103 protein-coding genes and 1 riboswitch (2 of these 104 running past the window's edge) are annotated in these 115,343 nt (G+C 40.8%); of the genes, 72 read left to right on the forward strand and 31 right to left on the reverse strand.

Going from position 1 to position 115,343, the window contains the following annotated elements:
• The 4 genes in view from nrfD to nrfA are tightly spaced (at most 47 nt apart) and all read right to left on the reverse strand, a layout consistent with a single transcriptional unit that may run on beyond the window.
• Positions 1-360 carry the beginning of a cytochrome c nitrite reductase subunit NrfD gene (gene nrfD, locus P3L40_RS06785; RefSeq protein WP_181488282.1) on the reverse strand. 597 nt of this gene lie to the left of the window's left edge, so the window shows 360 of its 957 coding nt (coding positions 1-360); the start codon lies at positions 358-360; its stop codon lies off the left edge, out of view.
• On the reverse strand, positions 357-1,028 hold the full coding sequence (gene nrfC, locus P3L40_RS06790) for a cytochrome c nitrite reductase Fe-S protein (RefSeq protein WP_094961333.1): 672 nt from the start codon (positions 1,026-1,028) through the stop codon (positions 357-359). The genes nrfD and nrfC overlap by 4 nt, the downstream gene beginning before the upstream one ends.
• Positions 1,025-1,594, reverse strand: coding sequence for a cytochrome c nitrite reductase pentaheme subunit (gene nrfB, locus P3L40_RS06795; RefSeq protein WP_004262246.1), 570 nt, complete (start codon positions 1,592-1,594; stop codon positions 1,025-1,027). The genes nrfC and nrfB overlap by 4 nt, the downstream gene beginning before the upstream one ends.
• Before the next feature lie 47 nt (positions 1,595-1,641).
• The gene (gene nrfA / locus P3L40_RS06800; RefSeq protein ID WP_004262239.1) at positions 1,642-3,075 is read right to left on the reverse strand and encodes an ammonia-forming nitrite reductase cytochrome c552 subunit; all 1,434 of its coding nucleotides are present in this window, start codon (positions 3,073-3,075) and stop codon (positions 1,642-1,644) included.
• 806 nt (positions 3,076-3,881) lie between these two features.
• On the opposite strand from nrfA, the gene napF reads away from it, so the two are divergent.
• From napF to P3L40_RS06880, 16 genes are all read left to right on the forward strand, one after another.
• A complete protein-coding gene (gene napF / locus P3L40_RS06805; protein WP_004262238.1) occupies positions 3,882-4,373 on the forward strand; it encodes a ferredoxin-type protein NapF in 492 nt (163 codons plus the stop codon).
• Positions 4,363-4,641 (forward strand): chaperone NapD, encoded by a 279-nt coding sequence (napD, locus tag P3L40_RS06810; protein ID WP_036958482.1) that lies wholly within the window; start codon positions 4,363-4,365, stop codon positions 4,639-4,641. Before napF ends, napD begins: the two co-directional genes overlap by 11 nt.
• On the forward strand, positions 4,622-7,108 hold the full coding sequence (gene napA, locus P3L40_RS06815) for a nitrate reductase catalytic subunit NapA (protein WP_036958481.1): 2,487 nt from the start codon (positions 4,622-4,624) through the stop codon (positions 7,106-7,108). Before napD ends, napA begins: the two co-directional genes overlap by 20 nt.
• Before the next feature lie 6 nt (positions 7,109-7,114).
• Positions 7,115-7,825 carry a ferredoxin-type protein NapG gene (gene napG, locus P3L40_RS06820; protein ID WP_210852402.1) on the forward strand — a complete coding sequence of 237 codons (711 nt, stop codon included), beginning with the start codon at positions 7,115-7,117 and terminating at the stop codon, positions 7,823-7,825.
• The gene (gene napH, locus P3L40_RS06825) at positions 7,812-8,675 is read left to right on the forward strand and encodes a quinol dehydrogenase ferredoxin subunit NapH (RefSeq protein WP_004262229.1); all 864 of its coding nucleotides are present in this window, start codon (positions 7,812-7,814) and stop codon (positions 8,673-8,675) included. The genes napG and napH overlap by 14 nt, the downstream gene beginning before the upstream one ends.
• Complete coding sequence (gene napB / locus P3L40_RS06830; protein WP_004913351.1) at positions 8,672-9,121, forward strand: nitrate reductase cytochrome c-type subunit; 450 nt, start codon at positions 8,672-8,674, stop codon at positions 9,119-9,121. The genes napH and napB overlap by 4 nt, the downstream gene beginning before the upstream one ends.
• 9 nt (positions 9,122-9,130) lie before the next feature.
• Complete coding sequence (napC, locus tag P3L40_RS06835) at positions 9,131-9,769, forward strand: cytochrome c-type protein NapC (protein ID WP_004262224.1); 639 nt, start codon at positions 9,131-9,133, stop codon at positions 9,767-9,769.
• 197 nt (positions 9,770-9,966) lie between these two features.
• Positions 9,967-10,707, forward strand: coding sequence for a heme ABC transporter permease (locus P3L40_RS06840; RefSeq protein ID WP_004262222.1), 741 nt, complete (start codon positions 9,967-9,969; stop codon positions 10,705-10,707).
• Complete coding sequence (gene ccmD / locus P3L40_RS06845; RefSeq protein WP_196731642.1) at positions 10,704-10,916, forward strand: heme exporter protein CcmD; 213 nt, start codon at positions 10,704-10,706, stop codon at positions 10,914-10,916. Before P3L40_RS06840 ends, ccmD begins: the two co-directional genes overlap by 4 nt.
• Positions 10,913-11,404 (forward strand): cytochrome c maturation protein CcmE, encoded by a 492-nt coding sequence (ccmE, locus tag P3L40_RS06850; RefSeq protein ID WP_004913345.1) that lies wholly within the window; start codon positions 10,913-10,915, stop codon positions 11,402-11,404. Before ccmD ends, ccmE begins: the two co-directional genes overlap by 4 nt.
• Positions 11,401-13,332 (forward strand): heme lyase CcmF/NrfE family subunit, encoded by a 1,932-nt coding sequence (locus P3L40_RS06855; RefSeq protein WP_004262209.1) that lies wholly within the window; start codon positions 11,401-11,403, stop codon positions 13,330-13,332. The genes ccmE and P3L40_RS06855 overlap by 4 nt, the downstream gene beginning before the upstream one ends.
• Entirely contained in the window at positions 13,329-13,886 is a 558-nt protein-coding gene (dsbE, locus tag P3L40_RS06860; protein WP_004262204.1) for a thiol:disulfide interchange protein DsbE, read from the forward strand. Before P3L40_RS06855 ends, dsbE begins: the two co-directional genes overlap by 4 nt.
• Positions 13,883-14,953: a cytochrome c-type biogenesis protein CcmH gene (locus tag P3L40_RS06865; RefSeq protein WP_136134525.1), complete on the forward strand. Its 1,071-nt coding sequence runs from the start codon at positions 13,883-13,885 to the stop codon at positions 14,951-14,953. Before dsbE ends, P3L40_RS06865 begins: the two co-directional genes overlap by 4 nt.
• A gap of 155 nt (positions 14,954-15,108) precedes the next feature.
• A complete protein-coding gene (locus P3L40_RS06870; protein ID WP_136134526.1) occupies positions 15,109-15,852 on the forward strand; it encodes a hypothetical protein in 744 nt (247 codons plus the stop codon).
• A gap of 237 nt (positions 15,853-16,089) precedes the next feature.
• Positions 16,090-16,536, forward strand: a complete 447-nt coding sequence (locus P3L40_RS06875; RefSeq protein WP_036958478.1) for a DUF2946 domain-containing protein — start codon at positions 16,090-16,092, stop codon at positions 16,534-16,536.
• A 182-nt stretch (positions 16,537-16,718) separates the two neighbouring features.
• Positions 16,719-18,752: a TonB-dependent copper receptor gene (locus P3L40_RS06880; RefSeq protein WP_210852404.1), complete on the forward strand. Its 2,034-nt coding sequence runs from the start codon at positions 16,719-16,721 to the stop codon at positions 18,750-18,752.
• 49 nt (positions 18,753-18,801) lie between these two features.
• On the opposite strand, the gene P3L40_RS06885 is transcribed toward P3L40_RS06880, so the two are convergent.
• The gene (locus tag P3L40_RS06885) at positions 18,802-19,686 is read right to left on the reverse strand and encodes a helix-turn-helix domain-containing protein (protein ID WP_004262166.1); all 885 of its coding nucleotides are present in this window, start codon (positions 19,684-19,686) and stop codon (positions 18,802-18,804) included.
• Positions 19,687-20,583: 897 nt separating this feature from the next.
• Between P3L40_RS06885 and P3L40_RS06890 the strand changes: the two genes are divergently transcribed.
• Positions 20,584-20,838, forward strand: a complete 255-nt coding sequence (locus P3L40_RS06890) for a helix-turn-helix domain-containing protein (RefSeq protein ID WP_004262164.1) — start codon at positions 20,584-20,586, stop codon at positions 20,836-20,838.
• Positions 20,839-20,948: 110 nt separating this feature from the next.
• Here the strand turns inward: P3L40_RS06890 and P3L40_RS06895 are convergent, their stop codons facing one another.
• Both P3L40_RS06895 and P3L40_RS06900 read right to left on the reverse strand, forming a co-directional pair.
• Complete coding sequence (locus P3L40_RS06895; RefSeq protein ID WP_228676973.1) at positions 20,949-21,944, reverse strand: hypothetical protein; 996 nt, start codon at positions 21,942-21,944, stop codon at positions 20,949-20,951.
• Positions 21,945-22,177: 233 nt separating this feature from the next.
• On the reverse strand, positions 22,178-23,014 hold the full coding sequence (locus P3L40_RS06900) for a MurR/RpiR family transcriptional regulator (protein WP_036958475.1): 837 nt from the start codon (positions 23,012-23,014) through the stop codon (positions 22,178-22,180).
• A gap of 393 nt (positions 23,015-23,407) precedes the next feature.
• On the opposite strand from P3L40_RS06900, the gene P3L40_RS06905 reads away from it, so the two are divergent.
• The 9 genes from P3L40_RS06905 to iolB all read left to right on the forward strand — a co-directional run bounded on the left by P3L40_RS06905 (position 23,408) and on the right by iolB (position 35,995).
• Positions 23,408-24,919, forward strand: coding sequence for a CoA-acylating methylmalonate-semialdehyde dehydrogenase (locus P3L40_RS06905; protein ID WP_112307318.1), 1,512 nt, complete (start codon positions 23,408-23,410; stop codon positions 24,917-24,919).
• A 12-nt stretch (positions 24,920-24,931) separates the two neighbouring features.
• On the forward strand, positions 24,932-26,869 hold the full coding sequence (gene iolD, locus P3L40_RS06910; protein WP_196731645.1) for a 3D-(3,5/4)-trihydroxycyclohexane-1,2-dione acylhydrolase (decyclizing): 1,938 nt from the start codon (positions 24,932-24,934) through the stop codon (positions 26,867-26,869).
• Between the two features lie 580 nt (positions 26,870-27,449).
• The gene (gene iolG, locus P3L40_RS06915; protein ID WP_004262138.1) at positions 27,450-28,436 is read left to right on the forward strand and encodes an inositol 2-dehydrogenase; all 987 of its coding nucleotides are present in this window, start codon (positions 27,450-27,452) and stop codon (positions 28,434-28,436) included.
• A gap of 393 nt (positions 28,437-28,829) precedes the next feature.
• Positions 28,830-30,236: a sugar porter family MFS transporter gene (locus tag P3L40_RS06920; protein WP_004913304.1), complete on the forward strand. Its 1,407-nt coding sequence runs from the start codon at positions 28,830-28,832 to the stop codon at positions 30,234-30,236.
• 54 nt (positions 30,237-30,290) lie between these two features.
• Complete coding sequence (locus P3L40_RS06925; protein WP_004262128.1) at positions 30,291-30,719, forward strand: PTS sugar transporter subunit IIA; 429 nt, start codon at positions 30,291-30,293, stop codon at positions 30,717-30,719.
• Between the two features lie 314 nt (positions 30,720-31,033).
• On the forward strand, positions 31,034-32,167 hold the full coding sequence (locus P3L40_RS06930) for a Gfo/Idh/MocA family protein (RefSeq protein ID WP_196731646.1): 1,134 nt from the start codon (positions 31,034-31,036) through the stop codon (positions 32,165-32,167).
• 25 nt (positions 32,168-32,192) lie between these two features.
• Positions 32,193-34,097: a bifunctional 5-dehydro-2-deoxygluconokinase/5-dehydro-2-deoxyphosphogluconate aldolase gene (locus P3L40_RS06935; RefSeq protein WP_210852406.1), complete on the forward strand. Its 1,905-nt coding sequence runs from the start codon at positions 32,193-32,195 to the stop codon at positions 34,095-34,097.
• 30 nt (positions 34,098-34,127) lie between these two features.
• The gene (iolE, locus tag P3L40_RS06940) at positions 34,128-35,021 is read left to right on the forward strand and encodes a myo-inosose-2 dehydratase (protein WP_096863200.1); all 894 of its coding nucleotides are present in this window, start codon (positions 34,128-34,130) and stop codon (positions 35,019-35,021) included.
• A 143-nt stretch (positions 35,022-35,164) separates the two neighbouring features.
• Complete coding sequence (gene iolB / locus P3L40_RS06945) at positions 35,165-35,995, forward strand: 5-deoxy-glucuronate isomerase (protein WP_210852409.1); 831 nt, start codon at positions 35,165-35,167, stop codon at positions 35,993-35,995.
• Positions 35,996-36,075: 80 nt separating this feature from the next.
• Here the strand turns inward: iolB and P3L40_RS06950 are convergent, their stop codons facing one another.
• Entirely contained in the window at positions 36,076-36,717 is a 642-nt protein-coding gene (locus P3L40_RS06950) for an NAD(P)-dependent oxidoreductase (protein ID WP_210852411.1), read from the reverse strand.
• 139 nt (positions 36,718-36,856) lie between these two features.
• Entirely contained in the window at positions 36,857-37,825 is a 969-nt protein-coding gene (locus P3L40_RS06955; protein ID WP_004262118.1) for an FUSC family protein, read from the reverse strand.
• A gap of 210 nt (positions 37,826-38,035) precedes the next feature.
• On the opposite strand from P3L40_RS06955, the gene P3L40_RS06960 reads away from it, so the two are divergent.
• On the forward strand, positions 38,036-38,656 hold the full coding sequence (locus P3L40_RS06960) for a malonate decarboxylase holo-ACP synthase (RefSeq protein WP_136134531.1): 621 nt from the start codon (positions 38,036-38,038) through the stop codon (positions 38,654-38,656).
• Positions 38,657-38,799: 143 nt separating this feature from the next.
• On the opposite strand, the gene P3L40_RS06965 is transcribed toward P3L40_RS06960, so the two are convergent.
• Positions 38,800-39,429, reverse strand: coding sequence for a glutathione S-transferase family protein (locus tag P3L40_RS06965; RefSeq protein WP_004262116.1), 630 nt, complete (start codon positions 39,427-39,429; stop codon positions 38,800-38,802).
• 381 nt (positions 39,430-39,810) lie between these two features.
• Here P3L40_RS06965 and P3L40_RS06970 point away from each other — a divergent pair, with 381 nt between their 5' ends.
• From P3L40_RS06970 to tehB, 5 genes are all read left to right on the forward strand, one after another.
• A complete protein-coding gene (locus tag P3L40_RS06970) occupies positions 39,811-40,368 on the forward strand; it encodes a cytochrome b (RefSeq protein ID WP_094961347.1) in 558 nt (185 codons plus the stop codon).
• Between the two features lie 13 nt (positions 40,369-40,381).
• Positions 40,382-40,960 (forward strand): YceI family protein, encoded by a 579-nt coding sequence (locus tag P3L40_RS06975; protein WP_004262112.1) that lies wholly within the window; start codon positions 40,382-40,384, stop codon positions 40,958-40,960.
• A gap of 318 nt (positions 40,961-41,278) precedes the next feature.
• Positions 41,279-42,052, forward strand: a complete 774-nt coding sequence (locus tag P3L40_RS06980; protein ID WP_036958473.1) for a hypothetical protein — start codon at positions 41,279-41,281, stop codon at positions 42,050-42,052.
• Between the two features lie 174 nt (positions 42,053-42,226).
• Positions 42,227-43,306 carry a linear amide C-N hydrolase gene (locus P3L40_RS06985; protein WP_004262105.1) on the forward strand — a complete coding sequence of 360 codons (1,080 nt, stop codon included), beginning with the start codon at positions 42,227-42,229 and terminating at the stop codon, positions 43,304-43,306.
• A gap of 121 nt (positions 43,307-43,427) precedes the next feature.
• Complete coding sequence (tehB, locus tag P3L40_RS06990) at positions 43,428-44,315, forward strand: SAM-dependent methyltransferase TehB (RefSeq protein WP_136134532.1); 888 nt, start codon at positions 43,428-43,430, stop codon at positions 44,313-44,315.
• 231 nt (positions 44,316-44,546) lie between these two features.
• Here the strand turns inward: tehB and clcA are convergent, their stop codons facing one another.
• Entirely contained in the window at positions 44,547-45,944 is a 1,398-nt protein-coding gene (gene clcA / locus P3L40_RS06995) for a H(+)/Cl(-) exchange transporter ClcA (protein WP_094961349.1), read from the reverse strand.
• 303 nt (positions 45,945-46,247) lie between these two features.
• Here clcA and hcp point away from each other — a divergent pair, with 303 nt between their 5' ends.
• Together hcp and hcr are read left to right on the forward strand one after the other, a co-directional pair.
• On the forward strand, positions 46,248-47,900 hold the full coding sequence (hcp, locus tag P3L40_RS07000; RefSeq protein ID WP_094961350.1) for a hydroxylamine reductase: 1,653 nt from the start codon (positions 46,248-46,250) through the stop codon (positions 47,898-47,900).
• Positions 47,901-47,975: 75 nt separating this feature from the next.
• On the forward strand, positions 47,976-48,980 hold the full coding sequence (gene hcr / locus P3L40_RS07005) for an NADH oxidoreductase (RefSeq protein ID WP_036958472.1): 1,005 nt from the start codon (positions 47,976-47,978) through the stop codon (positions 48,978-48,980).
• 103 nt (positions 48,981-49,083) lie between these two features.
• Here the strand turns inward: hcr and P3L40_RS07010 are convergent, their stop codons facing one another.
• A complete protein-coding gene (locus P3L40_RS07010; RefSeq protein WP_004262089.1) occupies positions 49,084-49,320 on the reverse strand; it encodes a HEAT repeat domain-containing protein in 237 nt (78 codons plus the stop codon).
• Between the two features lie 586 nt (positions 49,321-49,906).
• A riboswitch (M-box (ykoK) riboswitch) is annotated at positions 49,907-50,078 on the forward strand.
• A 73-nt stretch (positions 50,079-50,151) separates the two neighbouring features.
• On the opposite strand from P3L40_RS07010, the gene P3L40_RS07015 reads away from it, so the two are divergent.
• Entirely contained in the window at positions 50,152-51,222 is a 1,071-nt protein-coding gene (locus P3L40_RS07015; RefSeq protein ID WP_004262087.1) for a magnesium transporter, read from the forward strand.
• 32 nt (positions 51,223-51,254) lie between these two features.
• On the opposite strand, the gene P3L40_RS07020 is transcribed toward P3L40_RS07015, so the two are convergent.
• Positions 51,255-51,788, reverse strand: a complete 534-nt coding sequence (locus tag P3L40_RS07020) for a SprT family zinc-dependent metalloprotease (RefSeq protein WP_196731650.1) — start codon at positions 51,786-51,788, stop codon at positions 51,255-51,257.
• Between the two features lie 106 nt (positions 51,789-51,894).
• Between P3L40_RS07020 and P3L40_RS07025 the strand changes: the two genes are divergently transcribed.
• From P3L40_RS07025 to P3L40_RS07035, 3 genes are read left to right on the forward strand one after another with little or no spacing between them, the layout of a single operon-like run.
• Positions 51,895-52,221, forward strand: a complete 327-nt coding sequence (locus P3L40_RS07025) for an ArsR/SmtB family transcription factor (protein ID WP_004262083.1) — start codon at positions 51,895-51,897, stop codon at positions 52,219-52,221.
• Between the two features lies 1 nt (position 52,222).
• Positions 52,223-52,660 carry a YeeE/YedE family protein gene (locus tag P3L40_RS07030; protein WP_144140750.1) on the forward strand — a complete coding sequence of 146 codons (438 nt, stop codon included), beginning with the start codon at positions 52,223-52,225 and terminating at the stop codon, positions 52,658-52,660.
• A 4-nt stretch (positions 52,661-52,664) separates the two neighbouring features.
• Positions 52,665-53,075, forward strand: coding sequence for a DUF6691 family protein (locus P3L40_RS07035; RefSeq protein WP_004262080.1), 411 nt, complete (start codon positions 52,665-52,667; stop codon positions 53,073-53,075).
• A 70-nt stretch (positions 53,076-53,145) separates the two neighbouring features.
• Here P3L40_RS07035 and metK read toward each other — a convergent pair whose 3' ends face one another.
• Complete coding sequence (gene metK / locus P3L40_RS07040) at positions 53,146-54,297, reverse strand: methionine adenosyltransferase (protein ID WP_004262078.1); 1,152 nt, start codon at positions 54,295-54,297, stop codon at positions 53,146-53,148.
• Between the two features lie 719 nt (positions 54,298-55,016).
• Here metK and speA point away from each other — a divergent pair.
• From speA to P3L40_RS07055, 3 genes are all read left to right on the forward strand, one after another.
• Positions 55,017-56,921, forward strand: a complete 1,905-nt coding sequence (speA, locus tag P3L40_RS07045) for a biosynthetic arginine decarboxylase (protein ID WP_112307307.1) — start codon at positions 55,017-55,019, stop codon at positions 56,919-56,921.
• Positions 56,922-57,197: 276 nt separating this feature from the next.
• Positions 57,198-58,118: an agmatinase gene (gene speB / locus P3L40_RS07050; RefSeq protein ID WP_094961355.1), complete on the forward strand. Its 921-nt coding sequence runs from the start codon at positions 57,198-57,200 to the stop codon at positions 58,116-58,118.
• Positions 58,119-58,454: 336 nt separating this feature from the next.
• Positions 58,455-59,234: an acetoin reductase gene (locus P3L40_RS07055; RefSeq protein ID WP_004262072.1), complete on the forward strand. Its 780-nt coding sequence runs from the start codon at positions 58,455-58,457 to the stop codon at positions 59,232-59,234.
• Positions 59,235-59,297: 63 nt separating this feature from the next.
• On the opposite strand, the gene P3L40_RS07060 is transcribed toward P3L40_RS07055, so the two are convergent.
• Positions 59,298-60,173 (reverse strand): alpha/beta fold hydrolase, encoded by an 876-nt coding sequence (locus P3L40_RS07060; RefSeq protein WP_094961356.1) that lies wholly within the window; start codon positions 60,171-60,173, stop codon positions 59,298-59,300.
• Between the two features lie 164 nt (positions 60,174-60,337).
• Between P3L40_RS07060 and P3L40_RS07065 the strand changes: the two genes are divergently transcribed.
• Positions 60,338-60,586 (forward strand): hypothetical protein, encoded by a 249-nt coding sequence (locus P3L40_RS07065; protein WP_004262067.1) that lies wholly within the window; start codon positions 60,338-60,340, stop codon positions 60,584-60,586.
• Here P3L40_RS07065 and P3L40_RS07070 read toward each other — a convergent pair.
• The 8 genes from P3L40_RS07070 to leuA form a co-directional block, all read right to left on the reverse strand.
• Complete coding sequence (locus tag P3L40_RS07070) at positions 60,583-61,314, reverse strand: TerC family protein (protein ID WP_004262066.1); 732 nt, start codon at positions 61,312-61,314, stop codon at positions 60,583-60,585. The genes P3L40_RS07065 and P3L40_RS07070 overlap by 4 nt on opposite strands.
• A gap of 76 nt (positions 61,315-61,390) precedes the next feature.
• Positions 61,391-62,074: a DNA mismatch repair endonuclease MutH gene (gene mutH, locus P3L40_RS07075; protein ID WP_036958529.1), complete on the reverse strand. Its 684-nt coding sequence runs from the start codon at positions 62,072-62,074 to the stop codon at positions 61,391-61,393.
• Between the two features lie 566 nt (positions 62,075-62,640).
• Positions 62,641-64,317, reverse strand: coding sequence for an HTH-type transcriptional regulator SgrR (gene sgrR, locus P3L40_RS07080; protein WP_136134536.1), 1,677 nt, complete (start codon positions 64,315-64,317; stop codon positions 62,641-62,643).
• A 33-nt stretch (positions 64,318-64,350) separates the two neighbouring features.
• Positions 64,351-64,536 carry a hypothetical protein gene (locus tag P3L40_RS07085; protein ID WP_196731653.1) on the reverse strand — a complete coding sequence of 62 codons (186 nt, stop codon included), beginning with the start codon at positions 64,534-64,536 and terminating at the stop codon, positions 64,351-64,353.
• Positions 64,537-64,796: 260 nt separating this feature from the next.
• The gene (gene leuD, locus P3L40_RS07090) at positions 64,797-65,402 is read right to left on the reverse strand and encodes a 3-isopropylmalate dehydratase small subunit (RefSeq protein ID WP_094961358.1); all 606 of its coding nucleotides are present in this window, start codon (positions 65,400-65,402) and stop codon (positions 64,797-64,799) included.
• A gap of 7 nt (positions 65,403-65,409) precedes the next feature.
• The gene (gene leuC / locus P3L40_RS07095; RefSeq protein WP_136134537.1) at positions 65,410-66,813 is read right to left on the reverse strand and encodes a 3-isopropylmalate dehydratase large subunit; all 1,404 of its coding nucleotides are present in this window, start codon (positions 66,811-66,813) and stop codon (positions 65,410-65,412) included.
• 1 nt (position 66,814) lies between these two features.
• Positions 66,815-67,903, reverse strand: coding sequence for a 3-isopropylmalate dehydrogenase (leuB, locus tag P3L40_RS07100; RefSeq protein ID WP_136134538.1), 1,089 nt, complete (start codon positions 67,901-67,903; stop codon positions 66,815-66,817).
• Between the two features lie 2 nt (positions 67,904-67,905).
• Positions 67,906-69,483 carry a 2-isopropylmalate synthase gene (leuA, locus tag P3L40_RS07105; RefSeq protein WP_004262054.1) on the reverse strand — a complete coding sequence of 526 codons (1,578 nt, stop codon included), beginning with the start codon at positions 69,481-69,483 and terminating at the stop codon, positions 67,906-67,908.
• A gap of 892 nt (positions 69,484-70,375) precedes the next feature.
• Between leuA and leuO the strand changes: the two genes are divergently transcribed.
• From leuO to lpxC, 21 genes are all read left to right on the forward strand, one after another.
• On the forward strand, positions 70,376-71,344 hold the full coding sequence (gene leuO, locus P3L40_RS07110) for a transcriptional regulator LeuO (protein WP_110592165.1): 969 nt from the start codon (positions 70,376-70,378) through the stop codon (positions 71,342-71,344).
• Between the two features lie 373 nt (positions 71,345-71,717).
• Positions 71,718-73,529: an AMP-dependent synthetase/ligase gene (locus tag P3L40_RS07115; protein WP_036958469.1), complete on the forward strand. Its 1,812-nt coding sequence runs from the start codon at positions 71,718-71,720 to the stop codon at positions 73,527-73,529.
• Positions 73,530-73,900: 371 nt separating this feature from the next.
• Complete coding sequence (gene ilvI, locus P3L40_RS07120; RefSeq protein ID WP_036958468.1) at positions 73,901-75,628, forward strand: acetolactate synthase 3 large subunit; 1,728 nt, start codon at positions 73,901-73,903, stop codon at positions 75,626-75,628.
• Positions 75,629-75,630: 2 nt separating this feature from the next.
• Entirely contained in the window at positions 75,631-76,122 is a 492-nt protein-coding gene (gene ilvN / locus P3L40_RS07125; protein WP_004262045.1) for an acetolactate synthase small subunit, read from the forward strand.
• Between the two features lie 84 nt (positions 76,123-76,206).
• Entirely contained in the window at positions 76,207-77,217 is a 1,011-nt protein-coding gene (gene cra / locus P3L40_RS07130) for a catabolite repressor/activator (RefSeq protein ID WP_094961381.1), read from the forward strand.
• 712 nt (positions 77,218-77,929) lie between these two features.
• Positions 77,930-78,388 carry a division/cell wall cluster transcriptional repressor MraZ gene (gene mraZ / locus P3L40_RS07135; protein WP_004262043.1) on the forward strand — a complete coding sequence of 153 codons (459 nt, stop codon included), beginning with the start codon at positions 77,930-77,932 and terminating at the stop codon, positions 78,386-78,388.
• A 2-nt stretch (positions 78,389-78,390) separates the two neighbouring features.
• Entirely contained in the window at positions 78,391-79,344 is a 954-nt protein-coding gene (gene rsmH / locus P3L40_RS07140) for a 16S rRNA (cytosine(1402)-N(4))-methyltransferase RsmH (RefSeq protein ID WP_136134540.1), read from the forward strand.
• Positions 79,344-79,664, forward strand: coding sequence for a cell division protein FtsL (ftsL, locus tag P3L40_RS07145; RefSeq protein ID WP_004262041.1), 321 nt, complete (start codon positions 79,344-79,346; stop codon positions 79,662-79,664). Before rsmH ends, ftsL begins: the two co-directional genes overlap by 1 nt.
• A gap of 11 nt (positions 79,665-79,675) precedes the next feature.
• On the forward strand, positions 79,676-81,442 hold the full coding sequence (gene ftsI, locus P3L40_RS07150; protein ID WP_004262040.1) for a peptidoglycan glycosyltransferase FtsI: 1,767 nt from the start codon (positions 79,676-79,678) through the stop codon (positions 81,440-81,442).
• The gene (gene murE, locus P3L40_RS07155) at positions 81,429-82,916 is read left to right on the forward strand and encodes a UDP-N-acetylmuramoyl-L-alanyl-D-glutamate--2,6-diaminopimelate ligase (protein ID WP_272693263.1); all 1,488 of its coding nucleotides are present in this window, start codon (positions 81,429-81,431) and stop codon (positions 82,914-82,916) included. Before ftsI ends, murE begins: the two co-directional genes overlap by 14 nt.
• Positions 82,913-84,277 (forward strand): UDP-N-acetylmuramoyl-tripeptide--D-alanyl-D-alanine ligase, encoded by a 1,365-nt coding sequence (murF, locus tag P3L40_RS07160; RefSeq protein WP_004262037.1) that lies wholly within the window; start codon positions 82,913-82,915, stop codon positions 84,275-84,277. Before murE ends, murF begins: the two co-directional genes overlap by 4 nt.
• The gene (gene mraY, locus P3L40_RS07165; RefSeq protein WP_004262035.1) at positions 84,271-85,353 is read left to right on the forward strand and encodes a phospho-N-acetylmuramoyl-pentapeptide-transferase; all 1,083 of its coding nucleotides are present in this window, start codon (positions 84,271-84,273) and stop codon (positions 85,351-85,353) included. Before murF ends, mraY begins: the two co-directional genes overlap by 7 nt.
• A 1-nt stretch (position 85,354) precedes the next feature.
• Positions 85,355-86,665 (forward strand): UDP-N-acetylmuramoyl-L-alanine--D-glutamate ligase, encoded by a 1,311-nt coding sequence (murD, locus tag P3L40_RS07170; RefSeq protein WP_136134544.1) that lies wholly within the window; start codon positions 85,355-85,357, stop codon positions 86,663-86,665.
• The gene (gene ftsW / locus P3L40_RS07175; protein ID WP_004262031.1) at positions 86,665-87,858 is read left to right on the forward strand and encodes a cell division protein FtsW; all 1,194 of its coding nucleotides are present in this window, start codon (positions 86,665-86,667) and stop codon (positions 87,856-87,858) included. Before murD ends, ftsW begins: the two co-directional genes overlap by 1 nt.
• A complete protein-coding gene (gene murG, locus P3L40_RS07180; protein ID WP_004262030.1) occupies positions 87,855-88,928 on the forward strand; it encodes an undecaprenyldiphospho-muramoylpentapeptide beta-N-acetylglucosaminyltransferase in 1,074 nt (357 codons plus the stop codon). Before ftsW ends, murG begins: the two co-directional genes overlap by 4 nt.
• A gap of 47 nt (positions 88,929-88,975) precedes the next feature.
• On the forward strand, positions 88,976-90,439 hold the full coding sequence (gene murC, locus P3L40_RS07185) for a UDP-N-acetylmuramate--L-alanine ligase (RefSeq protein ID WP_094961366.1): 1,464 nt from the start codon (positions 88,976-88,978) through the stop codon (positions 90,437-90,439).
• A 2-nt stretch (positions 90,440-90,441) separates the two neighbouring features.
• Positions 90,442-91,362 carry a D-alanine--D-alanine ligase gene (locus P3L40_RS07190; RefSeq protein ID WP_004262027.1) on the forward strand — a complete coding sequence of 307 codons (921 nt, stop codon included), beginning with the start codon at positions 90,442-90,444 and terminating at the stop codon, positions 91,360-91,362.
• A gap of 1 nt (position 91,363) precedes the next feature.
• A complete protein-coding gene (gene ftsQ, locus P3L40_RS07195) occupies positions 91,364-92,173 on the forward strand; it encodes a cell division protein FtsQ (protein WP_004262025.1) in 810 nt (269 codons plus the stop codon).
• A 35-nt stretch (positions 92,174-92,208) separates the two neighbouring features.
• The gene (gene ftsA / locus P3L40_RS07200) at positions 92,209-93,465 is read left to right on the forward strand and encodes a cell division protein FtsA (RefSeq protein ID WP_004262024.1); all 1,257 of its coding nucleotides are present in this window, start codon (positions 92,209-92,211) and stop codon (positions 93,463-93,465) included.
• 60 nt (positions 93,466-93,525) lie between these two features.
• Positions 93,526-94,683: a cell division protein FtsZ gene (gene ftsZ / locus P3L40_RS07205; RefSeq protein ID WP_004262022.1), complete on the forward strand. Its 1,158-nt coding sequence runs from the start codon at positions 93,526-93,528 to the stop codon at positions 94,681-94,683.
• Between the two features lie 99 nt (positions 94,684-94,782).
• Positions 94,783-95,700 (forward strand): UDP-3-O-acyl-N-acetylglucosamine deacetylase, encoded by a 918-nt coding sequence (gene lpxC, locus P3L40_RS07210; protein ID WP_004262020.1) that lies wholly within the window; start codon positions 94,783-94,785, stop codon positions 95,698-95,700.
• Between the two features lie 38 nt (positions 95,701-95,738).
• Here the strand turns inward: lpxC and P3L40_RS07215 are convergent, their stop codons facing one another.
• Positions 95,739-96,260 (reverse strand): DUF721 domain-containing protein, encoded by a 522-nt coding sequence (locus P3L40_RS07215; RefSeq protein ID WP_004262017.1) that lies wholly within the window; start codon positions 96,258-96,260, stop codon positions 95,739-95,741.
• A 75-nt stretch (positions 96,261-96,335) separates the two neighbouring features.
• On the opposite strand from P3L40_RS07215, the gene secM reads away from it, so the two are divergent.
• From secM to mutT, 3 genes are all read left to right on the forward strand, one after another.
• Positions 96,336-96,866 carry a secA translation cis-regulator SecM gene (secM, locus tag P3L40_RS07220; RefSeq protein ID WP_094961382.1) on the forward strand — a complete coding sequence of 177 codons (531 nt, stop codon included), beginning with the start codon at positions 96,336-96,338 and terminating at the stop codon, positions 96,864-96,866.
• A 96-nt stretch (positions 96,867-96,962) separates the two neighbouring features.
• Positions 96,963-99,674 carry a preprotein translocase subunit SecA gene (gene secA / locus P3L40_RS07225; RefSeq protein ID WP_004262013.1) on the forward strand — a complete coding sequence of 904 codons (2,712 nt, stop codon included), beginning with the start codon at positions 96,963-96,965 and terminating at the stop codon, positions 99,672-99,674.
• 61 nt (positions 99,675-99,735) lie between these two features.
• Positions 99,736-100,149 (forward strand): 8-oxo-dGTP diphosphatase MutT, encoded by a 414-nt coding sequence (gene mutT / locus P3L40_RS07230; protein WP_004262011.1) that lies wholly within the window; start codon positions 99,736-99,738, stop codon positions 100,147-100,149.
• A 69-nt stretch (positions 100,150-100,218) separates the two neighbouring features.
• Here the strand turns inward: mutT and yacG are convergent, their stop codons facing one another.
• From yacG to ampD, 7 genes are all read right to left on the reverse strand, one after another.
• Positions 100,219-100,416: a DNA gyrase inhibitor YacG gene (gene yacG, locus P3L40_RS07235; protein ID WP_004262008.1), complete on the reverse strand. Its 198-nt coding sequence runs from the start codon at positions 100,414-100,416 to the stop codon at positions 100,219-100,221.
• A gap of 16 nt (positions 100,417-100,432) precedes the next feature.
• Entirely contained in the window at positions 100,433-101,191 is a 759-nt protein-coding gene (gene zapD, locus P3L40_RS07240) for a cell division protein ZapD (RefSeq protein WP_004262007.1), read from the reverse strand.
• 8 nt (positions 101,192-101,199) lie between these two features.
• The gene (gene coaE / locus P3L40_RS07245) at positions 101,200-101,805 is read right to left on the reverse strand and encodes a dephospho-CoA kinase (protein ID WP_112307199.1); all 606 of its coding nucleotides are present in this window, start codon (positions 101,803-101,805) and stop codon (positions 101,200-101,202) included.
• 150 nt (positions 101,806-101,955) lie between these two features.
• Positions 101,956-103,143, reverse strand: a complete 1,188-nt coding sequence (locus P3L40_RS07250) for a type II secretion system F family protein (RefSeq protein WP_196731656.1) — start codon at positions 103,141-103,143, stop codon at positions 101,956-101,958.
• Between the two features lies 1 nt (position 103,144).
• A complete protein-coding gene (locus P3L40_RS07255; protein WP_004262001.1) occupies positions 103,145-104,545 on the reverse strand; it encodes an ATPase, T2SS/T4P/T4SS family in 1,401 nt (466 codons plus the stop codon).
• A 14-nt stretch (positions 104,546-104,559) separates the two neighbouring features.
• A complete protein-coding gene (ppdD, locus tag P3L40_RS07260) occupies positions 104,560-104,985 on the reverse strand; it encodes a prepilin peptidase-dependent pilin (RefSeq protein WP_112307201.1) in 426 nt (141 codons plus the stop codon).
• Positions 104,986-105,251: 266 nt separating this feature from the next.
• Positions 105,252-105,797 carry a 1,6-anhydro-N-acetylmuramyl-L-alanine amidase AmpD gene (gene ampD, locus P3L40_RS07265; protein ID WP_036958527.1) on the reverse strand — a complete coding sequence of 182 codons (546 nt, stop codon included), beginning with the start codon at positions 105,795-105,797 and terminating at the stop codon, positions 105,252-105,254.
• A 105-nt stretch (positions 105,798-105,902) separates the two neighbouring features.
• On the opposite strand from ampD, the gene nadC reads away from it, so the two are divergent.
• The 6 genes from nadC to P3L40_RS07295 all read left to right on the forward strand — a co-directional run.
• Positions 105,903-106,805 carry a carboxylating nicotinate-nucleotide diphosphorylase gene (gene nadC, locus P3L40_RS07270; protein WP_094961373.1) on the forward strand — a complete coding sequence of 301 codons (903 nt, stop codon included), beginning with the start codon at positions 105,903-105,905 and terminating at the stop codon, positions 106,803-106,805.
• Between the two features lie 739 nt (positions 106,806-107,544).
• Complete coding sequence (gene pdhR / locus P3L40_RS07275; protein WP_004261987.1) at positions 107,545-108,315, forward strand: pyruvate dehydrogenase complex transcriptional repressor PdhR; 771 nt, start codon at positions 107,545-107,547, stop codon at positions 108,313-108,315.
• Positions 108,316-108,486: 171 nt separating this feature from the next.
• Entirely contained in the window at positions 108,487-111,153 is a 2,667-nt protein-coding gene (gene aceE / locus P3L40_RS07280) for a pyruvate dehydrogenase (acetyl-transferring), homodimeric type (protein ID WP_004261984.1), read from the forward strand.
• 13 nt (positions 111,154-111,166) lie between these two features.
• The gene (aceF, locus tag P3L40_RS07285; RefSeq protein ID WP_004261981.1) at positions 111,167-113,026 is read left to right on the forward strand and encodes a pyruvate dehydrogenase complex dihydrolipoyllysine-residue acetyltransferase; all 1,860 of its coding nucleotides are present in this window, start codon (positions 111,167-111,169) and stop codon (positions 113,024-113,026) included.
• A gap of 204 nt (positions 113,027-113,230) precedes the next feature.
• Positions 113,231-114,658 (forward strand): dihydrolipoyl dehydrogenase, encoded by a 1,428-nt coding sequence (gene lpdA / locus P3L40_RS07290; RefSeq protein ID WP_094961375.1) that lies wholly within the window; start codon positions 113,231-113,233, stop codon positions 114,656-114,658.
• A 284-nt stretch (positions 114,659-114,942) separates the two neighbouring features.
• On the forward strand, positions 114,943-115,343 hold the 5' end (the start) of the coding sequence (locus P3L40_RS07295) for a hypothetical protein (protein WP_210852413.1). 934 nt of this gene lie beyond the right edge of the window; the window shows 401 of its 1,335 coding nt (coding positions 1-401); its start codon is at positions 114,943-114,945; its stop codon lies off the right edge, out of view.

Consider the following 115,343-nt stretch of genomic DNA (forward strand, 5'->3'; position numbering starts at 1 on the left):
GAGTTCTTTTTCATAGATTTTAGCTAGCCAAATAACAAGCACTGCCATATACACTTGGAATAACATCACACCCATCGACATAACTGAGGTCGGGCTGTAATGAAACATTAATTTCCAGAACGTCCATGGACGCGTCAAGTGGAGAATTAAGATCAATAACCCAAAGATGATCGTCGTCGGAGCTAAAATCAGTGTTGTGCGCATTAGAGTGCTATCACTGTCAGCCGAAGTGGGATAATACTGGCGCATAAGTACCGCAAGTACCACAAGCCCAGCCGAAATACCAATTAAGAATAAGTAAACCGCAATGGGCCAGTCCCACACTAAGGATTCAAAATGGAAAGCAGAAGCTGTTGTCATTGGCTAACCTCCCCATATTTGAACGGAACCCGATACATTTTGGGGTGAGTACCGAGTGCAATTTTGAATCGATAAGTCGGTTTTTCTTTTAGCATCAACGAAATATCGCTCTTAGGGTCATCTAAATTACCAAAGGTTAATGCTTTGGTTGGGCAAGATTCGACGCAAGCCGGCTGCTTGCCCTTTTTTAGATTCGTTTTACGGCAGAAATCACATTTATCCGCGGTTTTATTGATGGGGTGAATAAACCTGACGCGATAAGGGCAGGCAGCAATACAGTATTGGCAGCCGACACATAAGTCAGGGTTGACATCAACAATCCCTGTCGTTTTATCAATAAAAGAGGCACCAGTAGGGCAAACATCGACACAAGGTGCACTTTCACAATGTTGACAGGAGTGGCGAAAAAAACGGTATTTAACATCAGGAAACTGGCCAATAGGCTCACTACGGATGATAGTTAACCGCGAAACACCTTCTGGGACTTGGTTAACCTCTCGGCATGCATCCATACACGCCGTACAGCCGATGCACAGATTTTCATCGTGCACCATGCCGTAGCGAACGCCATCTATTTTCATGGTGTTAGCTAGCGTATGGCTAGCAACTCCTCCTACCGCCGCCAGTGCTCCTGAGTAGATAATGAATTGACGACGAGAACAACTCATGGCTGCTCCTTACGCAATTTCACCGCTGCTGGGTTGAAATCAGGGTTATTGCGTTGATCTGAGTGGCAGTCGACACATATTTTTACTTTGCCCTTATCAGTCAGCACCTTCATCGTATCTTGTTTCGGATGAAGGTCATGGCAACTCGCGCAGGCTACTTTGGTGACGTGAACATCATGAGGCCAGAACGCTTTTTGCAGCTGCTCCGGTAAGTGACATGATAGACAGACACTGTTTTGTTGCTCAACGGTATACATTGGGTTGTTAAAGCGCATGACATCTTTGACGCCTTCACGGTGATCAGGCCCAGGGTTACCGTGGCAGTTGGTACAAGTCACGGGTAAATTATTGTTAGGGTTAACCACTTCTGCGTGAGTGCCATGCATGCCTTCTTGGTCAGGTTTATGGCAGTCTAAGCAGGCTTTGTCAGCGCTGCGTTGCTGCGTGACAACCCAACGGCCTTCTGCATTTTCTTGGGCCATTTGTGGGGTTGCGGATGCGGCTGTTGCCCATAATAAGCCTGTTGCCAGCACCCCAGCAGTTAATAACGAACGTAGTACGCTCATATTCACTCCATTGGTTGTATTGCCCCATTATTTGGGGCAAATCATGGTTATTTGGCTAATAGGTCATTTTTACGAGCTTGGTCATCCCATTGCGGAACCACAGTTTTTAAGAACTCTTGTTTTTCCGCATTGATTTTTTGCATATCTAAACCAATGGCTTGTTGCGCTTTTTCCTTGGTTGAAATATCTGGAATGGCAATTTCATGGGTGATGCCTTTTGAGCCTAACAGGCGAGCGAGCTTGGTTCGTGCATCTGCCGCTTTATCCATCGAACCACCTAACATACGCAGGCCTTCATCCGGTGCGTGCATATGAATACCGTGGGAGGCGATAGCTAAATCCCAACGCCATTGTGCATGACGAATATCAGTCAAAATTGGCTTCATTTCATCTTCTGTTGCGCCTGCATCCCATGCAGCTTTTGCTTCAAAGTGAGCACGAACTAATTGATCTTCCGCTTTGATTTTCATCTCTTGGATAGCGACTTTACGTTCAGCAACCACATCTTGCAGTTGTTGTTTGCTTTGGGTATGGCAAGTGCTACAAGTTTGTTCGAAATTATCGAATGGATTACCAATTTTATGGCTGGTGTACAGTTCGCCTTTTTCGTTTTGCAGTTTTGGCATATGGCAGTCAATACAGGTCACGTTATTTTTGCCATGAATACCCGCACTCCAAGTTTCATATTCAGGGTGTTGGGCTTTTAGCATAGGCGCTTTCGACAATGAGTTGGTCCAGTCAGAGAAACCAATGTTGTCGTAGTAGACTTCCATATCTTCGACTTTGGTACCGTTATCCCATGGGAATTTCACTGATTTTTTATCGCCAGAGAAATAGTATTCCACGTGACATTGGCCACACACCATGGATTGCTGGTCGAACCGACTGGCTTTATCAAACGGTTTGCCAATCGCTTCCATTGCACGCTCTGCATAAGGGCGTGAAAGCGTTAGCTCTGGTTTACCTTTTGCAAAATCCGCAGAGTCTGTTTTATGACAATCCGCACAGCCTAAGACATTAACCACTTCGGGGCCACCTTTTGCCCACTTACCTTCGAAATAGCCGTCTTCGCCATGTTCTTGGATTAGCCTCGCCACATCGGGGCTTTTACAGCTCCAACATGCCATCGGAAGTGGACCATCTTGGGCGTCTTTAGGAGCACCGGTTCGTAAGGTTTCACGGACGTCGATGACCGCATAGGCGTGACCACGAGGTTTGTTGTAGTCGCGTGAGAATGGGTATCCAGCCCACAGTACGACTAAGCGAGGGTCTTCCGCTAATGCATCTTCACGGTTTGATTGCTCGGATGTTGCTCGCCAAGAGTGGTACTGGTCAGGGTGAGCGGCTTCGAAAGTTTCATTTCGAGCATTGATGGTAGATGTACTATCTTTAGTAGGAGTTTGAGCATGAACAGAGGTAAAGAGAAATATTCCTGCAACCAGACTCAATAAGCATAGTGCATTATTTCTTATGTTTGCCATAAAAAGGGCCTCGAGTAATTTTAGCCAGTCATCCCTTCATTTTTCGAGTTGTGTTTGTATTGTGACCTATGACTCGAACTATTTTGGGTATCTTTTTGTTATTTAGGTTTGATAGTAAGCGCACAGATACTACCAAGACATTGCCAATTTATATGTGTAACAAAAAACCACACTAAAAATATTGTTTTTGATCAAAAGTTAATTTGTAATAAGGAAATAGAATGTGAAAAAAATAATAAAAAATAGGTATTATTGAAATTGATATAGTTATTTTTCAATAGTTTTAAATTGTTAGTTTCAATAATTAACTAGTAATGATTCTTATTCTGATGCTTGGTGTTGTCTGATTGTATTTTATTGATTTTAAAATAATTTTTTTATGTTTAATATTTAATGGTTGTTTTTAAAATAAAGTTAGAAATGAAATTTGTTTAATATCAAAAAAAACACAAATATTTTTTTTCTAAATGACATTACACATACCACTTTGGTGGTAGTTTTTGGTTGGCGTTATAATTTAAAAAATTAAAACTTGAGTTTAAATTAATAATTCACATTAAAAAAATGTTAAAAAATAATTAAAAAGGCCTGTTTGTTTATCATTTTGATGCTATTTTTAGCTAATGGCGAGTAAATAACGTAAATGTTGTCATTTCTAGTCGTATACGGGGAATTACCTCTTTTACCTACTTGGTAGTATGTATTTTTATAACCTCTATCGTTAATATTTCTCATAAATACACATATAAAAAATGCGGTTTATCAATACGTTTTAGTTTTTTGTTGGCAATGTAAAGGAAAAAAACATGGTTGATCTCACCCGTCGGGGAGTATTAACTGGTGCGTGGCGTAGTGCGGCTCCAGTGGTTCGGCCGCCATGGAGTGGTAGTGAAACGCAATTTATTGAATTGTGTACCCGTTGTAATGCCTGCGTTGAGAGTTGCGAAACGGCAATTATCCAACCGGGAGCAGGGGGCTACCCTGTTGTTGATTTTAAGCGTGGTGAATGTACATTTTGCTATGCATGTGCAACAGCATGTCCAGAACCTATTTTCCTTCCAAAACATTCCCAACCTTGGGATATCTCAATTTCGATTGGCCAAAATTGTCTTGCTTATCTTTCGATTGAATGTCGACGTTGCCAAGACAGTTGTGAGCCTGAAGTCATCTCTTTTCGTCCGTCAATGGCCGGTATATACCAGCCAAAAGTAGAAACACCAGGTTGTACAGGCTGTGGTGCTTGTGTCGCAGGTTGCCCAGTTTCAGCCATTACCGTGGAGCATGAACATGCACAGTAACTATCAAGTGTGCAGTTTAATAGTACAAGTAAAAAGTGAACGACTGTCTACTGTGGCCGAAGAAATTAATCAACTTTCTAATTGTGAGGTGGCGTTAAGCGCCCCAGAAAACGGAAAACTGATTGTGGTTGTTGAAGGGCAAGGTAGTAGAACGTTGTTAGATACTATTGATTTAGTACGCGATATTGACGGCGTACTAGATGTTTCGCTGGTTTACCACCAGCAGGAAGAGCAAGGTGAGGAAGATTATGAAACTCAGTCGTCGTAGCTTTATGAAAGCCAATGCGATAGCGGCCGCTGCTGCGGCGGCAGGTATTGGCGCACCAAGCATTGCGAAAGCAGTGGTTGGCCAACAAGAAAGTATTAAATGGGACAAAGCCCCTTGCCGTTTTTGTGGTACAGGCTGTGGGGTATTGGTGGGAACTCAAAATGGTCGCATCGTGGCCAGCCAAGGTGACCCAGAAGCGCCTGTAAACCGTGGTCTAAACTGTATCAAAGGGTATTTCTTACCTAAAATCATGTACGGAAAAGACCGTTTAACGCAGCCAATGTTGCGTATGAAAGACGGTGAATATGACAAAAATGGGGAGTTCACACCGATCACGTGGGAACAAGCCTTTGATGTTATGGAAGAAAAAGTCAAAACCACATTAAAAGAAAAAGGCCCTGAAGGGATCGGTATGTTCGGTTCGGGTCAGTGGACAGTTTGGGAAGGCTATGCAGCATCAAAACTGTTCAAAGGTGGATTCCGTTCTAATAACTTAGACCCTAATGCACGCCACTGTATGGCTTCTGCGGTAGTGGGCTTCATGCGTACTTTCGGTATGGATGAGCCAATGGGTTGTTATGATGATATTGAGCATGCTGACGCGTTTGTCCTTTGGGGCTCAAACATGGCAGAAATGCACCCAATCTTGTGGTCTCGTATCACCAACCGCCGTCTGTCTAACCCTGACGTGCGTGTTGCCGTGTTATCGACTTTTAAACACCGTAGCTTTGAATTAGCGGATAACGGTATCGTTTTTACACCACAATCTGACTTAGTGATTCTGAACTATATTGCGAATTATATTATTCAAAATAATGCAGTTAATCAGGAATTCCTTGATAAACACGTGAATTTACGTCGTGGTGCAACAGATATCGGTTATGGATTACGCCCAACTCATCCACTCGAACAAAAAGCGAAAAATGCAGGTTCTGATGCATCTGAGCCAATGACGTGGGATGAATATAAAGCCTTTGTTGCGGAATATACTTTAGACAAAACTGTAGAAATGACAGGGGTTCCAAAAGATCAGTTAGAAGAACTCGCTAAACTTTACGCAGACCCTAAAACTAAAGTGGTTTCTTATTGGACCATGGGCTTTAACCAGCACACTCGCGGTGTTTGGGCAAATAACTTAGTGTATAACCTGCACTTACTGACAGGGAAAATTTCTCAACCTGGCTGTGGGCCGTTCTCATTAACCGGTCAGCCATCAGCGTGTGGTACCGCTCGTGAAGTTGGTACGTTCTCACACCGTTTACCAGCGGACATGGTGGTTACTAATGAAAAACACCGTGAGAAAGTGGAAGGTGTGTGGGGGCTGCCTGCTGGGACGATCCCTGAAAAAGTCGGTTTACACGCTGTTGCCCAAGACCGCGCTTTAAAAGACGGTAAATTGAATTTTTACTGGGTAATGTGTAACAACAATATGCAAGCGGGCCCGAATATCAACCAAGAGCGTATGCCAGGTTGGCGTGACCCTCGCAACTTTATTGTGGTTTCTGACCCCTATCCAACAGTAAGTGCGTTAGCTGCTGACTTGATTTTACCAACAGCAATGTGGGTAGAAAAAGAAGGCGCTTACGGTAATGCGGAACGTCGTACTCAGTTTTGGCGTCAGCAAGTTAAAGCACCAGGCGAAGCGAAATCTGACTTAATGCAGATGGTGTTGTTCTCTAAACGCTTTACAACGGATGAAGTGTGGCCTGAAGAGTTATTAGCGAAAAAGCCTGAATTACGTGGTAAAACGCTGTATGACGTGTTATTCGCTAACCAAGCTGTAACGAAGTTCCCTGTGAGTGAGTTAGCCGAAGACCAACTTAACGATGAATCACGTGAATTAGGCTTCTACTTACAAAAAGGGCTGTTCGAAGAATACGCTGGCTTTGGTCGCGGTCATGGCCATGACTTGGCTGATTTTGATGACTACCACAAAGCGCGCGGTATCCGTTGGCCAGTGGTTGATGGCAAAGAAACGCAGTGGCGTTATAGCGAAGGAAATGACCCTTACGTTAAGGCTGGCGCGGGTTATCAATTCTACGGTAAACCTGATGGTAAAGCGGTCATTTTTGCACTGCCATTTGAGCCTGCTGCTGAATCGCCAGATAAAGAATATGACTTATGGTTATCAACAGGCCGTGTATTAGAACATTGGCATACCGGTAGTATGACACGCCGTGTTCCTGAACTACACCGTGCTTTCCCTGAATCTCTTGTGTTTATACATCCAATCGATGCGAAAGAGAGAGGTTTACGCCGTGGTGATAAAGTCAAAGTAGTTTCACGCCGTGGTGATGTGACCACGATTGTTGAAACTCGTGGCCGTAATAGACCACCAAAAGGCTTAGTTTACATGGCGTTCTTCGATGCTGCGCAGCTAGTGAATAACTTAACACTGGATGCAACCGATCCGCTTTCAAAAGAAACGGATTACAAAAAATGTGCCGTTAAACTGGAAAAGGTGTAATTGCTCATGCCCCAGAAAGCTAAGTCTCAACAGGCTAAGTCCCAGAACAGTCGTCGTCGCTTTTTACGCGATGTCGCCCGCACTGCGGGTGGGTTGGCGGCTGTTGGTGTGGTGCTGGGGCTTCAGCAACAAACTTCCCGTGCGAGTGGAGTTAAGCTTCGCCCGCCGGGAGCTCTTGATGAAAAAGCATTTGCCAGTGCATGTGTCCGTTGTGGGCAATGCGTTCAAGCCTGTCCGTATGACATGTTGAAATTAGCGACATTGGCATCAGGCTTGGCTTCAGGAACGCCGTACTTCATCGCTCGAGAAAACCCGTGTGAAATGTGTGAGGACATTCCTTGCGCCAAAGTTTGCCCAAGTGGTGCATTGGATAAAGACATTGAGTCGATTAACGATGCACGCATGGGGTTAGCCGTTTTACTCGATCAGGAAAACTGCTTGAACTTTCAAGGGCTAAGGTGTGATGTATGTTACCGCGTATGTCCACTGATTGATGAAGCCATCACATTGGAACTTGAACAAAACCACCGAACAGGTAAGCACGCGCGCTTCTTACCCACAGTCAATAGCAATTACTGCACGGGATGCGGTAAATGTGAACAGGCTTGTGTATTGGAAGAGGCGGCTATCAAGGTATTACCAAGGTCGTTAGCAAAAGGTGAGTTAGGACACCATTACCGCTTTGGTTGGCAGGAGGGTAACAATGGCGAATCGTAAACGTGATGCCGGACGTGAAGCTCAGGCAAAAAAAGGTTGGTGGCAGAGCCACAAGTGGTTGGTATTTAGACGCATAAGCCAATTGCTGGTGTTAGCGATGTTCTTGAGTGGGCCATGGTTTGGGGTGTGGATTTTACATGGTAACTACAGCAGTAGCTTATTGTTAGATACCGTACCTTTGACTGACCCATTAATCACCTTAGAGAGCTTAGCAAGTGGTTACTTACCGGGGATCTCAGCATTAGTTGGGGCTGCTATCGTATTCGGGGTTTATGCACTGTTGGGTAAGCGTATTTTCTGCAGTTGGGTTTGTCCTGTAAACCCAGTGACGGATGCCGCGGCGTGGTTAAGACGTAAGTTTGATTTTAACCAGTCCGCAACGATACCACGCAATATTCGTTATGTATTGCTGGTGGTTATCCTGATCGGTTCTGCTATTACAGGAACCTTACTTTGGGAATGGCTTAATCCAGTTTCATTAATGGGGCGCAGTTTAATTTTTGGTTTTGGCAGCGGTGCATTGGTTTTAGTTGCACTGTTTTTATTCGATTTATTAGTTGTGGAACATGGTTGGTGCGGTCACCTTTGCCCATTAGGTGCGCTATATGGCGTGGCAGGGTGTAAGGGCGCACTAGTTGTTACAGCGGAAAATAAAGAAAACTGTAGCCGTTGTATGGACTGTTTCCACATTTGTCCGGAGCCGCAAGTTCTGCGTGCACCGGTCCTAGATAAACAAGCTCCAGCACAGATATCAGATAAAGATTGTATCACTTGCGGTCGCTGCATTGATGTTTGTTCTGAGGATGTTTTTAAAATAACACTAAGATGGAGTTCGGGAGCAAAATCATGAAAAATCCTGTCCTGAAAAAGACGATCAGCCGTTGGGTGGCTGGAATGGCCTTTGTTGTAAGCAGTCTTGTTTGGGCTGCTAATGGTGTAGACCTGACCCAATCACCAGAAGTATCCGGTACGTCAGAAGGAAGCATTCATATTCCGAAAGAGCAAGAAAGAATGGCATTAAACTATGTGAATCAACCGCCAATGATCCCACATAGTGTTGAAGGTTATCAAATTACCACTAATACTAATCGTTGTTTGCAATGCCATGGTGTGGAAAATTATCGCACCACAGGGGCACCAAGAGTTAGCCCAACGCACTTTATGGATGCAACAGGCAAAGTTCTTGGCGAAGTCGCACCAAACCGCTACTTCTGTCTACAGTGCCACGTGCCGCAATCAGACACGGCACCGATTGTTGATAACACATTTACCCCATCCAAAGGTTTTGGGAAATAAGGGGGAATTATGTCAAATAACAATGATAAGCAAATAAATGATGACAAGCCGAAGAAAAAGGGCTTGTTTGGATTAATCGGCCGAGTATGGCGGTGGTGGCGTAGGCCAAGCCGTTTAGCATTAGGAACCTTATTGCTGATTGGTTTTGTGAGTGGTGTTATTTTCTGGGGCGGCTTCAATACGGGTATGGAAATGGCCAATACGGAAGAGTTTTGTATTAGCTGCCATGAAATGCGTGAGAATGTCTATGAAGAATATATGGATACTATTCACTATACTAACCGTAGCGGTGTTCGCGCAACTTGCCCAGATTGTCACGTACCGCATGAGTTTGGCCCAAAAATGGTGCGTAAAATTCAAGCGAGTAAGGAGCTATACGGGAAAATTTTTGGCATCATCGACACACCTCAAAAATTTGAAGACCATCGGTTAGCGATGGCGCAAAGTGAGTGGCGACGGATGAAAAATAACGACTCACAAGAGTGTCGTAACTGCCACAATTTTGAGTATATGGATTTCACGGCACAAAAAGGGGTTGCAGCTAAAATGCATGACCAAGCCATCACTGATGGTAAAACTTGCATTGACTGTCACAAAGGAATTGCCCATAAGTTGCCGGACATGCGTGAAGTTGAACCTGGCTTTTAATTTAAGGTAATCATTTTATGATGAGTTACGCCGATGAATTATAAGTAATGATCAATAAATAGGCTGGTTATGCATTTGAGTATGATCAGCCTAAGTTATATTTGTGTTAAATCAATATATTTGCTTTTTTAATGTGTATTGTATGATTCTGTCACGCAGCATTTACTAACAATATAATAAATCAGGGTAATTAAACTATGTGGAAAAAGCTTCATCAACTTGCCATCCCAGTTAACCTTTACCGGTTATGTGGGCGTCTAATACCGTGGTTTATTATATTGAGTGTAATCTGTTTAGCGGTGGGATGGATTTGGGGATTTGGCTTTGCGCCAACCGATAAAGTCCAAAGCCAAAGTTATCGTATTATGTATATCCATGTTCCTGCCGCGATGTGGTCGATGGGCATTTATGCCACAATGGCAATTACTGCTTTTGTTGGTCTTGTCTGGCAAATGAAAGTCTCTGAATTGGCAATAGCGGCAATGGCACCGATAGGGGCGGTATTTACTTTTATTGCCTTGGTGACAGGTGCGACATGGGGTAAACCAATGTGGGGTGCATGGTGGGTATGGGATGCACGTTTAACCTCTGAACTAATTCTATTTTTTCTGTATGTGGGGATTATTGCTTTATGGCATGCTTTTGATGACCGCCGTACAGCAGGAAAGGCCGCTGCGATTTTAGTATTAATTGGTGTGATTAACTTACCTATCATTCATTATTCAGTTGAATGGTGGCAAACTTTGCATCAACCTTCGACGCGTATGCAAGAAAGTATCAACCCAGCTATGCGTACGCCACTACGTTTAGCTATCCTTGGTTACCTATTTCTCTTTATCTCATTAACGTTAATTCGTTTACGTAGTCAATTATTGTTATTAGAACGTAACCGTCCATGGGTATTAGATATTGTGAATAAAAAAGGACGTCAATCATGACTAGCGCATTTACATCTTGGAGTGAATTTTGGGCGATGGGCGGCTATGGTTTTTATGTATGGCTGGCGGTTGCACTGACATTAATACCTATTTTGTTACTCTGTTTGCATACATACATACAAAGAAAAATGATAATAAATGCAATTATTCAACAGCAAGCTCGTGAAGTAAGACAAAAAGCAGCAAGAACGCGTAGGGAGGGAGTGTGAATATTCGTCGTCGTAACCGACTTTGGTTGATCTGTTCCATATTAGTTGGGGTAGGGTTAACCCTCGCATTGATTCTCTACGCATTGCGCTCAAGTATTGACTTGTTTTATACCCCCGGTGAAATCATCTATGGTAAGCGAGAAACTCAGCAAATCCCTGAAGTTGGGCAACGCTTACGTGTCGGTGGCATGGTCATGCCAGGTAGTGTAGTACGTGATTCTGACCCAGTCTCTAATGCTGTCAATATCACTTTCACTGTTTATGATGCCGAAGGCGAAGTTAACGTAAGTTATCATGGAATTTTGCCTGACTTATTCAAAGAAGGGCAAGGTGTCGTTGTTCAAGGGGAGTTGCAGGAGAATAATCATATTTTAGCGAAAGAAGTGCTTGCTAAACATGATGAAAACTATACGCCACCAGAGGTTGAAAAGGCGATGCAAGAAAACCATCGCAGGCCAGCAGCTGCCTATAAGGATAATGCATCATGATCCCTGAAATTGGTAGCGTTTTACTGTGCTTGGCATTAGGTCTTGCCGTTTTGCTGTCTTTTTACCCGCTATGGGGGGTGGCACGCAATGATGCACGCTTGATGGCATCATCACGTCCATTAGCATGGTTACTTTTTCTCTGTGTAACAGGGGCATTCCTAGTATTAGTGAATGCCTTTGTTGTTAATGATTTCTCAGTCACGTATGTTGCCAATAACTCAAATACGCAATTACCTATTTGGTATCGTGTTGCGGCGACATGGGGAGCTCACGAAGGCTCATTATTACTTTGGGTATTATTAATGAGCGGCTGGACATTTGCGGTGGCAATTTGCAGTTACCGTATGCCTCTCGACATTGTTGCCCGTGTTTTAGCTGTTATGGGGATGGTTAGCGTTGGTTTTTTGCTGTTTATCATCTTTACTTCAAACCCATTTTCGCGCACGCTGCCTGCCTTTCCGATTGAAGGGCGTGACCTCAACCCATTACTACAAGACCCCGGGCTGATTTTCCACCCACCATTGTTATACATGGGCTATGTCGGCTTCTCTGTGGCATTTGCCTTTGCGATTGCGGCATTGTTAAGTGGCCGGTTAGACAGCTCTTTCACACGTTTTGCTCGCCCTTGGACGATGGCGGCATGGTTCTTTTTAACGTTAGGGATCATGTTAGGTTCTGCATGGGCTTATTATGAATTAGGCTGGGGCGGCTGGTGGTTCTGGGACCCGGTAGAGAATGCCTCCTTTATGCCATGGTTAGTGGGAACGGCATTGATCCACTCACTTTCCGTTACTGAACAGCGAGCCACGTTTAAAGCATGGTCACTATTATTGTCGATTTTTGCTTTCTCATTGTGTTTACTCGGGACTTTTTTAGTTCGCTCAGGGGTACTGGTTTCGGTACACGCCTTTGCCTCAGATCCATCTCGAGGGTTATTTATCTTAGCCTTCATGGTGATAGTGATTGGCGGCTCTTTACTGGTGTTTGCACTGCGTGGGCACAAGGTACGCTCAAGGGTTAACAATGCCTTATGGTCGCGTGAATCCATGTTATTGGGTAATAACGTTATCTTAACAGCAGCGATGCTAGTTGTGTTACTCGGTACATTGCTACCGTTAGTCCATAAACAAATTGGCCTGGGTACGATTTCCATTGGTGAACCGTTCTTTAATACCATGTTTATAGCATTGATGGTGCCATTTGCCTTGTTACTAGGAATTGGGCCACTTGTGCGTTGGGGACGTGACCGCCCTGCGGCTATCAAAAAGTTATTAATCATTGCAACGGTATTAACCGTTATTCTTTCTTTTGCCCTACCATTACTGATGGAAGATAGGGTAGAAGCGTTGACGGTTGTCGGCTTAATGATGGCGTGCTGGATAGCAATTCTTGCCTTCGCAGAAATGCGAGTCCGCATCAGTAAGAAAATCAAGCTCACGCCAAGTTACTGGGGAATGGTACTGGCGCATTTAGGTTTGGCGGTAACCATCGTCGGTATTGCCTTTAGCCAAAATTACAGTATTGAGCGTGATGTGAAAATGAAACCGGGTGATAGCATATCAATTCGTGCTTATACCTTTGTATTTAATGGCGTACGAGAGGCTGATGGCCCTAACTACCAAGGTGTCATTGGAAGTATTTCAGTGAAAGAGAAAGACAAAGTCATCGGTGTTTTAATGCCAGAAAAACGTTTTTATAGCGTTAGCCGAGCTGTTATGACCGAAGCGGCGATTGATGGTGGTTTTACTCGCGATTTATATGCTGCATTGGGTGAGGAAGTCGCTAAAGATACGTGGACTATGCGTTTGTATTATAAACCATTTGTTCGTTGGATCTGGTCTGGTGGCATATTAATGGCTATTGGTGCGTTATTTTGCTTGTTTGACCCACGTTATCGTCGCCGTAAATTACAAGGGGAAACAGCATGAACCGCAAAGTCTTCTTAATTCCTTTTATTATTTTTGCAGGAATCGCTGCGGTCCTGTTATGGCAATTGATGCGTAATGCAGAAGGGGATGATCCTCGTTTATTAGAATCCGCTTTAATTGGTAAGCCAGTGCCCGTTTTTCGCCTTGAATCACTAGAAAACCCCGGTCAGCACTACGAATCCGATGTATTAACACAAGGGCAACCTATCTTGTTGAATGTTTGGGCAACATGGTGCCCTACATGCCGTGCAGAACATCAATATTTGAATAAGTTGTCTGCACAGGGTGTTCGTGTGGTTGGGTTGAACTATAAAGATAAACGGGATAAAGCCATTGTGTGGTTGCGTGAGTTAGGCAACCCTTATGCCCTAAGCTTATTTGATGGTGAAGGTATGTTAGGCCTTGATTTAGGGGTATATGGTGCACCTGAAACGTTCTTAATTGATGGTAATGGTGTGATTCGTTATCGTCACGCAGGGGCAATGGACGAGCGCGTCTGGGAAAAAGAATTTAAACCCCTTTGGGAGCGCTATAATCAGGAGGCGAACCAATGAGGTATTTATTGGGTTTATTGATGTTAGCGTTAAGTGCAACGGTGACATATGCATCGACAGAAGTCTTTACTTTCGATAATGAACAGCAAGAGCAGCAATTTCGTAAATTAACCGAAGAGCTACGTTGCCCTAAATGCCAGAACAACAGCATTGCGGATTCTAATTCAATGATTGCACTGGACTTGCGCCAAAAAGTGTATGAGTTAATGAAAGAAGGCAAAAACCGTGATGAAATCGTTGATTACATGGTTGCACGTTATGGTTACTTCGTCACTTATAACCCACCACTGACGCCGCTAACGATTGTACTGTGGGGGTTACCGTTTGTTGCGATAGCGGTAGGCGGCTGGATCATCTTTGCCCGTTCTAAAAAACGCGTTAGATTAAAACAGGTTGAGCAGGGCGATGAGGAAGCATTACCTGAGGCCTCTCGCACTAGCAACTGGGTTTATTTACCCGGGTTTATCATTGCATTAGGTGTTGCGGGGGGGGCTTATTATCAGGTAGGTAGCTACGAGAAAGTGGCAGATTGGAATAATGCCTATCAACAAGCTCCCGCTTTGTTAGACAGAGCGCTAGACCCGTCTGAGCCACCACTCAATAATGCGGAAATGGAACACCTCGCTTTAGGTCTACGTACTCGCCTCCAGGAAGACCCGCAAAATGTAGAAGCGTGGGAAATGCTAGGCCGTATTGGTATGGTGTTGGGGAATGCTACCATGGCAACCGATGCCTATGGCCGTGCTTATCGACTAGCCCCTAAAAATGAAAATGTAGTGATGGGGTATGCGGAAGTTTTGACACGCTCTTCTGACCCAGAAGATAACCGTCAAGGTGCAGAGCTACTTAAAAAGCTGATTGCTGAAGACCGTACCAATGTGAAAGCATTAAGCATTTTTGCATTCAATGCATTTGAGCAAGAGCGTTATGCAGAGGCCATCTCGGCTTGGCAAATGATGTTAAAACTACTGCCTGAGAATGACCAACGTCGTCCTATTATCGAGCGTAGTGTTGAACAGGCACTGATGATGGTACACGAAAAGAAAGGGCTGCCAGCGGATAAGTAATTTTTTTCTCTAATCGCGTTATACAGGTGTTCTCCTGTATAACGCGACTCTTCAAAATATAAATCTACAGTTTGAATTGCTTCGGTTTATTAAAGAATATTGATACTAATTCTTTTAACATAGTTTGAGTTTATAACTAGATAAAAGGAAGCAATATGTCAACTCAACCAATGCGTAATTCTCATCTAACGAATATCCCTCATCCAATCATTTCAAATTTGAATCGACTTATATTAGATAAGGAAGTTAAAGCTAAGCTTGTGAATCAGCAGCAAAAATTAGGTCGATTTGTTGATAATATTAAACAAAAAAAACAGATTGACCTGACAGGGTCAAAAATTCCCATTCGGCTACCTACGTTAAGGCATGCCTATTCAGAACCTTCAAAGATTCATCAAAAAAATATATCAGGGGCATTGGTATTAAATCGTTCGAATTCGGAACCAAGCAATCTAGATCGCGTCCACAGAACGCCAGTTAAAAAGGGTGTGTTAGCGAGAACTCAACCAAATTACCAAATAAATCAGACACCAAGAAGTCTACAATATATTCAAAAAGCAAAAGACGACAAAATTGCTGCATATCAATCACTATCCGATACGACTAAAAGTTTTCTCAGAGAAAAACTCAGCTATAAAATTTTGGTAACCTTCAAAAAAGGGCTAGATGGTAAGGAAACAAAACAATTCATGGTTGCCTATGAAGAGTTCAGACAAGGCGTCAGCGATAAAGAAAAGGAGAAATATCAACAGAACAAATTGAGCGGTTTTACACCAGATAACCGATTTCAATTTACCAAAACGGTTTGGATTGAATTGGATAAACTCATATTAATTCCAACTAAAGAAGAGATAACTAAAATAGTGGCTAACACAAAATGGTCTCATCTAAATCGTTAGGTCTAGATGGTTTATAGATAAATAATTAGCTTATTATTTGCTTTAATTTCAGTCTATTGTCGTAAGGGTAGAGATTTAATCAATAGATTGATTTTTATTGGTAATTGTTTGTTTTTTAGTTCATTACATGTAGAGGTAGGTCCTACTTAACATTAATGGTGAAAATTAATAACATCCATCCTCCAAATAAGATACAATTTCGCGCTATAAAATTCGTACTCAGATGACGGAAAAACGTTGCACCTGCGCACTTCAATCAGACAATTTGCTGCCTACCTTGCATTATTGGCTGTGGCTATGCTGTTTATTGCTCCATTGTTCTCTAAATCGATGAGGCTGATGGAACACTGCGTGAGCCCTAGCTCTAATAGTGCAGTTGAGCATTTATCAATGGCAGACCAATCGATGCATTCGCATCATAGTATGCCAATGCCTGAAAATTGTGACGTTTCTACACCAATGAATCATATGTTAATGACGGGGATGGGGCAGTCTCCGATGGAAGACATTGCATGTGGTTACTGTCAGTTATTGGTCCACTTTCCATTTCTTATCTTATTTATTGCTGCGGTTATTCGACAACTCGCCACGCTGACTCTATTTGTTCCTTTTGAGCGCTACGTTCACATTTGGTTATTTAGACCATGGTCATTACATCTCGCTAGAGCCCCGCCTATTTACTGATGTCTTAGCATGATAAATCTTACAAATTAATTTAATTGCTATTTTTGCCTTTATTGTGCAAAGCGTTTTCGTTCATCTTGAATTTCTTTGATTTTTAAGAGGTTCACCCATGGGTGCTGAAAATGTATTTGCAAGCTAAGAGGCGAAAGCAGCGTACCTATATTCTAAGAAACAGGTAAAAAATGAACACACACGTTTTTAAAGTGGCTCCTATTGCAACGCTGGTTATTAGTGCGATTTTTACAGCGCCTACAGTCGCTAAAACTGAAATCAACCAAAGTCCAATCTCAAATAACTCAGTGATGATTGTTACTGCGCCAGTCGATTCACCATTGACTATTACGACATCCCCTAAAACACCAAGGCAGCCCGTCCCTGCGAGTGATGGTTCTGATTACCTTAAAACGATCCCAGGCTTTTCACAGATACGTAACGGTGGAACTAACGGAGATCCGGTTTTTCGTGGCATGTTTGGGTCTCGTTTGCGTATTTTAACCAATGATAGTGAAATGTTGGGTGCATGCCCTTCTCGTATGGATGCACCGACTTCTTATATTTCACCGGAAAACTTTGATGTATTAAATATGATTAAAGGGCCACAAACTGTTTTATGGGGGCCTGGGAATTCAGCAGGAACAATCCGGTTTGAGCGCGAAAAACCGCTATTTACTGAAGCAGGTATTAAAGGCAACGCAAGTGCCTTAACGGCATCTAATGAGCGTTGGGATGGTAATGCTGATATTAGCTTAGGTAATGAAACGGGTTATGTTCGTGTTATTGGTAATAAATCACGTTCAAATGATTATAAAGATGGCAATGGTGATAAGGTTCCCTCTAAATGGGATAAGTGGAACGCTGATATTGCTATCGGCTGGACGCCAGATGAATATACATTATTAGAATTAACCGCTGGTAAAGGCGACGGCGAAGCTCGTTATGCAGGGAGGGGAATGGATGGCTCTCAGTTTAAACGTGAAAGCTTAGGCTTACGCTTTGAAAAGAGTAATATCGGTGATGTTTTAGATAAAGTTGAAGCAAATGTTTACTACAATTACGCCGATCATATTATGGATAATTACTCGCTTCGTACTCCATCAGGCGGTGGAATGGGGGGCGGGCATATGGGGCATGGAGGCCACGGTATGATGAATATGCCAATGAAAATGCGAGTTGACCGTGAAACCATGGGCGGCCGTACCATGGGAACATGGTTATGGAAAGACTATGAACTGCGTGCAGGGGCTGACATGCAGACCAATAAACATCGTAAAAACAATAATAATAGCTGGAAAAAAGATGCACAGTTCCAAGATTATGGTGTCTTTAGTGAGCTAACTTGGCATGCGACTGAGCAAGGTAAAGTTGTTAGCGGGGCTCGTTTAGATCGTGTGATAGTTGAAAATAGTACAGGCGTAGGCTCTTCAGGGCGTAATACGGTGATGCCAGCGGGCTTTGCGCGTTATGAGCATTCTTTATCTGGTACACCTGTTATGGTATATGCTGGTGTCGGCTATACAGAACGTTTTCCTGATTATTGGGAGTTGTTTTCGCCTAAACTCGGACCAGATGGTAGCAATAATGTGTTTGATAAGCTAAAAACAGAAAAAACGACTCAGTTAGATATTGGTGCTAAATATAGCCATGAAGACACCAATGCATGGGTTTCTGCATATGTGGGGCGTGTTGATGATTTTATTCTCTTCCGTTATAGCGCGACAAACCCGCGAATGAGCCAAGTTGAAAATGTTGACGCATTAATTATGGGCGGAGAGCTCGGTATAGCACAGAAACTCAGTGATGAATGGAAAGCCGATGCAAGTCTTGCTTACTCTTGGGGAGAAAATCGTACAGATGGCAAAGCGTTACCGCAAATGCCACCATTGGAAAGCCGATTTGGCTTATCGTGGGAAAAAGGTGATTGGACTACGACAGGTTTAGTACGCGTTGTTAGCCGTCAAAATCGTGTTGCGATTAATGATGGTAATGTGGTGGGGAAAGATTTTAGCAAGAGTGCAGGTTTCACAATATTTTCATTAAATACAGCGTATAAAATTAATGAAAATATGAAATTAAGCGCAGGCGTTGATAACCTTTTTGATAAAACCTATAGCGAGCACCTTAATTTAGCTGGAAATAGCGGTTTTGGTTATTCATCCAATGTACCAGTGAATGAACCAGGGAGAAATTTCTGGGCAAAAATTAATGTGAGTTTTTAATTGTTAGGCTAGCATCCCATACAGTATTCGTATGGGGTGCTGCTAGTCGTTAAATAATAACAGGAATATAGTAATTTAGCTCTTGGATGAAATTGCGTGAATCATTAATGAATGCTTCATAAGTGGGTTTGGATTTTAGGACATATTGCTCTATATCAGGCCCTTTACCACGGACGATATCCATTTCAGCAAGTACCTTCCCATAAGCAGTATAAATAATATCATTGTAATCTATACCATGAAGGCTACTGGTGATCTTGATTTCTAAATAATTTCCTGCGGGTAACTGTAAGTTGGTTGTTTGCGGAAGTGCAATATCAACATCTTGTTCATCTAGAGCCGTGGTATATAGGAAATGGCCTTCTGCATTAGTACTTTGATCAACACCGTGAATGGCGTATAAATGCTGAGTGACATAATGGTTTTTATTGAAAAAATCCATCCAATAGTGTCGGCGTAGCTCATCCGTTTTTAGGTTCCACTCATTAATATCTTTAGTGTAACGATGTTTAGTTCCGAGTAAATTGATGGCTGGCAATTGAGTCAATTTAACTTGAACACTGAGCTCTTTATTCTCTCGTAGAGGTAAGCAAAACCCTTCAATTTTCCAACCCTGTCGTTTTCTGTATTCAGAAGGGGTCAGATTAAATTGTTTTTTAAACGCACGGCAAAAAGTTTGTTGTGAGTCAAAACGGTACCTCAGAGAAATATCCATTATGCTGTCATTTGTTAGCCGTAGTGCGACAGCAGAACAAGAAAGGCGCCTTGCTCGGATATAGGAACCAAGTGCGAGCCCTGTTTGGTTCTTAAACAGGCGCTGAAAGTGCCATTTGGTGTATCCTGATTTATCGGCAACAGTATCTAGGGATAGGCGAGATTCTAAATTTTGTTCTATCCAGAGAATGATTTCCCTGATAACACTTTCTTGTAGCATGATTATCCTTTCAGGTCTCTTTTACTTACCAACAAAATAACAAGCCATATAATATAGCAAGGTTATGGATTGTAAGTACTCATAGGTGCTCGTAATAGGATAGCATGCTAACTGACAATTTTATTAAAAAGATGTGAAGTTAAGTAAGTATTGGGCGGTGGAAACGTAGCTAGATTGCTTGGGTACACCTATTTAGCGTTTACATAATTTGTCTAATTTTTACGTATTGTGGTATAGACTGAAGGTAATGAACATGGCATAAATGCAGTGGAGTGAATTTTTTTACCGAAAATAGCCAGGTGTGATAATTAATTTTAGATATTCAGAATAAGAGCAGGTTAATGTAAGGCACTAATATGAAAAGGTGATTTAGCTTTATAGACTAATATGAAAATTTTTATATTTAATACCTAAATTTAATGTTGTTATTCGACTAATAAATAAAAAAAAGCGCCTTTTTTTATGATTGAAAAAAAATTTCTTTATTATAATTATGTTCTGGAAACTTATTGATACGCATGAATACAAATTGTCACGAATTTCTTAAGGTTATAACATTAAATCAGTCAAGATAATTTTATTAAATTGAAAATGTAAGTTAGAATTTTGGTTAAATTGAAAATGTAATTTTGAAGTCGTTGGCTTATTACAGTGTAGTTTTCTATACCTATTAGGTTATAAAAATAACGTGATCAGAATCACAGTTAAAAAGAAAACGATATAGCCATACATATCAGTATTTTATATGGTTGTTGTTTTTTAATTCATTAATAGATTGTCTTTAAATGACTTGTTTAGTTAGGGTTTTATTATTATAAGTCAATTTATAAATTTATGGTTGGTGATAGTTTACGCACCGGTTAATAATATTCATTTTAATATTTAATAGAGGTTATTATGGGGAAGGAAAACATTGCTAAAATGCTAGGGATAAAAATCCGAAAACAACGAGAAAATCATAAGATATCGATAGAACGAATGGCGAGTTTAATTGGTGTAACAGAAGAAGAAATGAGTCGATTTGAGACTGGAGAAAGTTGTATTGATGTCGATTCACTATTTCAATTTGCTTATCTTTTCAATGTTGATCCCGCTTCTTTTTTATATGGCGTTGTCAATGTGAATAGTGGCACATGTAGTTCAATACACTGATTATAAGTAATTTTAGAATGTAACATTAAGCGGTATAGTATTGTTATACCATTCGTGATTATAATAATATTAACTGTTACTATCAGAATTATCTTTATATTTTGTAATAATCAAATATATCCATAAGTATTTAGCTGTTTTATTACTATATCTGTTAGTTTATTGGCGCGACTCCATTGATTAATTTTGGCTAGTTTTGTGTTGCTACCGAGTCTTAAAACAAATTGGTCGAGTTGCTCTACAATAAAATTATTTTGATTAATCTCTTGATATGTTTCATTAAAAGAGAATTTTTCCTTTATCTCATATCGGTTATTACATTGTTTTAATGACAGTTTGTCTAAAATCTTCCCCGTATTGAAAAAGATTTCAAATGAAACCAATAAACCGTTTTCTTGGCGTAAATTAATCATCAATACATCGCCATCGGTTCTTTTAGTAAAGGGATGTGAGTATTGAATAGCGGGGGATGAAAGGACAAAATCAGGCATCAAGGATAACAATAATTCTATGTTTTTTGTGATGGTGTTTCGTAGTATATTGAATGGTAATTGATTTTCAGTTTCTATTATTCGGTGCGCTGTGATACGCAATAACCCTGTTTCGGTACCACGTTTAGACATTAAAGACGCTTTTATTTGATTGAACTGGTTATCAAAGCTAAGAGGTTGGTTATAATCAATCAATACATCATGGCGCATTGCTTGCTTTAATACCTCCTTCAATTCGTTTTCACTAAAGTTGGGGATATCATTCAATAGGATATCTTTTCCGGCAGATACCGCAGTCTGAATTGCAAATCTTAGTAACTCATCACTGCAAGTGGATGTCATTATAATACAGTCAACGTCATCATTATTGATCAACTCTTCTATCTTTTTCTTTTGACACATAAAGTAAGTCATAGAAGGTAGAGATGGAGACAAATGGCAAATTGACTTTAGCTCACTATGATGAGCGCAGCATTTTATCGCATTTATATAAAGTTGGTTATAAGGTGCAGTGCCGATTAAACCAATACCAGAGCGATTAAGTGACGTGACAGAATGCTGCTCTTCAAGTAAACGAAGGTGGCCGAGTAAATAAAGAAAGTGTGTATTTAACATGCTTAGCCCTTATTCTTGGTTTATCTAACACGAGATATAATCCCAACATAGCAGGGTGAAATAATAATTTCATTTCATTGTCTTTTTAGAATTTGTATTTTCTGATGAGACTCACAAATTAAAGAAAAAAATGAAACTTAATTAGTTTTTAATAATGACGTCTACGTTAATTAGAGAAAGGACTGGAAGAGGCTCTGAATCAATGGAGGTGTTTAATTACAGAGCCATATATCTTAGACTAAGCTGCTGCCCTGACGGTAGGCTAATGCAACGGTCAGTGATTGTGCTAAACATAAGGTGGCTGATTGCGAACGAAATGCATCTACTTGGGCTTCTTTGATAACAAAACAAACATCGCTAAAACTTGCCAAAGGGCTAATTTGGCTGTCAGTAATAACGATTTGCTGCGCACCTGCTTGGGCCGCCTTCTCACTTACCATGACAGTTTCCGAGGCGTAAGGCGTGAAACTGATTGAAATAACGACGTCATTTTCACTGATCCTGCTGATCTGCTCCTTGAACATTCCGCCAAGCCCATCAATAAGTACTGGGCGACATTCCAAATGGCTAAGAGCGTAACTTAAATACGTTGCAACGCTGAATGAGCGACGCAAACCGATAATATAGATATTTTGTGCATTTGCTAATAACGATACGGCTTTTTCGATATCTTCAGCAGGGGTTCTGGCTGCCATTTGTTGTAAAGCTTGGGCGTTAGAATGAGCGAACTCCTTCAAAATTTGGGAAGGGTCATCTCCCAGTTCTTGGGAGCCGTCCATTTCACGAAACATGCGGGCTCTATCTGTGTAGCTGGCCGTTTCTTCAACGAGGTTCATACGAAACAATTGTTTCATTTCATTAAACCCACTGAAATTAAACGCATTTGCAAAGCGGATTAGAGTCGAAGGCGGAACCTTAGCCTCTTTCGCAATGACGGCAACTGTATCAAATGCGACACTATTCGTATTATCTAACACATAGCGTGCTACTTGCTGTAGCCGTTTACTTAATTCGTCATACCTTGAGCGAACTTGCTCTTGAAACTCATTTAAATTTGATGCACTTGACATATACCCTCCAGAATTTGGCTCTAATTGTAGTTGTTTTACGGCGTTAGTCGAATCTTTTTGAAACACTTAGTTCATATTTAAAAATTTTCTTTTTTTAGGATCTTAAAATAATTTGAATTTGGGATAATAAATTGAACAGCTTACATCAATTTGTTCTCTTATTTTCTTGATGGAAAGAAAGCCATGTTTAGCCCAATACAAAGGAAAAATAGCCAATAAATAAGTGATGGACATAAGTTTAAAATAGGTGTTTTTTAGCCGCGATTAAAAATTTCATAAAAACTTTGTCTAGATCACATAAATTGAATGTTATTTCAAATTTAGTTGTAAATGAAACAAATATTTCATATACATTGAGTAACAAGGTAACTCTGTCAGCTAAAGAGAGGCAACATGGAACAGATTCATAATTTCATTGGTGGTGAGATAGTATCCAGCAAAAGTGGGCGTTTTGCACCGGTATTCAACCCAGCAACGGGTGAGCAAATTGCTCAGGTTGTACTTAGCAGTGCCGATGAAACAAAAAAAGCAATTGAGATTGCGAATAAAGCATTCCCTAAGTGGTCAAAACTTTCCCCTTTGAAACGTTCCCGGATCTTATTCAAATTTAAAGCATTGCTGGAAGAGAATATGGATGAACTGGCTCGTTTAATTTCAAGAGAACATGGTAAAGTTTTTTCTGATGCGGTAGGTGAATTAACTCGTGGTTTGGAAGTCGTTGAATTTGCATGTGGTATCCCTCACTTACAAAAAGGTGAGCACTCAGCCAATGTTGCTACCGGTGTTGATAGCCACTCATTAATGCAACCTCTGGGGGTATGTGCGGGAATTACACCATTTAATTTCCCAGCAATGGTACCGATGTGGATGTTCCCAGTGGCTATTGCAACAGGCAATACCTTTGTTTTAAAACCATCAGAAAAAGACCCTTCTTTAGCATTAGGATTAGCTAAATTATTAAAAGAAGCAGGTTTACCTGATGGCGTATTTAACGTTGTTCAAGGGGACAAAGAATCTGTCGATGTGCTCTTAACCGCGCCAGAAGTCCAAGCCGTTAGTTTTGTTGGTTCAACACCTATTGCTGAATATATTTACACGACGGCATCTGCTCATGGCAAACGCTGTCAAGCACTCGGTGGTGCAAAAAACCATTGTATTTTAATGCCGGATGCGGACATGGGGCAGGCGGCTAATGCCATTATGGGCGCGGCATTTGGTGCAGCGGGCGAACGTTGTATGGCATTATCTGTAGTCTTAGCCGTCGGTGATGAAACAGCAGATGCGCTCATTGCTATCCTGAAAGGTCAAATTGCTAAAATGTCCGTCGGGCCTGGTATTACGCAAGGCAAAGAAAATGATATGGGTCCCGTCATTTCAGCACAGCACAAAGCTAAAATCTGTGACTATATTACTAGCGGTGAAAAACAAGGTGCGACGTTATTAGTTGATGGCCGTGATTTTAAAGTGAAAGGCTTCGAAAATGGTTATTTTGTAGGACCAACATTATTTGATAATGTCACTCCTGAGATGGACATCTATAAAGAAGAAATTTTTGGGCCTGTCTTAGCCGTAGTGCGTGTTCCAGACTTCGAAACGGGTTTGAAACTAATTAACCAACATGAATATGGAAATGGAACGGCTATTTTCACCCGTGATGGTGAAACGGCTCGTGAATTCCAAGAAAATGTCCAAGCTGGAATGGTTGGGATCAACATACCGATTCCAGTACCGATGGCATTCCACAGTTTTGGTGGTTGGAAACGTTCTATTTTTGGTCCATTAAATGTACATGGAAATGATGGTGTTCGCTTCTATACTCGCATGAAAACAGTCACTAGCCGTTGGCCTGCAAGTGTTCGCTTAGAACACCATGAAAGTAGTTTCACAATGCCTACCATGGAATAAATGGAGACCCGTATGAATAAGCAGAAAATGACGACAGCTCAAGCGTTGGTTAAATTTCTAAACCAACAATATGTTGATGTTGATGGTGAGCAGTATCCGTTTATTCAGGGAGTATTTACGATTTTTGGCCATGGTAATGTTGTGGGTTTAGGTCAGGCGCTCGAAGAGGCGCCTGGGCATCTACGTGTTTATCAAGGTTGCAACGAGCAAGGCATGGCACATATTGCGACAGGCTTTGCCAAACAAAAAAAACGTAAACAAATTTTTGCGGTTACGTCCTCTGTTGGCCCAGGTGCTGCGAATATGATCACAGCTGCCGCAACAGCCACGGCGAATCGCATCCCACTGTTATTACTACCTGGCGATACTTTTGCAACACGTCAGCCCGACCCAGTATTGCAGCAAGTCGAACAATACGGTGATGGGACTATCAGTACTAATGATTGTTTTCGACCTGTCTCACGCTATTGGGATAGGATTTCACGGCCTGAACAGCTAATGGCAGCCATGGTTAATGCAATGCGGGTGTTAACGGATCCTGCGGATACTGGCGCGGTAACCATTTGTCTACCTCAAGATGTTCAAGGCGAGGCGTGGGATTACCCCGATTATTTTTTCCAAAAACGCATCCATCGTATTGAACGTAGACCACCGACAACGGTGAGTATCGAAGAAGCCGTTCATCTGATCCGCAGTAAGAAAAAACCATTGCTCATCTGTGGTGGTGGGGTACGTTATTCCGAAGCTCACGAGGCATTTTTACAGTTTGCTGAAGATTACCGTATTCCATTTGGCGAAACCCAAGCGGGTAAAAGTGCCGTCGTTGCTAGTCATCCCTTGAATATGGGTGGAATTGGCACTACAGGTGGGTTAGCCGCAAACTTGTTAGCTAAAGAGGCTGATTTAGTTATTGGTGTTGGCACCCGCTTTACGGATTTTACCACCGCATCTAAATCTTTATTTAGTCATCCAAATGTAACCTTCTTAAATATCAATGTTGCGGAATTCGATGCAAGTAAGTTAGATGCTTTGAAAGTTGTTGCAGATGCCAAAGAAGCACTTCAAGCACTGGATATAAAGCTGAAAGATTCTCACTATAAAGCTCAGTGGGGGGATGAAATTCAGCAGTCTAAACAACAGTGGAAAAATGAGCTGGAGCGCTTGTTTAGTATACAGTATCGGCCATTAGATTTTGTCCCTGAAATTGCAGGCCATCTTGATGATAAGCTTGAAGAATACCGTAAAACGCTAGGTACAGAACTGGCACAAACACGGGTGCTAGGCTTGATGCAGCAATACATGGAAGACGATGCCATTATTGTGGGGGCAGCAGGTTCATTACCGGGAGATTTACAACGTATTTGGCTACCAAAACAGCGAGATACTTATCATCTTGAATATGGTTATTCATGCATGGGGTATGAAATTGCCGCCGCTGTTGGTGCTAAAATCGCTGCGCCGAAGCAACCTGTTTATGCGATGGTCGGAGATGGTTCTTATTTGATGTTACACAGCGAATTACAAACCGCGATTCAGGAGAATATTAAGGTCACCATCTTACTGTTTGATAATGCAGGATTTGGTTGTATTAATAACCTGCAGATGAGCCAAGGAATGGGGAGTTTTGGTACAGAAAACCGCTACAGGAACCCACAAACGGGCTTGATGGATGGACCGTTAGTGAAGGTCGATTTTGCTAAAAACGCAGAAAGCTATGGCTGTAAAAGTTATCGGGTACATGATGAGGAACAATTGATTGCCGCACTGAAAGACGCGAAGTCCCATTCGGGCTGTGTATTGATTGATATTAAAGTACTTCCGAAAACAATGACCGATGGTTATGAAGCTTGGTGGCGCACAGGCACGGCACAAGTTTCTAAAAAGCCTCAAATAGTTGCTTCCGCTGAAAAAATTAAACAGATGGTTGAAAATAAAGTTCGTCTTTATTAATCAACGTGTTGAGGTAGTGCTTTGTATTATCGTAATAACTCGACGGTGTTTTTACCGTCGAGGAATGTTCTTCGTTTTCTTAATGAGTCAGATGTAATTAAGTAGGGTAGTTACTGGAAATTTAGCAAGGATTGCTTTGGTGTTAATTTACATAGTGGTTACCACTTGTGGGTCTATATTCGTCATACTTCAAGTTGTATGGGGAATGCTCTGCGCTACCCGCCCACGCAACTCGAATCATTTGGATTATATACCCAGCTTAGGCTGGGTTTTTTTATGGATTTAATAGTTTAAAAATAATTTAATTGAAATATATGTTTTATTTCGAGACGAAGGAAGAGCAAAAAAAGAAGTTATGGAGAACTAATGTGCCAGCAAACACAGACTTTATTGTTAAATGCTGTTCGCTTACATTGTCAATTTGTGATCTGAATAACACTAAAAATACACTTTAATATAACATTTGTTATCTAGAGCCCAAAAATATAATTTTCAAAAAATTATAAATTGAAATGAATGTTTTATTTGGTATATTTCGTAATATCCAAATAGTGGATTTAAGGTATCAAGGAGCATTTGAATGTTCAATATAGCACTATTCGGCGCAGGACGTATCGGACAGGTTCATGCTGTTAATATTGCCGGCCATAAAGAAACCAAACTTTACTCTGTCATCGACCCTTACCAACCCAATGCGGTTGCCTTGGCTGAAAAATACCAAGCCAAAGTTCAGACAACAGAAGAAGCAATGCAAGACCCTAATATACAGGGTGTTTTAATCGCTTCAGCCACAGATACTCACGCTGATCTAATCGAACTAGCAGCCAAACATAAAAAAGTGATTTTCTGTGAAAAACCTGTTCACCTCGACCTTGAGCGTGTGAAGCAGTGTTTAAAAAGCGTAAAAGAACATAACGTTCCACTGTTTATTGGTTTTAACCGTCGCTATGATCCTCAATTTCGCCACTTGAAAAATTTATTCCAACAAGGCGCGATTGGTAAAGCAGAATCTTTAATTATCACATCTCGTGACCCGTCACCACCACCTGCAGAATATGTTAAAGTCTCCGGTGGTATGTTCAGAGATATGACTATTCATGACTTTGATATGGCGCGCTTTATGATTGGCGAGGAGCCTTGCTCTGTCTACGCACAAGGCAGCAATGTTGTTGACCCTGCGATCGGCCAAGCCGGTGATATTGATACCGCGTTTATTATCTTAAAATTCCCATCAGGCGCAATGGCGACCATCTCTAACAGCCGTCGTTCAGGTTATGGCTATGACCAACGCATTGAATTACATGGTGAAAAAGGATTATTAACGGCTGGTAATATTAAAGAGAATAGTGTTGCGCTGTTAAGTGAAGTTGGGTGCTTATCGGCCAAGCCAGAGTATTTCTTCTTACAACGTTACCATGAAGCATACCAAGCAGAATGGCAGCATTTTGTTGATATCTTAGCAGGTCGTGCGGAGTCTGAAACGACAGGGACCGATGGTGAATTGGCTTTATATCTTGCAGACAAAGCACTGGAGTCACTCAAAACAGGTAAAGAAGTTAAATTGTAATTAATGCGGTAATACTATTTAACTTGATTATAGACTTGCGGTTAAAAATTAATTTTTGGCCGCAATAGTAAATATATTCATTTATTAATGAGTATATAAAATACTGATATTACATTTTATTTAATACTCTTTAGGCTTTCAATATTCCGAGATTAATTGAGGCTTTTTATAATCTTACTTTCTTTAATTTAACTGATGTATTCATCGTTTTAAATTTGCGAAATCTATTTTCAAAGAGTTTATCGATCAGGCCTAAAGCTAGCAAAGTAGCGATTCAAACCAGAGTGCCAGAAACTTATTTCATTATTTAATATTTAACATTAAACATTTATTTAAATATTGAAAAATTGTTTTTTTGGTAAGACATAATGATTCAAATAATAAGGTAATAATATGTCATTAATCATGAATCTCAATCAACAACAGAGAAAAAGGTTGCACCAAATAACCTTGGTTGCAACCTTTGGTGGATTACTATTTGGTTATGATACTGGTGTCATTAACGGTGCATTTTCATCACTGAAAGAAAACATGGGCTTAACGCCAACCACAGAAGGGCTGGTAATGAGTGTCCTATTAGTGGGCGCAGCATTAGGTAGTGTTTGTGGCGGACGTGTAGCAGACTTTGTCGGGCGCCGTACTTATTTGCTTTACCTCTCATTTCTGTTTTTATTTGGGGCATTTTTATCTGCGGCAGCCCCAAATATTGAAGTTCTTCTTATTGCTCGGTTTATATTGGGCTTTGCGGTGGGTGGAGCCTCTGTGACGGCACCGACATTTATTTCTGAAGTGGCTCCGACTGAAATGCGGGGGAAACTCACTGGGTTAAATGAAGTTGCTATTGTTATCGGGCAGCTAGCAGCATTTGCTATTAATGCGATTATCGGTTCAATTTGGGGGCATCTTCCTGATGTTTGGCGTTATATGCTGTTAGTACAAGCCGTGCCCGCGTTGTGTTTGCTATTTGGTATGTGGAAAGCGCCTGAAAGCCCACGTTGGTTAATGAGTAAAAACCGTCGTGAAGAAGCCTTGAAAATACTGAAGCAAATTCGTCCTGAAAAACGTGCAATTCAAGAATATGAAGATATCGTGACGTTATTAGATGTTGAAGCTGCGGAAGCTAAACGTCATCCGAATGCCAATAAACAAAATTTAGCGTTAATTTTTAATACACCTTGGATTTTTAAATTGGTTTTAATTGGGATGGTGTGGGCGGCATTACAGCAAACAACTGGGGTTAACGTTATTATGTATTATGGCACAGAAATTCTCAAAACAGCGGGTTTTTCTGAGCAAACATCTTTAGTTTTCAACGTATTAAATGGTGTTTTTTCTGTTGGTGGTATGGTGATAGGGGTGTTATTCCTTGTTGACCGATTTAAACGTAAGACACTGATTGTTGGTGGTTTTGCGCTAATGGCATCGTTACACTTATTAATTGCAGCTACAGACTACTTTTTAACCGGGGATGTTAAAGCAACATTAATTTGGTTACTTGGCGCGGTGTTTGTTGGGGTTATGCAAGGAACGATGGGCTTTTTAACGTGGGTGGTACTTGCTGAGCTATTCCCACTTAAAATTCGCGGGTTATCCATGGGGATCTCGGTCTTTTTTATGTGGATTATGAATGCGATTGTGAGTTATTTATTCCCTGTATTACAAGCAGAACTTGGTTTAGGTCCGGTATTCTTAATTTTTGCGGTAATAAACTACTTAGCTATCGTTTTTGTCGTGAAGTTATTGCCAGAAACATCAAACAAATCATTAGAGCAATTAGAAGAAGAGCTCTCATCAATGTAATTATTACTTATTGGTGGTGTGAATATACCTAATTAACTTAATCGAGGGTTGGATATGATAGAACAACTAACCACAAGTAATTTGCATTTAGGTTGTCAGGCAAGAAATAAAGCTGAAGTACTCAAAATGGTTGGTACGGAATTTAAAAATAAAGGTTATGTTGATAGGGATTGTGTACATTTCTTAACGGAAAGGGAGCAACAGATATCAACATTCTTGGGGAATGGCATCACGTTGCCACATCTACCTAAGTCCGCCAATGATATTATCTTGCATACCGGTGTTGAAATTTTTCAATTTCCTGACGGTGTTATTTGGGACAGAACCAATGTGATGTTTATTGCCATAGGCGTGATTGCAAAATCAAGGGAACATATTGATGTACTTAGGGAAATTGCGTTGATTTTTAGTGACGAATTTATTGCCAATGCATTGTCTCTGACCTCAAGTAAAGAAGAGTTTTTAAGTATTCTTCATCGTTAATTTTTAGTTCTGAAGAGAGTATGGGATCTTGCCAGATCCCATACTCAATAAATTTCACTTTTAGTTATTCTATTTCATTTTATTCCATCTCATCACGACTCTATTATTTTTCCTTTCTTTAAATTTAATATTTATTTTCTTATAAATTAATTAATTACACTAAAAATTAACGTTAGATCACATAATGAAATTAATGTTTCTAATAATATTGAAAATGAAACGAATGTTCCGTATAACATCATTATTGAAATAAAATCTGGAACGAATATTGGGCCAGCTATTGCACTACAAGAAATGAGCGAGAGGTAGAACAGATGAAAGAGATCCGTATCGGGATGATAGGTACTGGCTATATAGGACGAGCTCATGCCATTGCTTATGCACAAGCACCAACCGTTTTTCCATTGCGGGGGAAATTGGTTCGCGAAATGATTGCAGAAATTACCCCTGAGCTAGCACAAACCCGAGCTCAGGAAATGGGTTTTAATCGTGCAACGGATGACTGGCGCAAATTAGTTGCAGATCCAAATATTGATGTAGTAGATATTTGCTCGCCTAATTTCCTGCACAAAGAAATGGCAATGGAGGCAATTAAGCATGGTAAACATGTTTATTGTGAAAAACCATTAGCACTCAATTCTGAAGATGCCAAAGAAATGGTCGAAGCGGCTAAACAAGCCGGCGTCTTAACGTTAGTGGGTTTTAACTATATGAAAAACCCAACTTCGCAGCTAGCCAAAGAAATCATTGCAAATGGCGAAATCGGGGAAGTTATCCATTTTTATGGCACTCATAATGAAGATTATATGGCTGACCCTAGCGCTCCAATTCACTGGCATTGCTTTAAAGAAAAAGCAGGGTTAGGTGCTTTGGGGGACTTGTCTGCACACATTATCAATATGGCGCAATTCCTAGTAGGGGATATTGAAACCGTCTGTGGTGATATGGAAATTGTGATTAAACAGCGCCCTGAAAAAACGGGATCAACCGTTATGGTTACGGTTGAAAATGAAGACCAAGCGCATGCCATGGTACGTTTTGCTGGTGGCGCAATGGGCGTCATTGAAACTTCACGAATCGCAGCTGGCCGTAAAATGGGGCTAACCTACGTGGTGACTGGCACCAAAGGAACTTTGTCTTTCACTCAAGAAAGAATGGCAGAGCTAAAGCTCTATCGCCATGATGAACCTAGCAACCGCCAAGGTTTTAAAACAATTTTTGTTGGGCCAGAACACCCGGATTATGCACCATTTTGTAATGCTGCAGGTCATGGTATTGGCTTCAATGACCAAAAAACAGTTGAAGTGCGTGATTTAATTGATGGCGTTGCAACAGGGCAGCCAATGTGGCCTGATTTTGAAGAAGGCTGGAAAGTATCACGAATATTAGACGCGATAGCACGTTCATATGACGAACAACGTTGGGTTAACGTTAAAGAAATCAATTAATTCTGTTGTAGTTAAGGGGTAATTAATGGATAAGCAGAAGAAGTTAGATGTTATCTGTATGGGCCGTATTGCCGTTGACCTGTACGGACAACAGATAGGTTCTCGTTTAGAAGATGTGAGCTCGTTTGCCAAATATTTAGGCGGCTCTTCAGGAAACGTTGCATTCGGCACTGCAATACAAGGATTGAAATCATCAATGCTTGCCCGTGTGGGGGATGAACACATGGGGCGCTTTTTACGTGAGGAGTTACAGCGTGTAGGCTGTGATACTAGCCATCTTATTACAGACAAAGACAGATTAACGGCATTAGTTATCTTAGGGATTAAAGATCAGGATACTTTCCCATTAATTTTCTATCGTGATAACTGCGCAGATATGGCGATTACGCCAGACGATTTCTCTGAAGAATATATTGCATCTGCACGCTGCTTGGCAATTACAGGAACGCATTTATCTAACCCGAAAACTCGCGCGGCAGTACTAAAAGCGTTGGAATATGCTAAACGTAATAATGTCAAAACAGCCATTGATATTGATTATCGCCCGGTCTTATGGGGACTGACCTCTTTGGGTGATGGTGAAACGCGTTTTATTGCTTCCGATAGTGTCACGCAACAACTGCAAGACGTATTATCGATGTTCGATTTGATTGTCGGTACAGAAGAAGAATTTCATATTGCAGGCGGGACGACGGATACCGTACAAGCACTTAAGAACATTCGCCAATTAACGGATGCGGAACTGGTGTGTAAACGCGGCTCTCTTGGCTGCTCCGTATTTAGTGGTGAGATCCCAGAAACGTTGGACGAAGGGATCACCGTTCATGGTGTGAGAGTTGAAGTTCTCAACGTATTAGGTGCCGGTGATGCATTTATGTCTGGCCTACTTCGTGGTTATCTAAACGGCGATGGTTGGGAAAAAGCCTGCGCTTATGCGAATGCTTGTGGGGCTTTAGTGGTTTCGCGCCATGGCTGTGCGCCTGCAATGCCAACAAAAATCGAGTTGGATAATTACCTTGAGCGTGCAGCAGCAGTTACACGCCCAGATCTCGACCCGATGCTTAACCATTTGCACCGTGTGACTTCACGTAGCACACAATGGAATGAACTTTGTGTTATGGCATTTGACCACCGCATTCAATTTGTTGATATGGCACGCCTCGCAGGGGTTGATATCTCTTGCATTCCAACCCTGAAAAAATTGATTTACCGCGCTAGCAGTGAAGTGGCCGAAGAGGCAAATCTGCAGGGGAAAGCAGGGTTACTCTGTGATAGTACATTTGGCCAAGACGTATTGAATGATGTAACCGGCCGTGGTTGGTGGATAGGCCGCCCAATTGAGCTACCTGCGTCAAGACCATTATGCTTAGAGCATGGGAATATTGGCTCTCAGCTGATTAGCTGGCCAAAAGAGCATATTGTCAAATGTTTGGTATTTTTTCACCCAGAAGACAACCATCCACTGCGCTTAGAGCAAGAAAAAACGGTTCAAGAAGTGTATAGCGCTTGCTGCCAATCAGGGCATGAATTGTTGCTCGAGGTGATATTGCCCGCAGATATGGAACGCAACGATGAGCTGTATTTACGCGCAATCAAACGCTTCTATAACTTAGGTATAAAACCAGATTGGTGGAAATTACCACCACTACAAGAGCAAAACTGGGATGCAGTTGATCAATTAATTCAAGAACGTGACCCTTATTGCCGCGGTGTCGTGCTCTTAGGACTTGACGCACCACAAGCTGAGCTACAAGCAGGCTTCAACGCAGCCGCTGGGAAATCAATCGTCAAAGGATTTGCTGTTGGCCGCACTTTATTTGGTAAGCCTTCGTTGGAGTGGATGAAAGGTGAAATCAATGACGATGAGCTGGTGCAGAAAATCAAAACCAATTACTTAAACCTGATAGCCCTATGGCGTCAGCGTAAATAATATTACTTTTACCTACACAGGAGCTTCATCATGGCAATCCAACTTGGTATCAACCCGTTGACATGGACGAATGATGATTTACCCACTTTAGGGGCAGAAACGTCTCTAGAAACATGTTTAACTGAAGGTCGTCAAGCGGGTTTCGCTGGTTTTGAGCTAGGTAATAAATTTCCACGTAAAGCGGAAATCTTAGGGCCGATCTTAAAGCAGCATGATTTACAACTGGTTTCAGGCTGGTATTCGGGAGAATTATTATCTCGCAGTGTGGAAGAAGAAATTGAAGCGGTACAAGAGCACTTAGCATTGCTACGTGATTTAGGCGCTAAAGTGATGGTTTTCGCGGAAGTGACTCACTGTATTCATGGCGATCAAAACAAACCTGTTCATATGCGCCCATTGTTCCCAGCTGATCAATGGGAAGAATACGGTAAAAAATTGACCGAATTCGCAAAATATACTTTATCTCAAGGGGTTAAGATTGCCTATCATCATCATATGGGGACAGTGATCGAGTCCGCAGAAGATGTGGATAATTTAATGAAACATACAGGGGATGAGGTCGGTTTATTACTGGATACAGGGCATTTAACCTTTGCCGGTGCAGACCCAGTTGAAGTGGCAAAACGCTGGGCAAAACGTATCAATCATGTGCATTGCAAAGATGTCCGTGCAGATGTCCTAAAAGATGTTAAAAACCGTAAAACCAGCTTCTTAGATGCAGTATTAGCAGGGGTGTTCACGGTACCCGGTGATGGCTGCGTTAACTATCCAGAAGTGTTTAAAGTATTGAAAAATAGCCAATATGAAAATGGCTGGTTAGTGGTCGAAGCAGAGCAAGACCCTGCGATCGCACATCCATTGACTTATGCCACATTGGGTTACAACAATTTGTCTAAATTTGCTAAGGATGCGGGCTTAATCTAAATCGTCGTCGTCATATTTCAGTCTGTGGCGTTGTTAGCTTTGTTTGCTGACTCTAGCCACAAACTGAACTGTTTAATTGATGAAACGGTTAGTAACTGAAAAGAATTACATATCTAGAACCTAAAAAGTGTCAGAGGAAAGTTATGTCAAAATTATTGTCGAAATACCATGCTCCAGATGCACATAAGCGAACTCAGCATATCACTCCGAAAATCGCTAACTGGGGATATGTTCACTTTGATGTTTATGAATTAAAACAAGGCGAGTCTATCTCCTTGCCTGCCTCTGAAAATGAAATGTGCTTAGTGCTGGTGGCGGGTAAAGCGACAATTAAAACACCGAATCAAGCGTTTGAAAATATTGGTGACCGTATGGATCCTTTCGAGCGTAAAAAGCCGTATGCGGTGTATGTTACAGCGCAAGAGTTTGCTGAGGTCATGGCGGATACCGACCTTGAATTGGCAGTTTGCAGGGCAAAAGGAAAAGGAACTTACCCAACTCGTTTAATTGTCCCTGATGATATTGGTGCGGAACAACGTGGCCATGGTTATAACAAACGCTATGTGCATAATATTTTGCCGGATGATAAAGCCGCTGATAGCTTATTAGTCGTGGAGGTCTTTACAGATGAAGGCTGTACTAGCTCTTATCCAAGCCATAAACATGATACCGATAATGAACCCAATGAAACTTATCTAGAAGAAACCTATTATCATCGTTTAAATCCTTCCCAAGGTTTCTGTATGCAGCGCGTTTACACGGATGATCGTGAGTTAGATGAATGTATGGCGGTGTATAACAAAGATGTTGTTATGGTACCAAAAGGGTATCACCCAATGGCGACAGTGGCTGGTTATGATAACTATTACCTTAATGTGATGGCAGGACCAACCCGTAAGTGGTTATTTACATGGGAAAAAGACCATAACTGGGTGAATAGTGAAATCTATGCAGCGAAACATAGTGAAAAGTAAGTTAAAGCAGAAATATGTGAATTAAGTTCTGTTATCTATCTTTGCCGGTAAATATTTACCGGCTTTTTTTTCGATTAAACTTAATATGCTGCAGTAAATTGTTGGCGAATGAACTGCCTATTATTTACCTCATCAAGTACAGCTACCGCAAAATCTTCAACTGATATTTTCGCAGGAACGTTGCCATTCATCAGCAATTGTTCGCCTCCAAGACGGAAGGTTTCTGTTCTTTTTCCTTCCTCGAGTATTGCGGCTGGGGAAATGTAGGTCCAATCCAATGAATCAATGGATTGTAATTGGTTCTTAAATTCCCTCATTGCTTGAGCGCCTGGTTTTATTTCGGCAGAAAAATCGGGGGAATCAATTAAATCAATACCTGAAGCAATTTTTAGGCTTCCTGCACCACCGACCACAATAAATCGTTTTACCATCGATTTTTGTACTGCTTGTAAAATGGCCTGGTTTCCTGCCACGGTATCTTGATACAAATTCGGATTTTGCCAGCCACCATTAAACGCGCTGATGATGACATCCTGTCCTTTAAGCCGAGAGGTTAACCATGGGATATCTGTAATATCACCAGCGGCGGTGATTAAAAGAGCGTGCTGAAATAATTGATTACTATGACGAGAAATAGCCGTCACTTGGTGGTGCCGAAGCAACGCTTCAGCGACTAATGCTCTGCCGACAAAACCCGTTGCGCCAATAATCGATATTTTCATCTTCAGTTCCTCTTTGCTTGAGTGCCTCACTCAAGAATAATGATACTGATAGGGCTAGGCTTTAGGACTAAGACTTGTTTTCCCAATGTGTTCTTTTTGAGTATAGAACAAACGTTCTTATTGGGGAATATGCTTAATTTTATTTCGTTTCTCTAAATAACTTTAAAATAATACTCGTCATAATGGCGATGGTTCCTCCTAAGGCGGTTTCAAGAACGCGGTCAAACAATAATTCATAGGTTGGGTGACGCCAATATATAACGAGCTCAAGAATGGACAAAATTAAGCTTGTCACGACAAACGTCATAAACGTATATCCGTGATGAAAGCTCATCGGCATTAAAAAGGCGAACACCACGACTGCAATTAAACCGATATACGGCATAAAGGGTAAATTGAATAAAAAATACAATAATAAGACAGAAATAAGACTGCCTAAGACCCTCTGCAAAGTAATTTTAACGATACTTTGTGATTTTGGATGCAATACAAAAACGAAGGTCAGTAATGTCCAATAAAAGTGCCCTAGATCTATACTGCGAGGAATAGCGAGCGCGAGTAATAGCCCCAAAGCATAAATCATTGAGCGTGGGATAATATTTTTTCTCAACGTAAACAAATTTTGTTCAACTAAAGCGCTCGTTATTACACTATGGCGTGTCATTTTATGGCTAAGGACATAATACGTAATTAACGTTACTCCACTACCAATAATAAACCCTAACGCTAAGCTTTTGGATATATCAGGTAAAATGGTACCAATTGTCGACATGATAATCATAAATTTCATGGTTAAATCCATAGCAGGATCTGTGCCATACAATTGGTAGTAAATGAACGAAAAAATGGCGAGATAAATATAATATGCGGTACCAAGGCGTAACGTATCACCGATAAAAATAGCGACTAAAATCATCAATAAACAACAAGCGGTATAGGCATAATTCTTATATTCTTTTGCTGCATTGAATAAATTAAAGGAATACAGCGTTGAGAATGTTGCCCACATCGCAGCTTGTGCATCTAAGATCACAAAAGCGGTTGCGGCGCTAAAAAACATACAACTGGTAAAAATAATTCCATCGTGGATAGCAGGAAACGTTCTCATAATCCGATGCTCACAAATAGAGGCTTAACCTATTAATTAATAACGTAATTAAATAATATACGGTATAAAATTTCAAGGTGAGAACTCAGTATTTATGACAAGTTACCATTAAATGGCATGTGTTGAATTGTTGGTTGCGATATTCTGTTTTTATGTGACAAAAAAGGCATAATAGGGGAGAGCAGTTGTAGCAATCATAAAGGTAATAAAATGCAAATAATCAATCCTCATGATTTTGTTTGGGTCGGCAGCAATAATGATGTCGCGATAGAATCGCTTCCTGAATGGGTCGGCTCACAGTGGAACAGTAAGTTACCGTTGACGGTATACCGAAATAAAGCGGATGAGAATAAACTGACTGTTGCAATTAGAGGAATTAAGCCACACCAACGCGTTACAGCACAAATTGAAAAATCTGCAATTACGCACATTATGAATGTGGAATCCTTGGTGGCGAATTCGGTGGAACTACAACGTTCAATGTTTATCGCTTTACCACCAGTGCAGGTTTTATGGATCATTTCACAGACTAAATGGCCTTGGCAATGGGGAGTAACAGGGAGTTGCGCTTACACTTTAGCGACAGATATCCAAAGTATGTTGTCAGACTGCGACCTTGATGTGGTCATTCGCTGTCCACATCGTCAAGAAAAAGAAGATTTTGCTGAGTTTGCAATTAAGGCGAATACTCCTTATTGCCCAATTGATATTCATATCGAAACCCCTAAAGGTGGGTTTTCATTAGCTGAGTGGTTTAAAAATGAACAGGTTACATTACACACACCACTTGGCGATATTATGACCGCAGACCCGTGGAATGAAAAATTATAGCCCGCTGTTTGTCTGTTAAACAACCTAATGTAGCTTGAATGACCGACAAATTGGTTAAATATTAATTTTGATGTTCGAGCAGGTGATTTTTTACTAATCAAATAAAAGCTGGAGGCATATAATGCCTCCCGATTAGCCTATTTTTAGTGTTCAATATAGGGTTCTTGTAAACCTGCTTCATGCCATTCTTTCATTGCGGGTAAAACTAAAATTCGGTCAACCCATTGTTTGGCAGCTGGGTTTACAGGTAAGTGATAACTGCGAATTCGAAAGGCAACTGGTGCAAAAAAAGCATCTACAGCCGTAAATTCACTACCTGCAAGCCAAGGACCACCAAATTGGTTTAACCCATCCTGCCATAATTTCTGCAATCGATTTAAGTCGGTTTGTAATTCAATTGAAATATTGTTAAGTGGCGAATTATGAGTACCGTCCATTGGACATTGCTGGCGTAATGCACTAAAACCCGAGTGCATTTCTGCGCTTGCACTACGAGCCCATGCTCTGGCTTTTCGCTCTTTTGGCCAGACTTGAGGGTAGTCTTCTGCAACATATTCACAGATGGCTAAAGAATCCCATATTGTTTGGTTTTCATCGATTAAACAAGGGACTAAGCCTGTAGGTGAAAAACGACTGAATTTTTCATGGCTGCTTTTGCCGTTTTCAAATAAACACAAATTTTCTTCAAACGGGATCTGTAATACCTTTAGTAAAACCCAGGGACGTAGTGACCATGAAGAGTAGTTTTTATTTGCTATCCAAAGTTTATACATAGTATTTAACCTATCAATCAGTTTGCAATGTTAAAAGAAAGAATACCAATGTATGGGGAAAAAGGCAGACCTACAAATGTTATTTTATGAATAACAGCTTATATCTATTAGGAATAAGCTAGATTTAATTGAAATTAATAAATAAATGAACTAAGTATTTAGTTACGACCATTTACAAAACTGGAAGAATCTTTATTCAACTTTTATAATTAAAACTAGACAAAATCAAATAGTAATCTATTTTTCATTATGTTGATCGTATTTGAATGTCTTCAACAAAATATTTGTTTAACTTTGGGATAGGAATAAAATTAATTTCACCTTATGATTATTACGGCTTAGTTAATAAAATATTACCTTCTTCTCTAAATGGTTTTTATCATGCAATGGAAAAATAATGCAAGTCGTTATGGGCATATCTCTTTGCTCATACATTGGCTAGTCGCAATTGTCGTATATGGAATGTTCGCTTTAGGTTTATGGATGGTGACACTAGGCTATTATGATAGTTGGTATCATCAAGCTCCTGAGATACATAAAAGTATAGGAATATTATTATTTATTGTTATGGCATTTCGTGTGATTTGGCGATTTATTTCACCGCCACCGAAGCCATTAGCAAGCTACAGTAAATTAACGAAAGCTAGCTCTATTATTGTTCAAATTCTGATTTATATTATTTTGTTCAGTATTTTGATCAGTGGTTATTTAATCTCAACCGCTGATGGACAGCCTATCAGTGTATTTGATTGGTTTGAGGTTCCTGCACTATTTACGGGTGCTGCAACACAAGCAGATACAGCAGGTGAAGTTCATTTATATTTAGCTTGGGCAGTGGTTCTATTATCAGTGTTGCATGCTTTTGCAGCTTTTAAACATCACTTTTTTGATCGTGATATTACATTAAAAAGAATGTTGGGTTTTAACCCCGATAAGTAACGTGGAGATAATTATGTTGAAGAAAACGGTTCTTGGTCTGGCTACTGGCGCACTTTTTTTAACGGCAGGTTCAGCATTAGCAGAAACTTACCAATTTGATAAGCAAGGCCAACACGCGTTTATTGAATTTCGTATTCAGCATTTAGGTTATAGCTGGGTATATGGTAGTTTTAAAGACTTTGATGGGTCTTTCACTTATGATGCAAAAGACCCATCAAAAGATAAAGTCGAAGTAACTATTAAGACAGGCAGCATTGACACTAACCACGCAGAGCGTGATAAACATTTACGCAGTGGTGATTTCTTAAATGCAGCAAAATTCCCTGAAGCAAAATTCGTTTCAACAGAAGTGAAGAAAGACGGTGAAACATACAAAATCACAGGTGATTTCACATTAAATGGTGTTACTAAGCCGATTACATTAGATGCTAAATTAATGGGCGAAGGTAAAGATCCTTGGGGTGGATACCGTGCAGGTTTTGAAGCTGAAGGTAATATTAAGCTGAAAGAATTTAACATCAAATCTGATTTGGGCCCTAAATCTCAAGAAGCACAACTGTTGATTTCAGTTGAAGGTGTTCAAGTTAAATAAGATTTTTATCATAATAAACCTTCAAGCTTTCAAGTCTTGAAGGTTTTTTTATATCTAGCGTTTTCTAAATTGTTTATTTATGGCAAATTCTCCCGTCTTAGCCTCGCATTTTCCCTTATTCCTATAGCTTGACGACTTTGATACAAGCTAAAATAAACATTATCACTTTTTATAGGTCAATTCGTGGCATTAATAACCTAGGTCCGTGATGACTATTGTTTTTAGATGCCATGACATTATATGCGATGGGTTCTACAGTATATAAGTAGCTTGAAAGTGTTTGTGGGAACCGTTTTACCAAGAAAAGGCAGGGTAACTTTGAATACAAATAACTCACGTAAAACCGCATTAATTGTTAGCATTATTTTTATTGCATTCGCATTCGGTTTTTATTGGTTAAGTAAAGATAATAATGTGTTATCTACAGAAAATAATAGTGCAATTCATTCAGAGGCACTTGCCCAAGTTGAAAAAGAACTGCCGATTATCGCGACGGTGAAGAAAATAAGCCCTGAAACCTATCAAAGTTTTGAGCATCTAATCACGCAATACGACCCAGCTAATGAAGATTTACGTCGTCAACTGTTTGATCAGGTTGTTGGCAATGTCATGAAGCTGGTGCTAGAACGTATGGAATATGCTTCTGATGATTCCGTAATTAATTTTACTAGCAGAGTGAATGATTACCTGAAAATCTTATTAGAAGAAGACCCAACAGGAAAAACGTGTTTTTATTCATTGTTTCCGCACTTAAGAGAAACAGCGGAAATTATTCCACCACAAAAAAGCCAAGCTGTTTTGTTGAAACAAATCCAAGCGACCAATGAGCTCTTAATTTCAAGTGAAGCTGGTGTAAAACAGGCGTTGATGTCCCCAAAAGAGTATTCTGAGGAATTAACACAGCTTGCTAGTGGGCTTTCTGCAAAGTATGGTGAAGATACCGCAATCCTTGGAAATTTAGAAGCAGGGAAGAAATCACCTGCATTAGCGTGCCGTATTTCTATTAGTTTCTATAATGAAATATTATCTATGCCTGATAATCAGAAAAAAGCTGCATTACTACGTTCTTTATTTTCATCAGTAAATAATTAATTCTTTCCAGCAAAATGGCACTGGTTAATATGGGTGCCATTTTGTGTCATTATTTATTATATTTCATTGTGTTAATCGCACTTTTTTTAATACATTATTCTTTGAGCATAAATAGTTCGTATTTATGTAGTATGCTTATTATGTAAATTTATTTTTAACTATTTTGGAGATGGCATGCAATTTATTAAGAAAAGTATCGTAGCACTTGCCGCAACTGCTGCGATATCAATGCCGATTACAGTTAGCCAAGCTTGTACTCGAGTTGTTTATTTAGGTGAAAATGAACAAATAATGACCGGAAGAACAATGGATTGGAAATACGATATTGGTACCAATCTATGGATCTTTCCTCGAGGGATGGAGCGTGATGGCATTGCAGGGCCTAACTCTTTAAAATGGAAATCAAAATACGGCAGCGTGATAGCCTCGGGTTATGATATTTCAACAACGGACGGAGTGAACGAGGAAGGTCTGGTTGCCAATTTACTGTGGCTCGCGGAATCAAAATATCCTCAAATAGATAATAAGCAACCTGCGTTGTCGATATCTTTATGGGCGCAATATGTTCTAGATAACTATGCGACAGTGGAAGAAGCCGTTGCTGAGCTAGAAAAGAATCCACTCGTAGTCGCAACAGATAATGTGCCAGGACAAGATAGGTTAGCGACTTTACATTTATCATTATCAGATGCGAGTGGTGATAGCGCGATTATTGAATATATCGATGGTAAGCAGGTAATTCATCACAGTCGCAAGTATCAAGTTATGACTAACTCGCCGACTTATGAGAAGCAATTAGCAATGCAGGAATATTGGCAAGGAATTGGTGGCACTGTAATGTTACCGGGGACTAACCGTTCCGCTGATAGATTTGCTCGCGCGCAGTTTTATATTAATGCAATTCCTCAGAAAACAACACCTAATAAAGCTGTCGCCAGTGTTTTCAGTGTCGTACGTAATGTGTCTGTCCCTTACGGGTTGACGTCTGAAAATTCGCCTGAAATATCGTCAACACGTTGGCGGACATTAGTTGACCATAAACGTCAGCTCTACTTTTTCGAGTCAGCATTAACTCCAAATATTTTTTGGACTGATTTGGCAAAAATTGACTTTTCAGCGGAAACTGGAAAAGTGAAAAAGCTGGACCTCGGTGAAGAGCAGAGCCATATCTATTCAGGGGATGCGACCAACAGTTATGTAGTTACAAAACCTTTTGAATTCTTAGGGTTAAGTGCGGAACAGTTAGGTTATTAACTGAGCCCATGAAGCATTTCAGCCCTCTTGGTCTATAGGGGGTTGATATGAATCAAGCCCGCGATAATTAATTTATGAATGTTTTGCAGATAGCAAACGAACGGTATAAGATGTATTTAAAATGCAACTTATTGGTGATGATATGAATGATCTCGTGTGTTACAAAACTATGCCAGTTTGGAATAAAGCTTCTTTGCCGTTAATGTTCCAAGAGCGCCATAATACAAAAGAGGATACATACGCACAGTTGAAAGTGCTAAAAGGCTCTTTAGATTTTATCATTTTTAATGAAGACGGCAGCGAGCAACACTTTACCTTTGATATTCATAACCAGCCGCCTATTATTGAACCTCAAGTTTGGCATCGTATTTCTGCTTGTAGTGATGACATGGAATGCCAACTGGCATTTTTATGCAAACCAGAACTGAAATTTTATAAAGAGCATGGGTTAACGACTCCACATTCAGAAGTGCGCTATTTGTGTGAGAATCACCTGAGTAAGCCATGTAAAACATTAGATTTAGGTTCGGGAAGGGGGCGTAATAGTTTTTATCTTGCCTTGCAGGGGTATGACGTGACCTCGGTAGATATCAACCCTCAGCATATCCAAGCAATTGACTTCGTTAAAAAACAAGCTGGGGTAGAGAATATTCATACGGCTGTTTATGATATTAATAGTCACCAAATACAAGAGAACTACGAACTTATTATTTCCACTGTCGTGCTAATGTTCTTGCAGCGAGAAAAAATCGCCAATGTTATTACTAATATGCAAGAACATACCCTGCCAGGGGGAGTTAACGTTATTGTGTGTGCCGTTGAAACGCCAGATACACCGCTGGATTTAGTGCCATTTAAATGCTTCTTAAAACCAGGGGAGCTAGGAGGGTATTATAAAGATTGGGATATTTTAAAATATAACGAAAACCCTGGTCATTTACACCGCACTGATTCACAAGGTAATCGTATTAAATTAAATTTTGCAACACTCATTGCAAGGAAGAAGTAAGTAAGAAATTAGCATAGGTTATCTTAATAAAAGAGTTGCCGCTGTCGGCAACTGAGGTTGTTGACAAAGCGGGATAAAAGCGTGGTTTTTCCCGCTTTGTGTTATCAGCCGAAAATCAATAAATTGATTTTCCTAGTTTATTTTCAAAACCTATTCGACTTGCCGCCAAACATAATATGTTTGTCAGCAGTCTGAGTTGCCGCTGTCGGCAACTCTTTTTGCTTCTACTATTTAAGGTTTGTCAGTGACTGGCGGAGCGGTTTCTTTTTCGCTACGGGCTAAAGTTTTTTCCAGCAATACAGAATATAGCGGTTTGCCACCTAAAAATTGAGCCATCATTGTGGCGCCAATGCAGGTAATAATCATCGGTAAGATTAACTGGTAGTTATTTGTCATTTCTAAAACTAAGACTATCCCAGTTAATGGGGCTCTGACGGTTGCGGCAAATAAAGCTCCCATGCCTGCAATAGCGAAAGTCCCCACTTCAATTTGGTAATTAGGGAATATTTCGAGGGCGGCGTAGCCGAAAACACCACCAAATAATGTTCCAAGGGCGAGTAAAGGAGAGAAAATACCACCTGGAGCCCCAGAGCTAAAGCTAATCGTCGAAGTTAAAAACCGCAAAGCAAAGAATATGAATAACAAAGTGATGGTAAATTGGCCTGCTACCATCTGGTGGATCACGGAATATCCACCACCTACAATTTCAGGCAGGTAAACGCCAATTGCACCACAAGCACCACCAATTAACCCGCCCATCAATACAAAGCGAGAAATTTTATTTTGGTAAAATGCTAAAAATTTACTTTGTAGGTACAATAAAAAACCATTAAAACAGATACCGATAACACCAAACATTAATCCTAAAATTAAATAAAGCCATAAAGTATTCATAGGTGCAGAAGAAAATTGGCCGATATTTAATACAATAGCTTCTCCATTGATTAGCCGATAGACAATGGTGGAGGTAACAACACCGATAAATACCGCTTTAATTGAAATTAAACTGTATTTAAATTGCGGACGCATTTCTTCAATAATAAACAAGATGCCAGCTAAAGGGGCATTAAATGCTGTAGATAAACCTGCCGCCGCACCAGAGGCAAGCAAGGTGTGGCGTGACTCATTATCTTTTAAACGAAATAAATCATAAAACATTTGGCTAAGGTTCGCACCAAGTTGCACGGTTGGTCCTTCACGGCCTAATACCATACCTGAGCCCAATGTTCCTAATCCACCAATAAACTTAACTGGGATGACTCTCCACCATCTTACGGGGCGTAAATCCTGTAATGCACCTTCAATTTCAGGGATCCCAGACCCACCAGATTCAGGAGAGAACCGTTTAACAAGGTAATAGCCTAACATGGCAAGAAGTGCCGAGATAAAAAACATCCCAACAACCATCAGCCATTTTGGGGCAACCCATTCACTCACCGATTGCACGCGATAGTTGCTAATCCAAGTTGTTCCTAATTCAAATAGTGAACCGATAAGACCGACCGCCGCACCAATGAGTGCCGCAAGTAGTAAGATTTTTACAGGTGTTTTATCTGATTCTTTTAGCCGTTTAAAAATCCGCAATCGGGTTTTTATCATAGATTTACTAGCTGAATTTACCTGGCTCATCTTTATTGGATTCTCTTTATACGATGGAATAACAAACACTTATAGGTAAGTATAACAAGAGTTATCGTAAGAGCGTTATCAGGATATAAATAAAATGCAAAATAGTGCATTTAAGCAAGAAAAGTGAAAACAAAACCAACAGCACGAATAGCATACTTTCATTACTGTGAATAGTTCTCATTTGCAATGAATATTAATATAGATCAATAAACCATTAGATAATGAATAATTCCACTTTTTTATTCTAATAAAGAGCGTAGTCTTAATGTTGTATTTGAAATGCAACTTTAAGAGGCGAACAACATGTACTGTGTGCAATGTGAACAAACAATTAGAACTCCAGCTGGTAATGGCTGTGCATACGCGCAGGGTATGTGCGGTAAAACAGCAGAAACTTCTGACCTACAAGATTTATTAGTTGCTGTATTGCAAAGCTTATCTGCAAGTGCAGTCACTGCCCGCTCACTGGGTATTATTGACCATGATATTGATAGTTTTGCTCCGCGCGCATTTTTCTCTACTTTAACCAACGTCAATTTTGATTCAGAGCGTATTATCGGTTACGCCCGTGAAGCTATTTATTTACGTGATAAATTAATAAAACATTGCCAATCCGTGAATAGTGTAGTGGCTTTCAATCATCCATTAATTAATTTGCAATTAAATGGTACTGACATTCCAACCTTACAGGCACAAGCGGCTCAATTTTCATTAGATATTGATAAAGCTGAAGTCGGCGAAGACATTCACGGTTTACGTATGTTATGCCTATATGGCTTAAAAGGGGCGGCAGCCTATATGGAACACGCCCATGTTTTAGGTCAGTATGATAATGAGGTTTATGGCCAATATCATGAAATTATGGCTTGGCTGGGAACATTGCCATCGGATATGAATGAACTGCTTGATAATGCCATGGCAATTGGTCTGATGAATTTCAAGATCATGGAAATTTTGGATGCAGGTGAAACGAGCGAATTTGGTCACCCAACTCCAACGGAAGTCAACGTTCGTCCAGTCGCAGGGAAATGTATTTTAATTTCAGGTCATGACCTGAAAGACTTAAAAATGTTGTTAGAACAAACTGAAGGTACGGGTATCAATGTTTATACCCACGGCGAAATGCTGCCAGCACATGGTTACCCAGAACTGAAAAAATACCCTCATTTAGTCGGTAACTATGGTAGCGGTTGGCAAAATCAGCAAGTGGAATTTGCAAAATTCCCTGGGTCTATCTTGATGACCTCTAACTGCATTATTGACCCTGATGTTGGGGATTATAAAGACCGTATCTGGACGCGTAGTATTGTGGGTTGGCCGGGTGCAAAACATTTAGTGGGTGATGATTTTTCTGCAATGATTGCTCAAGCTCAGTCACTTGCCGGTTTCCCGTATACCGAAATCGAGCACAAAATTACGGTTGGTTTCGGTCGTCAAACACTGTTAGGTGCGGCAGACGCGGTGATTGATTTAGTTTCACAGAAAAAACTACGTCACGTATTCCTTGTTGGTGGTTGTGATGGTAGCCGTGGCGAACGTAGCTATTATACGGATTTTGCCCGTAGTGTACCTGAAGATTGCTTAATCCTTACACTCGCATGTGGTAAGTATCGTTTTAATAAATTAGATTTTGGCACATTAGAAGGGCTACCACGCTTACTGGATGTGGGCCAATGTAACGATGCATATTCTGCCATTATGCTTGCGGTGAATCTATCAGAGAAACTTGGTTGTGGTATTAATGACTTGCCATTGAGTCTGATTCTGTCTTGGTTTGAGCAAAAAGCGATTGTCATCCTTTTAACATTATTAGCGTTGGGTGTGAAAAATATTTACACCGGCCCAACAGCACCTGGTTTCTTAACTGAAAACTTATTAAATGTGCTAAATGAGAAGTTTGGCATGCGTAGTATTACGACAGTTGAGCAAGATCTGGCAGAAATTTTACCTGCATGATCAATAAACCGATAGAAAAAGCTTAAAAACGATGTGAAAGATGGGGGCTGCGACCCCCTTTAAAGGAGTAGCGCGATGACCATGCCAAGCAGTTTATGTCCAAATAGAATGCAAGTTCATTCTATTATTCAAGAAACATCAGATGTCTGGACAATCAACCTTATCAATCATGATTTTTATACATATTCACCTGGTCAATATGCTTTGGTCAGCATTAAAAATAGCGATGATGTCATGCGTGCTTATACTCTTTCATCATCACCGGGGCAAAGTCGTTTTATTTCCATTACTGTCAGGCGGTTAGACGATGGTGAAGGGTCAAATTGGTTAACACGTTCGGTTAAAGAAGGCGACTATCTTTGGCTTTCTGAAGCGCAAGGGGAATTCACCTGCGCTAATCTAAAAAACACTGAGTATTTGATGTTAGCTGCTGGATGTGGTGTGACACCAATTATGTCAATGACACGTTGGCTGATGGTGAACCGCCCGAGCTCCCATGTAAAAGTACTATTCAATGTTCGCGATGATAAACAAGTTATTTTTGCCGAGGAATGGCAAAAACTCGTCCGCTTATATCCAGAACGGTTGCAATTGTGTGTTATGGCAGAAACACCAGATAATGGCGATATTGCACAAGGACGTTTAACTGAAGAGAAATTGAAAGCGTTAGTACCAGATATTGATTCACGAATTGTGATGACGTGTGGGCCTGTGCCTTACATGAAAAATGCACAGCAATTTGCTGCTAATTTAGGCGTCCCTGCTGAACATTTCTTTATGGAGCGTTTTTCAACTGAACCAGAGGTTGTTGATAGTGAAGATATTCTTACATTAAAAATCCGTCAACGATTGGTCGACTTTAAAGTCCCTGTAGGTACTTCTTTATTATCTGCACTGGAGCAAAATAAACAGCCCGTTATTGCAGCTTGCCGAGCAGGGGTTTGTGGAAGCTGTAAAACAAAAGTGTTATCAGGTAAATACACAACAACAAGCACAATGACATTAACTGAAGCAGAAATAGCTGAGGGCTATGTTTTAGCTTGTAGTTGCCAATTACAGGGTGACACTGAAATAGCGTAAAATTATATAACATGTGCAAACTGTCTCATTAGAGTATTAATGGGACAGTATTATTTAAAATAAATTATAGTAATTATTTACAATACTCAAAATGAGAGTGCAATTAATGTTTCGGTAGTGAGCTATGTAAAAAATAAATAGATAATTTACTTAATGTATTAATCGCTGATACAGCAACCTCTTTGTTTGGATCCTGACATAAGTCTATGATTCGTATGATGGCATCATTATATTCAATCGTTGCTTTGAAATCACCTAAAGCAGAAATGGCAGCAATTTTGATTTCATCGTTTACGCGAAATGTTAGTTTCGTTAACATTCCAACAATTACTTTATCCATAATAAAACTTTCACTGTTATATAAAATAAAAAATATTCTAAGATAATTCTTGTAATATTTAATACTAAATTGATATCTGTAATTAAATATTAACAATTTAAAAGAATGCTTTTTAATGATAATTTCGAATTAAATAATGCCTTAAGTGTATTTTCTTACTTCATTATTTGTTTGTTGGCTTATTTTTAATATAAAAAACCAACTAATGACTGATATTAGTGATTAATTGTACTCTAATAAAGCGTTTTAATTATATTAAATTGGGCTTACTCCTTTATATTGTTTTTTTTGTATTGTACGGTAAATAGAGAATTAAGTTTTGATTAATTATCGGTAAGGTTTACTAAATAATATTACAAATGATACTTTGATTTCTCAAAGGGTTGGTTATTGATAAGTAAATAAATATATTTACTTCAATTCTAATATTCATTCTTATTATTAGTTACATTTTGTTACTTTATAAAGATATATTTAATATAAACTTAAACAGAACCTAAACAATAAGTTTTCCATGCGTAAAAAAACGTAGATATAGGGTGGCAATTAATTCACCAATGGGTATAATTCGCGCCGCATCCAAAGTGCAGTATCTCGTTAGGCGAGGCTCCTATACAAACATAGGTTACTGATCTGACGACGTCGAGAGACGCCCAAGATTAGGACAGGATATATCGACCGAAGGTATATCCCCATGTAACTTCCTGCTAAGTCAGGATACGTTGTATAGTGCTAAAACCGAGACGAAGAGATAGCTTTCGCATTCTCTCATCTGGTTTCGCCCCTATGTGAGTACTGTTTGAGTAACCAACAGTAATAGGGACTAAAAAAATGACATTCACTACCCAGAACAAAGCGGGAGCAGTTGCTATTGCTCAATCCGCAATGAAAGGCGCACGCCTCAAAGACAATAACACACAGCCAGCAAAAGTTGATGATGCAACAGTCAGCGCTTATATGAGTCAATCATATTTGCCAGTATCTGTCGCAGACTCAATAGCTTGCGTGAAAAAAAATCTTATTGAACACCTTGATGGCGAGCAAATCCCAACCTATTTATTTGTTGTCGACAATGACAATTATTTAAATGGCATTCTTTCAGTTAAATCATTATTAGCTTCACCTGAAAATTTATTAGTGTCTGATATCATGCGACACAATTATTTTTCTGTTGCCCCAGAACAATCACGTCATGATGTTTATGATCTGATTAATCATAGCGGTTTAGATATGATACCTGTGGTGCAATTTGGCAAATTAATGGGTGTTTTGCGTCCGCAAGATATCGCCGAACTGATTGAAGATGAGAATACACTTGATGCGCAGCTACAAGGCGCTACCACCCCATTAGATGAGCCCTACTTAACGACAAGCCCTGTAACTTTATGGCGTAAACGTGTCGTTTGGTTGTTGATGCTATTTGTGGCCGAAGCGTATACAGGAACTGTATTAAAAGCATTTGAAGAACAGCTCGAAGCCGCAATTTCGTTAGCGTTTTTCATTCCGCTGTTGATTGGTACAGGCGGTAATAGTGGAACACAAATTACATCAACATTAGTCCGTGCTATGGCACTGGGTGAGGTGAGTTTACGTAACCTGGGTACCGTACTGAAGAAAGAGGTTTCTACCTCATTTTTAGTGGCGGTGACCATCGGTGGTGCGGCATTAATTCGTGCATGGATTTTAGGTGTTGGCCACGAAGTGACTATTGTGGTTAGCTTAACCATCGTTGCCATTACAATGTGGAGTGCGATTGTTTCTTCAATCATTCCAATGGTATTGAAGAAAATGAAAGTGGACCCTGCGGTTGTTTCTGCCCCGTTCATTGCAACTTTCATTGATGGTACAGGCTTAATTATCTACTTTGAAATCGCAAAATTAGTGATGACGGAGTTTGCTTAAGCGCACATCTCAAACTTGATGCGGCAGAAAGTCTAATTTTCTGCCGCAGCGACAGAAATCCCTTCTTGTTTCAATACTTCTCCACATTTTCGACATAAATATTGGTTTTCACCACGTAGTACTTTGTTGTGGCGGCGTATGGTTAATTCATGGGACGCTTCACAGGCACAACGGTAGAGAAATGTTTTACTTTTTACTGTTGTAACCACAAAGTTATGTGTACGTTTCGCCGTGACTTCCAGTACGTGTTGCATCATCCATTTCCATTCTTTGCCATGAGGTGCGATACCTTTGCGGCCAAATACATGAAAAACCAACAAATGCGCTAATTCATGAGGCACAACCTCATCAATAAATTGCTCTGTATTTTCGATAAGTAAACTGGGGTTAAGGCGAATTTCCCATTCTTTTAAGTAAGCACTACCCGCAGTTGTCCCCCGTTGTTTGTAATTAACCGTTGGCTCTGAAAATGATTGTTCGAGTTTGTGTTCTGCAAGTGCGAGTTTTTCTCGCAATGTGCGCATGACTTGTTGCTGTAAAAAGAGTGGAACACGGATTGTTTTCATGGGGTAAAGGATACGTGAAGGTAATGGACATAAACAAGCAATAATTGACAGTAATTATATAAAAACATATATTGTATTTTTATATAGTATTAATTAGAAATAACATATGCCCAATAATACCTCTGAACAGCAACTGTTAGCGATGAAGCAGGCCGCATCAGAAACGGCTTCATTATTGAAAACACTAGGGAATCCAGATCGCTTAATTTTATTATGCCAATTAACACAGGGTGAAGCCTGCGTTAGTGAGTTAGAAGAGCAGTTAGGAATATTACAACCGACACTCTCTCAACAATTAACAGTATTGCGTAATGAAGGCTTAGTGATGACGCGTCGAGAAGGAAAGCGCATTTACTATGCGATAGCAGATGAAAAATTATTTACGTTGCTCAATACGTTATATCAGCTTTATTGCCCTGTGAAGGAGAAATGAAATGACAATAGATTGGGCTAATTTTACGCCACTTTCTGCCGCGATTGGCGGTGTGTTGATTGGCTTAGCCGCAGCAATTTTATTAGTGTTTAACGGTCGTATTGCAGGTATCAGCGGTATTTTAGGCGGGTTATTGAAACCAGCTAAGGGGGATACTGCATGGAAATTGGCATTTATTATTGGTTTGATGAGCGCCCCAACGTTGTTTACTTGGTTGGCGTATACACCAGAAGTTAACATTGCGACCAGCACACCTATTTTAGTATTAGCTGGGTTATTTGTCGGTTTTGGCTCACGACTGGGAAGTGGCTGTACTAGCGGTCATGGGATCTGCGGTATGGCAAGGTTATCCCGTCGTTCAATTGTTGCAGTATTAGTCTTTATGATTGTTGCTTTTGCGACAGTCGCACTAGCCAACCATTATGGGATAGGGAGATAAAGCAATGCCTATTCTTATCGCATTAATTTCAGGGATACTGTTTGGTTTAGGATTGGTCATTGCCGGGATGGGAAATCCAGCAAAAATTTTGGCATTTTTAGATATTACGGGAACGTGGGATCCTTCTTTATTAATTACGATGGCAGTTGGAATGGTAATCAGTGGTATTGCTTTCTTAGGGGTTAAAAAACGCTCTGTTAGTGTACTTAATTGCCCATTGCAAATTCCTACCAATCAAACGATAGATAAAAAACTAGTCACCGGAAGTGTATTATTTGGTGTGGGGTGGGGGTTAGCAGGGATCTGCCCAGGGCCTGCATTATTGTTAACAGGAATGGGATTGACACAAGGGATAATATTTACATTAGCAATGGTTGCGGGAATGGCTATCTTCCAGTTTACGCAAAAAAATTAATCGTTCATTGTGAGCAATAAAAAACCCATCATTTGATGGGTTTTTGTATGTGACTTATTGACTAAAGAGATTACAAGCCTGCAGCGGCACGCAATGCTTCAGCTTTGTCAGTTTTTTCCCAAGGGAACTGAGAACGACCAAAATGGCCATATGAAGCAGTTTGTTGGTAAATCGGGTGTAATAAATCAAGCATTTTGATTAAGCCATAAGGGCGTAAATCAAAGAATTCACGAACTAATTGAATCAATAATGACTCATCAACTTTACCTGTTCCAAAGGTTTCTACCATAATCGATGTCGGTTCTGCCACGCCGATAGCGTAAGAAACTTGGATTTCACAACGGTCAGCAAGGCCCGCGGCGACAATGTTTTTTGCCACGTAACGTGCTGCATAGGCTGCTGAACGGTCAACTTTTGACGGGTCTTTACCAGAGAATGCTCCACCACCATGGCGAGCCATACCGCCGTAGGTATCTACAATGATTTTACGGCCTGTTAAACCGCAGTCACCCATAGGACCACCGATAACAAAGCGACCTGTTGGGTTAATAAAGTATTTTGTATCTTTTGATAACCATTCTGCCGGTAGGACTGGCTTGATGATTTCTTCCATCACGGCTTCATGCAGGTCTTTTTGTTGAATATCTTCAGAATGCTGAGTCGATAAAACAACAGCGTCAATACCGACAATTTTATTATTGTCGTATTGGAAAGTAACCTGACTTTTTGCATCTGGGCGTAACCATGGCAATGTGCCATTTTTACGGACATCTGCTTGGCGTTGAACTAAGCGGTGTGCATAAGTAATAGGAGCAGGCATTAATACATCAGTTTCGTTGGTTGCATAACCAAACATTAGGCCTTGGTCACCTGCACCTTGTTCTGATGGGTCAACACGGTCAACACCTTGATTGATATCGGGCGACTGTTTACCAATCGCACTTAAAACGGCACATGAATTGGCATCGAAGCCCATTTCGGAACTGGTGTAGCCAATTTCGCGAACAGTTTTGCGCGTGATTTCTTCAATATCAACCCAAGCACTGGTGGTGATTTCTCCCCCGACCATTACCATACCTGTTTTGACGTAGGTTTCGCAGGCAACGCGAGCTTTCGGGTCTTGTTCCAGAATAGCATCAAGTACTGCGTCAGAGATTTGATCAGCAATTTTATCTGGATGCCCTTCTGATACAGACTCAGAAGTAAAGAGATGTGTAGCCATGAGATTAATACCTTAAGAATTCGCAAATTTATAATTGGATGTTTTAACATCTAGACGGCTATTTTAGTCCCATACAGTAAAAATTTCTACCTGTATTTATATAAAAAACGAATAGAGACATAAAACAACCATTGGTAAAGTTTTATCGCAATTTAGTCATTTTGGTTTTGCTTTTTGAGCGCAATAGATGTATAAACTGCGACCGTAACGGATGGTTGTTATTTCCCGTTATATACCAGCAGAATAATATAAAACTTCTGCTATCTATCAGGAATGTTTATAAACTTTTGAATTTCAATAAAAAATAAGGTGATATAGCTTAAATCAACAGGTCAAACTGCCAAAATAGTGCTACCACATTGAAATTTTAAAGGGGTAAACAGTTATATTGGGGGTTAATGGGTAATGATCCATAATCTACTGAATAACAGTATCCAACCGTCATATGCGGATCGCCGCGTGACTTTGGCATTTACTTTCCTGTCATTCTTTACTTCATCACGAAGTTACCGTCACATCTTTAATACACCTTCGAGGCTGAGTCATTAATCTGTCAGCTTAAGGTCGTATATTGTCACTGTTTAGAAGTTCTAAGCACTTTTTATTAAAATCTGAGTATTGCCGTTTCCCCGACATAACTGCCTTGCAGTGTTATGTCTTCACTGACATACATCAGGAAGGAGAACGCGTCACTCACCCCTCCATAAAAGGAGTTTATTATGAATGATAATATCGCTCGCAAAATGCGTCAGACGTACAACATCGCGTATTGGGGTGGTGGTTACTATCAGGTGAATGAGCGCGGAAATGTCTGTGTTTGCCCGAACCCTGAGAACCCTGACACCTTTGTTGATTTAGCTGACCTCGTTAATCAGGTTAAAGAAGAGCAGGAGCATTTACGCTTGCCTGCACTGTTTTGTTTCCCGCAAATCTTGCAGCACCGTTTACGTTCAATAAACGCAGCATTTAGACGTGCACGTGAGTCTTATGGCTATAAAGGCGATTATTTCCTGGTTTATCCAATAAAAGTTAACCAGCAACGCCGAGTCATTGAATCACTGGTTAATTCTGGGGAACCGTTAGGGCTTGAAGCGGGTTCAAAAGCTGAGTTAATGGCCGTTTTAGCGAACGCAGGTAAAACACAAACCGTTATCGTCTGTAATGGATATAAAGACCGTGAATATATCCGATTAGCATTAATTGGGGAAAAATTGGGTCACAAGGTTTACCTTGTTATCGAAAAAATGTCTGAGATTGAGATGGTATTGGCAGAAGCGGAAAGCTTAAATGTCACGCCACGCTTAGGGGTTCGTGCCCGTTTGGCTTCCCAAGGCTCAGGTAAATGGCAGGCAAGTGGCGGTGAAAAATCTAAATTTGGTTTGGCTGCAACTCAAGTACTGCAATTAGTGGAAATTTTACGCAATGCCAATCGCCTAGATAGCCTGCAGTTGCTTCATTTCCATTTAGGCTCCCAGATGGCTAATATTCGTGATATCGCAACCGGTGTCCGTGAATCAGCCCGTTTTTATGTTGAATTGCATCGCCTAGGAGTCAACATTCAGTGCTTTGATGTGGGTGGTGGCCTAGGTGTTGACTATGAAGGTACTCGCTCTCAATCCGATTGCTCAGTCAACTATGGCTTAAATGAATATGCCAACAATGTCATTTGGGCGATTGGGGATGCGTGTGAAGAGTTTGATTTACCACATCCAACGGTAATTACGGAATCAGGCCGTGCGTTGACAGCGCACCATACGGTGTTAGTGTCCAATGTGATTGGGGTTGAACGTAATGAATTTACCAAAACAACACCGCCTCATGAAGATGCGCCACGTTCATTAATTTCTTTATGGGAAACGTGGGAGTCAATGCAGCACCAAGGTAATAGCCGTTCATTACGCGAATGGTTGCATGATAGCCAGTTCGACTTACAAGAAGCGCACACTCAATATGCTCATGGTGTGTTAGATTTGACCCAACGTGCATGGGCAGAAGAGTTATACCTAAATATTTGCCGCCGTATTCAACAGGATTTAGATCCAAGCAATCGTGCTCATCGTCCGATAATCGACGAACTTCAAGAGCGCATGGCTGATAAGTTTTATGTGAATTTTTCCTTATTCCAATCGCTACCAGACTCTTGGGGAATTGACCAAGTGTTCCCAGTATTACCGATTGAAGGGTTAGATAAACCATTAGACCGTCGTGCAGTACTGTTAGATATCACCTGTGACTCAGACGGTATTATTGACCATTACGTTGATGGTGATGGCGTTGAAACCACAATGCCAATGCCCGCATATGACCCAGAAAACCCACCAATGATAGGTTTCTTTATGATTGGGGCATACCAAGAAATTTTAGGTAATATGCATAATCTGTTTGGTGATACCGCAGCAATAGATGTCTGGGTTGATAGCCAAGGTAATCTGCGTTACTTGCAAAGTGAAGAGGGCGATTCTGTCGCAGATATGCTGCAATACGTCAAATTAGTCCCAGAAGTCCTATTAGAAAGCTTCACAGAGCAAGTAAAAGGGACAGGCTTGAGTGAGCAGTTACAAAAAGACTTTGTCGCTGAGTTCGAGAATGGTTTGTATGGGTATACTTATTTAGAAGACGAATAAATGCTCAATGCGCGTTATATTTCGCACCGTCGCGTTGTTGGCTGCATTTGCCAACCCTAGTCACATACTTGTGTATGCTCCTAGGGATTGGCTCATTTTGCCGTCTAGCGACAGCACGAACTATTTAGCGCATTAAGATACTGAACAGATAATAACTTTGTGCAAATAACATGATTTGTTTATTATTTATACTGCGCGAAGTTGATTTAGGTAAAACGATTCGAATCGAATATTAAAAGGGCTTGCTAACGGGCAGGCCTATTTTGAGGAACAGAAATGATTAATAGTACTTTAGGCAATCAAGTTGATAATTCACTGGTTTCTAACGCATTTGGTTTCTTACGTTTCCCGCTGAATTTTCAGCCTTATAGTTCAGATGCAGAGTGGGTGATCACCGGTGTACCCTTCGATATGGCAACTTCAGGTCGTGCAGGTAGTCGTCATGGGCCAGCCGCAATTCGCCAAGTTTCCACAAATCTTGCATGGGAAAGCCACCGCTGGCCTTGGAATTTCAAGTTAACAGACCGTTTGAATGTTGTTGACTGTGGTGATGTGGTATTTGCTTTTGGTGATGCACAAGACATGAGTGACAAGCTGCAAGCACACACTGAAAAACTACTTGAATCAGGTAAACGTTGCTTGACCTTTGGTGGTGACCATTTCGTTACACTGCCATTGCTGCGAGCTCATGCGAAACACTTTGGTAAAATGGCCTTAGTTCATTTCGATGCACACACGGACACCTATGGCAATGGTAGCAAATTTGACCACGGAACCATGTTCTATCATGCACCAAAAGAAGGTCTGATCGACCCAAATCATTCAGTACAAATTGGTATTCGTACCGAACATGACAGCGACAATGGCTTTACTGTATTGGATGCAGGTCAGGTGAATGATCGCAGTGTGGATGATATGGTTGCGCAAATCAAAGAGATTGTTGGCGACCTACCCGTTTACCTGACTTTCGATATTGACTGCCTTGATCCAGCGTTTGCGCCGGGGACAGGAACCCCTGTTATTGGTGGTTTAACGTCAGATCGTGCATTGAAGTTATTGCGTGGAATACAGTCTTTAAACATCGTGGGTATGGATTTAGTCGAAGTGGCTCCGGCTTATGACCAATCTGAAATCACGGCACTCGCCGCAGCGTCTATTGCATTAGAAATGCTATATATCCAAGCTGCTAAAAAATAAGTTATTTATATTTTACTGTATCAAGAAGCCACCGATTGGTGGCTTTTTTATATCCACAATTTATCTATGTGATTATTAATTATACTGAAAATGAAGGAATCGCACTTTTTGTTTATTGAGTTGAGAATGATTTTTATTAACAATAATCTTGTAATTTACGTCTATATGCTTTTTTCTACGGTAAAAAAAATATATTCACCATGTTAATAGTGTAATATTTTTTATAAATATTAAATGTTAGAGTAAAATCATTGCTTTGTAACTTGTTGTTATTGTTGCTAACTTAATATTAAAGGTGAACTAGTCAATTTGGCTATTACTCAGTAGGAGATAAGTATGGCGTTAAATAATAAAGTTATTTTAGTTACTGGTGCAGCTCAAGGGATTGGCCGTGGTATCGCATTACGTTTAGCGAAAGAAGGGGCTGATATCGCACTGGTAGATTTGAAAAAAGACAAGCTCCAAGATGTTGCCAAAGAAATTGAAGCTTTAGGCCGTAAAGTAACAACATTTGCCGCAGATATCAGTCAACGTGACCAAGTTTTTGCTGCGGTGGCTCATGCAGAAGCTGAGTTAGGTGGTTTTGATGTAATGATTAATAACGCAGGGATTGCACAAGTTAAGCCAATCGCTGATGTTCGCCAAGAAGATATGGATTTAATCTTCAAAATCAACGTAGATGGAACCATGTGGGGAATTCAAGCTGCCAGTGAAAAATTCCAAGAACGTAAACAAAAAGGAAAAATCATCAACGCCTCCTCTATTGCAGGACATGATGGTTTTGCAATGTTAGGAGTTTACTCCGCTACAAAATTTGCGGTACGTGCATTAACTCAAGCGGCTGCAAAAGAGTATGCAAGTTCAGGTATAACTGTGAATGCTTATTGCCCAGGTATTGTTGGAACAGATATGTGGGTAGAGATTGATGAGCGCTTCTCTGAAATCACCGGTACGCCAAAAGGTGAAACCTATAAAAAATATGTCGAAGGCATCGCATTAGGTCGTGCACAAACGCCAGATGATGTGGCTGGTTTGGTTGCATTCTTAGCGAGTGATGATTCTGACTATATTACTGGTCAATCTATTTTGACTGATGGCGGGATTGTGTACCGTTAATTCACTTATGTGAATCTAAGGTGTAAATAATAGCCGCGATGAATGACTCATCGCGGTTTTTGCTTATGCAGTGTGCTGTTGAATATCGGCTAAAATAGCTTCTGCTTGTGTCCAAAGTAGGGAGCCTCCCTCATCACTTAATAAATGATGTTGGCAATTGGGAAAGCGGCTGGCTAATATTTTGCCAAAATCAGGGGAATGAACTGTGCTCATATCGAGTTCGCCATACCATAAAGAGACTGGCACGCGGGTCGTTTCAGGGGTGAATTCCCATTTCTGTAATGCAATTAATAAGTCTTGAACATAACCTTGGTTGCCTTGGGCGAAAGCACGTCGCATGCAATGGCTATATGCCTCAAGGAAATGTTCTTCATTATAGAGTTGCTGGTCTATTTCTGCGCTGCAATTAAGAATAAATGCTAATAACCACTCACCAGTGACATTTTTTAATAACCAATCAGACAGCGCTTTAGGGGTGTTAAGGGCTTGTTCTTGCATGTTCACAACATCAGCACTGAGTACCGCACGAGTTGCAGGGTATTCAAATTGGTCTTGCCCTGACACGATAGACAGTGAAATAGGTTGGCAATAGTGGGCGACGGCCATGGCAAAAACGGCGCCTTGAGAAAAACCGACAACTGAAAATTGAGTAATAGATTGTTCATCTAGTAGGGCTTGAACATCCATAGCAAAGCTTTTCAATGATTTTTCAGGGTGAAATGTTGACTCACCAAGACCCGCGCGTTCAGGAACAATTAAACGAATATTTAGTTTTTCGAGTAAATCCAAACCAAACCCTAATGAACCACTCATTCCCGCTCCAGTACAAAAAATAACAGGAAAACCTGTTTTAGGGCCTGATTCGAACCAGCAAAATAGACGGCTATCAGGTAATTTCATCGTGTGTTGATTCAGGTTGGTTAGTGGAACGTTATACATGGTGAATTCCTAACACAGAGCAGGTACAGATTGGGTGATAAGATAGGTCAGTTAATAATTATTAAAACTGGCATTGTTATAGTTACAATTTTAAAGTATTAAATAGGTAAAATGCAAAATATTAGCGTAATAAACATCAATTCATTAACAAAGAGAAGAGTAAAATGGCATTTTCCGAATCAGAAAAGCAGATTTTGTTGGCCGTTAAAGGTGTCGGTCCCATGGTGATTAGCCGCTTAGAACAAATGGGTTTTAGTTCACTGGCACAACTGAGTGAAGCATCTTACGATGAAATTTTAATTTCTGGTGCTGCATTGACAGGTTCAAGTTGCTGGAAAAATAGCCCGCAAGCAAAAAAAGCGGTAGAGGGGGCTATTTTAGCGGCTAAACAGGCGGTTAGGTCACCATCTTAATTAGTTTGATTTCTGGTTTTCCATTTTTTGCTGCGCAAGATATTAAGGACTTGTACTGCCATGGAAAAGAACATCGCAAAGTAGATATAGCCTTTTGATACGTGAACTTGAACACTTTCAAGTAGTAAAGTGAAACCAACTAGAATCAAAAACGATAAGGCTAAGATTTTTACGGAGGGGTAGCGCTCAACAAAGTCGCCAATGGGTTTGGCCGCAAGCATCATAATGAGTACAGCGATGACTACCGCTGCCATCATGATAAATAAGTGGTCTGATAGCCCCACTGCGGTGATCACGGAATCTAGACTGAAGATAATGTCTAATAAAGCAATTTGCACGATAGCGCCCCAAAATGAGCTCACTTTTTTATTTGCTAGATTATTTTCACTTTCCCCTTCAATCGTATCAAAAATTTCTTGGCTTGCTTTCCAAATAAGGAAGATCCCACCTGCGCATAATATGAGATCGCGAGCGGATACAACATGGTCTGCGACAGTGAAAAGCGGCGTGGTAAGGCGTGATAACCAAGCAATCGAAGCCAATAACGCAAGGCGCATCACCATTGCCGCAATAAGGCCTGTCCGTCTGGCACTATTTTGCTGGTGGCTTGGAAGCTTGCTCACCACAATACTGAGGAAAATAATATTATCGATGCCTAGGACAATTTCTAATATGGTTAGTGTGGCGAGTGCCATCCAAGCATTGGGGTCCAGTATCCATTCAAACATCTTAGTACCTTCTAATTAACAAATTAAACAGTGATAATAATTTATCGTCTGCTTTGGTACAGGCGATGGTTAGCGACTAACTTAGATTAAAATGCCGCGCTAACAGGGGCGCGGTAAAATCTTTTTTGAGATAAAAACCACGAGGTAGCGTCATAATCGGTTGACCGAACTCACCAATCGCTTCAGTTAGTGCCTTATTGTTTGCGGCCTTAGGGCGGATCTGTAATACCTGCCCATGGCGTGCAGTGATACTTTCCACTTTGCCTAATACAATGAGGTCCATTAGCTCTTCCCAATCTTGTCTTAGTAACTGTTCTTCAAAGGGAGATGGGCTCCAGATTAACGGGTTTGCGACTCTGCGTTGTGAGAGTGGAATTTGCCTTTCCCCTTCGATAGGAAACCATAAAATGCGGGATAGTTTGCGGCGAACATGGCTATTTTCCCATGTTAAGCCACTATTCCCCGTTAATGGCGCTACAGAAACAAAGGTCGTTTCGAGTGGAGCACCATAACGGTCAATAGGAATGGTTTTTAATTCAATCCCAATATGAGCGAAATCTTGCTCTGCCTTGCTTCCCGCACTCGCACCTAAATAATATTCCAATAGCATACCAACCCAGCCTTTATCTCGTTTGAGGTCAGGAGGGATAGGGATAGCAGCATGTTGGGCGAGCTCACCAAGCGTATAGCCAGCAAGGGCTTGCGCTCGACCCATTAAGGTTGCTTCGTTATCAGGTGGCGGTGGCGCAATAAATGGCATCATGGTTTGAATATTAATGTATAAAAAGTAGCCAGTGAAAATACATAGAACTGAAGAAGTATAACACTTTTTCTTTGATGTTTTTAACTATTTGATATATAGGGATATAATGTTATTTATTCATCCAGGTCATAAATTATAACAGAGGTTATTCAAGTTCATCCCAAGATAATCACAGGATCATGCACTAGGTTATCCACAGGATTTCTGGATAACTGTGAAAAATAGAGATTACTGTGTGTATTTACAGCCTTGACTAAACGGTTTTTATGACGAATATCACAAAATATGAGTAAGTTGAGCACATATCTTGTGGATAAATACAACGTTGTTTGATCTTTGCTCAGTTAAAGTCTTAAGTATTTTAGCTAGAAAAATAGCCAGTGGATAAAACGCTTTTTTGTTATTTACTTCTTTGATTTATCAATGATTATTTGACTATTCTTTTTTTTGATAAAAAAGTGGCTTGGGGATATACCCTGATTACCATGAGGTTGTTCACATGGATATCCACAGAAAAAGTGAATAACATCCTTATTATTCATTTTATCTGTTTATAACTATCATTATTTTGCTAGGTTATCCTCAGAGGGTTTAAACCATGCAGATTTAAAATCAAACCAGCCAAAGGTATTCATCCGTACGCCGCGCATGGTTTTTTGGCCTTGTAGTTCAAGCCAATGATGAAAAATAGGGTGGAAAATTTGCGAGTCAATTAAGCTTTCACACCAGGCTTCTACATCTAATTGGTTATTACGCCATAGATTAAGTTCATCGCGGAGAGTGTTATTAAGGCATTCGCGCAGTAATGGCATTTCGTACAAGGTAGCAAAGATAGAAAATTCAAGAGGTTTAAAAAAGTTAGCTGTTGCTAACCAAATATCACTTTGCCCATTGCCATTAAACCAATCATCATAATCAATGATATTAATCTTGAGCTCCACGCCTTGTGTCTGTAACACGCGTTTCATAATTTGGCTAATCGCATAGAACTCATGGTGGTTGCGATAAAAAGTAACAGTCAGCTCAGTCAAATCTTCAGGCTTAGGGAACAAGGTTAGCATTTTACTATGATGCCAATGGAGTAATAAGCCATAAGCTGGCGCCCAATGGCGCTGATAAAACGGTTCACAATGGGCAAGTAGGTTGACAGGTGTTAAAAAGCTACATAACCATTTACGGACATCTTCACGCTGGGCAACCGGTGAGCGTTGATCCATTAAGAGGAAATAACAGCCTTCTTCCATGCGGCTTTCAAGTGAATCATTATGGTGCTTGTCACCATCCATTTTTAATGTCGTGCAAACCATTTGTTCTGAAAGTTCAGGGACCACCCAAATGGTCACTTCATCTAGCAGTGCACGATAGCCAAAATAGCGGTCGAAAGCCGTGATAGTCAGCTTTTGTGGCAAGTTTTTTTCTACTTGATAGGGGCCAGTGCCGATAGGGCAACGGCTAAAGTTTTCGAGGCTCTCCCACTCTTTCGGTAAAATAGCCGCATGATGACTGCCTAATAACCAAGGTAGCTGTTTATCAGGCTCACTTAACGTGATATCAATAACATAAGGTTGCGGTGAGCTGACGGATTGTATATGTGAAAATAGCGGCCAACAGGTTTTTAAGCGTAAAAGGGAATAGATAATATCATCGGCAGCCATTTCTCTCCCATGGTGGAAATAAATAGCAGGGCGTAAATAGAAACGCCATTGGGTATCACTTATGGGTTGCCAATGGTGGGCAAGGCCATCTTCCACTTCCCCTTTTTCCTCATTTATATGGGTAAGACCATTAAATATTTGGCTCATCAAGTGAATTTCTGAGCGGCGCATGGGGGCGCCAGGAAGAAGTGTCGGGAAATCTCGATAATAAATAATCCGTAATAAATTCTTACCTTGTCGATAGCTGCGTTCCAGTTCAGACAATACCATTTGGCGAATGGTTTCCTTATCACCCACTAGGGCGACAAGCTTTTCAATACTTTCTTCTTTGAGTAGTTGTTCAGCCTGTGCCTGTTGTAGCTCTAAGCCATTAACATGAAAAATAAGGGCCGAGCGTTTTCCTCGACCAGACTCAGCCTGCCAACTGAGCCAACCTTGTGACTGCATATTATTAAGCAGCGTCCGAACATGACGGCGAGAGCAAAACAGCGTATCAGCGATATCTTGCAGAGTTGTTTCACTGTCTTGGCCCTGAAAGTGTTGCCAGAGACGAATGAACTGGGTTTGTAATCGCGAATTAGACATAAAAGAGGAACTCCGGCAAAAAATACATCAATTTTAATTTCCTAAAATCTCACGATAATAGAAGGCAGTAAGTAGCTCGTTTGGTTTGCATGTTGCAGGCCGACTCCCCCATTTAGAGTAATGGTGTTTATCACCGAGCCGGTTTTTACCGGCTTTTTTTATTTTTTCGTCATATTTCGCACTGTCGCGTTGTTGGTTTCGTTCAGCTACTTGGGTCACATACTTATGTATGCTCCCCAAGATATCTTCTCTCACCGCCTAGCTACAGTGCGAACTATTTAGAAAAAATCGTTCAGTTAAAGGCAAAAATCTTATTTTGTTATTAATTATACAGGAAGAATTTAATGAGGAAGTAGTTTGAGGTCGTAAATTTGTTAATAAGGATTAATTCCGCATTTTTGGTGCGAAGTAGGCGGTTTAGTTGGATAATTAGAGCTAAAAGAGGAACTACGCCCACCAAAGTAGGCGTAGAAAAGGATTTACTGCATAAAGGATGGAATCTTACTTTCAAAATCGGTGATCTGGTCGACATGCTGCAACGTCAAACCAATACTATCCAAGCCATTCATCATGCAGTGGCGGCGGAAGCTATCAATTTCAAAATGATAGGTTTTATCACCAGCAGTCACGGTTTGAGCTTCTAAGTCTACCGTAAACTGGCAACCTTCATGGCTATTAACATAGTTAAACAGCTCATCCACTTCAGTTTCACTTAATTTGATTGGTAATAATTGGTTGTTGAACGAGTTACCATAAAAAATATCAGCAAAACTTGGGGCGATAACCACTTGAATACCAAAGTCAGTTAATGCCCAAGGTGCGTGCTCACGGGATGAACCGCAACCAAAGTTTTCGCGAGCTAATAAAATACTGGCCCCTTTAAAAACTGGCTTATTTAAGACGAAATCAGGGTTAGGTTGTTGCCCGTTCTCATCTAAAAAGCGCCAGTCATTAAACAAGTGTTGCCCAAAACCTGTGCGAGTCACTTTTTGCAAAAACTGTTTAGGGATAATGGCATCAGTATCCACATTGGCTGCATCTAAAGGAGCGACAATCCCGACGTGTGTAATAAACTTTTCCATCATTTTCTCCTTAGATTTGAATATCACGTACATCAGCAAAATGGCCATTAATCGCTGCAGCAGCTGCCATTGCTGGGCTAACCAAGTGAGTACGACCTGCGCGACCTTGGCGGCCTTCAAAGTTACGGTTACTGGTTGATGCACAGCGTTCGCCAGGGTTTAAGCGGTCATTATTCATCGCTAAACACATAGAGCAACCCGGTAAACGCCATTCAAAACCCGCTTCAATGAAAATTTTATCTAAACCTTCTTGCTCAGCTTGGGCCTTAACAGGGCCAGATCCCGGAACAACAATAGCTTGTACGCCATTAGCCACTTTTTTACCTTTTGCAATTGCAGCAGCGGCACGTAAATCTTCAATACGTGAATTCGTACATGAACCAATAAATACTTTGTCAATTTTGACATCAGATAATTTAATGCCAGACTCTAACCCCATGTAAGCTAATGCTTTTTCAGCGGAAGCTCGTTCAACAGGGTCTGCAAATGACTCAGGAGCAGGGATCGGCTGGTTGATGGCAATCACCTGCCCAGGGTTGGTTCCCCAAGTGACTTGTGGCGCGATGCTACTTGCTTGAATAGTGATGACTTTATCAAATTGTGCATCATCATCCGTTTTTAATGTTTTCCAATAAGCAACTGCATCGTCCCATTGTTGGCCTTTAGGTGCAAATTGGCGACCTTTCATATAGGCAAAAGTGGTTTCATCCGGTGCGATAATTCCCGCTTTCGCGCCTAATTCAATTGCCATATTGCATACCGTCATGCGGCCTTCCATGCTTAAGTTTTCGATAGCTTCACCACAAAACTCAACAATATAGCCAGTACCGCCTGCGCTGCCCGTTGTACCGATAATCGCTAAAACGATATCTTTTGCGGTAATACCTGCTGGAGCTTTGCCTACGACTTCAATTTTCATTGTTTTAGCGCGTGCTTGTTTCAGCGTTTGAGTCGCCATCACGTGCTCAACCTCAGATGTTCCGATACCAAAGGCTAATGAGCCAAATGCACCGTGTGTTGCGGTGTGGGAGTCTCCACATACAATGGTCATACCGGGTAAAGTAATACCTTGCTCAGGCCCCATCACATGGACAATACCTTGGTATGGGTGATTCAAATCATATAAAGTTACGCCAAACTCTTTACAGTTTTTCATCAACTCTTGCATTTGAATACGAGCCATATCGCCACACGCATTAATATCTTTGGTTTGCGTTGATACGTTGTGATCCATTGTGGCAAATGTTTTATTTGGTTGATGTAAAGGACGTTTCTTAGTTCTCAAACCATCAAACGCTTGAGGTGATGTCACTTCATGTACCAAATGGCGATCGATATAAATCAAAGGGATTTCATTTTCGACCTCACGGACAACGTGGGCATCATACAATTTTTGATATAAAGTCTTGGCCATGTTAAACCCCTTCTGCAATATAACGAGCAATAATATCGCCCATTTCACTGGTACTTATTGACTGACCTGCACCTGCTAAGTCTGATGTTCTATAACCTTCTTCTAAGGCTTTATTGACCGCACGTTCGATTGCATCTGCTGCATCGGCTTGGTCTAAGCTAAATCTTAACAACATGGAGGCAGATAAAATTTGTGCAATTGGGTTGGCAATATTTTTTCCAGCAATATCTGGTGCAGAGCCTCCCGCAGGTTCATACAAACCAAATCCAGCTTCATTTAAGCTCGCAGAAGGTAACATGCCCATGGAACCGGTGATCATTGCACATTCATCAGAAATGATATCGCCGAACAAGTTAGAACATAACACCACATCAAACTGTGATGGGGATTTGATCATTTGCATGGCTGCGTTATCGATATACATATGGCTGACTTCAACATCTGGATATTCTTTTGCGATTTGATTGACCACTTCACGCCATAAGACCGAGCTTTGTAACACGTTTGCTTTGTCGATTGATGTGACTTTGTTATTACGTTTGCGGGCTGATTCAAAAGCAATACGTGCGATACGCTCGATTTCATAGCGGTGATAAACTTCAGTATCAAATGCGTATTCTTCTTGGCCTTCACCTTTGCGGCCTTTTGGTTGACCGAAGTAAATCCCACCTGTTAATTCACGCACACAAAGAATATCAAAGCCTTGAGCTGCGATGTCTGCACGTAATGGGCAAAATGCTTCTAATGCTTGATATAAGCGAGCAGGGCGTAAATTACTGAATAATTTAAAATGCTTGCGTAAAGGCAATAATGCACCACGTTCAGGCTGGCTATCAGGTGGCAAGTGTTCCCATTTCGGCCCACCGACAGAACCAAATAAGACAGCGTCAGCTTCCTCACAACCTTTTACTGTGGCCTGTGGTAATGGCTCACCGTGCTTGTCGATTGCCGCACCGCCAACATCATATTCAGTGGTGTTGATTGTTATTGCAAAACGTTTGCTGATAGCAGCTAAAACCTTGTGAGCTTGCGCCATCACTTCTGGACCGATGCCATCTCCCGGTAATACGGCAATTTTATAACTAGACATTGTTAAACAGCTTCCTTCGTGTTTGATTGTGATTCTTGATTTATTTTTTGTTTTTCTTTTTCAACTTGCTCTGAGCGCCAAATGCTATTCAACACATGCACCATGGCTTTTGCTGAAGATTCAACGATATCTGTCGCTAACCCCATCCCGTGGAACTTACGGTTATGGCATTCAACCACGATATCTACTTGGCCTAATGCATTTTCGCCGTGGCCTTTAGCTGACAACTGATAAGAGACTAACTTCATAGGGAATTGTGTAATGTTGCTGATAGCTTGGTAAATCGCATCAACGGGGCCATTACCGGTTGCAGCTTCAGATTTCACTTCATCACCACACTGCATTTTGACTGTTGCTGTCGCAACAATACTAGAGCCTGATTGCGTACTGAAATAGTCCATTACGAAGTGGTCAGTTTCATCTTGTTGTTTAGTAAAGAAAGCCAAGGCTTCTAAGTCATAGTCAAACACTTGACCTTTTTTATCGGCTAAATTCAAAAATGCAGTATATAATTCATCCAATTTGAAGTCTTTACCTTCGTGATACCCCATTTCCTCCATACGGTGCTTAACAGCGGCACGGCCTGAACGTGAGGTTAAATTCAGTTGTTGTTCTTTTAAACCAATGGACTCAGGCGTCATGATTTCATAGGTTTCGCGGTTTTTCAGTACGCCATCTTGGTGAATTCCTGATGAGTGAGCAAATGCGTTGCTGCCGACAACCGCTTTATTCGCTGGGATTGGTGTATTACATAATTGGCTAACTAATTGGCTGGTCCGGTAAATTTCTTTGTGATTAATATTGGTATGTACATTTAACATTTGCTCGCGCAATTTAATTGCCATAATCACTTCTTCTAATGCCGTGTTGCCAGCGCGTTCACCTAAGCCATTAATTGTCCCTTCTACTTGGCGGGCACCGGCTTGCACGGCACTGATTGAGTTAGCAACCGACATCCCTAAATCATCATGGCAATGAACAGAAATAACGGCTTTATCGATATTTGGCACACGGTTATACAAATCAGTGATAATTCCACCAAATTGGTAAGGCGTTGTATAACCTACAGTATCTGGGATATTAATGGTGGTGGCTCCCGCATTTATAGCCGTTTCTACAATGCGGCACAAATTGTCAGGGTCAGTACGGCCGGCGTCTTCACAGGAGAATTCAACGTCGTCGGTATAGCGTCTAGCGCGCTTGATGGAATTGATTGCCATATCCATTACGCCATCAAAGGATTTATTTAATTTTTTCTCCATATGCAAGTTGGAGGTGGCTAAGAAAATATGAATACGAAAGGCTTCAGCGACCTTTAATGACTCGGCTGCAACATCAATATCATTTTCAATACAACGTGCTAATGCACAAATTCGGCTATTTTTGATTTCTCTGGCAATGGTTTGAACGGACTCGAAGTCACCTGGTGAAGAGACTGGGAAACCGGCTTCAATGATATCAACGCCTAAACGTTCTAACGCAAAGGCGATTTGTAATTTTTCTTTGACTGATAAACTAGCCTGTAATGCCTGCTCACCGTCGCGTAAGGTGGTATCAAAGATAATGACTTGGTTGCTCATATTGTGTTCCTCATATCGAATTTTGTTTTTACTGAGTGTTATGTTCTTCCAAAGCCGCAGGCATAAAAAAACCCGCGGTTGCGCGGGTTCTTAATGTTTGTGGACAGTTTGTTTCTATTTTTCGTCCATAAGCATACCGCGCAAATTTAATGCGAGTAGTAGTAGGCTTAGTAGGCGAATAGAAAATGTCATTGCAACCGTCTCTCTTGAGTATCTTAATTAAACTGTATTTATTGATACGTTATCTTAAAGTTAATGTCAATCATAGATTTTTAGCATATTTTTACTAATCATGAATTATGGCTTTTAGTTGGTGGTTGTTGCTATTTTTTTGGTGTAACTCTTCTGTTTTGTCTGGATTTTTATGTAATTATAAGGGTAAAATTCTTTAATCAGGCATTGTCTAAGTATTGGTTTGGTTTAATGTGTTGAATTTTATAATGTTTTTCTATTTTCCTATGAGTTAAAGTTCAACGCAAGGAATGAATCACCTACACCAATGCTTTTTAATTAAGTTAATTATCTAATAAATGAGTATTTAAAAAATAATCTGATAATGAGGATATTTATTGATTCTAAATACGATTTATTATGATTTCTTGCAAAAATTGCTTTATTATTTTTACGGTGAGTGATTGCAAGTCTAATTAGTAGTTATCACTCATTATTTTGATGAATATTTACGTTTTATGATGATATTTATACTGCAAGTTTAATTAATAGGTTAAGTAATATAAACGTCGTTTTAATAAATGCAGGGAAAGCGAAATAGCTTATTATCTATAAGTTGTTTTAAGAATAATATTTAATGAATTTATATATTCGTCGGTTTCTTTAGATGAATGACTCTTTTCGTTAATGAAAAATGATAAATATATTAGTGGAGTAAAAAATGACTGATTTTGATACAATTTCAACAGCTAAAAAAGATAGTAGCGATATTCATTTACGTAATGTTGATCTTAACCTATTAACGGTTTTTGACGTGGTTATGCAGATGCAAAACGTGACAAAAGCTGCGCAAGTTCTAGGGATGTCTCAGCCTGCAGTAAGTAATGCAGTTTCACGTTTAAAATCAATGTTTAATGACGAGTTATTTGTGCGGTATGGGCGTGGTATTCAGCCGACATCGCGTGCTAAACAATTATTTGGGCCTATTAGGCAAGCATTACAATTAGTTCATAATGAATTACCTAGCGCAGGTTTTAACCCACAAAATAGTGATCGGGTATTTAATTTATCTATCTGTTCACCGTTAGATATTCGCCTAGCTGCTATTATTGTCGAAAAATTTAAGGTAGTTTCGCCTAATATTAATATAATCATTCATTCTTTTATGGGTGATAAAATTGCTCATCAATTAAAATACCAAGAAATGGATTTCTTCCTTGGCTATAATCAATTAGAAAAGACGGAATTTCAACATCAGGTTTTATTTGATGACGAATTGGTATTAGTGGTGGCAAATCATCATCCACGTATTGGTAATTCAATTTCTGAAACTGAACTAAATAATGAACGCCACGCTATTATGTCAATGGATAACATGGGGTCATTTAGTAAACCTTATTATAATAATACTGAGTTATCGCATACGGTTAGTTATCAAGGGACTGACTTAAATAGTGTATTGAGTATTGTTGCTCAAACTGATCTCGTGGCTATTGTGCCAAAATGGTTAGTTAATCATCACGTTGGGCAACTTAAATTACGTACGTTAACGTTACCTTGGCTTAAGGATACACTGCCTTGTTACTTAACTTGGCATGAATCAACGGTTAGGGATAAAGGCCATCAATGGATGAAGTCTCAATTCAATCAATTGATTGAGGAACTCTCTGAACAGCCTGTTGCGGCATAACACGCCTATTTAAAATATTAGAGGTTGTAGGCTATCTCGAACTGATGAGAAAGAAATAGCTCATTTTGTTAAGGGACAATAACAAATGAAATTGTCCCTTAAGGCCAACAACCTCTATATTTCTGCAAACGTGCTTATAACAAAATATACATGCCAACAAGCTGATTAACTCATTATCGTAGGTGCTATGGTGAGTTTTGTAGCAGACATAACATTTGCAAAAAATTTACATATAAATGCTTTTCACGCATCTCTTTAGTCGATACACTGCGAATATTCAGCTAACACTTGTAAGCTGAAATAATAAGAATGGTTAAGTGCTTGTGAATGTGCCGAGTAGCTTATATCGATAATGACTTATAGGGAATAAACTTTGATTACTGAAAATCTATATCCATACCACTTGGTTAATCGCTTACGTAGCAGGGTTACTGCACAAGAATCAGCGAACCGGATAGCTTTCAGTCAATGGGATAACGGGCAACGTAGCTCATTAACGTGGGGGGAGGTTGGCGATCGCACTTCAGCAATTTCTCGACACCTCTTAGCATTAAACGTTATCGCACAAGAAAATATTGGGTTATTTGCCCACAACAGTATGAATTGGTCATTAGTGGATTTTGCCGCGTTACAAATTAGGGCGGTCACGGTGCCACTTTATGCGACTAGCAGTGTCGAGCAAGCTGCGTATATTATTAACGACGCAAATATTAAAGTGTTATTTGTTGGGGAAGAGGCGCAATATCAAGTTGCATGCCAGTTACCCGCTCTTTGCCCTCAATTAACCACGATTGTTGTGATGAATGACAATGTTAAGTTGGCTGATATTTCAATCAACACCATGCATTTATCCACGTTTATGGCGCAATCACAAACCGCATACCAAGCAGAACTGGATGAACGCATCGCTGCGCATAATCTCAGTGATTTATTTACCATCATCTATACATCAGGTACTACCGGAGAACCCAAAGGCGTTATGTTGGATTACTACAACATGGCTGCGCAGCTGTATCTCCATGACGAACGATTACAACTCACCGCTGATGATGTTTCTTTAAGTTTTTTACCACTTTCACATGTTTTTGAACGTGCGTGGAGCTTTTACGTTATGCACGTTGGAGCACTAAACGTTTATTTAACGGATACCAATCAGGTTCGGGAAGCATTAGCTGAGGTAAAACCGACAGTAATGTGTGCGGTTCCACGTTTTTATGAAAAAGTTTATTCAGCAATACACAGTAAAGTGGCAAAAGCACCTTTAGTACGTAGGGCACTATTTCGCTGTGCATTATCCCTTGGCAGAAGCCGAGTGAAAGCCTTAGCAAAAGGCCGCAAACCCTCTTTTATTAACCGCGCTATTTTCCCGATGGTCGACAAACTGGTCCTCAATAAAATTCGTGAAGGGTTAGGGGGGCGAATTCGGTTCATGCCAGCTGCAGGTGCCCGTCTTGATGACGATGTGATTGCATTTTTCCTTTCTGCAGGGGTAAACATTAAATACGGCTATGGTATGTCAGAAACCTGTGCCACGGTATCTTGCTGGGAAGAAGGGAAATACCCATTAGGCTCGATTGGTACACCACTATCTTCTGTTTCAGTGCGTATTGGTAAAGACGATGAAATACAAGTAAAAGGGCCGGTGGTTATGAAAGGCTATTACAACCGCCCGATTGAAACCTTAGATACATTTACAGCGGATGGCTGGTTAAAAACAGGTGATGCAGGGAAAATTGACGAACAAGGTAATTTATATATTACAGATAGACTAAAAGATTTAATGAAAACGTCTAATGGAAAATATATTGCACCGCAGATGATTGAAGGCGTATTAGGGCAAGACAAGTTTATTGAACACATCGCAGTCATTGCCGATGCTCGTAAGTTTGTTTCAGCGCTTATTGTGCCTTGCTATGACAGCTTAGAAGAATATGCCCATTCAATAAACCTGAAATATCGAGATCGTTTAGAACTCTTAAAAGACTCGAATATTGTGGCATTATTCGAAAGTCGCTTAAAAGATTTACAAAAGAATATCGAAAATTTCCATCAAGTTAAGCGTTTTACATTGCTACCAACCACATTTTCAATGGAAAAAGGTGAATTAACGCCGACTTTAAAGCTACGTCGTAAAATCATTTCTGAGCGCTATCAATTAGAAATTGAATCGATGTACAAAGAATAATTTACCATTTAATTATCTGGCTTACCTGTATTATGGGTAAGTCAGGTCTTGTTTTTGTTCTGTTTTTATTTATTCATTCAAATAATAGCTCAATATTAAAAATTGTAACGGTTCCAACTAATTAAAGTTGCACTGTTTTTTCATTCATGCCAGTCATTTTTCCTTCTATTATTTTCATACGCAGTCAATTTATCTATCAAATTCCCATGTTCAAGATGATGTGAAAGTTTCGTGATCCTTGCACTGAAATGGTGTTTGCTTCGTTTCAGCCGGAGAGATATGTTAATAGTACGAATTTCACTATTTAAATGATAAAAATAAAGAGGTAGAGCATACCTCTTCACTTGCAAATAATGTCTGGGGGCAAACTCATGGAGATGTTGTCGGGAGCGGAAATGGTCGTCAAATCGTTGATTGACCAAGGAGTAAAGCACGTGTTTGGTTATCCAGGCGGTGCCGTATTGGATATTTATGATGCACTTCATACTGTTGGCGGGGTAGAACACATATTAGTGCGTCATGAACAGGCTGCGGTGCATATGGCTGATGGTTATGCACGTTCAACAGGAGATGTTGGGGTCGTGTTAGTGACATCGGGGCCAGGGGCAACGAATGCGATTACGGGTATTGCGACAGCTTATATGGATTCAGTACCGATGGTGGTGTTATCGGGGCAGGTTGCCAGTTCGCTAATTGGTAATGATGCGTTTCAAGAATGCGACATGGTTGGGATTTCAAGGCCAATAGTAAAGCACAGTTTTTTAATTAAAAGCGCAGAAGAAATTCCTGAAACCATCAAGAAAGCTTTTTATATTGCGGCAAGTGGGCGTCCTGGGCCTGTAGTTATTGATTTCCCTAAAGACACCGTTAACCCTGCCTTGAAGTTTGCTTATCGTTATCCAGAAAATGTTTCTTTGCGTTCTTATAACCCAACGCTGCAAGGCCACAAAGGTCAAATCAAAAAAGCGTTAACTAAATTGGTTTCGGCAAAAAAACCGGTTTTTTATATTGGCGGGGGAGCGATTAACGCGAATTGCTCTGCTGAACTTATTGAGTTGGCAGAAAAACTACAATTACCAGTAGTATCAACCTTAATGGGGTTAGGAGCTTTCCCAGAAACTCACAAGCAGTCTGTCGGGATGCTTGGAATGCATGGAACCTATGAAGCTAATAAGGTTATGCATAACTCAGATGTGATTTTTGCTGTTGGTGTTCGTTTTGATGATAGAACAACGAACAACTTAGAAAAATACTGCCCAAATGCGACTGTTATCCAAATTGATGTTGACCCAACGTCTATCTCAAAAACGGTTAATGCGGACATCCCAATCGTGGGTGATGCGAAACTTACATTAAAGCAAATGTTAGGTCAGTTAGACCAGGCTTCAGCAAAACAAGATAACCAAGCGCTCACTGCATGGTGGAAAGAAATTGAACAGTGGCGTAGTAAACAATGTTTACGTTACGAAACCAGCCCAACAAAAGTTAAGCCACAACAAGCTATTGAAATGATTTACCGTTTAACGAAAGGTGAAGCGTATGTGACATCTGACGTCGGGCAGCACCAAATGTTTGCCGCATTATATTATCCCTTTGATAAACCTCGTCATTGGATAAATTCTGGAGGTCTTGGCACGATGGGCTTTGGTTTACCTGCTGCATTAGGGGTGAAATTAGCGCATCCAAAATCGACAGTTGTTTGTGTGACCGGGGACGGCAGTATCCAAATGAACATTCAGGAGCTTTCAACAGCCCTGCAATATGGTTTACCGGTTTTAGTACTCAACTTAAACAATGGTTTCTTAGGCATGGTAAAACAATGGCAAGATATGATTTATCAAGGCCGCCATTCGCAATCCTACATGCAATCATTGCCTGATTTCATCAAGTTAGCGCAAGCTTATGGCCACGTTGGTATTTCGATAACAACACCTGATGAGCTGGAAGAAAAACTAAAACAAGCCCTTGTTGAAGTAAATGAAAATCAGCGATTAGTCTTCGTTGACGTAAATATTGATGAAACTGAGCACGTTTATCCAATGCAGATCCGTGGCGGCGCAATGGATGAAATGTGGTTGAGCAAAACAGAGAGGACCTGATCATGCGTCGTATTTTATCCGTTTTATTAGAAAATGAATCAGGTGCTTTGTCCCGTGTCATAGGTCTGTTCTCTCAGCGTGGTTATAATATTGAAAGTTTGACCGTGGCGCCAACGGACGATCCAACATTGTCACGTATGACTATCCAAACTAAAGGGGATGCAAAAGTTCTTGAGCAAATTGAGAAACAATTGCATAAATTGGTTGATGTGCTGCGTGTCAGTGAGCTGACGGCGTCAGCACATATTGAACGTGAAATCATGTTAGTGAAGCTACAGGCCTCTGGATATGGGCGTGATGAAGTGAAGCGCTGTGCGGATATTTTCCGTGGACAAATTGTTGATGTAACCCCAACGCTTTATACCGTTCAGCTAGCGGGAACAAGCGAAAAACTGGATGCCTTTATCGAATCAGTGCGTGGTGTTGCTGAAATTGTTGAAGTTGTACGCTCAGGGATCGTCGGAGTTTCACGCGGTGATAAAATTATGCGATGAAAAATTTATCTTCCGAAGGTAGAATAATCGCGTTTAAGGCCCCGAATGATTCGGGGCTATTCCCAAAATTGTAAAGAGGTTAACGTGAAACTGGATGAGATAGCCCGTCTAGCGGGTGTTTCCCGCACAACGGCTAGTTATGTGATCAACGGCAAGGCCAAGCAGTATCGAGTCAGCGATAAAACTGTAGAAAAAGTGATGGCAGTCGTCAGAGAGCACAATTACCATCCAAATGCAGTTGCTGCGGGGCTACGAGCAGGGCGTACCCGTTCTATAGGGTTAGTGATCCCAGACTTGGAAAATACCAGCTATACCCGTATAGCAAATTACCTTGAAAGGCAGGCGCGTCAACGTGGTTATCAACTACTAATAGCATGCTCAGAAGACCAACCTGACAATGAAATTCGTTGTGTTGAGCACCTTTTGCAACGACAAGTTGACGCCATTATTGTTTCGACAGCTTTACCGCCGGAACACCCGTTTTATCAGCGTTGGGCGAACCGTTCTTTACCGATTATCGCACTTGATAGAGCCCTTGAAAAAGAGCATTTTATTAGTGTCGTTGGTGATGACCAAGAAGATGCTTTCATGATTTCAGCAGAATTACGTAAGTTTAATGCTGAATCCGTATTGTATTTGGGGGCGTTACCTGAGCTGTCTGTCAGCTATTTACGCGAGCAAGGTTTCCGTAAAGCATGGCATGAAGACCCGCGCAAGATTGATTATCTGTATGCAAATAGCTATGAACGCGATTCAGCAGCAGAGGTTTTTGCACATTGGCTTGATAGCGGTAACGAGATGCCTGACGCGTTATTTACAACATCATTTTCCTTACTACAAGGTGTATTAGATGTTGCGTTGAAACGTAGTGGTCGTTTACCTGAGCACATGGTCATTGCCACATTTGGTGATAATGAGTTATTAGATTTTCTCGAGTGCCCAGTGCTTTCCCTTGCACAACGCCATAGGGATATCGCTGAACGTATTTTAGAATTAGTACTTGCCAGCCTTGATGAAAAGCAAAAACCAGAACCTGGTATTACTCGTATTCGCCGTGATTTATGCCGTCGTGGAAGTTTAGGTCGTAAGCAGTAGTAAATAAGCAGTAGTAAAATAGACTTAACTTTAATCGAACAGTGAATATTTACACGATAATGAGTGATGTTGGTCACAATAATGAGTAATATAACGGCCCCTATCTTGTAGGGGCTTTTTTTTTATAAGCTAAAAGTAGGTAAATATTTAACTTTAGGATTTATCTTAAGATATTTATTGCTGATTTTAAAATGAAAGCTAAATCGGATGATTAAATTAATATAAATTTATTGTAGATGTATTACTGATTTGTGCGATAAATATTTAAAATTAAATACTGTTTATTAAAACAGTTATTTATTATGTTGATATTTAATGGTTTTATTTTTTTTTCGGGGTGTTTTTACCATTGTTAGATATTAATGATTATTTGGGGACTCAATAAAAGTAAATAACCGGTACAAGATATACTGATTAAAAATGAGACTTAAGTTGAATTTATAATGATTTGTATGATTTTGCAGCAATCTAGAGTGATCTCGCTTATTTAAGTTGCACTTTATAAAATATATTAATTATATCAACTTGTTATTTCGCATTTTCTTTCCAAGTCATATTTTACCTACCCTTATTTTTTCTGAATTGTTCTGTAAATAAAGCTAAAGCTGAGTGCGACTGGCTTGACAACGTTTTCATACCATTCGTAAACTTTATATGTGGTGAATTGTGGGGTAAAGTGGGTGGCTTGGAAATAAAAGGGGTTTAATCGGGTATGTTTCGTGGGGCAACACTGGTTAATCTCGACAGCAAAGGGCGTCTAACCGTGCCGACTCGTTATCGAGGAATGCTGAACGAGGAATCGAAAGGGCAAATGGTTTGTACCATTGACCTTCACCAGCCATGTCTGCTGCTTTATACCTTACCTGAGTGGGAGATTATCGAAGAAAAGCTTTCTCGGTTATCGACGATGAACCCTGCTGAACGACGCGTGCAACGGCTGTTATTGGGCCATGCAAGTGAATGCCAAATGGACAACGCGGGGCGTCTTTTGTTAGCCAGTACATTGCGTCAACACGCAGGGCTAACCAAAGAGGTCATGTTGGTTGGCCAGATTAATAAATTTGAACTTTGGGATGAACAAACTTGGTATCAGCAAGTGGAAGATGATATTGCCGCTGAGCGCCTTACCAATGAACCACTTTCAGCCCGCTTACAGGATTTGTCACTTTAATAATGACGCAACAGCAATTTAAACACGTAACAGTATTACTGGATGAAGCCGTTAATGGCTTAAACATTAAACCTAACGGTATCTACATTGATGGCACATTTGGTCGTGGTGGTCATTCAAGGTTGATATTAAGTCAGCTTGGCGAAAATGGTCGTTTAATCGCCATAGACCGTGACCCAGAGGCAATAAAAGCGGCTCAAACTATTGATGACCCTCGTTTTATGATTAAACATGGCCCATTTTCTGCGATTGCAGAGTATGTGGAAGAAGAAGGGTTAGTCGGGCAAATTGATGGCGTACTGCTGGATTTAGGCGTTTCTTCACCCCAGTTAGATGACCCTGAACGCGGTTTTTCCTTTATGCGTGACGGGCCGTTAGATATGAGGATGGACCCAACCAAAGGGCAATCTGCACAGCAATGGTTGATGGACGCAGAAGCGGATGACATAGCTTGGGTTTTAAAAACTTTTGGTGAAGAGCGTTTTGCTAAACGAATTGCGAGAGCGATTGTTGAGCGTAACCATAACCCGGAAGAAGAACCGTTAACACGCACACGGCATCTTGCTGAATTAATTGCAAAAGTTAGCCCAATGAAAGACCGACATAAGCACCCAGCAACGCGTAGCTTCCAAGCCATTCGAATTTATATCAACAGTGAATTGGAAGAAATAGAAAAAGCGTTAGAAGGCGCAATGAACGTTTTAGCACCACAAGGGCGTTTATCAGTTATCAGTTTCCATTCGTTGGAAGACAGGTTAGTAAAACGGTTTATTCGCAAAAATAGTAAAGGTCCATCGGTGCCAGCAGGTATTCCTCTAACTGAAGCGCAGATTAAAGAGTTAGGTACAGCGCAGTTACGTGACCTAGGTAAGATGAAACCTTCGGAAAACGAAATTGATGAAAATCCACGCGCACGTAGTTCCGTGTTGCGGTTTGCTGAGAAGGCGGCGGAATAATGGTTCCAGAAAGGCACAGCCTAGCTCGCGTCATTGGGCGTGATTTATTTCGTTATGGCATCGTTCCTTTGATTTTATTAGTGGCAATTATTATCAGTGCTGTTTTTGTGGTAACAACGGCACATGAAACGCGTTTACTAACGGCCGCAAAAGATAAGTTGTATGAAGAAAAAGACTTGTTAGATATCGAATGGCGTAATTTGATCCTTGAAGAAAACGCCCTTGCGAGCCATAGCCGAATAGAACGTTTATCGGTTGAAAAATTACAGATGGTGCAAGTTGAACCATCACAAGAAAAAATTATTGTTTCTAAGCAATAAAAAGGTTCCTAATGAAAGCACCAAAAACAGCGAAAAATAAGAAACAAGAAGAAAGTACCAGCTTTGTCCGCTGGCGCTTTATTTTGCTGTGCGGATGCATTGTCTTAGCGTTAGCAGGGTTGCTAACGCGGGTGGCTTATCTGCAAATTATTGCGCCAGAGAAACTGGTGAAAGAAGGCGATATGCGCTCTTTACGAGTGCAAGAAGTTGCGACATCACGAGGTATGATTAGCGACCGAGAAGGGCGGCAACTTGCCGTGAGTGTGCCAGTCAATGCGATCTGGGCAGACCCCAAAGAGGTATTTGAAAAAGGGGGAATAAGCAATGACGAGCACTGGAAAGCACTGGCAGACGCACTTGAAATTCCATTAGAACAAATTACGAGCAAAATATCGGCCAATCCAAGAGGCCGTTTTGTGTATTTAGCGCGCCAAGTTAACCCATCTATTGGTGATTACGTTAAAAAATTAAAAATACCGGGTATTTACTTACGCAAAGAATCTCGTCGTTATTACCCATCAGGCCCAGTTACCGCTCACTTACTGGGGGTAACAAACATTGATGGTGAAGGGATTGAAGGCGTCGAAAAAAGCTTTGACCGTTGGTTAAAAGGTGCGCCGGGTGAACGTACAGTCCGTAAAGACCGTAATGGGCGAGTGATTGAAACCATTTCGTCTATTGACAGCCAAGCTGCGCATAATCTGACATTAAGTATTGATGAACGTATTCAATCCATTGTTTACCGTGAATTAACACGTGGCGTGCAGGAAAATAAAGCGGAATCGGGTGTGGCAATTTTAGTTGATGTTCATACCGGTGAAATTTTAGCAATGGCGAATAGCCCATCCTATAACCCAAATAACTTAACGGGTACATCAATGGATGCGATGCGTAACCGCGCCATTACGGATATTTTTGAGCCGGGCTCAACAGTAAAACCTATGGTGGTAATGAGTGCGCTACATAACAAAATTATTAAAGAAAACTCAGTAATTAATACTTATCCGTATCGTATTAGTGGTCATGAGATCAAGGACGTAGCACGATACGCTGAGCTAACTATTACTGGGATTTTACAGAAGTCGAGTAACGTAGGTGTTTCAAAACTTGCGTTAGCGATGCCTGCCACTGAGCTGGTGGATGTGTATAGCCGCTTTGGGTTTGGCAAGCCGACTAATCTGGGGTTAGTCGGGGAAAGTAGTGGCATCTTTCCAAGTAAAAAAACACGGTGGTCTGATTTAGAAAGGGCCACCTTTTCTTTTGGCTACGGGCAAATGGTAACACCGTTACAGTTAGCGCGAGCCTATGCAACGATAGGGAGTTTCGGTATTTACCGGCCTCTATCAATCACTAAAGTTGACCCTCCCGTGCCAGGGACGCGTGTTTTTCCTGAGCCAATTATGCGTACTGTGGTGCATATGATGGAGAGTGTAGCTCTACCCGGCGGCGGGGGAGCTCGAGCAGCCATTAAAGGCTATCGCATTGCCATTAAAACCGGTACAGCAAAAAAAGTGGGCCCTGAAGGGCGCTATGTTAATAAATATTTAGCTTATGCCGCAGGTGTTGCGCCTGCGAGTAATCCACGCTATGCGTTAGTTGTGCTTATCAATGAGCCAAGTGCAGGTAAATACTATGGTGGTGCGGTTTCTGCCCCCGTATTTGGCTCAATCATGGGTGGGGTCTTGCGGTTGATGAACGTTGAACCCGACGCATTGCAACCAAACGAACAAAATGAAATCGTAAATAGTCAAAAAGAGGTTAAAAGTGGCAGATCGTAATCTTTGTGATCTACTCTCACCCTTTGGTGTGAGCACAACTCCAATCTCACTGCGTGAGATGACGCTAGACAGTCGAAAGGCTGCCGCGGGCGATCTGTTTATTGCAATAAAAGGTCATCAATCGGATGGGCGACACTATATTCCTCAAGCGATTGCTCAAGGGGTTTCCGCTGTAATAGCAGAGGCGGAAGGTGAAGCCGTTGAAGGCGAAATTCGTTTCGTTCATGGCGTACCTGTTATTTATTTGAATGACCTGAATAACCGTTTATCTGCACTGGCCGGTGAGTTTTACCACCAACCTTCTGCAAAAATGAAACTCGTTGGTGTGACGGGGACTAACGGTAAAACCACCACCACACAATTAATTGCTCAGTGGGCTCAAGGGCTAGGGGAAACTAGCGCAGTAATGGGAACCGTGGGTAATGGCCTATTAGGCCATGTGTCACCAAGCGAAAATACCACGGGCTCTGCGGTAGATATTCAACTTGAATTGACCCAGTTATTGAACCAAAAAGCAACATTAACAGCGATGGAAGTTTCTTCCCATGGATTAGTACAAGGCCGTGTCGCAGACTTACAGTTCGATGCCGCTGTGTTCACTAATTTAAGCCGTGATCACCTTGATTATCACGGCGATATGGAAAGCTATGAAGCCGCGAAATGGTTATTGTTTTCCACACATAATACAAAATCGCAAATCATCAATGCGGATGATGCGATTGGTTTGAAATGGCTGCAGCGTATACCACAAGCGTGCGCGGTGACCATGGAAAACAAAATTCCTCAAGATTGGCAAGGCCCATGGTTAAAAGCAACGGAAGTTGAATACCACGACAAAGGCGCCACTATCCATTTTGAATCCTCGTGGGGAAATGGTGACTTTGAAAGCCCATTTATGGGAGCATTTAATGTCAGCAACTTATTAGTGGCAATGGCAACTTTGCTGATGATGGACTATCCGTTAAACAAACTGCTGGCTGCTACATCTTCATTGTCACCAGTTTGCGGCCGTATGGAAGTGTTTAGTGCACCGAATAAACCGACAGTTGTTGTTGATTATGCGCATACTCCTGATGCCTTAGAAAAAGCCTTAGCGGCAGCACGCTTACATTGCAAAGGGCAATTATGGTGTGTATTTGGTTGCGGTGGTGACCGTGACAAAGGTAAGCGCCCTCTGATGGGAGCCGCAGCAGAAGAATATGCAGATAAAATCGTGATCACAGATGACAACCCGCGCAGCGAAGACCCTATCGACATTATTAATGACATCATGGCTGGACTATTAGATTCCAGCCGTGCCTTGGCCATTCCAGGTCGTCCAGAAGCAGTGACAAACACCATTTTGCAGGCATCTCCTGATGATGTGATTGTGATTGCAGGCAAAGGTCATGAAGATTATCAAATTATTGGTCAGCGCAAGCTAGATTACTCCGACCGTTTAACGGTGGCACGTTTGTTGGGGGTAATCGCATGATCTCTTTAACACTCGCTCAGCTGGCACAGATTACCCAAGGGCAGATTGAGTCTGCTCCAGATACCAATGTTTTGATTAGCTCTGTTAGTACCGATAGCCGCAAAATTGCTGAAAATTGCCTATTTATTGCCTTAAAAGGTGAACGCTTCGACGCCCATGATTTCGCACAACAAGTGGTGGTTACGGGAGCTAAAGCGTTACTTGTTGAGCGCAAGCTGAATGTAGATTGCCCACAAGTTATCGTGAAAGACTCGCGTATTGCGATGGGCCAATTGGCTGCATGGGTTCGTCAGCAGAGCAGAGCTCGAATCGTTGGCTTGACGGGGTCTTCGGGCAAAACATCTGTTAAAGAAATGACAGCATCTATTTTATCTGAGCGCGGTAAAACCTTATATACCGCCGGTAATTTAAACAACGATATTGGTGTGCCTTTGACACTATTTCGTTTAACAAATGATGATGAATTCGCTGTGATAGAAATGGGTGCTAATCACCCTAATGAAATCGCCTACACAACCAATATTGTTAAACCAGAAGCGGCGTTAGTTAACAATTTATTTGCTGCGCACTTAGCGGGCTTTGGTTCACCGGAAGGGGTTGCGACAGCCAAAGGTGAAATTTATCAAGGTGTTCCAGAAGAAGGAACCGCAATTGTTAACCTTGATAGCTACAGTGAAAAATGGCAGTTTCAGCCACGCCAAACTGTTTGGTATTACTCGCTAACTTCACAAGCAAAAGCGGATTTCTATCCTTCTGATATTCAAGTGAAACAGCTAACAACAGATTTTGTGTTACATACCCCTGTTGGTAGTGTCGATATCACCTTGCCATTACCAGGGCGGCATAACATTGCTAATGTGTTAGCGGCAAGTGCATTGGCGATTTCTGTCGGCGCTAGCCTAGAAGATATCAAAAACGGCATAGCAAAAACGCAAGCGGTACCTGGGCGTTTATACCCTGTGCGCTTGAGTGAACACAAAGTGGTATTAGATGACACTTATAACGCCAATGATGGCTCGATGATCGCAGCAATTCAGGTCCTCGAAAAAATGCCGGGTTACCGCATCTTAGTGGTAGGGGATATGGGGGAACTGGGTGATTATGCCGAAGATTGCCACCAACGTGTAGGTGTTGCCGCTAAGCAGGCGGGTTTAGATAAGGTATTCAGTGTTGGTCAGTTAAGTGAGTTGATCAGCCAATTTAGTGAGTGTGGTGAGCACTTCACAGTGAAAGCAGATTTATTAACCCGACTAATTCCGCTAGCGCAGCAGAAGGACGTTGTTTCTATTTTAGTTAAAGGTTCACGCAGCTCCGCGATGGAAGATGTTGTGAATGCATTGAAGGAGTGCTTCGAATGTTAGTCTGGCTTGCCGAAATGTTAGTCCACAAGTTTTCTGTTCTGAACGTCTTTTCTTATTTGACGTTCAGGGCCATTGTCGGTTTGCTGACGGCACTCGCCATTGCTCTGTGGATGGGGCCTCATTTAATTGCTTACCTGCAGAAAATGCAAATTGGTCAAGTCGTTCGTAACGAAGGCCCTGAGTCTCACTTTAGTAAGCGTGGGACCCCAACTATGGGCGGGTTATTGATTTTATTTTCAATTACCGTTTCAACATTGTTATGGGCTCGATTAGACAACCCTTACGTTTGGTGTGTACTACTCGTGCTAGTTGGGTATGGCATTGTCGGTTTTGTTGACGACTACCGGAAAGTGGTTCGTAAAGACACTCGTGGCTTAATCGCGCGTTGGAAATATTTCTGGCAATCCGTGATTGCGTTAATTGTTGCCTTTTCCATGTACGCGATTGGTAAAGATACCCCAGCAACTCAGTTAGTTGTACCATTTTTCAAAGACGTAATGCCACAACTGGGCATGCTGTATATTTTGCTGACCTATTTTGTGATTGTTGGAACCAGTAACGCAGTAAACCTAACCGATGGCTTGGATGGCTTAGCTATCATGCCAACGGTATTTGTTGCCGCAGGTTTTGCATTAGTGGCATGGGCAACAGGTAACGTCAACTTTGCCAGTTACTTACATATTCCATTTTTACCCCATGCAGGTGAACTGGTGATTGTCTGTACTGCCATTGTGGGGGCAGGGTTAGGTTTCTTATGGTTTAACACATACCCAGCGCAAGTATTTATGGGCGATGTCGGCTCATTGGCGCTTGGCGGTGCACTGGGGACTATTGCGGTATTACTGCGCCAAGAGTTTTTATTAGTGATTATGGGCGGTGTGTTCGTCGTTGAGACGCTGTCAGTTATTTTACAAGTCGGTTCATTTAAATTGCGTGGACAACGTATTTTCCGTATGGCACCAATTCACCACCATTATGAATTGAAGGGTTGGCCAGAACCACGTGTTATCGTGCGTTTCTGGATTATCTCGTTAATGCTAGTCCTGATTGGGCTGGCAACCTTGAAGGTGCGTTAAGATGGTTGATTATCAGGGTAAGAACGTCGTTATTATTGGGCTGGGGATCACCGGCCTATCTTGCGTTCACTTTTTCCTTGAGCGCGGCGTGGTGCCTCGCGTTATGGATACCCGTGCAGTACCGCCTGGTGTAGATAAACTCCCAGAAAATGTAGAATGCCATAGTGGCAGTTTGAATAATAGCTGGTTACAGGCCGCCGATTTAATTGTTGCTAGTCCAGGAATTGCGTTAGCGACCCCTCAATTACAGCAGGCCGCAGAAAATGGCATCGAAATTGTGGGTGATATCGAATTATTTTGCCGTGAAGCAGATGCACCGATTGTCGCGATTACAGGTTCAAATGGTAAAAGCACTGTCACGTCATTGGTTGGTGAAATGGCTAAAGCAGCGGGTATTTCAGTTGGTGTAGGTGGCAACATTGGTACGCCAGCACTTTCATTACTCAATGCAGGGCATAATCTGTACGTTTTAGAACTTTCCAGCTTCCAATTAGAAACCACTTCAAGTTTAGAAGCGACCGCCGCGACAGTCTTAAATATTAGTGAAGATCATATGGATAGATATCCATTAGGTCTAGAACAGTACCGTGAAGCGAAATTAAAAATTTATCACAATGCTCAAAACTGCATTGTTAACGTACAAGATATACTGACCTTACCCGCTAATCATACTTTGGATGAATGCATTAGTTTTGGCTTAAATAGTGGTGATTATTTCTTTGATACCCAAAAACGGGTGTTAGTGGCTCAAGGAAAAGAGCTATTAGATGTCAATGAAATGCACTTAACTGGCCAACACAATTACCTTAATGCGTTAGCCGCGTTAGCATTGGCGGATGCAGTGGATATTCCTCGTCCAGTTTGCCTTCAAGTATTGAAAGAATATGCGGGGTTAGCACATCGTTTCGAATTAGTGTTATTCAATAACGGTGTTCGCTGGATTAATGACTCTAAAGCCACAAATGTTGGAAGTACAGAAGCGGCATTAAATGGGTTACACGTGGATGGCAATATCTATTTATTATTAGGTGGGGATGGCAAGTCAGCTGATTTTTCACCATTAAAACAATATATTGCTGCGGATAACTACCGCTTATATTGCTTTGGTCGTGATGGGAAAGCATTAGCTGATATGGCACCTGAAAAATCAGTATTGACTGAGACTATGGAACAAAGCTTACGCCAAATTGCGCCACAATTAAAAGCGGGGGACATGGTGCTGTTATCCCCTGCATGTGCCAGTTTGGATCAGTTTAAAAGTTTTGAGCAGCGTGGAACTGTCTTTGCTCAATTAGCCCAGGAGTTAGGTTAATGACGATACCGGGTGCGATGCGTTTAAAAAATTGGGTCATTGGTGAAAAAAATGGCGTGATTTCAGGCTCAACGCTTTACGACCGTACATTAGTGTGGTTGGCATTCGGTTTAGCCGCAGTGGGTTTTATCATGGTCACATCCGCTTCCATGCCAGTTGGCCAACGCTTAACAGAAGACCCGTTCTATTTCGCTAAGCGTGATGTGGTGTATATCGTTATCGCATTTATTTTAGCGTTGGGTGTCATGCGTATCCCGATGGCAGTTTGGGAAAAGTACAATTTCATTTTGTTGATGGTTTCACTTGGCATGCTAGTGGTGGTGCTGGTTGCAGGAAGTTCAGTTAACGGGGCATCACGCTGGATAGACATCGGTTTGGTAAAAATTCAACCAGCAGAAATTTCGAAATTTACGTTGTTTTGCTATGTGTCCAGTTACTTGGTGCGTAAATCCGATGAAGTCAGAACCCGTTTTCTTGGCTTTATTAAACCGATGTGTATTTTGATTGTTATGGCGTCATTGCTTTTATTACAGCCTGACTTAGGGACCGTTATCGTATTAGTGGTTACCACTCTGGGATTGTTATTTTTAGCGGGCGCAAGGTTAGCGCCGTTTATTATTGGTATTGCCGCTTGCGCAGTGGGGGTATTGGCTTTGATTTGGTTCGAGCCGTACCGCTTACGTCGTGTTACATCGTTTTTGAACCCGTGGGATGACCCGTTTGGCAGTGGTTATCAGCTAACCCAATCTTTAATGGCTTTTGGTCGTGGTGAAGTGTTTGGGCAAGGGCTTGGTAATTCAGTACAAAAATTAGAGTATTTGCCAGAAGCACACACAGACTTTATTTTCTCGGTTTTAGCTGAGGAACTCGGGTACTTTGGCGTGGTATTGGTTCTGTTGATGGTCTTTATGTTGGCATTTAGAGCAATGATGATTGGCCGTCGCGCATTGATGTCAAACCAATTATTCGGTGGTTATTTAGCTTGTTCAATTGGTATTTGGTTTACCTTCCAAGCCTTAGTTAACGTTGGGGCTGCATCCGGTATGTTACCGACAAAAGGTTTAACATTGCCATTAATTAGTTATGGTGGTTCGAGTTTACTGGTAATGGCTGCTGCCATTGCGATATTACTGAGAATTGATTTTGAAACACGCCTTGAAAAAGCGCAGGCGTTTGTAAGGAGCACTAAATGAGTCAGGCAAAGAAATTACTCGTCATGGCAGGTGGAACTGGAGGACATGTTTTTCCAGGTTTAGCCGTGGCACATTATTTGCAGGCTCAAGGGTGGGAAATCCGTTGGTTAGGCACGGCTGACCGAATGGAAGCAACATTAGTGCCTAAACACGGTATCGATATTGAATTTATTCAAATTTCTGGCCTCAGGGGTAAAGGCATTGCCGCCCAACTGGGGGCGCCATGGCGTATTTATAAAGCAATTCGCCAAGCAAAAACAATTATCAAGCGTTATCAGCCAGATGCTGTATTAGGCATGGGAGGCTATGTTTCGGGGCCCGGTGGTATTGCGGCATGGCAATGTGGTGTACCCGTTGTGCTTCATGAACAAAATGGTATTGCAGGGTTAACGAATAAATGGCTATCTCGAATTGCAAAAAGAGTATTACAAGCCTTTCCGGGGGCATTTCCTGACGCACCAGTTGTAGGGAATCCAGTACGGGAAGATGTTTTGGCTCTACCTGCACCACAGGAACGTTTAGCGGGCCGAGAAGGCGCTATACGCGTATTGGTTGTCGGTGGTAGCCAAGGGGCACGGATTTTAAATCAGGTGATGCCTCTGGTCGCTGAAAAAGTAGGCAAACAGTTAAATATCTGGCATCAAGCGGGAAAAGGCAGTAAGGAATCGACAGAAGCATTGTATAATGAGCACATGCAAGTTTCAGTCAATTCTGAGTATAAAGTTACTGAATTTATTGATGATATGGCGCAAGCTTACGCATGGGCAGATATTGTTGTTTGTCGGTCTGGCGCACTAACCGTAAGTGAAATTGCAGCCGCAGGTTTACCGGCTATTTTTGTTCCTTTTCAACATAAAGACCGTCAACAGTATTGGAACGCATTACCGCTAGAAAAAGCGGGGGCGGCTAAAATTTTAGAACAGTCACAATTTACCGCAGATGCTGTGGCGAGCTTATTAGGGCAATGGGACAGAAACGAATTACTCTCAATGGCTGAAAAAGCACATAGTTGTGCAATTACTGATGCAACAGAGCGAGTTGCTGCCGTGATCTGTGAAGTGGCTAAATAATATTAGTCATAATTGATACCGAATTAATTTAGAAGCGAAGAAATATAGTGAATACACAACAATTAGCGAAATTAAGAACATCAGTGCCAGAAATGAGAAGAGTCAGGCACATCCATTTTGTCGGCATCGGCGGTGCTGGCATGGGTGGTATCGCTGAAGTGTTGGCAAATGAAGGCTATGAAATTAGTGGTTCAGATTTAGCTCCGAATGCAGTGACTCAACAATTAACCGCATTAGGGGCAACGATTTACTTTAATCACCGTCCAGAGAACGTTGAAAATGCCAGTGTTGTCGTCGTATCAACAGCGATCTCAAGTGAGAACCCAGAAATTCAAGCCGCCAAAGAATTGCGTATTCCTGTTATTCGTCGTGCAGAAATGTTAGCGGAATTAATGCGTTATCGTCATGGCATTGCTGTTGCAGGTACCCACGGGAAAACCACTACGACAGCAATGATTTCTGGGATTTATGCACAAGCAGGCCTTGACCCCACATTTGTGAATGGGGGATTGGTTAAATCAGCAGGAACGCATGCACGTTTAGGTAGTAGCCGCTACTTGATCGCAGAAGCCGATGAAAGCGATGCTTCATTCTTGCATTTGCAACCGTTAGTTGCCGTTGTGACCAATATCGAAGCAGACCATATGGATACTTACCAAGGTGACTTCGATAATTTAACGAATACGTTCATTAATTTCTTGCACAATTTGCCATTTTACGGGCGCGCAGTGATGTGTATTGATGATCCAGTCATTCGTTCGTTACTACCCAAAATTGGCCGTTATATCACCACTTATGGTTTTAGTGAAGACGCTGATGTGCGTATCACGCAATATGAGCAAAAAGGAAATCAAGGCTTTTTCACTATTGCCCGTGAAAATATGCCAGAACTGACGGTGGTTCTAAATGCACCAGGGCGTCACAATGCTCTCAATGCGACAGCCGCAGTGGCGGTCGCCACAGAAGAAGGTATTGACGATTTACATATTTTATCTGCACTAGTTGAATTTCAAGGAACAGGGCGTCGCTTTGATTTCCTAGGGAATTTCCCTCTGCGAAATGTGAATGGCAAAGACGGTGAAGTGATGCTAGTGGATGACTATGGTCATCACCCAACCGAAGTGGATGCAACGATTAAAGCCGCGAGAGCAGGCTGGCCAGATAAGCGTATTGTTATGGTATTCCAACCGCATCGCTATACTCGTACTCGTGACTTATACGATGATTTTGTTAACGTTTTGGGGCAGGTTGATGTGCTGCTAATGTTAGACGTATATTCAGCGGGCGAAAAGCATGTACCAGGTGCGGATAGCCGCTCATTGTGCCGCTCAATTCGTGGTCGTGGTCAGATTGATCCTATTTATGTTGCAGATATTGAACAAATTCCACATATTTTAGCTCAAACTCTTGATGAAAATGATTTAATTTTAGTTCAAGGCGCAGGAAATATTGGTAAAATAGCCAAAAGCCTAGCAGAAGCAAAATTACAGCCACCGATGATTGAGGAATAAAAATGACAGAGAAAGTTGCGGTTCTATTAGGAGGCTCATCTGCTGAACGTGAAGTTTCACTTCAGTCAGGAAATGCTGTGCTGGCAGGGCTACGCCAAGCAGGTATTGATGCTCATCCTATCGACCCTCAAGATTTCCCTGTAGAAACATTGAAAGATGCAGGTTTCAACAAAGTTTTTATTGCGTTACATGGCCGCGGTGGTGAAGACGGTACATTACAAGGGCTGTTAGAAACACTAAATCTGCCTTATACCGGCAGTGGTGTTATGGCTTCAGCGCTTAGCATGGATAAGTTGAGAACAAAACAATTATGGCAAGGTGCAGGGTTAAGTGTATCGCCGTATGTTTACTTAACAAAGCAGCAGTATAAGCAGGCTTCTTATGAGCAAATTGTCGCTAAAGTGCAATTTCTCGGATTACCTCTTATCGTGAAGCCAAGCCTTGAAGGCTCCAGTGTTGGTATGAGTAAAGTTGATAACTTAGAGGCATTGCCTGCTGCACTGGATCTTGCGTTTCAATTTGATGAAACGTTGTTAATTGAAAAATGGCTGAGTGGTCCTGAGTTCACGGTCGCGGTGTTAGGAGACAACACTCTGCCGCCAATTCGTATTCAACCACCAGGTATTTTTTATGACTACGAAGCGAAATATTTATCTGATGAAACTCAATATTTTTGCCCAAGTGGTTTAGATGAACAGCTTGAGTCAGAACTCGCAGACTTAGCGCTGAAAGCTTACCAAGTTGTTGGTTGTGAAGGCTGGGGGCGAGTTGATGTAATGCAAGACAGCAATGGCCAATTTTATCTGTTGGAAGTTAATACATCGCCAGGTATGACAAGCCATAGCCTAGTGCCAATGGCTGCTCGTCAGGCAGGTATGAGTTTTTCACAGTTAGTTGTGCAAATTTTGAGATTGGCTCGTTGATATGTCACAAGCAGCACTAAATGTTAGGCATCATAATCAGAAGAACGATGAGGATCCTCGTTCTGGAGGACCTAGTAATGGTGCATTTTTAGGTGGGTTATTTTTCTTCCTATTTGTGGTTGGCACTATCATCTGGAGTGGTTGGATGGTAATGACTTGGATGAAAGATGCGGATCGGCTGCCGATGTCCAAGTTAGTGTTAACGGGTGAGCGCCATTACACCAAAAATGATGATGTTAGAAAGGCTATTTTAGCGCTAGGGCAGCCGGGGACGTTTATGACCGTCGATGTCAACGCTATCCAGAAGCAAATAAGCATGATGCCATGGGTACGCCAAGTGACTGTGCGTAAACAATGGCCAGATGAATTGAAAATTCATATTGTTGAATACCGCCCATTCGCTAGGTGGAACGACCAAAACATGGTGGATGAACAAGGTCGGGTATTTAACTTACCGGTTAGTGAAAATGGTAAAGGCGATTATGTGTTGCTTTATGGGCCACAAGGTAGCCAAAAAGAGGTTCTTAAAGAGTTCACAGTCTTTAAGAACACATTAGCTGCACATAATCTAAAGCTAAAATCGCTATCGATGACAGCCAGAAATGCATGGCAAATTATTTTAGACAACGATGTTAGAATCGAACTGGGTAAGAAAGATGTGTCAGAGCGGTTAAATAGGTTCCTTGAACTGTATCCGCTTTTGCAGCAAACAACGGATAAACGCGTTGACTATGTTGACTTACGTTATTCCAGTGGTGCTGCGGTGGGCTGGGCGCCACTGTTGGTTGATGCTCCACCGGAGTTACAATAAAGACGATGACTAATAACAAAAATTAGGCAGAAAAAATGATTAAAGCAACGGACAGAAAATTAGTGGTAGGCCTTGAAATTGGAACTTCCAAGGTATCAGCCCTTGTTGGCGAAATTCTGCCCGATGGTATGGTTAATATTATTGGGGTGGGAAGTTGTCCATCTCGTGGAATGGACAAAGGTGGCGTAAACGATCTTGAATCAGTGGTAAAATGTGTACAAAGAGCCATTGATCAGGCAGAACTCATGGCTGACTGCCAAATTTCATCGGTTTACCTTGCGCTATCGGGTAAGCACGTCAGTTGCCAAAATGAGATTGGTATGGTGCCAGTTTCAGAAGAAGAAGTGACGCAAGAAGATGTTGACAGTGTTGTGCATACAGCAAAATCGGTACGTGTTCGCGATGAGCACAGAATTTTGCACGTGATACCGCAAGAATTTGCAATAGATTACCAAGAAGGGATTAAAAATCCGGTTGGTTTATCAGGTGTACGTATGCAAGCCAAAGTTCATTTGATCACCTGCCATAACGATATGGCAAAAAATATTGTTAAAGCCGTTGAACGCTGTGGGTTAAAAGTTGATCAGCTTATTTTTGCTGGTCTCGCTGCAAGTTATAGTGTTTTAACGGAAGATGAGCGTGAATTAGGTGTATGTGTCGTTGATATCGGTGGCGGCACTATGGATATGGCGGTTTACACTGGCGGGGCTTTGCGCCATACAAAAGTCATCCCGTATGCAGGCAATGTGGTGACAAGCGACATCGCTTATGCATTTGGAACACCACCTAGTGATGCAGAAGCCATTAAAGTGCGTCATGGGTGTGCAGTCGGTTCTATCGTGAGTAAAGACGAGACCGTGGAAGTGCCAAGTGTTGGTGGGCGACCACCAAGAAGCTTACAGCGTCAAACCTTAGCAGAAGTGATAGAGCCAAGGTATACTGAGCTGTTAAACTTAGTAAATGAAGAAATTTTAAATTTACAGGAACAGTTACGCCAACAAGGTGTCAAACACCATTTGGCAGCTGGTATCGTGTTGACTGGTGGGGCCGCACAAATTGATGGTTTAGTCGAATGTGCGCAAAAAGTGTTCCATACGCAAGTGCGAATTGGTACACCGCTCAACATCACAGGGTTAACGGATTATGCGCAGGAGCCATATTATTCAACAGCAGTAGGGCTTCTGCATTACGGTAAAGAAAGCCATTTAGGCGATGATACCGAAGTAGAAAAACGTGCATCAGTTAGTGGATGGTTTAGTAAAATCACCAGTTGGCTGAGAAAAGAATTTTAATTTTGATAAAGAAGCATATTATTAGCTTCAAAAGTAGTAAGCACAAAACGGAGAGACATTATGTTTGAACCAATGGAGCTAACCAACGATGCGGTGATTAAAGTCATCGGCGTTGGCGGCGGCGGCGGTAACGCCGTTGAACACATGGTGCGTGAACGTATTGAAGGCGTTGAATTCTTCGCTGTCAATACAGATGCACAAGCGCTGCGTAAAACCGCAGTTGGACAAACTATCCAGATCGGTACCGGTATTACCAAAGGTCTGGGTGCAGGTGCAAACCCTGAAGTTGGCCGTAATGCCGCTGAAGAAGATCGTGAGGCGCTGCGTAATGCTTTAGATGGCGCGGATATGGTCTTTATCGCAGCAGGTATGGGTGGCGGTACAGGGACTGGTGCAGCTCCGGTCGTTGCCGAGGTTGCCAAAGAATTGGGTATTCTGACAGTTGCTGTCGTGACTAAACCTTTCAATTTCGAAGGTAAAAAGCGCATGGCATTTGCAGAGGCAGGTATCACTGAGTTGTCAAAACATGTTGACTCACTGATCACTATCCCAAATGATAAATTATTAAAAGTACTTGGTCGTGGTATCTCATTACTGGATGCTTTTGGTGCGGCAAATGACGTACTAAAAGGTGCAGTACAAGGTATCGCTGAACTGATTACACGCCCAGGTTTAATGAACGTAGACTTTGCTGACGTACGTACTGTGATGTCAGAAATGGGCTACGCAATGATGGGGTCAGGTGTTGCTCGTGGTGAAGATAGAGCAGAAGAAGCGGCAGAAATGGCTATTTCTAGTCCACTTCTTGAAGATATCGACCTGTCTGGTGCACGTGGTGTATTAGTTAACATCACGGCTGGTTTCGACCTGCGTTTAGATGAGTTTGAAACGGTGGGTAACACTATTCGTGCTTTCGCATCTGATAATGCAACTGTGGTAATCGGTACATCTCTTGACCCAGAAATGCACGAAGAACTGCGTGTTACAGTTGTTGCTACAGGTATTGGTATGGACAAACGTCCAGAAATTACTTTAGTTAGCAATAAAATGTCTCAGCAGGCGTCAATGGAACAGCGCTATCAGCAAATGCAAAATAGCATGTCTTCATTAACAGAAGAGAAACCAGCGGCTAAAGCGGTCAATGACCAAAATACGCAAACAAATAAAGAACCAGATTATCTTGATATTCCTGCGTTCTTGCGTAAACAGGCCGATTAATTTTATTTATATTGGTTTCTCCGCTTTTTGTGCTAAAATTTCCTACTGATTATCTTGTATGATGATCAGTAGGACTTATAACATTGCGAGAAAAATACGATGATCAAACAACGGACACTAAAACGTATTATTACAGCGACTGGTGTTGGTTTACATACCGGCAAGAAAGTTACGCTTACATTACGTCCAGCGCCGGCCAATACCGGGGTCATCTACCGTCGTACTGACCTTAATCCACCGGTTGATTTTCCGGCAGATGCGAAATCAGTTCGTGACACCATGTTATGTACTTGCTTAGTCAATGAAGATAATGTGCGTATTTCGACTGTTGAGCATTTGAATGCTGCCTTAGCAGGGTTAGGTATCGATAACATTGTTATTGAAGTCAATGCGCCTGAAATCCCTATTATGGATGGCAGTGCCGCACCATTTGTATTCTTACTGCTTGATGGCGGTATTGAAGAATTAAATTGTGCAAAGAAATTTTTACGTATAAAAGAAACAGTACGTGTTGAAGATGGTGATAAATGGGCTGAAATGCGACCTTATAATGGGTTTAGCCTTGATTTCACAATCGATTTTCAGCATCCAGCGATTGATAGTAGCACACAACGCTACTCACTTGATTTCTCAGCGGAATCATTTGTAAATCAAATAAGCCGTGCGCGTACTTTTGGCTTTATGCGTGATATTGAATATCTGCAATCAAAAGGCTTATGCTTAGGCGGTAGTTTCGACTGCGCCATCGTTGTTGATGACTATAAAGTTCTTAACGAAGATGGCTTACGTTTTGAAGATGAATTCGTTCGTCACAAAATGTTGGATGCAATTGGTGATTTATTCATGTGTGGGCACAATATTATTGGCGCATTCACGGCGTTTAAATCAGGCCATGCATTGAATAACAAGCTATTACAAGCAGTTTTAGCGAAAGAATCAGCTTGGGATCTCGTCACATTTGAAGACGAAGCTCAATTGCCTGTCGCATTCAAAGCACCTTCAACGGTGTTTGCATAAAATTTGATTATGCAGCTATCTTCGAGAACTGATCGAATTTAGCCTTTTCTGTTGGTTGCGCTAGTACTCTCTCCGGCTAGCGCAGCCAGCCGCTCAAACCTTTCTTTTAATCCTTTCGGGCTATTTTCGGCTAATTTCAAAAGCGCTTGTGCAGTTTGTGGACTTATCTGACGTTCGTTCATTTTTTGACTTATTGAGACTGTTTGCTTAGTTAGTGAACTATTTTGTCTCGATTTTCGCATAAGATCGGGATTGATTCTGATGTCGATAGAGGATAAAGATGGTAGAATGGACGTTCTTAATGCAGAAAGAAGATTGATTTTTTCGTAATTAAGTCGGGTCATCCAACTGGCGTTTGCCACTTCAATGACCATAACATTATTACGATAGTTTGCAACACGGCACATGGGTTTGATTTCAGCCGGCAGTAATCCTTTTACAGCACGATTCAGTTTGATAATCGCTTTTGCATTACGCTGAATAGTTTGTAAAGTGTTTGATGATGTTGCCAATGAGCCTTCAAGAACATCAAAAAGTGCTTGTGGATGACTATCTCTCATTTTTAGCTCCAGCTGAGAATGAAACAACGAATTGCAAATAATAATTTTGTCACTTATTCATTATATAAGAGTTTGATGGGCATTTTAAATTTTTGGCGACAACTTGGTAGAAAATACTTTTGGTCCCACCTGCTATTAGGTGTGGTTGCCACAGGTGTCGGCTTGCCTACAATTTTAAATGCGTTATCAGATTCTCAACATACACAGGTTAACTCTTCTCCAGTTAATCGCCAAAGCCAAGCTGTGAATGCTTTTGACAATTTATTTGCTCAACAGAATTCCCAACGCTCTTCGTCATCATCGTCATCTTATTCAGTAAATTACTGGCAGCAACATGCGGTAAGAAACGTTATTCGGCAGCTAACTTTTGCTTTTTCGGCGACAGAAGACGATGATGTAAACGCTGCAACAGAAGAGACTGAACAGCTTATTGCCCCACAATTGATGTTAGACACGCTGTATGCCATGTTAGCACAGCGTTCACTTCAGTGGGATGAAAGTGTTATTCAATTTAGTCATTATAACTATCCCCATATTATTGCCTATCAACCTGCAATTTGGATTGCTCAAGTACACGGCATTCGTGCCGGCCCGTTAACAGTTTAATCTTCATTCATGGTAAAACAGCTCATCGCTGTGCTGTTTTACGCCATAAAATTTATAAAAATTTAAAGTAATTAATTGATTATTAGAGATTAAAATATGTTAACAAAGATTTTGACCAAAGTTTTTGGTAGCCGTAATGACCGTACGTTGCGCCGCTTACGTAAAGAAGTTGAAAAAATTAACCGTCTTGAACCCGATTTCGAAAAGTTATCTGATGATGAGTTAAAAGCAAAAACGGTGGAATTTCGTGAGCGTTTAACGAAAGGTGAAAGTTTAGAAAGCATCATCCCTGAGGCATTTGCAACTGTTCGCGAAGCAAGTAAACGTGTATTTGGTATGCGTCACTTTGATGTACAGCTTATCGGTGGAATGGTACTGAATGAACGCTGTATCGCAGAAATGCGTACGGGGGAAGGTAAAACATTAACGGCAACACTACCAGCTTATATCAACGCATTAAGTGGCAAAGGGGTTCACGTAGTTACGGTGAATGATTACTTAGCCAAACGTGATGCTGAAAATAACCGCCCATTATTTGAATTCTTAGGCTTAACTGTGGGTATCAACCTGCCAGGTATGGCTCCGCCTGCAAAACGTGAAGCATATGCGGCAGATATTACTTACGGTACTAATAATGAATTTGGTTTCGACTACCTACGTGACAACATGGCGTTTAGCCCTGAAGAGCGTGTTCAGCGTAAATTGCATTATGCTTTGGTGGATGAGGTTGACTCCATTCTTATCGATGAAGCGCGTACACCACTGATTATTTCAGGTCCTGCAGAAGACAGTTCTGAACTGTACCAAAAAGTTGATAAACTTATTCCATATCTTCAACGTCAAGAGAAAGAAGATTCAGATACTTTCCAAGGGGAAGGCCATTTTTCTGTCGATGAAAAATCGCGTCAAGTGACTATAACTGAACGTGGACTGGTGTTAATCGAAGAGCTTCTAGCAAAAGAAGGTTTAATGGATGAAGGAGAGTCTTTATATTCACCTTCTAACATCATGTTAATGCACCATGTGATGGCGGGCTTACGTGCTCATGCGCTATTTACCTTAGACGTTGATTATATTGTAAAAGACGGTCAAATTGTTATTGTTGATGAACACACCGGCCGTACAATGGAAGGGCGTCGTTGGTCTGACGGCTTACACCAAGCAGTAGAAGCGAAAGAAGGCGTTGAAATTCAAAACGAAAACCAAACCTTGGCTTCAATTACTTTCCAGAACTATTTCCGTTTATATGAAAAGCTTGCAGGTATGACAGGTACTGCGGATACCGAAGCTTTTGAGTTTAGCTCAATTTATAAACTCGATACAATTGTTATCCCAACTAACCGCCCAATGGTGCGTAAAGATTTACCTGACCTCGTTTATATGAACGAAGCTGATAAGTTTGCAGCAATTATTGAAGATATTCGTGAAAGAACTGCCAATGGGCAACCCGTTCTTGTTGGTACAATTTCAATCGAAAAATCCGAATTGATTTCGAATGCGTTGAAAAAAGCTAAAATTGCTCATAATGTTTTGAATGCAAAATTCCATGCAATGGAAGCTGACATCATTGCGAATGCGGGTCAAGCTGGAGCTGTAACGATCGCAACTAATATGGCCGGTCGTGGTACTGACATCATGCTAGGTGGTAGCTGGCAAACTGAGGTTGCTGCATTAGAAGAGCCAACTCAAGAGCAAATTGATGAAATCAAAGCAAACTGGAAAGTTCGCCATGACGCTGTTTTAGCAGCAGGTGGTTTACATATTATTGGTACAGAACGTCATGAGTCACGTCGTATCGATAACCAGTTACGTGGTCGTGCCGGTCGTCAAGGGGATGCGGGTTCATCTCGTTTTTACTTATCAATGGAAGATGCGCTGATGCGTATTTTTGCTTCAGACCGCGTTACTGGCATGATGAAAAAGTTAGGTATGAAGCCGGGTGAAGCGATTGAACACCCATGGGTGACCAAGGCTATTGCTAATGCGCAACGTAAAGTTGAAAGCCGTAACTTTGATATCCGTAAACAATTACTTGAATATGATGATGTTGCAAGTGACCAACGTCGTGCGATTTATACTCAGCGTAATGAACTACTGGATGGCGGTGATATTAAAGAAACGGTTGATAGCATTCGTGAAGATGTATTAACCACAACGATGGATGCCTATATTCCACCTCAATCACTTGAAGAAATGTGGGATATCGAAGGACTACATCAGCGTTTAGTCAATGATTTTGACCTCGATTTACCAATCAAAGAGTGGTTAGATAAAGAGCCAGAGTTACACGAAGAAACATTACGTGAACGTATTATGGCAAAAGCGATTGAAGTTTATGATCGTAAAGAAGAAATTGTTGGCGCGGAAGCGATGCGTAATTTCGAAAAAGGTGTCATGTTGCAAACATTAGACACGTTATGGAAAGAGCACTTAGCGTCAATGGATTACTTACGCCAAGGTATTCATTTGCGTGGTTATGCGCAAAAAGATCCTAAGCAAGAATACAAACGTGAATCTTTCAGTATGTTTGCTAACATGCTTGAAGCATTGAAATATGAAGTGATTAGTACTTTATCTAAGGTACAAGTTCGTTTACCTGAAGAGGTTGAAGCATTAGAACAACAGCGTCGTGAAGAAGCTGAGCGTTTAGCGAAGAGGCAACAATTAAGCCATGAAGCGGGCGCTGAATCTTTAATGACTGAAACCGAAGCTAAAATTGCAACCCAAGGTCACAAAATTGGCCGTAATGACCCTTGTCCTTGTGGTTCGGGTAAAAAATACAAGCAATGCCATGGCCGTTTAAATTAATTTACTATTAACTCATTAATATAAAAAAGGCGGGGTAACCCGCCTTTTTGACGAAAAAATTATGGAAAAAAAACATTTGCATATCGCGGCTGGGATTATTCGTAACCCCGAGCAAAAAATTTTTATTACTAAACGACCAGAAGGCACGCATATGGCTGGTTTTTGGGAATTTCCCGGTGGGAAACTTGAAGTTAATGAATCACCTGAAGCCGCTTTAATTCGCGAACTTGAAGAAGAAGTTGGAATTGTAGTGACTAAGAACGAGTTATTTCATCGGGTTGACCATGAGTTTGATGACCGTTTCATTACACTCTATTTTTTTATGGTATCTTCATGGGAAAATGAACCGTATGGTAGAGAAGGGCAGGATTCGCGTTGGGTTTCTCAGCATGAGCTTAAAGCTGAAGAATTTCCCCCAGCAAACCGTATCATTGTTGATTTATTAACACAGAGAAGTGATCAACATAATAGCTGATAATGATATTAAGTGGAAAATACACAATAATATATTTTCCACTTAATTTACGATGTCACGACTTATACATTATTTATCTGGTTGTTCACTCCAGTCATCGCTGTCAGAAATATCCCCTTGACTCGCAATTCGTTTTTCTTCACTAGCCCATTCACCAAGGTCAATAAGTTGACAACGCTTACTACAAAATGGCCGGAACGGGCTATTTTCATTCCAAACAACTATTTTTTTACATGTAGGGCAATTAACTTCAATGATTTCACTCATAAAAATATTTCTCTAGCTAGCAACAGGATAACTCAAAATTAATAATATCGGGGAGTATACCATTCTCACTGTCGATATGTAGAAAACGTAGTGCGAATCGTGTTTTGTGGCCAGAGATTTGTGGGTATACCAAGTGTTCTGCAGTTAACTTGATGCGTAGCAGTTCTTTACCTTCTACGTTGTCTTGATAAAAACCATTATGAGACTCTTTTTGTTCAAAGATTCCATTTTGCCGAATTAGTGTTAGAACAGCTTGCAATGCATCATTGAGTGGGTCGAGGCTTTGCAACCAGCCACTAATGACCTTGTCTCGTTCAGTTTGTGGAATATTTAACCAAAGTTGTAAAGTCGGTAGGTCGAAACTACAACAGCCACCAGGAATACTCAAACGTTGGCGTACCATACTAATAATTTTATCTGTACGTAGATGGTGGCCAAAGCGTGCTGCGGACATTAAATTGGATGTTGTTTCTGATAATTGTTTTAGTAATGTAGATATTAATTGGTTATCAGCGTTAGGAGCTTCTGCCCAATTAGATAGCCGAGTTCGTTGTTTTTCTAGTTCTTTTATAAGCTCAGAACGAACCTCTCCTCTATCTAGGATTTCAATTAATTCTGAAACTGAGCGAAAAAAAGCAATACCAGTAGAGTAGGAGGTAATATTACTTAACTCATAAATTTGAGATAAAAGTGTTTCAAGGCGCAACCACGAACGAATTTTTTCATTCATTGGGTATTCATAAGTAATTAAATTTGTTGTAATTAATTCGCCCATTTTAATTCCTATTTTTTTATTCTTGCTAGTGTTAAGTACTGGTTATGAAGAATTGCTACCTTGTCAGAGAGATCCGTGCCATGAGTATGGTTTGTTATTATATCGTTGGCATGATTAAGTCGTTTTTCACGACTAACTTGTGCATTAAGTATATTAGTTACTTGTTCTAAACTGGTCTTATCTCTTTTTAGGGTTCGTTGAATTTGTTCTTCGACAGTAACATCAACAACTAATACCCTATCAGCCAAATGATGAATATTATTTTCAATTAATAAAGGGACTACCCATAATACATAAGGGTAATCTATTTGTTGAAATTGTTTTTGCGTTTCTTGTTGAATCAATGGATGAAGTAGAGCATTCAGCCACTTTTTTTCATCGGGCTTAGAAAAAATAATGTCTCGTAAGCGTTGCCTATCTAGGCACCCGTTGGGAAGAATAATATCTTCACCGAAGTGATATCTAATGCTTTCAAGGGCTGGGCTGTTAGGCTCAACAACCTGTCGTGCAATCACATCGGCATCAACTAGGGGGACTCCAAGTCTAGCAAACTCGTTTGCAACTGTTGTTTTACCACTTCCAATACCACCTGTTAAAGCAACTATATAAGGCATATGATTATTCATTTACTCGTTGAAAAAAAATAGATTACACTGAAATAAATCATTTGTCTTCATCCAAAGTAATATACTGTGAATAGTTTAAAAAAATATTATATAAAGTTGTTAGGATAAAATGTAATATTCATATCCACATGACATTATTTATAGTTCAGTTATAACATTACCTAAATTAAATATCGGTAGATACATTGCTAACATGATCATACCTACTAGGATGGCAATTAAAAGGAGTAAAATAGGTTCAATATTTTTTAGATTTTTTTCAGTAATAAAAATATATTGCTCTGAATAATATTTGAATAAATACTTTGAAAAGTAGTGTATTTTTCCAGATTCTTCTGCAATAGACATTAGCTGTACAGATAAATCAGGAAAGAACTTGGTTTTCTTCATAGCATGGGACAGTAACTCTCCTTTATGTACCGATATATGCACGTGTTCACAGTCTTTTTTATATTGATGGTTATTGATAGTTTGAATTGTGCATTTTAAACATTCGGATAATGATAACCCTACGTTAATTGTTGAGTGCATCGTTAAAAAATACAAGCTTAAGTTATGGAGTTGTAATGATTTTCTGAATATCGGTAGGTGAATTATTGTGTTTTTTAATAAAGATAATGTTTTTTCTTTGAATTTAAATACGAGAGGGAGAGAAAGTAAAAGAAAATAAAATAAGTAAACTAAGTACTCTCTTAGAAAGCTTGAAATAAAGGTTATGATTTTTGTAACGAGTGGTAATTCGTGTCTGGTATTTTGATAGATGTTTTCAAATTGAGGAACTACATAGACCATCATAATGATTAATAACATTATTGAAAATGAAGAAAGAATTATTGGGTATCGTATCGATTTACTGATGAGTAAAGACACTTTATTATTATGTTCCAATATTGAATTGATTGTACTAAAACTTTGTTCGTATTGCCCTGTTTTCTCGGCAATGGTAATAATGCTTATTATAGTATCATTAAATATTGTTGGGTGCTTCTTCAAATACTGTGAAAACTTCTCTCCTTTTTCTATATGAACTATCGAGTTTTCAATAATATCAATCCAAAAAGGAAGTTGGCAGTTGGTATGTAATATTTTTAAGCATTGTACGAGATTAATACCTGATGATGATAATAAAGATAACTGGTGGAAGAAATGAATTCGATAATTAATATTCTTTTTGTCCAATGAAAATAATGTTTTTAACTTTATTTGTACAGGAATTAAATTTCTTTCAGATATGTTGATGAATGCATGTTTTTTGCTTTTTGCTATTAATGTGCTGTATGTTAGTTGATTGTTAAAATCAATGGCGATATATGAATAAATAAACATGTTAATTTACTCCATTTCCGATGATAGAATAGATTTCTTGGAGAGTTGTCTCACTCATTTCAACGAGCTCTATTCCTGCATTAAAAAGGTTAACAAAATTACTTTGATTTTCTAATGTATTTTTTGTCAGTATTTCGCTAATATTGCTTTGATCTATATATTCATAAACTGCGGTTCTTCCCATAAAACCAGAAAAACATAGCTCACACCCCTTTGAGGACCATTCATTAATTACACAGTTATTGTGTAATTTAGTTTTCTTAGGTGTTTTTTCTTTGCAGTGAGGGCAAAGTTTTCTTACTAATCTTTGTGCAATAACCATTTTCAAACATGATTTAAGTTGACTATTTTCTACTCCTAATTGGTTCATTCTCTCTATTGCACTGAATGTACAATTGGTATGCAATGTCGACAAAACTAGATGGCCAGTTTGCGCTGCTCGAGTCGCGATCTTAGCTGTTTCTTCATCACGAATCTCACCGATCATAATGACATCAGGGTCTTGCCGCAGTAGCGCCCTTAAAATAGAAGAAAAATTAAGTTTATATTTTTCATTGACTTGAGTTTGGTTGATTCCTTGTAATGGAATTTCAATTGGGTCTTCAATGGTTGTTATATTTCTTGAGGATTGATTTAAATATTCTAAGTAGCTATAAAGAGTTACTGTTTTACCGCTTCCTGTCGGCCCTGTGACTAAAATTAATCCTTGTGGACGATTTAAATACTCTTTTAATAACTCTAGAAGGGAAGAGCACATCCCTATGTGCTCTAAAGAATATTTTAATTGTGTATTTAAAATACGTAAGACCAATTTTTCCCCATGAATTGTCGGAATACTCGAAAGACGGATGCTATAGTTTTGTCCATCAAAGTACCAACTCATTTGGCCATCTTGTGGAAGTCTTTTCTCCGCGATATTCATTTTTGCCAATATTTTTATACGAGCAATAATTTCACTATTAATTTCGTAAGGTGGAGAAGGAATAAAATATAACTTTCCATCGACACGTAATCGAATTTTTAACCCTTGCTTAGTCGGCTCAAGGTGTATATCTGATGAGCGTTTATGAACCGCTGTTTTTAATAGCTCCTCAACAAAACTAATCGCAGGAGATGAAGTGCGTAATAGTTCGGGTTCTGGAGATTGATAACTACTTTCTTCCTCCTTTATTTCATGTATTGTATTATTAAAATAATGGTCTATTTTTTCTTTTGGCCAAATATCATAGCATACAGGGACACTAGCAATAAATTTTAATGTGGCGATCAAGTTGTCATCTGGTTTTTTAACAACAGCTATAGATAACCGTTTTTGATTATAATCGATGATTATAATGTAATTTCTATCACATATACTCTTAAGTTCTTTATAAATAAACTGCTCGTTTTTAGTCATGTTCATATAAATACTTCCAGTTAAAACACAAAGGTTTTATTACATAATGACTTCAATTTGGCATTATCTTTGTTTTCGCAAACAACTGTCCAATTAAAGGGGGTGCCTATGCTAGGAAGGGTTGGTGTTAATGTGACTTTTAAGCCTGATAATGATTTGTCAGTAGAAAATGTAATAACCCCAGATTTGACTTCTATTTTACTAATGTATTTTCCAGTTATATTGGTAGGGATATCATCATTGCCTCCATTACATTGTGATAAACTCCCTCGATTAAAGCTACATATTTCAACACTGTTTTTATATGGGATAACAGTCTGGAGTACATCAGTAATTGCTGCTTTTTGCATATAGCTTTGATAGCCAGGGATAGCAATAGCACTTAGAATTGATATAATTGCAATTACTACCATAATTTCAATGAGTGAAAATCCTTGTTGATTCATAAATAAAACCTCCGTTGTTAAGTGAGGTTTCATCATAATTGTATTTTTAAGTTAAAATTAGAGTTTAAAAAAGGTAGTGCGAAACGATTTGTGATTTTTTATTGAAATGTACGTGGGGTTTCATTTTTCTTCGAGCAGCTTCGCAAAAAAAATAATAAAGAAAAATAGAGGCTGGAGTTCAGTTATAAATTAAGAGAAGATAAGTTTATATATTTTTTATTAGCGGGTAAATTGAATAAAGATATTATCCGCTAATAATTATAAAGTTAATAATTGTTTAATTTATTCTTATAATATCCCCAATCAAAAAATGGGCCAGGATCCGTTTTACGACCAGGAGCTATATTACTATGACCAGTAATATTATTTTTAATTAGTGGGTATTCAAGTATAAGTAAATTAGTTAAATAAGTAAGGGATTGATATTGTTCTTCTGTAAATGGTTCAAAATCAGTGCCTTCTAGCTCAATACCAATAGAAAAGTCGTTGCATTTTTCTTGGCCTTGGTAGGAAGACTGCCCAGCGTGCCAAGCCCGTAAATGAAAGGGGACATATTGAATGATTGCACCATCACGGCGTATTAGGCAATGAGCTGAAACTCGAAGATGTCTGATTTCATTAAAAAATGGGTGTTCATCAGGGTTTAAAGTCCCTGTAAATAATTGGTTTATATAAGGGCCACCAAATTGTCCTGGAGGAAGGCTGATATTATGAATAACTAGAAGAGAAGGTATGGTATTAGAGGGGCGCTCATCATGATGTGGAGAAGGGATATGAGTCACATTATTTAGCCAACCATTGTGTATTTTCATATCGTTATCCATAGTATTCTCTTTTCTTTTTTGTTAACACTCGTTATCTGCGAACGAAAAGATTAGCATAGATGAAACAAAGCGAGTGCATATTTTGGAGTTAAAATGACTATACGGCGATATGATGAACAACAAAGACGTAAAATGCTTCTTGAGCGGTTACAGGTTGACATTCCTTTTATGGTCAGTGTTGCTTTGAAAGAAGATTTAGGTCAATCTGTTGATTATAAAAAAGATATTACTGGTCAGCTGTTAAATGTAGGTACACAAGCGAGTGCTCGAATTATTACTCGTGAACATGGCGTTTTCTGTGGGAAACAATGGTTAGATGAAGTTTTTCTTCAACTTGGTGGGCAAGTCAACATTGATTGGAAAGTTCAAGATGGTGAAACCGTTACCCCTAACCAAGTTCTCTGTGAGATGCATGGCCCATCACAAATTTTATTAACAGGTGAACGCACCTCTTTGAATTTCATTCAAACGCTTTCTTCTGTTTCAAGTATAACTGCCGAATATGTAAAACAAATCACAGGTACAAGAGCGAAGTTACTTGATACCCGTAAAACTATCCCTGGTTTAAGAACCGCTTTAAAATATGCGGTATTGATGGGGGGAGGGTTTAATCATCGTCTAGGTTTATCTGATGCTTACTTAATAAAAGAAAACCATATTATATCCGCAGGTTCAGTCGAGCGAGCTGTTGAATTAGCGCGTAGCGCCCATCCGGATGTCCCAATTGAAATTGAAGTAGAAAGCTTAGATGAGCTATTACGAGCTTTAAAAGCGAATGCTGATATCATTATGTTGGATAATTTTACTCCAGTTATGATGAAAGAAGCGGTAGTGTTAACGGCAGGAAAAGCGGCACTTGAAGTTTCTGGCGATGTCACATTAGAAACGATAAAAGAGTTCGCAGAAACAGGGGTTGATTTTATTTCTGTTGGGGCGCTAACCAAACATATTAAAGCCATGGATTTGTCTATGCGTTTTATTGATAAGAATAGGTAAGTGATCCGGTTAATACACTCAGGGTGCCTTAACTGGGCTCATTAATCTTAGTGTTATTGATGAGACCTATACATTAGTCACCTATTTACGTTAATGCGTTAAATAGGTGACTAACATCTGACTCACTCGTTACCAAATTGTATTTTGGCATTGATTTAACTATTTAATGGGTTACAACGAAATATTTTGTAGCTCCTAGCTAATCGAATCTCGAAACCTTATCGCATTTTCCGTGCCACCTATAAATTGAAACATTACAGTGCTATTTTATTTTCGACATCAATTTTATTCTAAAATAATAGATAGGCTTGAGTGTAATTTAATCAATAAAATTTGAGTTAAATTTAAAATCACTTGCAATTTTAACATTTCATTAACGTTGTTGTATTCCAAACGAGTAAAGACTGCAATTAATGAGTTAATTTGATTTTAAATGCACTTATTTTAAATTTAAATTCATTATATTGGTTGCTTTAACGGTTCAGTTTTTGCATTTTAGCATAAAAAATCGTTTTTAATGTTAAAATATGTCATGTCAAATTGCATGTTAAGTTATCAATTCATGCTAAATTTTAAAAAAAATTGTTAAGATTTGCAGGATTTTATGATTTAGCGCAAGGTCTTTATGGACAGATAGTGAATACTTTGTTACTTTATTAACCCATAAATAAATTGGTATTACCAATTAACACTGGGTAATACGTAATCAATAATTACTCACTCATGAATATGGCAGATTATGACTTACGGTAAAATTCGCCAACCAAAGTTATCAGATGTAATAGAGCAGCGTCTCGAACATCTTATTTTCGAAGGGACATTACGCCCTGGCGAAAAGCTGCCTCCTGAGCGCGAACTTGCAAAACAGTTTGACGTATCTCGACCATCAGTGCGTGAAGCAATTCAAACATTAGAGGCGAAAGGCCTTTTATCTCGCCGCCAAGGTGGTGGAACATTCGTGCAAAAGAAAATGTGGCAAAGCTTTAGTGACCCTTTAGCTCAGCTACTTGAAGGCAATCCAGAATCTCAATTCGATCTTCTTGAAACTCGTCATGCCCTTGAAGGTATTGCTGCGTATTACGCGGCACTCCGTGGTACAGATGAAGATCTCGAACGGATTCGACAAAGCTATGAATTAATTAAGACAGCGCAAGAAAATGGCGGATTAGAAGCAGAGTCAGATGCAGTATTACAATATCAATTAATTGTCACTGAAGCTGCTCATAACGTCGTTTTGCTACATCTATTGCGTTGTATGATCCCGATGTTAGAACAAAATATTCGTCAGAACTTTGAGTTCTTATATACCCGTAAAGAAATGTATAAAGCAGTTAGTGAACATCGAGCACAAATTTTTGCCGCTATAATGGCAAGAGAACCAGAAAAAGCACGTGAAGCTTCTCATCGCCATTTAGCCTTTATCGAAGATTTACTGTTGGATATTAGCCGAGAGCAAACTCGCAGAGAACGTTCTTTACGTCGGTTACAGCAACATCCTGATTTGAATTGATAATATAGATCCTGACTGCTGCGTCTATATTATTGTGAATACTCTAATTGAGAGTTAAAGCGGCAACTACATCAGGGCCTATCTTCCCGCTGTTTTATAGCGACTGGGAAAATAGCAGGAAGATAGGCTCCACATAAACATATAAAATAGATAACAGATAAGGAATACACCATGTCAGATATGTTAAAAAATGACGTGGATCCGATTGAAACTCGCGACTGGCTACAGGCGATTGAATCGGTCATCCGTGAAGAAGGTGTTGATCGTGCTCAGTTTATTATCGAACAGGTATTAAGCGAAGCGCGTAAAGGCGGTGTTAATATTGCCGCTGGTGCATCTGGTCATTCTGATTACATCAACACAATTGCTGTTGAAGATGAGCCGGCATACCCTGGTAACATGGATTTAGAGCGCCGTATTCGCTCTGCAATTCGTTGGAACGCAGTGATGACTGTTTTACGCGCTTCCAAAAAAGACTTAGAACTGGGTGGCCATATGGCTTCTTTCCAGTCATCAGCAACTTTATATGAAGTGTGCTTTAACCACTTCTTCCGTGCGCATAATAACAATGACGGCGGGGATTTAGTCTTCTTCCAAGGCCACATCTCTCCAGGTATTTACGCACGTGCGTTCTTGGAAGGCCGCTTAACTGAAGAGCAAATGAACAACTTCCGTCAAGAAATTGGTGGAAATGGTCTGTCTTCTTATCCACACCCTAAATTAATGCCTGATTTCTGGCAGTTCCCTACGGTATCAATGGGTCTGGGGCCAATTAATGCTATTTATCAAGCGAAATTCCTGAAATACCTTGATAACCGCGGACTGAAAGATACATCAGCTCAGCGCGTATATGCATTCCTTGGTGATGGTGAGATGGATGAGCCAGAGTCTAAAGGTGCAATTACTATCGCAACTCGCGATAAATTAGATAACTTAGTATTTGTTATCAACTGTAACCTGCAACGTTTAGATGGACCAGTTACAGGTAATGGTAAAATTGTTAATGAACTAGAAGGTATCTTTAATGGTGCTGGCTGGCAAGTTATCAAAGTTATGTGGGGCGACCGTTGGGATGAATTACTGCGTAAAGATACAAGCGGTAAACTTGTTCAACTAATGAACGAAACCTTAGACGGCGACTACCAAACCTTTAAATCACGTGACGGTGCATACGTTCGTGAGCACTTCTTTAATCGTTACCCAGAAACTGCAGCATTAGTTAAAGATATGACTGATGATGAAATTTGGGCACTGAACCGTGGTGGTCACGATCCGAAGAAAGTGTATGCTGCATTCAAAAAAGCACAAGAAACTAAAGGCAAACCAACTGTTATTTTAGCGCAAACCATCAAAGGTTATGGTATGGGCGAAACTGCAGAAGGTAAAAACATTGCTCACCAAGTGAAGAAAATGAACATGGATGGCGTTCGTCATTTCCGTGATCAATTCAATGTACCCGTTGCTGATGAGCAAATTGAAAAACTGCCATACATTACGTTTGAAAAAGATTCCGAAGAGTACAAATATCTGCATGAGCGCCGTCAAGCGTTAGGTGGCTATTTGCCAGCTCGTCGTTCAACCTTTGATGAAAAATTGGATATCCCTGCACTGGCAGATTTCAGCCAATTATTGGAAGAGCAATCTAAAGAAATTTCAACAACTATCGCGTTCGTTCGTGCGTTGAACGTTATGTTGAAAAACAAATCGATCAAAGAGCGTTTAGTACCAATCATCGCTGATGAAGCACGTACATTTGGTATGGAAGGTCTATTCCGTCAAATCGGTATCTATAGCCCTAAAGGTCAGCAATATACTCCGCAAGACCGTGAGCAAGTTGCTTACTATAAAGAAGACTCTAAAGGTCAAATTCTGCAAGAAGGTATCAATGAGCTGGGTGCGGGTTCTTCTTGGTTAGCGGCTGCGACATCATACAGCACTAACAACTTGCCGATGATCCCATTCTATATCTACTACTCAATGTTTGGTTTCCAACGTATTGGTGACTTGATGTGGGCAGCGGGTGACCAACAAGCACGCGGTTTCTTAATCGGTGGTACTTCGGGTCGTACAACTCTGAATGGTGAAGGTCTACAGCATGAAGATGGCCATAGCCATATTCAATCACTGACTATCCCTAACTGTATTTCTTATGACCCAGCTTTCGCTTACGAAGTTGCGGTGATCATGCAAGACGGCTTAGAGCGTATGTATGGTGAGAAACAAGAAAACGTTTACTACTACATCACGACGCTGAACGAAAACTACCACATGCCAGCAATGCCAGAAGGCGTAGAAGAAGGTATCCGTAAAGGTATCTATAAACTGGCTTCTGTTGAAGGTAGCAAAGGTAAAGTTCAGCTGTTAGGTTCAGGTTCAATGATGCGCCACGTGCGTGAAGCCGCTGACATCTTGTCTGCTGAATATGGAATTGGTTCTGATGTCTATAGCGTGACTTCATTCACTGAACTGGCACGTGATGGCCAAGATTGTGAGCGTTGGAACATGTTGCACCCATCTGAAGCACCACGCGTTCCATACATTGCTCAAGTTATGAATGATGCACCAGCAGTTGCATCAACTGACTATATGAAACTGTTTGCAGAACAAGTTCGTACTTATGTTCCTGCAAGTGATTACCGTGTTCTGGGTACAGATGGTTTCGGTCGTTCAGACAGTCGTGAAAACCTGCGTCACCACTTTGAAGTGGATACATCCTATGTGATCGTTGCAGCGTTAGGTGAATTAGCTAAACGTGGTGAGATTGATGTAAAAGTCGTTGAAGAAGCGATTAAAAAATACAACATCAACCCAGATAAAGTTAACCCACGTTTGGCATAAGAGGTAAAAATCAATGTCTATTGAAATCCAAGTGCCTGATATCGGTGCTGATGAAGTTGAAGTCACCGAAGTGATGGTTAAAGTTGGCGACAAAGTAGAAGCTGAGCAATCGCTTATTACCGTTGAAGGTGATAAAGCTTCTATGGAAGTCCCATCTCCACAAGCGGGGGTGGTAAAAGAAATTAAAATTGCTGTTGGCGATAAAGTGACAACAGGCAAATTAATCATGGTATTCGAAGCGGAGGCGGGTGCAGCAGCGCCTGCTCCTGCAGAAGCCCCTACGGCTCCAGCGGCAGCGCCAAGCGCAGCTGCATCTAAAGATGTTGCTGTTCCAGATATCGGTGGCGATGAAGTTGAAGTTACTGAAATTATGGTTAAAGTCGGTGACAAAGTAGAAGCTGAGCAATCTTTAATTACTGTTGAAGGTGACAAAGCTTCAATGGAAGTTCCTGCACCATTTGCTGGAACGGTTAAAGAAATCAAAATTGCAACTGGTGATAAAGTTAAAACCGGCTCATTGATTATGGTCTTTGAAGTTGCAGGCGCAGCACCTGCGGCGGCACCAGCTGCACAAGCTGCTGCACCAGCGGCTCCAGCAGCATCAGCAATTAAAGATGTTAACGTTCCAGATATCGGTGGTGATGAAGTTGAAGTCACTGAAGTCATGGTAAAAGTGGGTGATACCGTTTCTGCTGAGCAATCAATCATTACCGTTGAAGGTGACAAAGCGTCAATGGAAGTTCCTGCGCCATTTGCTGGAACAGTTAAAGAAATCAAGATTGCGACTGGCGATAAAGTGAAAACTGGCTCGCTGATCATGACTTTTGAAGTGGCAGGTGCAGCGCCTGCAGCGGCTCCAGCAGCTCAACCGTCTGCTCCGGCTCCAGCGGCAGCTCCTGCACAAGCAGCGCCAGCGAAAGCAACTGACAGCAAAACTGAATTTGTTGAAAACGACGCATATATCCATGCAACACCGGTTATTCGCCGCTTAGCGCGTGAATTTGGTGTTAACTTAGCGAAAGTTAAAGGTACAGGTCGTAAGGGCCGTATCCTGCGTGAAGACGTTCAAGCTTACGTGAAGGATGCCGTAAAACGTGCGGAAGCTCCTGCAGCTGCGGGTGGTGGTTTACCAGGTATGCTGCCATGGCCGAAAGTGGATTACAGTAAATTCGGTGAAGTTGAAGAAGTTGAACTGGGTCGTATCCAAAAAATCTCTGGTGCTAACCTGAGCCGTAACTGGGTAATGATCCCGCACGTTACGCTGATGGAAGAAGTGGATACCACTGAAGTTGAAGAATTCCGTAAGCAACAAAACAAAGAAGCTGAGAAGAAAAAACTGGATGTGAAAATCACACCATTAGTTTTTGTCATGAAAGCTGTTGCTCGTGCTCTGGAAGAAATGCCACGCTTTAATAGCTCCATTTCTGAAGATGCACAGCGTCTGTTCCTGAAAAAATATATTAACATCGGTATTGCCGTAGATACGCCAAATGGCTTAGTTGTTCCTGTCTTCAAAGACGTTAACAAAAAAGGCATTTTAGAGCTATCTCGCGAACTGATGGAAGTTTCTAAGAAAGCGCGTGCAGGTAAACTGACTGCGTCTGATATGCAAGGTGGTTGCTTCACGATTTCAAGCCTTGGTGGTATCGGAACTACCGGTTTTGCACCTATCGTGAATGCACCAGAAGTTGCAATTATGGGACTGTCACGTTCTTCAATGAAACCTGTTTGGAATGGTAGCGAATTTGTTCCTCGCCTAATCCTGCCAATGTCACTGTCCTTTGACCATCGTGTAATCGATGGTGCTGATGGAGCTCGCTTCATCACCCTAGTAGGGCAATTAATGAGCGATATTCGCCGTTTAGTGATGTAAATAATAAGACCGGCGAATAGGCCGGTCTGTTTTATTTAGGCTGAGGCAGAATTTTTTGCTGCTGCTACGAAAGGTTGGGAGTTACATCACGAAATGAGCCTTTTCAGGGTGTTAACAATTCTGTAAACTGCTCTCGGTGTGTACTTTTCCAGTGGAAGATCGTTTATTCAGCAGTACCGCTGGACAAAACAAAAAGAGGTCATGATGAGTACTGAAATTAAAGCCCAAGTCGTTGTGCTTGGTGCAGGCCCTGCAGGCTATTCTGCGGCTTTCCGTTGCGCTGACTTAGGTTTAGAAACTGTTTTAGTAGAACGTTATTCAACCCTTGGTGGTGTTTGTTTAAACGTTGGTTGTATTCCTTCTAAAGCTTTACTCCATGTTGCAAAAGTGATCGAAGAAGCAAAAGCTTTAGCAGAACACGGTATCGTTTTTGGTGAGCCAAAAACTGACATTTCCAAAGTTCGCTTATGGAAAGAAAAAGTGATTAATCAGCTGACGGGTGGTCTGGCTGGTATGGCTAAAGGCCGTAAAGTTAACGTAGTTAACGGCTTCGGTAAATTCACAGGTGCCAACACGCTGGTTGTTGAAGGTGAAAACGGTAGCACAACTATCAATTTCGATAACGCAATTATTGCTGCGGGTTCCCGTCCAATTCAATTACCATTCATTCCACATGAAGACCCACGTATTTGGGACTCAACCGATGCATTAGAACTGAAAGAAGTTCCTGAGCGTCTGCTGGTTATGGGTGGGGGTATCATCGGTTTAGAAATGGGAACTGTGTATCATGCACTGGGTTCTCAAATCGATGTGGTTGAAATGTTTGACCAAGTCATCCCAGCGGCTGACAAAGATGTGGTTAAAGTATTCACCAAACAAATCAGTAAAAAATTCAATCTTCTGTTAGAAACTAAAGTAACAGCCGTTGAAGCGAAAGAAGACGGTATCTACGTTTCTATGGAAGGCAAAAAAGCTTCCGCAGAGCCGCAACGTTACGATGCTGTATTAGTGGCAATCGGCCGTGTTCCTAATGGTAAAAACTTGGATGCAGGCAAAGCTGGCGTTGAAGTTGATGACCGTGGCTTTATCCATGTCGATAAGCAAATGCGCACTAACGTTCCTCATATCTTCGCTATCGGTGATATCGTTGGCCAGCCAATGTTAGCTCACAAAGGTGTTCACGAGGGGCACGTTGCCGCAGAAGTTATCTCTGGTCTGAAACATTACTTTGACCCGAAAGTGATCCCATCAATCGCTTATACTGAGCCAGAAGTTGCATGGGTTGGTTTAACTGAGAAAGAAGCGAAAGAACAAAATATCAGCTACGAAGTTGCGACTTTCCCATGGGCAGCATCAGGCCGTGCAATTGCATCTGATTGCGCCGAAGGTATGACTAAGCTGATTTTCGACAAACAATCTAACCGTGTTATCGGTGGGGCTGTTGTCGGTGTGAACGGCGGTGAATTACTGGGCGAAATCGGCCTAGCAATTGAAATGGGTTGTGATGCTGAAGATTTAGCATTAACTATCCATGCTCACCCAACACTGTATGAATCAATCGGTATGGCTGCTGAAATTTATGAAGGTAGCATTACTGATTTACCAAACGCAAAAGCGAAAAAGAAAAAATAATTTTCTTTAATCGCACAGATAAACAGTATCTCTAGTATGCTGTTTATCACCAAAGCGAATTGAAGCCAATGTGGAAACTCATTGGCTTTTTTTGTGAATATAAACAATTAGTCACATGTTTCTGTTCTATTATTGATTAAAATAGATATTAATCATTTTATAAGTAATACGCTTTTAATTTTAAATGACCGAATCTTTATTAATGATAACGGTTAGTTGACTATAAAAATATTAAATTCTAATTTCTTTATTCTGTTTTTTATAACTAATAAGGAAGTTAGTTTATGGATGGTGTGACAGACCTAGGTACAATAACTGTATGGGGAAGTAACCCTAGACCGCATTTCAATGATTGTTTTAATAATTATGATAATGCTCATGAAGATATTGATTTAACTGGGAGGTATGAAAAATTAAAAAGTATTTTACATGAAAATCTTTATGACAATATAAAACTAGCTGATATCCATGATGATGTTAATAATCACAAAATCGATGCTTTTCAAGATTATTCTACTACAATTAAAAATGATTTAAAATCTAAACAAATATCAATTGAAAATAATTTAATTACCTTAAGAAAGGATATTGCGGAGATTGAAAAATCGCCTGGCTGGAAATTTATCATTGATCCACAAAAATATCCTTGTACATACAAATGGCATTTTCAATCTTCAGACTCCTC

It is taken from the genome of Providencia sp. PROV040, assembly GCF_032706145.1.
Lineage (GTDB): Bacteria > Pseudomonadota > Gammaproteobacteria > Enterobacterales > Enterobacteriaceae > Providencia > Providencia hangzhouensis.

What these genes read in the sequence shown, in the direction of transcription:
- P3L40_RS07010 (WP_004262089.1), bottom strand. Translation starts at nt 49,320, where the DNA reads ATGGATAAAGTAATTGTTGGAATGTTAACGAAACTAACATTTCGCGTA.
- P3L40_RS06895 (WP_228676973.1), bottom strand. Translation starts at nt 21,944, where the DNA reads ATGTTAAATACACACTTTCTTTATTTACTCGGCCACCTTCGTTTACTT.
- P3L40_RS06955 (WP_004262118.1), bottom strand. Translation starts at nt 37,825, where the DNA reads ATGAGAACGTTTCCTGCTATCCACGATGGAATTATTTTTACCAGTTGT.
- P3L40_RS07250 (WP_196731656.1), bottom strand. Translation starts at nt 103,143, where the DNA reads ATGTTTATTTATTCATATATCGCCATTGATTTTAACAATCAACTAACA.
- napH (WP_004262229.1), top strand. Translation starts at nt 7,812, where the DNA reads ATGGCGAATCGTAAACGTGATGCCGGACGTGAAGCTCAGGCAAAAAAA.
- coaE (WP_112307199.1), bottom strand. Translation starts at nt 101,805, where the DNA reads ATGCCTTATATAGTTGCTTTAACAGGTGGTATTGGAAGTGGTAAAACA.
- clcA (WP_094961349.1), bottom strand. Translation starts at nt 45,944, where the DNA reads ATGAGCCAGGTAAATTCAGCTAGTAAATCTATGATAAAAACCCGATTG.
- ampD (WP_036958527.1), bottom strand. Translation starts at nt 105,797, where the DNA reads ATGAAAATACACAATGGTTGGCTAAATAATGTGACTCATATCCCTTCT.
- P3L40_RS07060 (WP_094961356.1), bottom strand. Translation starts at nt 60,173, where the DNA reads ATGTATAACGTTCCACTAACCAACCTGAATCAACACACGATGAAATTA.
- ilvN (WP_004262045.1), top strand. Translation starts at nt 75,631, where the DNA reads ATGCGTCGTATTTTATCCGTTTTATTAGAAAATGAATCAGGTGCTTTG.
- napF (WP_004262238.1), top strand. Translation starts at nt 3,882, where the DNA reads ATGGTTGATCTCACCCGTCGGGGAGTATTAACTGGTGCGTGGCGTAGT.
- secM (WP_094961382.1), top strand. Translation starts at nt 96,336, where the DNA reads ATGGGCATTTTAAATTTTTGGCGACAACTTGGTAGAAAATACTTTTGG.
- leuC (WP_136134537.1), bottom strand. Translation starts at nt 66,813, where the DNA reads ATGGCCAAGACTTTATATCAAAAATTGTATGATGCCCACGTTGTCCGT.
- nrfC (WP_094961333.1), bottom strand. Translation starts at nt 1,028, where the DNA reads ATGAGTTGTTCTCGTCGTCAATTCATTATCTACTCAGGAGCACTGGCG.
- secA (WP_004262013.1), top strand. Translation starts at nt 96,963, where the DNA reads ATGTTAACAAAGATTTTGACCAAAGTTTTTGGTAGCCGTAATGACCGT.
- murD (WP_136134544.1), top strand. Translation starts at nt 85,355, where the DNA reads ATGGTTGATTATCAGGGTAAGAACGTCGTTATTATTGGGCTGGGGATC.
- P3L40_RS06880 (WP_210852404.1), top strand. Translation starts at nt 16,719, where the DNA reads ATGAACACACACGTTTTTAAAGTGGCTCCTATTGCAACGCTGGTTATT.
- leuB (WP_136134538.1), bottom strand. Translation starts at nt 67,903, where the DNA reads ATGTCTAGTTATAAAATTGCCGTATTACCGGGAGATGGCATCGGTCCA.
- P3L40_RS06970 (WP_094961347.1), top strand. Translation starts at nt 39,811, where the DNA reads ATGCAATGGAAAAATAATGCAAGTCGTTATGGGCATATCTCTTTGCTC.
- P3L40_RS06870 (WP_136134526.1), top strand. Translation starts at nt 15,109, where the DNA reads ATGTCAACTCAACCAATGCGTAATTCTCATCTAACGAATATCCCTCAT.
- ftsL (WP_004262041.1), top strand. Translation starts at nt 79,344, where the DNA reads ATGGTTCCAGAAAGGCACAGCCTAGCTCGCGTCATTGGGCGTGATTTA.
- P3L40_RS06960 (WP_136134531.1), top strand. Translation starts at nt 38,036, where the DNA reads ATGCAAATAATCAATCCTCATGATTTTGTTTGGGTCGGCAGCAATAAT.
- speB (WP_094961355.1), top strand. Translation starts at nt 57,198, where the DNA reads ATGATTAATAGTACTTTAGGCAATCAAGTTGATAATTCACTGGTTTCT.
- pdhR (WP_004261987.1), top strand. Translation starts at nt 107,545, where the DNA reads ATGACTTACGGTAAAATTCGCCAACCAAAGTTATCAGATGTAATAGAG.
- napC (WP_004262224.1), top strand. Translation starts at nt 9,131, where the DNA reads ATGTCAAATAACAATGATAAGCAAATAAATGATGACAAGCCGAAGAAA.
- napA (WP_036958481.1), top strand. Translation starts at nt 4,622, where the DNA reads ATGAAACTCAGTCGTCGTAGCTTTATGAAAGCCAATGCGATAGCGGCC.
- ftsI (WP_004262040.1), top strand. Translation starts at nt 79,676, where the DNA reads ATGAAAGCACCAAAAACAGCGAAAAATAAGAAACAAGAAGAAAGTACC.
- P3L40_RS06925 (WP_004262128.1), top strand. Translation starts at nt 30,291, where the DNA reads ATGATAGAACAACTAACCACAAGTAATTTGCATTTAGGTTGTCAGGCA.
- mutH (WP_036958529.1), bottom strand. Translation starts at nt 62,074, where the DNA reads ATGCCATTTATTGCGCCACCGCCACCTGATAACGAAGCAACCTTAATG.
- dsbE (WP_004262204.1), top strand. Translation starts at nt 13,329, where the DNA reads ATGAACCGCAAAGTCTTCTTAATTCCTTTTATTATTTTTGCAGGAATC.
- tehB (WP_136134532.1), top strand. Translation starts at nt 43,428, where the DNA reads ATGCAACTTATTGGTGATGATATGAATGATCTCGTGTGTTACAAAACT.
- aceE (WP_004261984.1), top strand. Translation starts at nt 108,487, where the DNA reads ATGTCAGATATGTTAAAAAATGACGTGGATCCGATTGAAACTCGCGAC.
- iolG (WP_004262138.1), top strand. Translation starts at nt 27,450, where the DNA reads ATGTTCAATATAGCACTATTCGGCGCAGGACGTATCGGACAGGTTCAT.
- P3L40_RS07025 (WP_004262083.1), top strand. Translation starts at nt 51,895, where the DNA reads ATGCCCAATAATACCTCTGAACAGCAACTGTTAGCGATGAAGCAGGCC.
- murF (WP_004262037.1), top strand. Translation starts at nt 82,913, where the DNA reads ATGATCTCTTTAACACTCGCTCAGCTGGCACAGATTACCCAAGGGCAG.
- nrfB (WP_004262246.1), bottom strand. Translation starts at nt 1,594, where the DNA reads ATGAGCGTACTACGTTCGTTATTAACTGCTGGGGTGCTGGCAACAGGC.
- napD (WP_036958482.1), top strand. Translation starts at nt 4,363, where the DNA reads ATGCACAGTAACTATCAAGTGTGCAGTTTAATAGTACAAGTAAAAAGT.
- leuO (WP_110592165.1), top strand. Translation starts at nt 70,376, where the DNA reads ATGACTGATTTTGATACAATTTCAACAGCTAAAAAAGATAGTAGCGAT.
- P3L40_RS06975 (WP_004262112.1), top strand. Translation starts at nt 40,382, where the DNA reads ATGTTGAAGAAAACGGTTCTTGGTCTGGCTACTGGCGCACTTTTTTTA.
- P3L40_RS07020 (WP_196731650.1), bottom strand. Translation starts at nt 51,788, where the DNA reads ATGAAAACAATCCGTGTTCCACTCTTTTTACAGCAACAAGTCATGCGC.
- P3L40_RS07015 (WP_004262087.1), top strand. Translation starts at nt 50,152, where the DNA reads ATGACATTCACTACCCAGAACAAAGCGGGAGCAGTTGCTATTGCTCAA.
- metK (WP_004262078.1), bottom strand. Translation starts at nt 54,297, where the DNA reads ATGGCTACACATCTCTTTACTTCTGAGTCTGTATCAGAAGGGCATCCA.
- ftsQ (WP_004262025.1), top strand. Translation starts at nt 91,364, where the DNA reads ATGTCACAAGCAGCACTAAATGTTAGGCATCATAATCAGAAGAACGAT.
- hcr (WP_036958472.1), top strand. Translation starts at nt 47,976, where the DNA reads ATGACCATGCCAAGCAGTTTATGTCCAAATAGAATGCAAGTTCATTCT.
- P3L40_RS07070 (WP_004262066.1), bottom strand. Translation starts at nt 61,314, where the DNA reads ATGTTTGAATGGATACTGGACCCCAATGCTTGGATGGCACTCGCCACA.
- P3L40_RS07055 (WP_004262072.1), top strand. Translation starts at nt 58,455, where the DNA reads ATGGCGTTAAATAATAAAGTTATTTTAGTTACTGGTGCAGCTCAAGGG.
- P3L40_RS06855 (WP_004262209.1), top strand. Translation starts at nt 11,401, where the DNA reads ATGATCCCTGAAATTGGTAGCGTTTTACTGTGCTTGGCATTAGGTCTT.
- P3L40_RS07065 (WP_004262067.1), top strand. Translation starts at nt 60,338, where the DNA reads ATGGCATTTTCCGAATCAGAAAAGCAGATTTTGTTGGCCGTTAAAGGT.
- napG (WP_210852402.1), top strand. Translation starts at nt 7,115, where the DNA reads ATGCCCCAGAAAGCTAAGTCTCAACAGGCTAAGTCCCAGAACAGTCGT.
- sgrR (WP_136134536.1), bottom strand. Translation starts at nt 64,317, where the DNA reads ATGTCTAATTCGCGATTACAAACCCAGTTCATTCGTCTCTGGCAACAC.
- hcp (WP_094961350.1), top strand. Translation starts at nt 46,248, where the DNA reads ATGTACTGTGTGCAATGTGAACAAACAATTAGAACTCCAGCTGGTAAT.
- P3L40_RS06985 (WP_004262105.1), top strand. Translation starts at nt 42,227, where the DNA reads ATGCAATTTATTAAGAAAAGTATCGTAGCACTTGCCGCAACTGCTGCG.
- lpdA (WP_094961375.1), top strand. Translation starts at nt 113,231, where the DNA reads ATGAGTACTGAAATTAAAGCCCAAGTCGTTGTGCTTGGTGCAGGCCCT.
- ftsA (WP_004262024.1), top strand. Translation starts at nt 92,209, where the DNA reads ATGATTAAAGCAACGGACAGAAAATTAGTGGTAGGCCTTGAAATTGGA.
- P3L40_RS07190 (WP_004262027.1), top strand. Translation starts at nt 90,442, where the DNA reads ATGACAGAGAAAGTTGCGGTTCTATTAGGAGGCTCATCTGCTGAACGT.
- leuA (WP_004262054.1), bottom strand. Translation starts at nt 69,483, where the DNA reads ATGAGCAACCAAGTCATTATCTTTGATACCACCTTACGCGACGGTGAG.
- iolE (WP_096863200.1), top strand. Translation starts at nt 34,128, where the DNA reads ATGGCAATCCAACTTGGTATCAACCCGTTGACATGGACGAATGATGAT.
- P3L40_RS06950 (WP_210852411.1), bottom strand. Translation starts at nt 36,717, where the DNA reads ATGAAAATATCGATTATTGGCGCAACGGGTTTTGTCGGCAGAGCATTA.
- ftsZ (WP_004262022.1), top strand. Translation starts at nt 93,526, where the DNA reads ATGTTTGAACCAATGGAGCTAACCAACGATGCGGTGATTAAAGTCATC.
- P3L40_RS06920 (WP_004913304.1), top strand. Translation starts at nt 28,830, where the DNA reads ATGTCATTAATCATGAATCTCAATCAACAACAGAGAAAAAGGTTGCAC.
- nadC (WP_094961373.1), top strand. Translation starts at nt 105,903, where the DNA reads ATGACTATACGGCGATATGATGAACAACAAAGACGTAAAATGCTTCTT.
- P3L40_RS06900 (WP_036958475.1), bottom strand. Translation starts at nt 23,014, where the DNA reads ATGTCAAGTGCATCAAATTTAAATGAGTTTCAAGAGCAAGTTCGCTCA.
- nrfA (WP_004262239.1), bottom strand. Translation starts at nt 3,075, where the DNA reads ATGGCAAACATAAGAAATAATGCACTATGCTTATTGAGTCTGGTTGCA.
- iolD (WP_196731645.1), top strand. Translation starts at nt 24,932, where the DNA reads ATGAATAAGCAGAAAATGACGACAGCTCAAGCGTTGGTTAAATTTCTA.
- rsmH (WP_136134540.1), top strand. Translation starts at nt 78,391, where the DNA reads ATGACGCAACAGCAATTTAAACACGTAACAGTATTACTGGATGAAGCC.
- P3L40_RS06865 (WP_136134525.1), top strand. Translation starts at nt 13,883, where the DNA reads ATGAGGTATTTATTGGGTTTATTGATGTTAGCGTTAAGTGCAACGGTG.
- aceF (WP_004261981.1), top strand. Translation starts at nt 111,167, where the DNA reads ATGTCTATTGAAATCCAAGTGCCTGATATCGGTGCTGATGAAGTTGAA.
- P3L40_RS06930 (WP_196731646.1), top strand. Translation starts at nt 31,034, where the DNA reads ATGAAAGAGATCCGTATCGGGATGATAGGTACTGGCTATATAGGACGA.
- iolB (WP_210852409.1), top strand. Translation starts at nt 35,165, where the DNA reads ATGTCAAAATTATTGTCGAAATACCATGCTCCAGATGCACATAAGCGA.
- lpxC (WP_004262020.1), top strand. Translation starts at nt 94,783, where the DNA reads ATGATCAAACAACGGACACTAAAACGTATTATTACAGCGACTGGTGTT.
- P3L40_RS06905 (WP_112307318.1), top strand. Translation starts at nt 23,408, where the DNA reads ATGGAACAGATTCATAATTTCATTGGTGGTGAGATAGTATCCAGCAAA.
- yacG (WP_004262008.1), bottom strand. Translation starts at nt 100,416, where the DNA reads ATGAGTGAAATCATTGAAGTTAATTGCCCTACATGTAAAAAAATAGTT.
- mutT (WP_004262011.1), top strand. Translation starts at nt 99,736, where the DNA reads ATGGAAAAAAAACATTTGCATATCGCGGCTGGGATTATTCGTAACCCC.
- P3L40_RS06965 (WP_004262116.1), bottom strand. Translation starts at nt 39,429, where the DNA reads ATGTATAAACTTTGGATAGCAAATAAAAACTACTCTTCATGGTCACTA.
- P3L40_RS06890 (WP_004262164.1), top strand. Translation starts at nt 20,584, where the DNA reads ATGGGGAAGGAAAACATTGCTAAAATGCTAGGGATAAAAATCCGAAAA.
- P3L40_RS06885 (WP_004262166.1), bottom strand. Translation starts at nt 19,686, where the DNA reads ATGCTACAAGAAAGTGTTATCAGGGAAATCATTCTCTGGATAGAACAA.
- zapD (WP_004262007.1), bottom strand. Translation starts at nt 101,191, where the DNA reads ATGGGCGAATTAATTACAACAAATTTAATTACTTATGAATACCCAATG.
- ppdD (WP_112307201.1), bottom strand. Translation starts at nt 104,985, where the DNA reads ATGAATCAACAAGGATTTTCACTCATTGAAATTATGGTAGTAATTGCA.
- P3L40_RS06840 (WP_004262222.1), top strand. Translation starts at nt 9,967, where the DNA reads ATGTGGAAAAAGCTTCATCAACTTGCCATCCCAGTTAACCTTTACCGG.
- speA (WP_112307307.1), top strand. Translation starts at nt 55,017, where the DNA reads ATGAATGATAATATCGCTCGCAAAATGCGTCAGACGTACAACATCGCG.
- P3L40_RS07215 (WP_004262017.1), bottom strand. Translation starts at nt 96,260, where the DNA reads ATGAGAGATAGTCATCCACAAGCACTTTTTGATGTTCTTGAAGGCTCA.
- P3L40_RS07030 (WP_144140750.1), top strand. Translation starts at nt 52,223, where the DNA reads ATGACAATAGATTGGGCTAATTTTACGCCACTTTCTGCCGCGATTGGC.
- P3L40_RS07035 (WP_004262080.1), top strand. Translation starts at nt 52,665, where the DNA reads ATGCCTATTCTTATCGCATTAATTTCAGGGATACTGTTTGGTTTAGGA.
- mraZ (WP_004262043.1), top strand. Translation starts at nt 77,930, where the DNA reads ATGTTTCGTGGGGCAACACTGGTTAATCTCGACAGCAAAGGGCGTCTA.
- leuD (WP_094961358.1), bottom strand. Translation starts at nt 65,402, where the DNA reads ATGATGGAAAAGTTTATTACACACGTCGGGATTGTCGCTCCTTTAGAT.
- P3L40_RS07255 (WP_004262001.1), bottom strand. Translation starts at nt 104,545, where the DNA reads ATGAACATGACTAAAAACGAGCAGTTTATTTATAAAGAACTTAAGAGT.
- P3L40_RS06935 (WP_210852406.1), top strand. Translation starts at nt 32,193, where the DNA reads ATGGATAAGCAGAAGAAGTTAGATGTTATCTGTATGGGCCGTATTGCC.
- ilvI (WP_036958468.1), top strand. Translation starts at nt 73,901, where the DNA reads ATGGAGATGTTGTCGGGAGCGGAAATGGTCGTCAAATCGTTGATTGAC.
- ccmD (WP_196731642.1), top strand. Translation starts at nt 10,704, where the DNA reads ATGACTAGCGCATTTACATCTTGGAGTGAATTTTGGGCGATGGGCGGC.
- murG (WP_004262030.1), top strand. Translation starts at nt 87,855, where the DNA reads ATGAGTCAGGCAAAGAAATTACTCGTCATGGCAGGTGGAACTGGAGGA.
- ftsW (WP_004262031.1), top strand. Translation starts at nt 86,665, where the DNA reads ATGACGATACCGGGTGCGATGCGTTTAAAAAATTGGGTCATTGGTGAA.
- mraY (WP_004262035.1), top strand. Translation starts at nt 84,271, where the DNA reads ATGTTAGTCTGGCTTGCCGAAATGTTAGTCCACAAGTTTTCTGTTCTG.
- napB (WP_004913351.1), top strand. Translation starts at nt 8,672, where the DNA reads ATGAAAAATCCTGTCCTGAAAAAGACGATCAGCCGTTGGGTGGCTGGA.